A 101,038-nucleotide genomic window follows, 5' to 3' on the forward strand; every position below is an offset into this window, starting at 1 on the left:
GTCTTTTTCAAACGAGGATGGGAATATAAGCTGTTCGGCATCTTCCCGACGGACATCCATCTCTTCGGCGCGGCGGGGGACGCTAAAATCTTCCTGCTGGGCACCGACCGCTTCGGACGCGACATCTTTGGCCGCTCCTGCATGGCGGGCCGCATTTCGTTGACCATGGCGCTCTTCGGCACGCTCATCTCAGTGCTTGTCGGCGCCATCGTCGGCGTCTTTTCCGGCTACTATGGCGGCGCCATCGACAACTGGACGCAGCGCTTCGTCGAATTCGTCCAATCGTTCCCACAGCTTCCGCTCTGGATGGCGCTGGCGGCGGTGATTCCGATCACCTGGGATCAATTCGCCGTCTTTGTGACGATGTCGTTCATCTTCGCCCTCTTGAGCTGGACGCTGCTGGCGCGCGAGGTGCGCGGCAAGGTGTTGGCGCTGCGCGAGACCGACTTCGTGCTCGCCGCCAGAGAGATGGGCGCCTCCGACGCGCGCATCATGTTCCAGCACCTTCTGCCCAACACCTTCAGCCACATCATCGTGGTGTTGACGCTCACCATTCCGACCATCATCCTGGCCGAAAGCTTCCTCAGCTTCCTGGGCATCGGCATCCAGGAGCCGCTGATGAGCTGGGGCACGCTGATGCGCGATGCACAGACGATTCAGACGCTCGGGTTCAACCCCTGGATCGCCTCTTCCGTCCTGTTTATCGTAGCCGCCGTGTTGGGCTTCAACTTCCTGGGCGACGGTCTGCGCGACGCCGCAGACCCGTATGCGAATGATTGAAGAAAGCCTGTTTTTATGCAGAACGACACCATCCTGGAAGTCAACGACCTGAAGATGCATTTCCCCATCCGCGCCGGCTTTTTGCAGCGCGTGGTCGGCCACATCAAGGCGGTCGACGGCGTGAGCTTTGCCGTTCGGCGCAACGAGGTGTTGGGGTTGGTCGGCGAGAGCGGCTGCGGCAAAACGACGGTGGGCCGCGCCATCCTGCGCCTCTATGACCCGACCGCCGGCGACGTCTGGTACCGGACGGCGAGCGGGGAGCGCGTCAACGTTGCCAAGCTGAAAGCCAAGGAAATCAAGCCCTTGCGCCGCGAGATGCGCATGATCTTTCAGGACCCCTTCAGCTCACTCAATCCCCGACGCACGGTCAAAGAGCTGATCGGCGAGCCGCTGATTATCCACGGCGTCGCCAGGGGCAAGGCGCTGGAGGCGCGCGTCGCCGAGCTGATGACCGAGGTCGGCCTCGATCCGGCCTATATGGACCGTTACCCGCATGAATTCTCCGGCGGACAACGACAGCGCATCGGCATTGCGCGCACGTTGGCGCTCAGCCCGCGGTTGATCGTCGCAGATGAGCCGGTCTCGGCGCTCGACGTTTCGGTGCAGGCGCAGGTGCTGAATCTCTTGCAGAGCCTCAAGGAGGAGCTGGGGCTGACGCTGATTTTCATCGCCCACGACCTGTCGGTGGTCGAGCACATCTCCGACCGCATCGCCGTCATGTACGTCGGCAAGATCGTCGAGATGGCGCCGTCAGAGGAGCTGCTGCGCCGACCGTTGCACCCGTACACCGAGGCGCTGGTCTCGGCGGTGCCGCCGGCCGACCCAGACATCAAGACGCAGCGCATCATCCTGGAGGGGGACGTGCCCAGCCCGGCCAATCCGCCGTCGGGATGCGTCTTCCATCCTCGCTGCCGCTACGCCAACGACACGACCTGTCGCACCGTTGCGCCTGCGCTGGAGGAGGTGCAGCCGGGGCGCTTCGTCGCCTGCCACCTCGCCAGGGAATTGCAGCTTGCAGGCATCGGAGGGTGACCATGCACAAGCCCATGACCATGCACAGGCTCAATCGTCTTCTTGCTGCGCTGAGCTACCTGTTGATCCTGGTCGGCCCGCTCGCCATCGTTCTGCTGCGACGCCGGGATCGCTTCACGCTCTATCACGCCTGCCAGTCGCTGGCGTTGGTCGGCGGCGCCGTCGTCGTGCCGCTGCTCTGGCTGGTGTTCGGTTGGTTGACGGCCTTCGTTTCGGTGGAATATCCGCTTTTGTTTATCATTCCCATCGGGCTGGCGCTCTTTATGCCCGTCATTCGCCAGCAACAGCGCGCCATGCGTTATAAGGGGCAGGTCTCCTGGTTTTCGATGCTTTCGACGCTGGCGGTGGCGGCGGCGCTCATCTACGCCACCTATCGGCTCATCGAATGGCTGGCGCCGGTGCTCCTACCTCTAGGGGGCGCGCTGCTCTTCATGGCGAGCTTTTCCATCGTCATGGCGGCCGCCCTGGCGCTGGTCATCGCCTGGGTGGCGGGGATCGTCAATGCGCTGACCGGTCAGGTGCGTCCGGTTCCGGTCTACGGCGAGTGGGGGCAACGGCTTTTCCTGCGGCTGACATCCTGAAACGAGGAGACAACGGCGTCAAAAGAAAAAAGGCGACGTCGTTTTGGCGCGCCTGTCATAAGGGCGTGGATGCGCGTTTCGTGTTCCGTCGCGCGCTGCGCACCCTCTGAAAACACGGAACACGCAACACGCAATCGATAAATTGCCTGAACTTGAGGAGCAATGACTTTATGCCAACCATTACCTTCATCGGCGCGGGCAGCCTGGTCTTTACGCGCAATCTGTGCAGCGACATTCTGTTGACGCCGGCGCTCCAGGACAGCACGATCGTGCTGATGGACATCGACCCTACGCGGCTGGAGCAGGCGCGCACCATCGTGCAGGCGATGATCGATCGGCGCAAGCTCAAGGCGAGGGTCGTCGCCACCACCGACCGCCGCGCGGCCGTTACAGACGCCGACTACGTCGTCACCACCTTCCAGCAGGGAGGGCTGGAGGCCTACCGGCTTGACATCGAGATTCCGCAGAAATACGGCGTCGAGCAGTGCGTGGGCGACACGCTGGGGCCGGGCGGCGTCTTCCGCGCGCTGCGCACCATTCCGGTGCTGCTCGACCTGTGCGACGAGCTGGATGAGCTGGCGCCCGACGCCCTGTTGCTCAACTACGTTAACCCGATGGCCGCCAACTGCTGGGCCATCGCCGACGGGACGGGGCGTCCGCACGTAGGACTTTGTCACAGCGTGCAAGGCACAAGCGAGATGCTGGCGAGCTGGATCGGCGTGCCCTACGAAGAGGTGAACTTCGTCTGCGCGGGCATCAACCACCAGGCCTTTTTCCTGGAGTTCCGCCGCGGCAAGGAAGACCTCTACCCGTTGCTCTGGCAGGCCATCGAGCGACCGGAGATCATCGCCCAGGAGCCGGTGCGCACCGACCTCATGAAATACTTCGGCTACTTTGTCACCGAGTCGAGCGGCCACGCCAGTGAATACGTGCCTTATTTCCGCAAGACGGCGCGCATGGTGAACGAGGAGCTGGTTCCCCGTTTCACCGACCCGGTCAACCATTGGTTCGACTTTGGCCGCACGGGCGGCTATCTGCGCCATTGTCTGCATCGGCTGGAGCAGTTCCAGAGCGAGTACGAGGAGATCGTCTCCGGCGAGTTTCCAACGACGCGCAGCCACGAATACGGCTCCTACATCATCGAGGCCATCGAGACGAACAAACCGGTCGTCATTGCCGGCAACGTGCCGAACACCGGCCTGATCACCAACCTGCCCGAAGGCTGCTGCGTCGAGGTGCCCTGCCTGGTCAACGCCAGCGGCGTTCAACCCACGCACATCGGCGCGCTGCCGCCGCAGTTGGCTGCGCTCAATCGCACCAACATCAACGTGCAGAGCCTCATTGTTGAAGCTGCGCTCACCGGCGACGTCGACGCGGTTTATCACGCCGTGATGCTCGACCCGCTGACCGCCGCCGTCTGCACGTTGCCGCAGATTCACGCCATGGTGACGGAGATGCTGGAGGCGCAAGCGCAGTGGTTGCCGCAGTTTTGAAACATTGAATTCGTATTCTGAGAGCGGCTCGCAGCCGCACGTTCTCGGTGGGATCGGGCGGCCCCTCCCCCCTGGCCCCCTCTCCCAATGCTGGGAGAGGGGGAAGCGCAGCTGCGAAATGCGCCTACGAATTGCCAGAACCGTTCGTTAGAGCGCCCGGGAAGGCCTGGCCGAAACGCCAACGGCGCCCTGGGAATTCGACGCCTATGCACTGAAATTGATTACTTTGCAACCGACTCAAGATTGAGAAAGGACGCTGTTCTCATGCCTAAGATTACCTTTATCGGCGCCGGCAGCTTCGGGTTCACCCGCACGCTGGTGCGCGATCTGCTGACCTTCCCGCTGCTGGAAGCTTCGCATATCTGCCTAATGGACATCGACGCCCAACGGTTGGAGTGGTCGCAGCGGGCGGTGCAACGCATCATCGACGAAGGCAAGTATCCGGCCACCGTCAGCGCCACGCTCGACCGCGTCGAGGCGCTGCGCGGAGCCGACTACGTGATCGTGACCATCCTGGCCGGCTCCACGGAGGTCTGGCGCCATGACATCGAAATCCCCAAGCGTTACGGCGTGGATATGAACGTCGGCGACACGCGCGGGGTATCCGGCGTCTTCCGCGCCTTGCGCACCATCCCGGTGATGGTGGACATTGCGCGCGATATGGAGCGCTATTGCCCGCACGCGCTGATGCTCAACTACACCAACCCGATGGCGATGCTCTGCCGCGCCATCGACCGCACGACTGACGTCACCGTGACCGGGCTGTGCCACAGCGTGCAGGGCACTGCAGAGATGCTGGCGCGCTGGATCGGTGCGCCGATGGAGGAGATCACCTACACCTGCGCAGGCATCAACCACATGGCCTGGTATCTGGAGTACAAATGGAAGGGCGAGGACGCCTATCCGCTCATTCGCAAGGCGATCACGGAGCGACCGGAAGTCTACAACGAAGAACAGGTGCGCAACGAAATGTTCCTGGCGCTCGACTACTACGTCACCGAATCGAGCGGCCACAACTCCGAATACAACTGGTGGTTCCGCAAGCGTCCAGACCTTATCGAAAAGTACTGCACGCATGGCACCGGCTGGAATCCGGGCGAATACGCCTACATCCTGAAACATTACCAGGAGCGCGAGCACACCTGGCGCGACGAAATTCGCCAGTGGCTGGACAATCCGGCGCCGCTCGATCTGAAGCGCGGCCATGAATACGCGGCTTACATCATCAACGCCCTCGAAGGCGGCGAGCCGTTCCGCTTCAACGGCAACGTGCCCAACAAACGCCTGATCGACAACTTGCCGCAGGACGCCTGCGTCGAGGTGCCGGTGTGGGCCAGCCGCGAGGGCTTGGAGCCGGTCGCCGTTGGGCCGCTGCCGCCGCAATGCGCAATTCTGACCAACCTTAGCGCGCAGATCGAGGAGATGGCGGTCGAGGCTGCGCTCACCGGCAATCGACGGCTGGTCTATCAGGCGGTGGCGCACGATCCGCTTTCGGCGGCGGTGCTTTCGCTTGCGGAAATTCAGCAGATGGTGGATGATCTCTTTGCGGTGAACGAGCCCTATCTACCGCAGTTTGCAAAGAAGTAAAAAGTTTCACTGCAGAGGCGCAGCGTGCGTAGAGGCATGAAATTCTGCGCCTTTGCGATCCATTTCAACACATCGCAAGGATCGACCCATGACGCAACAGGCATCTCCTCAAGGGCTCACCTGGTTCCAGGATGCACGCTTCGGCATGTTCATTCACTGGGGCCTCTACAGCATCCTCGGCAAACACGAATGGGTGATGCACACCGACCGCATCCCCGTGCCGGAGTATGAAAAATTGATGGCGCAGTTCAATCCGACGAAGTTCGACGCCGACGCCTGGGTGCGCACCGCCGCCGACGTCGGGCAGAAGTACATCATCATCACCAGCCGCCACCACGACGGCTTCAGCATGTACGACACCGCGCTCAGCGACTACAAGGTGACGAACACGCCCTTCCGTCGCGACCCGATCGCCGAGCTAGCGGACGCCTGTGCGCGCCACGGCGTCAAACTTGGCTTCTACGTTTCGCTGCTGGACTGGCACCACCCCGCCTATCGCTTCCGCGCCGAAAGCGGGTTGGCATGGGAAGACTATCTGGCCTTTCTGCACGGCCAGGTGCGCGAGCTGTGCACGCAGTACGGCGAAATTGTGGCGATCTGGTTCGACGGCGATTGGCCGCGGCACCCCATCACCCCTGAAAACGAATATTTCTTGCCCGGCGGCTCCTTCGAGTACGAAAAGCTCTACGACATGATCCACGAGCTGCAGCCCGACGCCGTAATCGAGAACAACCGCCACGTCAAGCCGCTGCCCGGCGAAGACATCCAGGGCTTCGAGCAGGACCTGCCCGGCGAGAATACGACCGGCTTCAACGAGACCACCATCTATGGCCTGCCCATCCAGGTCTGCATGACCATCAACGACCACTGGGGCTGGAGCCGCAACGACCGCAACACCAAGTCCGCGCGGCGGCTGGTGCATGTGCTGGTCAAGTCGGCCAGCGTGGGCGGCAACCTGCTGCTCAACGTCGGCCCTACGCCGGAGGGAGAGATTCCGCCGCTGCATCAGGAACGGCTGCGCGAGGTGGGGCGCTGGCTGGAACGCAACGGCGAGAGCGTCTATCGCACGCGCGCCGGCGTCATCCCGCCGACGCGCGAGACGGTGAGCACCGTGCGCGACGGCCATCACTTCGTGCACGTGCTCGACTACGTGAGCGATTGCGTCATCCTCTCCGGCGTGCCTGCGCACGTGCAGAAGGCCAGGCACGTCGCCTCCGGCCAGGAGCTGGAGATGGAGCGCGAAGGAGCCAATTTCTTCGTCTCCGCAGCATCGGATCGCACCACCATCTACATCCCGCCCGAGCTGCGCGACCCCTATGACACGGTGATCGAGTTGATGTGAACAATCGATTCTGCGCAAAGATATAGAGGCGCGGAGGCGCAAAGAAGAGCGATCATCTTCCAGGGAGCTTTGAGCTTCCTGGAAGATTTATTTGCGGCGATCGCTTGGTTACAATCGCCTGCGCAATTATCAGAATCAACGCGTTCATGATAAATTGCAGCGAGGATTGGCGATCCATATCTTAATCTTACGACAGATTCTGAAGGGGAGCTCAACTTGACGCTCCAATCCTCGTCTCAACTGCTATGAGGAGACGGTGCAATGCAGGCGATTCCTTTCCCCGCGCCGATGAGTCTCGGCCAGCTTCTTGACCGAGCGTTTCGACTCTACCGGGCGCGCTTTGGAAAGCTGGCGCTGACGGCTGCGCTCTTCTTCGTGCCGCTGGCCGTCATCTCGGCGCTGTTGATGGGCGTGGTGGCCAACAGCTATTTCGGGCTGCTTTTGGGCGCCGTGGAGCAGCCGGCCGCGTTCGACGAGTGGACGGTCTTGCAAGCCAGCGGCGCCACGATTGCGCTCTCGCTGACGGTGAGCTTCTTCGGGCTGATCCTGGGCGCATTGGCCTTTCTCTCCTTGCTGGCGCAGGCGGACGCCAACGCCATGGGACGCGAGCTTTCCATCGGCGCCAGCGTGCGCGTCGGCATGAGCCGCTTCTGGCCGTTCGTCGGCATGTCGCTGTTGGTGGGGTTGATCGCCTCGGGCGTGCTCCTCGTCGTCTATCTGGTCTTTTTCATCCTCGCTTTCATTTTCGCAGGCGTGATCGTCGCGCTGGCGACGGTGGCCGACAGCAGCAGAGTGGCCGCAGTGGGCGCCACCGTTCTGCTCCTGGCGTTGGTCTTCGGCCTGATGTTTTTGCTGCTGCTTCCGTTTGCCTATCTGACCACGCGCTGGCTGGTTGCGCCGGTCGTCATCGTCACGGAGCGGCTCGGGCCGACCACTGCGTTGAGCCGAAGCTGGCGGTTGACGGAGGACAGCTTCTGGCGGCTCTTTGGCCTGTTGATTTTGCTGTTCATCCTCAACAGCGTCGTGTTGACTCTGCCGCTTACGCTGGTGCAATTCGCCGCTTTCGCCGCGATGACCCCGCAGATGTTCGGCCTGCTCAACGGCGCGCTGACCGGCCTCGGCTATCTGGTCAGCATCCTGTGGCACCCCTTCCTGGCTCTGACGCTGACGCTCGTCTACTACGACCTGCGCGTGCGCAAGGAAAACTTCGACCTTGAGCTGCGCATCCAGGCGTTGGAGGCCGCTGCACGTCCTCGCACCCTGCCTGCGCCATGAGCCGACGAATTGTTCGCGTGTTTTGGGTGACGCTGTTGCTGTTCGGCATGGCGGCGACGGCAGCGCAAGCGCAGGAGGAACTTCCACCGCCTGCATCACCGGCCGCCTATCGCCAGGCGCTGGAGGAAGCTTACGCGCTGCTGCAAAAAGAGCCGCCTGCTTTCGAGGAAGCGCAGCAGCGGCTGGCCGCCATCCCACGCGTCTCTTTGAAAAATGGCGAGATTTTGTCTGTCTCCTCTCCCCTGGATGGCGGAGAGACGCCGTTCGATGTGGAGGCCGCCCGACAGCGGCTGCGTCTCGTCATCGCCCAGCTCGACGCCGCCGGCGACGACCGCACTGCAGAGCGGCTGGCGACGTTGGAGCGCGTCTTCGCCGCGCCGGCGTTTCAACAGCGCCCCTCCTGGCTCGATCCACTGCGACGCTGGCTGGCCGAGCTGTTCGAGCGGCTCTTTGCCCGTGCACCGGTCGGCGCAGCACCAGGACCACTCGGTCAGAGTGCAGCGCAGGTTGCAGGGTGGATCGTCGTCGCTCTGGCCGGTGCTGTGCTGCTTTTTCTGCTAACGCGCTGGCTCCAAACGATGGTGCGCGCCTTTGTCGGAGACGTCGGCCGCGCGCGGCAGGAAACCGACCCCCTTCCCGCCACGCCTGCGGCGGCGCGGCAGGCGGCGGCGCGCTCCGCCGAGCAGGGCGCCTATCGCACAGCCGTGCGCTACCTCTATCTGGCCGCGCTGCTGACGCTCCAGGAGCGGCGTCTCATTCCTCGCGACCCCAGCCTCACCAACCGCGAGCTGCTGACGCGCGCGCCGGCTCACCACCCCATCCGCGCGCCGTTGGGCGAGGTCGTGGCGGTCTTCGACGAGGTCTGGTATGGCCTGCGCGAGCCGGATGTCGCCGCCTTTCAGCGCTATCAGCATGTCGTCCATGAATTAGAGACGCTGGCGCAAGCAGGCGACGTCCAGCAAAGGGAGGCGCCCCCATGAGCGAGCAGCTTCTCTCAATGCGTGGGCGTTTTTCTGCAATTTTGCAGCAGGGGCGGATATGGACGACGCCGCTGGCGATTGCAGCGCTCTTTGCGCTGATGATTCTGGTTGCGCTGGCGACGACGCCGCCTCCTGAACCGGTTCCCTATGACCTGGACGCCACCCATCCGGATGGTCTGCTGGCGTTGCGTCTGTGGCTGGAGGCGCTCGGCTACGATGTGCGGCGCAACGACGGACTGCGCTTCACCATTCCGGGCGAGGCGCAGCTCCTGTTTGTGTATCCAAACCGGCTCACCTATACGGCGGAGGAGGCCGAGCATCTGCGCCGTTGGGTGGAAGCAGGTGGGACGCTGGCCCTGATCGGCCCCGGCCCAGACGACCACGCCCTGGTCGAGGCGTTTGGCGTGGCGCTCAACCCGGAGCTGCGCTATGAACGTCGACTGGCCCAGCTTCTGCCTTTGCTGCCGGAAGGTCGCCCTGTGTATGAGCGCGACTGGTTTTCGCCGATCCAAACGCTCGACCTGAGCGAGGCGCCCCAGGCGACGCCGGTGTTGGCGCTGCTCGCCGCGTCAGAAGAAACTGCGTCGAGCAACGACTTGAAGGTGGTCGTCGCCGTACAGGCGCTGGGCGAGGGCGTGGTCTGGCATTTCGCGCCGGGCGTCGATTTCACCAACCGCAACCTGCGCGAGTTTGCACAGGGCGAGCTGGCGCCCGCCCTGCTGCGCACGACGCCGGAGGGCGGCGGCGTCGTCTTCGATAGCTATCATCTGTTCGGCTTCAGTCGCGTCGGCGAACGCATCGCGACGCTGCAGGATTGGCTCTACCGCACGCCCACCGGCTGGGCGACGCTTTTTGGGCTGGTGATCACCGGCGTTTTTTGGGCGCTGAGCGGGCGCCGGCTGGGTCCGCCGTTGGCGTCGGCGGAGGAAATGCGCAGGCGCGAGGCGGCTGAATACGTGCGGGCGATGGCGAACCTCTATCGCCGCGCCCAGCGCCGCGACGCCCTGGCGCAACACCACGCGCATCGGCTGAAGGTGGCTCTTGCGCGACGATTCGGCGTGCGCGCCGACCTGCCCGATGAGGAATTTCTGGAGGCGCTGGCGAGCGCGTCGCCGCCTTTGAGCGAGGCGCAGCGCGGCGACGTTTGCGAGATGCTGCGCAAGTTCTCAGGGCGTCTCAGCGAACGCGAGTTGGTCGAGCTGGCGGGCGACGTCGATGCCCTGTTAGAATCAATTTGATCATGTACGTCACGCATCACGCACTACGCAACACGCACTACGCAACCGCACTGCACACCACTCTTGAAACGACCGGAGCCTTTCATGACGAACCTGTTGGGTCTCTACGAACGTTTGCGTGCAGAAGCCGCCAAAGTCATCGTCGGGCAGGAAGATGTTTTCATGCAGGTGGTGATCGCCTTTCTCGCCGGCGGCCATGTGCTGTTGGAGGGCGCGCCTGGCGTGGCCAAGACGCTGATCGCCAAGACTCTGGCGCGCCTGATCGACGTCGGCTTCGCCCGCATCCAGTTCACCGCCGACCTGATGCCGAGCGACGTGGTGGGGACGCAGGTCTTCGACCTGGCGCGCGGCAAGTTCTATCTGCGCAAAGGGCCGGTCTTCACCAACATCCTCCTTGCCGATGAGATCAACCGTGCGCCGGCCAAGACGCAGTCTGCGCTGCTGGAGGCGATGGAAGAGCGCCAGGTGAGCATCGACGGCGAGCGTCATCCCCTCGACGACCCCTTCATGGTGCTCGCCACCCAGAACCCGGTCGAATACGAGGGCACCTATCCGTTGCCGGAGGCGCAGCTGGACCGTTTTCTCTTCAAGGTGGTGGTCGGCTATCCGGACGAAGCGCATGAACAGGAGATTTTGCGCAGATACCACGCGGGTTTTGATGCGCACCATCTCGAACGCAGCGGCGTGACGCCGGTGCTGACCCCCGCCGACCTGCCGGCGATTCGCAGCGCCATTCAGGCGGTCGCCGTCGAAGAGGGGATTTTCGCCTACATCACCCGCATCGCCAACGCCACGCGACGCAGCCCCGACCTGATTTTGGGCGGCAGCCCGCGCGCCGCCATCGCCACGCTGCTCACAGCCAAGACGCACGCAGCGCTGCACGGCCGCGACTACGTGACGCCGGACGACGTCAAGGCGGTGATTCTCCCTATCTACCGCCATCGCATCCTTCTGCGCCCGGAGGCGGAGATCGAAGGACTGGACGCCGACGCCGTGATGCGGCGCATCATCGGCGGCGCGCCCGCCCCCCGCTGAGGGAAATCATAAGACGAAGGTGACAAAGATTCGGCGAAACGATACAATGACGTAAATGCAAGGGGCTGTCAGTGTAGCATTTTTGTTTGAAAAGGAGCAGAGGTGTATCGATCATGCGATTGGCCAGCAGACTGAAGAATCTCGGCACAGAAACCGCCTTCGCCGTTTCTGAAGCGGCTGCGGCCTGGAAGGCGCAGGGGCATAAGGTCTATCCTTTTCATCTAGGCGACATCAACATCCCAACGCCGGCCAACATTGTAGCCGCGCAGAACAGGGCGATTGCAGAGGGCAAGACCGGCTACGCGCCGGCGGCCGGCATTCCTGCGCTGCGCCAGGCGCTGGCCGAGGTGGTGGGCGGCGAGCGCGGCCTTCGCTACGCGCCGGAGAACGTCGCCGTGCAGCCAGGTGGAAAACCGGTCGTCACGAAATTCATCCAGGCGGTGATGGAGCCGGGCGATGAAGTGCTCTATCCTAACCCGGGCTACCCGATCTACGAGTCTCAGATCGACTATTACGGCGGCGTCGGCCTGCCGTATCGATACGTCGAAACGCCCACCGGTTTTCAGATGGACCTGGACTATCTGGAGTCGTTGATCACGCCTCGCACGCGCATCCTGATCTACAACAACTGCCAAAACCCGTTGGGGACCGAGTCCTCGCCTGCGGAGATGGAGCGGGTGGCCGAGCTGGCCATCAAGCACGACCTCTGGGTGCTCTCTGACGAGGCGTACTTCGACGTGCGTTACTCCGGCCAAACAACCAGCATCGCCAGCCTGCCGGGGATGCAGGAGCGCACGGTGATTTTGTACACCTTCTCGAAAAAATACGCCATGACCGGCTGGCGATTGGGTGCAGCCATCGGCCCCAAAGAGGTGATTCAGGCGATCGTGCGGCTCAACACCAATGACGAATCTTGCACAGCCCATTTTGTGCAATGGGCGGGCGTCGAGGCGCTGTGCGGCGACCAGTCCGCCGCGCGCGCCAACGTCGAGATTCTGCGCGAGCGGCGCGATGTCACCGTGGATCTGCTCCGTCAGATCGAAGGCGTGACGGTGCACAAGCCGGAATCGACCTTCTATCTCTTTCCGAACGTCACAGGCGCCATGGAACGCCTCGGTTTCAAGAGCGTGAGCGAATTCGCCGACGCCGCTTTGAAAAACACGGGCGTTTCCTTCTGCACACGCCTGCACTTTGGCCGCCCGCTCCCCGGTGAGAAAGGTCACTACATCCGTTTCGCCTACTCCGGAATCGACGTATCTGACATTCGTGAAGGGTTGACCCGTTTACGCGATTGGATCAACAGCGCCAGCTAAAGGAGCCGTCCTATGAGCAAGCCGCGAGTGTTTGTGACGCGCATCATCCCCGAACGAGGGCTGCGCAAGGTGATGGAACAGACCGACGCCACCGTCTGGCAGGATGAACTGCCGCCCCCCCGCGAGGTGTTGCTGGAGTGGGCGCGACAGGCGGATGGACTTTTGACGTTGCTCACCGATCGCATCGACGCCGAGTTGTTGGATGCTGCGCCCAGGCTGAAGGTCGTGGCCAATTTCGCCGTCGGTTTCGACAATTTCGACGTGCCCGCCGCCACACAGCGCGGGGTCTTGATGACCAACACGCCGGGCGTGCTGACCGAAACCACCGCAGATTTCGCCTTTGCGCTGCTGATGGCCTGCGCTCGACGCATTGTTGAGGGCCGCGACTATGCAAAGAACGGTCACTGGCGCACCTGGGGGCCGATGTTGTTGCTGGGGCAGGACATCCACGGCGCAACGTTAGGCATCGCCGGCATCGGCCGCATCGGGCAGGCGGTGGCAAGGCGCGCACGCGGCTTCGGCATGCGCATCCTGTATCATGACGCCATGCGCAATGAAGCGGCTGAAAAAGAGCTGGGCGCCATCCCGGTCAGCAAGGAGGAGCTGCTCTCCCAGTCCGATTTCATCTCCCTGCACGTGCCGTTGACGCCGGAAACGCGCCACTACATCGACGCCGCCGCGCTGCGGTTGATGAAGCCGAACGCCGTGCTCGTCAACACGGCGCGCGGGCCGGTCGTCGATACGATGGCGCTCTATGAAGCGCTGAAGGCGAGGCAGATTTTCGCCGCCGGGCTCGACGTCACCGACCCGGAGCCTCTGCCCGCCGACCATCCGCTGTACACGCTCGACAACGCGCTGATCGCGCCGCACATCGCCAGCGCCAGCTTCGAGACGCGCAGCCGCATGGCTGAGATGGCCGCCGACAATTTGTTGGCCGGGTTGGAAGGCAGGCTCCCGCCCAACTGTCTGAATCCGGAGGCGCTCCAGCACCGCCGATGAGATGAGAGGCGCGTCATTCGGTTCGCCGCCAGGTGGATTGCATCGTGACCTGCTCTGGGTCGGTCAGGTCTAGGCTGCCCGTCCAGAGATACGTCTTCGGCCACTGCTTAAATACGGACGCCACCCAATAGAGAAAGCGCAACTCCCATTTGCTTTCGTTCGGGCGCCAGCCGCCGCCGGGCGTCAGCTGCACCTCGACGCTGCTCCCTGCGCGCTTGATCCGGTATTCGCCGGTCACGGTTCCCACCGACGGGTCCCCGCGCAGGGTGAAAGTTCCGCTCGTTTCTGCTCCGTCCGCCAAATTGAGTAGGTGCGGCAGGGGTGGGTTGAACGCAACTGCGATCTCTCGTTGCTTGAAGGTGCGGCGCATCTGGACGATCTCCGTCCGCCCCTGGTTGTCGACCAGGTCAAAGACCAGATCGCCCAGGCGAGCTTCCTGCTCGCCGGTGCGTTCCAGCGGCGCAAGCGGACCTTCGTAGGCTGGATTTAACGTGGCGATCAGGGGGTCGGGGCTGTAGCGGGTGAAGTGCATGCGCATGCCGTCTAGAGGGATGGGCAGGGCGTCCGGCCGGCGCACCTGACCATCCACCACAATCGAGAGGTTCGTGTCCCCCTGGCGCACGAAGTAGAAGTCGTGCAAGAAAACGAGCGGCAGCGCAGAAGGGGAGGCGGCGGCGCTGCCCATCGGAGCCAGCAGGCCAAAGGGCTTGCGCGGGCGTGCATTGCGCTCTTGGACGGTGACCTCGATGCGACGCCCCAGCAAGTCATCGAAGGCAAAGTAGGCGTCCACACCCGCAGCGTTGACCTCGAAATAAGCGTCGGTGAAGGGGCGCTCCACCATCTCCGCCAAGCCTTGACCGGCGATATCATAGGTGGCAGGGTCGAGGATCAGGCCGGGCTGATGGTACACATCGACGCGGCCATCCACGCGCCAGCCAATCACTAGCATGCCCCGACCGTGGACGGGGTCGTCGAAGACTTGCGGCTCGAAGCCCACATAGATTTCGTCCGGATCTTGCTCGAAGTTGATCAGCAACAGACGCTCCATGGGATCAATCTGCAACGAAAAGGGGGAATAAAGCCGGTCGCCCCCGTCGGCGGCGTAAATCTCCGATGGATTGGGACGAGCCGGAGCCTCGGTCTGCGTGCTCCGCGTATAAAAAAAGAATAGAGCGACGGCCACGAGACCAATGGCGGCGAGCGTCATGAAAGTTTTCAGGCCGAAGGATGGCAAAGCATTCTGATGTTTCATGAGGCCCATCTTAGCTCCAAACGGTGTTCGCCCAGGCATGGATTCGCTCCCAATCCCGATTGTCTTCCTCAACCGCCCCGACCATCTTCGCAATGAACCGGTCGAGGAACGAGAGGCGGCTGAAGTCCATCTTGCCCTCAAAATAGACCGTCTCGGCCTCGTTCAACAGCGGCAGCACGCTGTTCACGTAGGCGGCGCGTGCGGTTTGGCTGGCTTCGTCGTCGCCTGTGTTGAGCATGTGCACGGTGAAGAGCGCCACGGGCAGCGCACGGAGCGCAGCCTGGTTCGCCTGGACGAAGTTCACGGCCTCGGGCAGCCAGGCGCCCATGCGAACGGCGCTGCCCAGCACGACAGCGGCGCACCCGTCCAGGCTGGGCTTCTCCTTCACCGGCCGAACATCCACGGCGTAGCCGCGGGCGGTCAGCGTTTCTGCTATGGCCTGCGCAATTTCGGCGGTGGAGCCGGCGCGAGTGGCGTAGGCGACAAGAATACGTTTCTTCATCGACGTCTCTCCTTCCAGAACGATCTCAGGGTAGTCGAATGCCGGCGTGCGGGTGGCTGCGACGCCCAGGCCGACGCCGGCCAGCGCCACGCCTGCAGCCGTCACACCGGCGGCTTTGATGAAAGTGCGGCGGGTCAGGGCTTGAGATGACATCCTTGCTCCTTGCTGAAACATACACTGCATAGCCGACGAATTGTCAGCTTTCCAGAGACAAAACAACATAGCCCAGGCTGTGCAGATGGCGAACCAAACCGACGATCCCGGCCTGGTCCGTGTGGATGTTCGACAGCCGCGTGGCGTCGCCATCCCAGGTCATTTTGGTTGCCGCCGGGCAATAGGCTGCGACAAATTCCTCATCCACCTGGCCTCGAACGACGATGCTGTAGACTCTTCTGTCGCCGGCGCCGGTTTTTGCATTCATGGTCCTGCTCCTTTCCATTTCATCTTCAGTGTACGCCCGCCCAAATAAAAACGGACTACATGGCCATGTAGTCCGTCCGGTGAAAAAGATGGAGTTGCGTCGACTAAAGCAAACCCAGCTCCTGCGCCTGCCGTACAGCCTGGGTGCGGCGGTTCACCCCTAGCTTGCCGTAGATTTCCTTGACGTGAAAGCGCACCGTGTTGAGGCTGACGACCAACCGTTCCGCAATCTCGGCGTAGGTAAGACCCTCGGCCAGCAGCCGCAGCACCTCTGTCTCTCGCGCGCTTAACGGCTCAAACAGGGCATCGCCCCATTGCGCTTCTGTCCTTTCGGGAGCGAGCGAGGCCATCGCTTTTTCTTGTAAAGAAGGATGCCGGGCGGCGGGTATGACATGGGCCAGCCAGGAGGGAGGCCCCAGCTGTTGCAACAACGCGGCAAGGGTTGGGCCTTCATCCAGGAAAACGCGCACAAAGCCTTCCGGCTCGGCCAGCGCCAGCGCTCGTCGAAGGTGGGCTGCTGCACGGGATGGCGGATCCGCTTCGAGCTGCGCCGCCAGAAGAAGCGCCTGGATCAGCGCAGCCTGGCGGCCGCCCGCTTCGGCGGCGGCAATGATGCGTTGCGCCAGGTCGGCGGTCCGGGCATCGCCTCGCACCAGGAACAGCCGCAGCCAGGCCAGATGCAGCGCCTCGGTGTGATCGTTGACCGGAGCGTCAGGATCGAGGCCGCCGGCCCGCAAGCGCATTTCGGCTGTGGCTGCGTCTCCTTGCGCCAGCGCCAGGCCAACCTGACGAGCGATCAGTTCAGGTCGGACCCAACCCGGCGCCCCTTGCGCCAGCAATGCTGCAGCTTCGTCCAGACAACGGCTGGCCTCCTCCAGTGCTCCTGCGGCCTGAAAAAGACGCGCCAGCGCGCACAGGGTGTAGATCGTCGAGGCGTTGTGACCGGCCAGGGCGCTTAGCCGGACGCCCCGCTCCAGGTGGTCTTGCGCCGCCTGCAGGTCATTCCATTCGTAGTAGACCCGCCCTAATGCGCCGTGTAAAGCGCCGAGAATGGGCGGCGCCGTATGCGCTTCTGTGAGGCGTTGGATGGCTTCTGCAGCGACGCTGGCCGCCAGGCGCAGCCGCCCATACTGCGTCGCCATCAAGGCCAGGTGCGCAGTGGCGAGCGTCTCCGTCACGCGATCGCCTGCGTTCCGGCTGGCCTGAATCGCCCTCCGCAGCGCTGTTTCACTGCGCTCGAAGTTGGCAAGTTGCCGATACGCTCCCCCCAGCGCCAGGCTGGCCAGCCCGATGACGCGCAAATCTTTCGAGGGGACGATCTCCAACGCCTGGTGGGCGGCCTCAATCGCCTCCGCATGGCGTCCGCCAGCTTGAAGCCAGTTGGCTCGCAGCGCAAGCCACTCGGCCCGCCCGGCGACCTGTTCATCCGAGTCGCCGACGGTCAGGGACGCTTCCGCCTGCTCTAACAGCGGCTCCACCTGCTCCAACGCGCCGCGCAGCAGGCGCATCCAGCCGAAGTCCAAGGTGAGGCGCAGGCTTCGGCTGCGATGCTCTGGGGGCAGCGCATGCCACCACGCCTCCAGCTTGCGCGCGTAGCCCTGATTCAGCAGCGCCCAGGCGGAGCGCTCCAGCCATTCGACGACCCGGTGGTAATCGCCTGCGGCCAGGGCGTGATCGATGGCGGTGGCGGGCGAATTGTGCGCCGCATGCCACAGGCCGGCCCGGCGATGCAGCTCGGCCATCTGCTCTGGGCTGCGCCGACGCAGCTGGCTCTGCAACAGCCCGGCGAAGAGGCGATGATAGCGGTACCAGCGCGCCTCATCGTCTTCGGAGATGAGGAAGAGATTGGCGGTGAACAGTCGCTCCAACAGCGCTGCGCTGTTGCGGCGTCCGGTGACTGCGTCGCAGAGGTCGCCGGTGAGCCGATCCAGGATCGAGGTCTGCAACAGGAACTCCTGCACATCGCCCGGCTGGCGCGCCAGCACCTCTTCGGTCAGGTAGCTGAGAATAAAGCGATGCGAGCCGCTGAGGGTTTGGACGAACGTAGATGGGTCGGAGCGCCCCTGCAACGACAGACCTGCCAGGTGCAGGCCGGCGACCCAGCCTTCGGTGCGCTCGGCCAGGTGGGCCAGGTCGGGATCGGTTAAGCTCAGTCCCATGCCGTCGCGCAGGAGGGCGGCCGCCTCCGCCTGCGAGAAGCGCAGGTCGGCTGCCCGCACCTCGGTCAGTTGATTGCGGGCGCGCAGCCTGGCCAGGGGCAGGGCCGGGTCCTCACGCGTCACCAGCGCCAGGCGGAGGCCGGTGGGCTGATGCATCAGCAGGTTCTCTAGAAGAGCCAGGATGAAGGGATCCTGGATCACGTGGAAGTCGTCCAGGATGCAGAGGATCGGCCCTGCCTCGACTGCAGCCAGGTCATTGAGAAGCGCGGCGGCCAGCGCCGCCGGCGGCGGTGGCTGACCGGCGGCCAGCACAGGAGTCAATTCTGCGCCGAGGGAAGGCGCCGCCGTTTGCAGCGCCGCCACGAAGTATGTGCAAAAGCGCAATGGGTCGTCATCAGCCTCGTCCAGGGAGAGCCAGGCCACGGGATGGTTCACCTGCGCCGCCCACTGCACGGCCAGCGTGGTCTTGCCGTAGCCCGCCGGCGCCGCGATCAGCGTCAGCAGGCGTCCTGCCGCCAGCCCTTCGTTCAGCCTTGCGATCAATCCCGGGCGGGCCACAGCGCGCGCAGGAGCGATCGGGCGCCGCAGCCTGGCGACGACGAGGTGAGGTTGAGGCGGGGTGATCATGAGCGAAGTATACCTGGGCCGCCACCGCCGGAGCAAACCTGTGAGGGATCGGTCTTTGGGTCTTTATAGAAGTTCCGCAGTTGATTGAAGGTTTCCCGTAGAATACGACTTTCCGGGAAGCTGATGAAATTTAACAAACCATTGGGGCAACCTGCAGGCGCAGCTCATAGCTGCGCTTCCTCAAATTCTCCAAGACCTTGCGGTCTGCCGAGCACTGGGAAACGGAAAAACGGTTGGTTCCCGGCTTGGGCTTCAACTCTGCAGCAGTTGTGAAGATCGGCCAGCTATTCTCCAGGTGCTTGATGTAGTTCTTGACCGTGTTGACGCTGCCCAGCCAGAGCTGCTCCTTGAGCTTGTTGAAAGACACCAGCCCCGCCGGATTGCTCATCAGATAAAAGGCCAACTCCTTCAGCGGCCGTACGTCCTCGATGCGGTGGCGCGTGGCAATGTCGCGGTAGAGCACGTCGTCGTAGAGGGTGCGCGCCAGCGGCAACTCAGGGTGCTTGAACAGCTCGGGAACGCCGCCCAGGCGCATGTATTCGGCCAGGGCGCCCTGCAAGCGGCCGCTTCCACCGTCGTGAGCCGCGTCAGGTCGGGCAGTGCGTAGCCGCGAAAGCGCAGAAACTCGACGAAGGAGAAGGGGAACAGCTCCACCGGCGCGTAGCGGCCGCTCAGCCGCGAGCCCAGCTCGCGGCTGAGCAGTGAGGCGTTGGAGCCGGTGCGGGACGCCCAACGGTTTTCAGTCACGCTGCAATCATACACTCAAACGATTTCATTGCTAATGAAATCATGGCGGATACGCCTTCAGTCCGGCGCGGCAGCCTGATACGACTGGCGCAAGGCGCGTTCCGTTGTTAACTTGTCGTAGCCGCGTTTTCCCGGCCAGGTGTGCAGCACGTCCGACTCGACGTTGTGGTTGTCGGGCCGGTCGCTCCAGTTCCCCAGGTATATGGAGCCGAGTTGGTCGTACAGCAGGCGGATGACGCAATCCTGAACGAGGCGCTTGCGTTGACCGACGGTGGTCATACTGTCTCCTTCGCCGCAAGATTGTTCTGAAGTTCAGTCACAAACTCAGAAGCTCCCTTTTTAAATATCTGGCCGTTATTGTTCTGATACCATCCCGAATAGAGCAAGAACACCTTCTTTTTTGCGCGCGTGAGGCCCACATAGAATAATCGGCGCGCCTCTGCTTTCTCCTCACTGGAGTCGCTTCTCCAATTAGGTAGACGTCCCTGTTCCAGGCCCATCATGATCACGACTTCAAACTCGCGGCCCTTTGCCTGATGAAGAGTGATCAAATTCAGATGCTCCTCGCTTCCTCTCTGTCCGGCGAAGTCAGGCAGTGTGATACCGGACAGAGCGCCCTGGCTGTCACAAGCCTGTTGCAATTTACACAGCGCCTCGAAATCATCCTGATACTCACAGTTCTTAAAGAACACAAACTGCAGACACTCTTCATGAAGGCCAGAAATCCATTCCTGCAAGGATATCGGAGGCCGCTCATCGGTTTGTCTGTGTCGCCACAAGAAACTCACCAGCTTGCTGCGACTTTCTGTTGGAAGGCCTGGAGCATCGCCAGCAAACTCGCTCCAAATACGAAGTAAGTCTGATAAACGAGGATCTCCTCTTTTCCAACCCTCTACGCACCAAATGGCGCAGTCCTCCAACCAACGCGTGAGGCGTGTTTTGGGATAAGGCGCATTCCGATCAATGCGAATGAATTTGAGATGTGCGTTTTGGGCAGCCGTAGCAATAATGTCACCGTCGTTTTTGTCCACATACAAGACCGCTATATCACCGAGCTTGCAACCCGCTGCGGTCAGTTCTGTTATTATCTTCTCACAGATCAAACGAGCTTGCTCTGAAAGACCTTCGGGTATGCACCGGAAACAGATTTCTCCCTGGTGGGCACCGTCTTGCGGTCTGGTTATCCCAGACTGACCAATGACTTGCTGCGAAGCTTCAACAATGCGTGGGCCGGACCGATAATTGAGATGTAGTTCGAATTTTGCAACAGCGCTCCTCTGAGCCAGGTCCAACAGTAGATCGGGCCTGGCGCCGTTGAACCCGTAGATAGACTGATTGGGATCACCCACTGCCAACAGGCGTATGCCTGCTTTGAAGCACAAGATTTCGACCAAGCGGTGTAGCGGTAGACCCAAGTCCTGATACTCGTCAACCACCAGAACAGGATAGCGAGCCTTGAGCAGCTTTTGCGCCCACATGTTTTCCTGCACAATCTTCAATCCCAGCAGGGTCATGTCGTCAAAGTCAAGCAAGCCACTTTTACGTAACTCTTCCTCGTAAGCTTCGACCAGGTTGCCTAACCCATTCTGCTGCCACTCAGGAGATCCTCTGTCAAGGCATGTGCGACGGTGACGATCCATCTCAACGCTGGAAGAGCTGGATTGACACCTGCTCCGAGCTTGCTCGAAACAAGTTGACCGGTCCTGTTCGCTTGCAATTTTGAGAGGGTCTGGCAGTAGGAGCCCTGCCAGTCTCGCATATGGCTTAACGATATTAACAAGGCAGAAGCTGTGCACTGTCCCAACAAAAAGGCGCCGATCACGACGAATGCCGAGTTTGTCAAGGCGACGTTCGATCTCCCGGACGCACTCGTTACTAAAGGTGATACATGCAATGCCGCGCGGCGGGCGCACATCTTCCTGCAGCATCCGCGCCAGCTTGAGCGTCAGGGTTCGGGTCTTACCCGTGCCGGGCCCGGCAAGTACGACGCAATTCCCTGTAGCGTCGTAGACCTGCTTCTGTTCCAAGTTTAGTTTTTCTGCTTCTTCTGAGAGCAGAGACCTATTGGCACTTAGCTGCGACATATTCAATAGCTTCACGGATATACGATGGACAGTGAACGGCTTTCACTCTGCTTGCCAGCCGTTGGGCAAATCGTCCCTTTCCGATTTCTTCGATGTCTTTCAGAAAACGTTCTTGATCTAGAGCACAGGGATCCTGTCTCCAGGTTTGTACGCGTGCCTTGGCCTCACGGTTCTCAGTCAATTCCTCCAGTACCGAACAAACCAGCTCAGAGGCTATGTCGAACAGATCAATTTCGAGTGTATGCTGATTGACAAATATCCCGCATGCTTTACCCATAGTCTCCCAGCCGTTTTCCAAGCCATCGCTGGCTTGCTGACCTTCTAGGCTGATGTGTTTAAGCAATCTCATTACACGGGATTTGCCAAGCGGTTCGCCACCATCTGCTCTCGGATCTCTATCCGTAATAACAGCAAACGGTATGTCAAAGCCTTGCTTGCCAAGCAGCTTTACGTATGGTATGAAATTGGTGCCCGATACCGAGCATACAGTTATGCCATACTCATCCAGCGGATATCCATGCAGACTGGCAAACGCCGGCACCAAGTACTCCTCAGCGGTTCCCTCTACCAGAATGACGCCGCGAGCGAAGAGGAGCTCGCCGCGATTGACGTCCAGGTAGCGTTCGAGGTCTGCAACTTCGTTTGCATCAAGTTTTAGAGCGCCAGCAGACAATCCGACAGTATGAGTATACTCGACACCATCCTCGTCCTTTTGCTTCTCTGCTTTGAGCAACACGATGGACGACAAGGGCGCCACACTGAGGATATGAGGCGAGTGTGTGGTAAGTAGGAGGGTTTGGGGCCGCCGTTCACCGCGTTTGTTGTCCGCCAGATGGGCACGAGGACTGAGAAAGTCACGATAGACCAGTCGTTGAAGATGCGGATGGAGGTGGGCTTCAGGCTCCTCGATGGCCAGGAATGTGTGGCTCCTTTCGTTGATTGCGACGAGCTGGTTAATTTGGATGGACAAGAGCGTGATGTAGAGCAGATTAGCAGACCCCAGACTGGCATCTCCTACTGTCCTCTTACCGCCGTCAATCAATAGCCGAATAGACTGCAAAAGCTTTTCGGGATCCGTGGCGGAAAAGCCCAGAGCTGTTTGCAACGCCTGGCGCTCACCGACGAAATCTTTGATGGTCTTGTAAACCTCTTTTTCGAGCGCTCGGAGAGGTTTTTGTTGAGGGTCGTCTTTATGCGGTATATCTAGCACAGCCCCGGTGGCCTCACGAACTTTCTCCGACACGGTCGTAAGATGATGGCGGTCTATCGCCTCAGTCGCCCGGTTGAGCAGGGGACGTAACGGAGAGCGTGTCCAGGCTGCCAGATCGCCCTCCGCATCGCGCAAAGCAGGCATCAGATCTAGTGGAATGCGTCGTCGCAACTCGTAGCCTATTCGGTTTTCCTCGCGGTCGCCACCGAAGACAAGAAACTCATAGTCGACTTCTGACGAAGGATCGTATTCTGGATTATTCACCTTCGGTCGAAACAGATAGGTCAAACACGTGCCACCAGGGGCTCAACCTCTACGATATGCTCGGCCAATATGGCTAACAAATCTTCGTCATCCTCAAAGTCCGTCAGATCAACCGATACCCGAATGACAGTATCCTTGGTCAAGTGCCCTTTCAATCCATCCCAGAAGTCCGTCTTTCTTAACTGGCGGACGCTGTCAGGAAGGGAGGGATCGAGCACCAGACGCAATGCGTGCAGGAGGTTTGTCTTGCCGACCTTGTTCTCGCCAACAATGACAAGTTGTTCGCCTGTTTTCACATCGAGATGTTTGAAGTTTCGGAAGTTTTCGACGCATATCCGACAAATCCTCACGGGAAGCAACCTCCTTTTATGACAGCCGGACCCGCCCTGTCAACAACTCCTGCATTATCCCCTGTTTGATTGCTTGCACCTTGGCTCGCTGCCGCTCCCGCGTCACAATGGCCGCGTCTATATTCCGGCAGCACCCGGTGATGGCGCGCTGTTCTGGGAGGAGTGGGATAACAACCAGTAAACTGTTGAGGAGCTGTGTGTTGAGCAAAGGCATGGTCTGCCCAACCTACCACGCTTTGGACCCCCTCCTTGAATACTCATGTATGAAAGTAATAGCTGATAGACAAATCAAGTAAAATTTATACAACATAAAGAACTTACAATATAGGGGTATACCAAAAAACGCACTTTGTTCACACCAGAGCAGGTGAGTGAATTGCAGGTTGCCTATGATCAATGCAGGGAAGGCAACACCAAGATTCGTTTCCTGACTGTCCGCCTTTACGGCACAGGAAAGACGCCATCTGAAATTATGTCGAGCGTCGGTTGTAGTCGCAGCAGCCTGATGAACTGGAGTCGCAGTTACCAGCGATTTGGCATCGCCGGGCTGGTTGACAAACGGGCTGGCGGCAACTCGGCGAAACTACGTCCTGACCAAGTGGAGCATCTGGCGGCTCAACTCAAACGGTGCATGCCTGAACAACTGTTAGGAGACGAAGCCATATCTGCGCAGTTCTAGACCGTGAAAGACCTGGCTCGCTTGGTCGAACGAGATTATGCTGTCGTCTATGATAGTCCGACCTCCTACAGAACGCTCCGGAAACGGTGTGGCTTGAGCCGCCAGCGACCAGCCAAGCAGTGCAAGTCACGCAGCAAACTTAAGGTGCTGAGCTTTGAGGAAACGCTTGAAAAAACTGACGGACACGGCCCAAGAGGTGTCCAGATTGTGCGGCATCAACGCGGTCAGACGCTGATTGTCAAAGTCGACCCCAGCCGCAAGTCGGTTCACTTCTAGGGTGCGCTCAATCTTCGCAGCGGTCAAATGCCGCAAAGGCCGCCTCTATCGCCTGGGCGACCCGGCTGGCGGCCTCGGGGGAAACCTGACGGGTGCACAGCCACCCTTCCATGGCAAAGGTCTGCGGATGTGGGGGCGGCGCGCAACACCCTTCCCCATAGACCGGTTCGATGACAACCCCATAAGTCAGCGCATCCACAACGGCGGCGAGGTCGAGGCCCACTTCGCCGACGAGCCAACATGGGTGGGCAACCCCAACCCGATGCCTTTGGCTGCGCTGACAGCGATGTGCACGCCGGTGAAGCTGCCCGGGCTGGTCGTCACCGCCAACGCAGTGGGTCGGTCGGCTTTACGTCGACGCTCGCCATCAGATGGAGAAGCAGGTTGAGGCGAGCAAGTTTGCCCCCTTGCAAGTTCAATCGTTTCGTTGCGCCACCACAAACAGATTTAAATTCCCCTCCTTGCCGTCGGCCCGAAAGCGCTCTATGATATGCAGCCCACAGGCGGCCAGGAGTTCCTCGAGCTCTGTCAGGTCGAGGTGGTGGACGTAACGCACGGCGTGCACGCCCTGGTTCCAGGGCAGGAGCGCGTCGCCGGGTTCGACGTCCGCCTCGCTCAGCCCGACTTCGCTCCAGGGCAACGTGCGTTCAAGAAAGCGTGAGGCGCTGAGAAACTGCCAGGTCGAAAGCGTCAGCAGCCCTCGAGGCGCCAGCAGGCTCGCCATCTCCTGCACCAGCCGTTGGCGCAGGGCGCGGCCCGGAAAGTGATGCAACACCGCCAAAGAAACAACAGCGTCGTAGGGGGCCTCCGTCGCAGCCTTCACCCATTCGGGCTGGGCCAGATCGGCGGGTGCAAAGCGGCAGGAAAGCCCTTCCAACCTGCACGTTTGCTCCATCGCCAGCGCCAGCAGGCGTTGGTCGGCGTCGAGACCGGTGTATCGGCCCACGACGCCTGCCTCGGCCAGGGCGCGCGCAAAACGTCCGTTGCCGCAACCCACGTCGAGCACCCGCGCGGGCGACGGCAACCGCTCGCTCAGCAGGTGCGCCAGCCGACGCATGCCTTCCGGAATCCCCTGACGGGTGCGATCAAACTCCTCGGCGACGGTCGCATAAAACCGGCGGTTCAGCTCGAGCAGTTGCTGCTGGACTTCCGAACGCATGGCCAAAGAATTCAACGCAGAGCCGCAAAAAAGAACAAAAATGCGTGGCGTCGTCCAGGCATGATGGCTGCCTAGAAAGGCAGCCGCCACACAAAGTTCACAACGTTCGTGGGCGGGACGAAGAAAAGCCGATCGACGCCCATCGCCAGAAAGAGCAGGGCAAGATAGAGCAGGCTATATTTGTACAGACGCCACACTGCTGCGTTGGTCGGTTTGCGCCAGATGTCGACCGCCTGTCCCAGAAAAATTCCGTTGAGGATCAGCGCCAACACAAGGTAGACCGGCCCCAACAATTGCAGAAAGACCGGCAGCACGCTGATCAAAAAAAGCAGGATCGAATAGAGCAGGATTTGACGATGCGTCTCCCGTTCGCCGGCGATGACGGGCAGCATGGGGACTCCGGCCGCCCGATATTCCTTCTGTCGCATCAGCGCCAACGCCCAAAAGTGCGGCGGCGTCCAATAGAAGACGATCATCACCATCAACAGGGGAAGCAGCGAAATCTCATTGGCGACCGCCGCCCAGCCCACCAGCGGCGGCACTGCGCCCGCAAGGCCGCCGACCACGATGTTCTGCGTGCTCGAACGCTTCAACAAAAGCGTATACACAAAGACGTAAAAGAGCAATCCAAACAGTGCAATCAACGCAGAGAGGAGATTGACCTTCCACCAAAGCACCCAAAAGCTTAACGCGCCGAGCAAGACGCCAAAAATCAACACCTGCGCCGGCTTCATGCGCCCGCTGGGCAGCGGGCGACGTCGCGTGCGCACCATCACATGGTCGATGTCGCGGTCGACGAACTGATTGAGCGCATTGGCGCCCCCTGCTGCGAGAAATCCCCCCACCATCGTCCAGAGGATCAGCCAGCCGTCGGGCGCCGTTGGCCCGGCCAGAAACATCGGCACAAAGGTGGTGACCAGCAACAACAGAATAATGCGCGGCTTGGTCAGCATGATATAGTCGCCGATCGCCAATCGCACCAGCGCCTGCTCGCGCGTCAATTCGGGCTCGGATGGAGCGCTTTCTTTAACAGTTGTGCTCTTAATCATGCAGGCAAATTCACTTTGTATGATGATTTTTTGATGTTGGACGCATGCAAAACGGCGATGACTTCACTGTTCGCCGACCTCACGCAGCTTTTGACGGAGCTGCAGAGGCGGACGCCTCGACGACGCCGTCGTCTGCTTTCGTCACCTGTTCGGCGACGCGATGCTCATTGACGTCACGCGCGTGTGCGGAAAGCGGGAAGACGTCGGCCGAGCGCTCCCCCAGCCTTGCCTGGCGCTCCTTGAAGCGCACGAACATCACATAGCCGAAACCGGCGATGACGGCGAATGAAAACCATTGCACGGCGTAGCTCATGTGGGTGGTGGCGTCGAGCGCCATCGGCTCTTCGCGCACCGGCAGTCGGTCGATCGGGCGCGCAGGCTCGGGCAGTTGTTGAATCCACACCGGCTCCAGCGAATAGGGCATCTGCGCCTGAATGGCCGCAATGTCAATCCGATACCATTCTCGCTGAGCGCTGTCCGCTGCGACAGAGATTTGTCCGTTCGGCGCCGCCTGCGAGGGGCGGATCAGGCCGATCATCGGCGCGCCCGCCGGCTCCTCCAGTTCGGGCCAGAAGCGCGGATCGGCGCGGTCGGCGGGAACCCAGCCGCGCGCCACCAGCACGGCGCGGTTGCCGTCCATGACAAACGGGGTGACCAGCACGACGCCCGCCGCATCCCGGTAGACCTGGCCTCTCAATACGATTTGATGGTCATAGTCAAAATAGCCGTCGGCCGTAACGCGGCGATATTCCATTTCCTTCAGATCGGCGGGCAGCGGCTCCCGGCTCAAGTTGAACGGTTCCTGCGCCCAACGTTGCGCAAGCAGCGCATTGTAGGCTCGCTTCTGCTCATAGCGATCGAGCTGCCAGAAACCCAGCCGCACAAACAAAGCCATCACGGCGATTACGATGAGCGTGAAGACAATCCATTTCTTGCTGAAAAGCTTGAGAAGAACCATACCTTATCCCTTGATCGGCAACGAAGGCTGCGCTGTGCGGCGCGCAACCGCTTGCGTTGCACGTCGACGCGCAGCCTGCCACAAGCCAAATGCGATGACCACCGCCGCCAGTGTCGCTCCCGCCCACAGCAGCCACGGGGCGGAGGCAGCCGGCTCGACCGCCATAGTGAACGCAACGACGCCGACGCCCTCGGCCCCGCGCGCTTCCACCTCGATGCGCCACAAGCCGTCGCCTGGAAATTTGTGGTCGAGTTCGTAGAAGCCGGTCGCGACTGCGCTCACCGGCTGCGCCGGCAAAGTCAACGTCTGCTCTGGCTGCGTCTCCGAGGTCAGCCGGATCATCACCTGAGCGTCGGCGACCGGAAAGACCTGACCGGCGGCGTCCACTCGAGTGACGGCGACGGTGATGTGCGCAACTTCACCGGCGCGCCAGGGATCGGGCGTGGTCCACGCAAAAAGGCGGTAGGGGCCGGCGGGGGCGTCGACGACTTGCGGCGTCCCGCCGCCATGCGCAGCCGCCGGCGTCACGCTAACTGCGATCATCAACCAGACTGAGGCAAGCATGAGGACAATTCGATGCACCTGTCCCAGGCCACCATCCAGGCGCCTCATCCCGCCACCTCCACTTTCTCTATCCGGTGTTCGGAAAGAGGCTTTTGTGCACTCCCGGCCGCCTCGGTTTCTTTCTGTTTGCGCTTGCGCTCCTTCAACGACATCACGCCGAGCATGATGACGGCGACGTTGATCATCATTTCGCTGCTCCACACCCACATCACAGCGCCGCCGATCATCTGGTCCTGAAGCGCGGACATCCCATAAAGCCTTGGGACGGTGTTGTAGTGGGCGTAGATCACCTCAGGAGAATTGGCGATGGCGAAGCCGGCGATGGCGTTGGGCGGAACAAAGGCGAGCACGAAAAGAATCCGTCCCCAGTAAGGCATGCTCTTATGAAGCCGCGGCGCGCCGTTGACAACCGGCCACCAGAAGAGCATGGCGGTCAGGAAGAAGGTGAGATGCTCCAGGTTGTGCACCCAATCCACGCGCAGCGCCAGATCGTAAAGAAACGGATCGTGCCAGGCAAGGTACGTGAAGGTGAAGACAAGCCAGCAGATGCCCGGCGCGCTGATCGCCTTCAGCCCGGCGCGCAACCACGTGTCGCCTGCGATGCCGGCGGTCACAAAGCGGCGCACGGAAAGGGGCAGCCCCCAAAGGGCCACCGGATACGGGTTGCCCAGCCAGATCAACGGGGCAGAGACCATCACCAGAATCTTGTGCTGCACCATGTGCATGGTCAGCAGCTGCGTGCTCAGCCAGTCGATCGGCGACATCAGCGCCAGTGCGACTGAACCCAGTCCCAGGTAATACAGGACCAGCCGCCACTTGCTGGCGACCTTCTGCGTCTTGCTCTGGCGTCGCAGGCGCACCCATCCGAGCGCATAGAGCGAGCCGAAGAGCGCCAGCGGGATCAGCACCTCCCACCGCAGCTCCCAGGGCCCCAAAAGCGCTCTCACCAGTGGATGCATCATTCAACCTCGCAACAGACAGAAAATGCGCAATGTATGTTCAGGCCAACGCCCTTCATACATTGCGCATTATACACCTGTCTCTGTGCAAAAAACGTTATCAATGCGACAAATGCACTGCGTTGCCGATCAGGTAGAGCGCCGGGTAGAAGAAAATCCACACGACGTCGACGTAGTGCCAGTAGATGGCGCAAGACTCCACGCCCCAGTGTCGTTGCGGCGAGAAGTGTCCCTTGCGCGCCAGGTTCCAGACGATGAAGATGAAGACGATGCCCGAGACCACATGGAGGGCGTGCATGCCGGTCATGGCGAAGACTACGGCGCCGTATTTGTCGCCCCACGGAGTCAGGTGCCCCTGATAGATGGCCGGAATCAACCCCCACTCGAAGATCACGACGCCGCCCAGGAAGACCAGGCCGAAGAAGGCCGTGAGCAAGATGAAGATTGAGAAAAGTTGCCGATTGCCCTTCTCCATGGCGGTCTCCGCCAGACGCATAGAGACCGAACTCAACAACAGCACGGAAGTGACGATCAAGCCGATGGCCTGGTCAAGCTCTGGCCGGGTGTTGCCCCAGAGGTAGAAGCGGGTGGCCAACAGCCCGCCGAACAGAAACGCCTCTGAGATGAAGAAGAGCCAGAGCCCCAGGCGATTCCTGCGCAGCTGGACGGCGTAATCGTCGTGAGCCTCGTGATGGGCGGCGACAGCGTGGACGCCGGTCGTAATCGCAGCCATAGATCAATGCTCCTCTTCCGTCTTCCAGAGACGACTGACATGCATGAAGAAGTAGACGACCAGGATCGCCTTCAGCGCTGCAACCAGCAAGAGGAGCGCAGCGCCGACGTGCCAGAGCCCCATGTAGTATTCGATGACCGTCAGCACCGCCAGTATGATCCCGATCAGAACTACAAAGCCATACCCTTGTTTCGACATAGCGCTGTTTCCTTCTCAAATCGTCTTATACACAACGGTGAATCAGTCGTCCCCTGCGCCCGCCATCGCTACATAGGTGGAGCCGGCCAGACCGTAGTCGTATGGCTCGCCCACGACCGTGATCGGCCGCGCGTAGCTGTGCTCCGGAACCGGCGAAGGAATCTGCCATTCCGGCGAGCGCGAGCGCCACGGATTGTTGCCCGCCAATGCACCGACTTCGGCGCTGGTGAAGAGGTTGTAGATCATCAGCAAGATGGAGAAGGCGATGACAAAACCGGCGATCGTGATCAACATGTGCACCGGCTCCACGCCGAGCGCCGGATCGTAGTCGGCGATGCGACGGCGCATGCCCATCGTGCCGGCCGTCATCTGCGCCAGGCTCATCACCCAGAAGCCGGGCGTCATCAGCCAGAAGTGAATCTTGCCGAGCGTCTCGTTGTACATGCGCCCTGTGATCTTGGGATACCAGTAGTAGATGGCGGCGAAGAACGGGAAGACGAAGCCGCCGAAGATCGTGGCGTGGAAGTGGCCGACCACGAAATACGAGTCATGCAGGAAAAGGTCGGTCGCCGCCGTCGCCAGGATGGGGCCGCTCAGGCCGCCGATCAGGAAGACCGAAATGGCGCCGAGCGTGAAGAGCATCGGGGTCGGGAAGGTCAGGCGACCACCCCAGAGCGTGCCCAGCCAACTGAAGAACTTGACGCCGGTCGGCACGGCCACCAGCAGCGTCGAAATCATGAAGACCACGCGCAGGTATTCGCCGTAGCCGGAGGTGAACATATGGTGCCCCCAGACCAGGAAACCGACCAACGCAATCGCCAGGCTGGAGAGCGCAATCCAGCGGTAGCCAAAGAGCGGCTTGCGGGCGAAGACCGGCAACAGCTCGCTGATGATGCCCAGGCCGGGAAGCACGAAGACATACACCGCCGGATGCGAGTAGAACCAGAAAAGATGCTGGAAGAGCAGCGGCTGGCCGCCGATATTCTCGCCCAACGCATTGTAGAGCGGATTGAAGAACGGCATGCCCAGCGTGCGCTCGAAAGAGAGCATCAGGAAGGCCAAACCGATCAGCTGCGTGGCGGTGAGCTGAATGATGCTCGTCGCCAGGATGGCCCAGCAGAAGATCGGCATGCGGAAAAGCGTCATGCCCTTGGGGCGCATCGTCAGCATCGTGACGATCAGGTTCAACGAACCCAGGATCGATGATAGACCGATGCCGAAGATGGCCCAAAAGACCATTTGATAGCCGACCGGCCCGCGCAGGCTCAGCGGCGGGTAGGCCGTCCAGCCCGAGTCCCAGCCGAACAACATGCTGATCATCAGCGTGATGATGGCCGGCACGTTGATCCAGTAGGCGAAAGCGTTGAGGCGAGGGAACGCCATGTCCTCGGCGCCGATCATGAGCGGCACCAGATAGTTGGCCATGCCGCCGACGCCGAGCAAAATCGAAGCCAGCGCCACCCAGGCGTGCATGCTCAGAAACGTGTTATAGGTGCCCGGCTGCAGGAAGGAGATGCCGGAGTCGGCCAGCTCCGCCCGAAAGACCAGTGCAAAGCTGCCGCCGATGATCAACAGCAGGAAGCCGGTGACGCCGTATTGAATGCCGATCACCTTGTGGTTGTAATCGACGCTGAAATAGCGCGTCCAGGCCGGTTTGCCGACCGGCGGGCCGTGGTGAAAAGGTGTCTCAACGCCACGCGTCCATTTGAGCCAGTCGGTCATGGAGCCGACGGCCAACATGAACCCGATCGTGGCAAAAACGATGCCGCCGACCCATCCCGCTTCCTGATCCCAGGCCGACATGCCCAGCGCAAGTCGCGAGATCATCACGACGGCCATCCCGATCACAAGACCGACGAAGTAGCCAATGATGCCTCGAACCAATCCCAAAGAAGTGAGTTGCATAGGTTGATTCCCCCTGTCTGCGGATGTTCAACAAAAACTAGCGGCTGGCCGTCTGGATATTCTGTTCCACCAGCTTCTGATTCATCCAGGCGATATATTCATCTTCGGGCACGACGCGCACCTTCGCCACCATGCTCCAGTGCGAGAGGCCGCACAACTCGGCGCAGACGATCTGGAATTCACCGACTTTGGTTGGCGTGATGTGTATGCGCGTGGTCATGCCCGGGACCAGATCCTGCTTTGGACCCCACTCCACCACCCAGAAGGAGTGAATGACGTCGGTCGCCCGCAGCGAAATCAAGGCCGGCTTGTTGACCGGCAGCACCATCTCCTGACTGACGACGCCATTGGGATAGTTGAACGTCCAAGACCACTGAAAACCAACCGCTTCCACCTGCACCTCGTCGCCTCCTCGGGTGGCGTCGCGCAGGGTCTGAAAACCGATAAAGGAGAAAATCACGACGAGGATCAGAGGAATGACCGTCCATGCCACTTCCAGTGTTGTATTGCCTTCAAAGTGTTCGCCTTCAGAGTCGTCGCCTTTGCGCTTGCGGAAGACAATCAGCGCATACAACATAAAGACAACAACGAGTGCGAAGAGAAACGCAATCAACCAGACGTGCAACTGGAACAGCCATCGAATCGGCTCGGCCTGCACCGAATGCTGCGCCTTGACCGGCAGAATCGCCAGCAGGAAAAAGCCCAACGCAATCGTGGCGATCACCACTAATGCCCCAACAATCACAAAATGCTTACGGTCGGTGGAAGATTGCGGCAATTTCAGCATACGTTCCCTCTTGTAATCCTCAACGCGATTCGAGCGCTTCGCAGGCGTATCAACACACTCTGCAGATGCGCGCACAAGGTTTGCGTAAGGCAGTCCTATTATTCTGCCGGTCTCCTCAAATTGTCAAGTGATCAGGCTCCCGATCAACATCCACCAGAACAGGGCGAACGTCGCCAACAGAGGAAGGAGGGTCCAGAACAGCTCCCAACTACGTCGAATCTCAAATGCAGCCAGCGCTTGCATAACAGGCGCACGACTCGACGAGCGAAACCAGCGCATCGTCGTCCAGAACAGATTCAACTGGATGAGCAGGAACAGCGCCAGGGTGATGACCGCCAGCCACCACAAGACAGGTTGAAGCGCCGGCGTTGCAAACGCTATTTTGGGCAAGGACGCTGCCAACGCCGGCGCATAACTTGCCGCGAGCCATGCGATTGTGACCAACAGTAATGATAAGGTGACGACAAAGCTGATCAATTGACGCATGTTCGAGTCAGTCGAGCGATCAAACGCCCAAGATGTGCAATTAAAAAGCGTGTCGATTTTAACAAAGCTGAACAGACGTGTCAAAGCCACTCGCTCGCCGCCGACGGAATCGATGGAACGCATTTGCTCTATTTTTGACCTTGACGCCACGGACAATCAGCGTTAAAATGAGGCCGTAAATTAGATTGGTTCTAAATATAAATTCGACTGAATCTAAATTTAAAGCAGACAACGCCATGACGACAACGTCGGACTCTACGAAAAAAACAACGAGCGCTCCTGCGGAAAAATATCGCCGCTACCTGCAGATGCTGAAAAAGGCGGGACTGCGCCTCACGCCGCAACGCATGGCAATTTGCGCGTATTTGGCCCACACCGAGCGACACCCATCGGCTTACCAGGTGTATGAGGAATTAGCGGCGACCCACCCGGGCATCAGCCGCGCCACGGTCTACAACACGCTCAACACGCTGCGGGAGCTGGGGGCGATTGTGGAGTTGAGCTTCGGTTCAGACCACACGCACTACGAAACCAACACCCAGCCTCACGTCAACCTGATCTGTCTGCGTTGCCATAAGATCATCGACTATTATGGCGACCCCGGCGTGGATGCGTTGATGGAGCGGGTGCGCCAGGAGACCGGCTTTCAGAGCGTCGCCGTCAAGCTAGACCTGGTTGGCTTTTGCGCAGAATGTCGCCTGCAGCGTCTCGACGAGATTCGCGCCATGCTCAAAACTGCAGCGCAAGATAAATTCCCACAAACAAGGAACTCGAAAGAGGAAATTGTATGACTACTTCAACTGTCGAAACCTCGGCGTCCTATCCGGTCGCGGTCTCGAGCGCGAAGCCTGAATGGCGCACGTGGACTTTCTGGAAGGAAAACTATGAGTTCATCCTGGCGTTCATCACGTTAGTCGCACTGTTGACGGGCTGGCTGGGCGGAGAAGTGATCCACTGGCTGCCCGAATGGAGCATCGCCATTTTGGCGCTGATTGCGTTTGTCGCCGGCGGCTACTCCGGTTTTCTGGGCGTCTGGGAGCAGGCGCGACGGGGGAAATTCGATATCGACTTTTTGATGCTGGCCGCCGCGCTCGGCGCTGCCTTAATCGGCGAATGGACCGAGGGCGCGCTGTTGCTCTTTCTCTTCACGCTGAGCGGCGCGCTGGAGACCTACGCCATGGGGCGGACGCGCAAAGCCATCGAGGCGCTCGGAAAGCTGCGTCCAGAGACTGCGCTTGTGCGGCGCGGCGATGCGGAGTTCGTCGCGCCGGTCGAACAGCTGGAGATCGGGGATGTCGTCGTGGTCAAACCCGGCGAACGTCTGCCGATCGACGGCGTTGTCATCCGCGGTTCGAGCAGCGTCGATCAAAGCGCCATCACCGGCGAGAGCATTCCTGTGACCAAACGACCCGGCGATCAGGTCTTTGCAGGTTCGATCAACGGCGGCGGCGCCCTGGAAGTGGAAGTGACCAAACTGGCCGCCGAAAGCACGCTGAGCCGCATTATCAAACTCGTGCAGGAGGCGCGCGAGGACGCTACGCCGACCCAGAAGTTTATCGACCGTTTCAGCCAGCCCTACACCTACGCAGTCATCGGCGCTACGGCGCTGGCCATTGCACTCCCTGTCCTTTTTATCAACGAGCCGTTCGACGCGACGCTCTATCGCGCCATGACCCTGCTGGTTGTCGCCAGCCCCTGCGCGTTGATCATCAGCACGCCGGCCAGCGCACTGAGCGCCATCGCAGCCGCCGCGCGCAACGGCGTACTCTTCAAAGGCGGCGCCTATCTGGAGCTGCTCGCCAACACCGACGCCATGGCTTTTGACAAGACCGGAACCCTGACCACGGGGAAACCGGTCGTGACCAACGTTCATCCGCTCACCGGTCACACCGTCGAAAATCTGCTGCGCATGGCCGCCAGCGCCGAGACGTTGAGCGAGCATCACGTCGGCAAAGCCATCGTGGAAAAGGCGTTGTCGATGGGGCTTGAACTGGAGAAGCCGATCGACTTCAAGGCGATTCCCGGCGAAGGCGTCTGGGCGTGCTTCGCCCGCGCCGACCATGTAGAGACGATCTACATCGGCAACGATCGCCTGTTCATGAACCAGCATATGGATCTTTCGCCGGCGATTCGGATGATCGGCGCCGCCCTGCAACGACAAGGCAAGACGGTGATGCTGGTGGTGCGGCGCAGCACGGTCGCCGACACGTTAGGAAAGGACCGCGACTGGGAGGTGATGGGTTACATCGCCGTCGCCGACGAACTGCGACCGGAAGCGGCCGAGGCCATCCGCCAGTTGCGCCGCAGCGGCGTCAAGCGCATCGTCATGATGACCGGCGACAACCGCGCCGCCGCCCAATACATCGCCCAACAGGCGGGCATCGACGAGGTGCACGCAGAGTTGCTGCCGGAGCAAAAGCTCGAGCTTGTCAAACGGCTGCGCGAGGAAAACACCGTGGCGATGGTTGGCGACGGCGTAAACGATGCGCCGGCGCTGGCGACAGCCCACGTCGGCGTCGCCATGGGGGCGGGCGGCACCGACGTGGCGCTCGAAACTGCAGACGTGGTGTTGATGTCGAGCGATCTTTTGAAGTTGCCTTTCGCCTTGCAACTGAGCCGTCGCGCCGCTCGCATCATTCGGCAAAACGTCATCTTCTCAATCGGCGTGATCGTGATGCTGGTGACGGCGACCATTGTGCTGCCGATGTTTGTTGCAGACTTCGTGCTGCCGTTGCCGCTCGGCGTCGTAGGTCATGAAGGCAGCACGCTCATCGTGGTCGCCAACGGTCTGCGCCTGCTGCGCATGCGCGCTTCCTGATTTATCTGCCGGGAAGCTTTACGGAACTGGACAAATGATTCCGGCGCCTCGTGGACGCAGCCCCCGTAGCTGCGCCTGCTCGAATCCTCTGAAGTCCTGAGGGTTTGCCGCGTAGGTGCGGTTGAGAGCCGCACCTACGCCGATCGCCGAATGATTTTGTCGAAAACCATGAGGCTTCCTGGCCAGTGGATGCTCAGAAAGCCCCGTTTCTCAGAAACCCCAGCACTTCCTCATCGCCGGGTGTGAGGCTCACCGATTCGCCAGCCGATAGACGAAGACGCCATCCTCGGCGCTGTTCACCCAGAGCAACGAAGGGTTCGATTCGGTCAGCAGCAGCCCCGACAGATGCAATTCATCGAAGGAGGTTCCGGTCACTTTCTTCCACGCCGCGTCGGCGCCTGGCTTGGTGTACAGGCCGCGAAGCGTGGCGAGATAGAGCGCGCCGTCGTTGGAATAGGTGATGGCGTTCAGCGCCGGTGCGCGGAGGGCGGTGAACTCACGTAGGCCGCGGTTGTACAACGTCCAGTTGACGCCGTAGTCCGACGTCGTCCACACGCCCTGGGCGGTCACCACCCAGATTAGACCGGCCTGCATCTGATGGGCGACGATCGCGCGCGGCGCTTCGAGCGCCGTGGCGGGATCGACCAGGTTCACCCAGGTCTCTCCTTCATCGTCGGAGAAAGCGACGACGCCGTTGCCGCTTCTGTCCACGCCGATGGCGTACAGCTGGCGCCAGTGCGGGATCGATGCAGTCTCGTCATCTTCCTCGGTCAGCGCCGCAGCCGCCATCCCGATCACGCGATGCGTAAGCCATAGCTGCCCCGCCGCATTGTCCGGCTTTTCCTGCCAGCTTCGGCCGCCATCCATGCTCAGGTACAACATGTGGCAGTCCGCTGCAAAGAGACGCATCGGGTCTGTGGGGTCGATCAGCAACGGACGTAGATTGATGGCCATCGGCAGCTCGCGCCAGGTGACGCCGCCGTCGGTGGAGCGGAAGAAGGGCTGGTTCGCTGCACGAGGGTTGCGGCAGTCGACGCCTGCGCCGCTATACAACACGTCAGGATCGGCGCTGCTCATCAAAAAGTCCTCCACCGGCGCAGCGGTGGTCACCAGCGACCACAGGCGTCCGTCGTGATCGGAGCGGTAGAGGTAACCGTTCTCGGTGAAGGCGTAAATAGTCGGGCTGAGTCGATCGCCGATCACCTTTTTGATGATGTGGGGATAGATCGTGGCCTGATCCTTCAGGAACGTCAGCGCCGGTGGCGTGGGTCGAGGAGGACGCGGCACCGTTCCCGGCGGCGTCGGCACTGTTCCTGGCGGCGTTGGCACCGTTCCCGGCGGTGGACTGGTGAAAGCGAGGAATCCTGTAGCGTCACTCGACCCGTCGGCCAGCCATCCATCCAACGAGCCGGCGGATGCACCCAGGGCGACGGAAAAGGCCGCCGACGGAATCACCACCAGCGCCAACAGCAGCGCAGGCAGCAACACGAATGTTCGCAACAAAAAACGCATGGAAAACCTCCTATACAGTTCGAGAAATGCGCAGGCGCGTCCCTGCAGCGATCGATAGCGGATCCGGCGCCGTCATCCGCAGAATCGATGGGATGTTCGCTATAGATGACGCAAAATGCCGGGGAAAGTAACGCATGGCTTGGCGCGTCCGCATCGATGCGACAAATTGTTTGACAAACATCCTATAAGCCTCTACCATTTTCTTTGATCGATAAAAGCTGGACAGAAGGGGCGTATCAACGAAGGCCTGAAACCAATGGCGATTTTAGAAATTGTGACAGTGAACGATCCGGACCACGAGGTGCTGTTCAAAAATGCGCAGCGCGTGCGCGACTTTGGACCTCGTTTGCACAAACTGCTGGATGACATGATCGAGACCATGCGCGCTGCGCCCGGCGTCGGGCTGGCGGCGCCCCAGGTCGGCGTCAGTCTGCGCGTCGCCGTGATCGAGTATCCAGAAGATGAAGACGATCCTGAAAACACCAAGCGTCTTTACGAGATCGTCAATCCGGAGATTATCAAGAAGCGCGGCGCTGAAGTCGGCCAGGAAGGGTGCCTCAGCATTCCGGGGCTGGCCGCAGATGTGGAGCGGGCGACGCAGGTGGTCGTCCGGGCGCAGGATCGATTTGGGAAAGAGATTCGCATTAAAGCCTATGGCTGGCTGGCCCGCATTTTTCAACACGAGATCGATCATCTTGCCGGGACGCTCATGACCGATCGGGCGCTGCAAGTGTACAGGCTGGTGAAGAATGCAGACGGCGAGATCGACGCCGTTCCTCTGGAGCAGATTCCAGATTTTAAGTCTCTTCTCAATCCGGTTGGAAAGTAGGTGCGGACCCCAGCCGCACGTTCTCGATGGGATCGGGTAGGCCCTCACCCTCTGGCCCCCTCTCCCAATGCTGGGAGAGGGGGGAAGGAAGCCCCGTAGGTGCGGCTCGCAGCCGCACGTTCTTGATTGCCCACAAAACCTTGGGGAATGTGAGGAAGCGCAGCTACGAGCTGCGCCTACGCGAAGGCTCCGGTTTCATCGTAGGTGCGGACCCCAGCCGCACGTTCTCGATGGGATCGGGTAGGCCCCTCACCCCCTAGCCCCCTCTCCCAATGCTGGGAGAGGGGGAGAAGGAAGCCCCGTAGGTGCGGCTCGCAGCCGCACGTTCTTGATTGCCCACAAGGTCTTGGGGGATTGAAAGATGCGCAGCTACGAGCTGCGCCTACGGGGCGCCGGAATCATTTGTAAAATTCCGTTCATCTCGCCGGACGGCCGCATTCCACGAGCAAATTTTCATCTCACGGCGGAACTCCTAAGAGATTGAAAAGAGGCGGGAAATTTCCCCGCCTCTTTTCATGCCATGTTGAATTGTCCAAACGGCGCTTCCGACGCCGTCGTATGAGCCGCTGCTACGGGGCGGCGGGCGCCTCGACGACCGGCAGATCGGCTGGCGCGTTCTCCACCAGCTGGGCGAAAATCCAGGCGCCGTTGTCCAGTCGATACCACGAGCCGTCTGCATTGCGCCCCACCAGCAGAATCTCTTGTCCTTCGACGGCGCCCCCGACGATGGGGAACTCGGTGGAAGGCCCCTGTCGCAGATTGGCCGCCGTAATCACTCGCGCCGGGGCGGCTGTCGGCGCCGTTGGCGCAGGCGTCGGCGTCGGAAGGAGCGCCAGCAGATTCACCGCGCCGGACGCACTCTCGCTCGACGGCGCAGCAGGAGGCTGAGTTGCGTCCTGTTGCCCGGCTTGCGCTGCGGCGGCGGATGCGGCGTCCGCCCCTCCGACCGGCGCTGTAGAGGGGACGGAGGATTGCGGTTGTGCGTCCGGATTCGTCGCCCCGCTGCTCTCGGCGGGATTGTTTTCCACAACCGGCTGCGGCGCAATGAGGTTGGTGGGAAGCGCCGGCGGCGTCATTTGGGTGGCGGTGGGTGCAGGCTGTGCAATCCGCTCCTCTTGCCACGCTGCGATTTGTTGTTGGACCCCTGTGAAAGCGTCGACGATGGCGCCCCCGAACTGGGTGGCCGCCCACCATAGCGCAGCGACCAGGGCGACGACGGCAAGCACAGCCGCCACCGGCGCCAGGTTGATGCGCCGCGGAGGCTCCAGCTCATCTTCTTCATCGTGAAGGGCGACGTCCTTGGGGCGATAGTCCACCGGGCGTTCCGGCGGCAAGGTGGAGCCGGCGCTGGTGTCGGCCAACACCGCCGCCAACGATTCGTCTGCGATCGCGCGACGACGCTCGATCATTTCGTTCGGATCCAGGCCGAGATACGTCGAATAATTGCGCAGAAAGCCGCGACCGACCACCTCGCCCGGCAGCAAGTCCCATTCATCCGACTCGAGGGCGGCCAGATATTTCTGTCGGATACGCGTCGCCACCTCCACTTCGGCGAGCGTGACGCCCATCGCCTCGCGGCGCTCGCGCAAAATCGCTCCGATCGAGAGGGCGGCGGGTTGAACGCCGCTGCGAACACCCTTGCTGCGATCTGGCTTCATCGTTCCATCTACGGTTGCAGGTCTTCGTGCATTGTGCGTCAGCATATCCGCTGGATCATCGGCTGCGTACTCGATCGCATTCACATCCGTGCGCGTGGACATAAGCTTCCTTCCACTTGTGGCGGGTCAGGCGTCGTTGGGTTTGATGGCCCTGAAACGACCGACTCAGGGCAAGTCTAGCCTGCCGCCTATCCTTTGTCAATTCACCCGGTGCACAAGGTTGCACACAGGCGAGGATATAACGCCGGATGGGTTGCGATGGTTCCTCCCTTTCACGGATGAGACAGAAGATGATCGACGGCTTCCGTCAATTCTCCCAGCGTCGCCGCCATCAGGACATTGGTGCAGAAGGGCGCATACTGGAGCATGTCGCTGTCGCCTGTTCCCCACAGCATGGGCGGCTCCGGATTGATCCAGATCATGCGCCGCGCGCGCCGCGCCAGCATCTGGAAGATGTCCAGGGCAGGATCGTTGTAGTTGTTGCGGCCGTCGCCCACCATGATGAAGGTGGTGCGTTGATCGACCGTGTCCAGATAATGGCTGGCGAACTGTTTCAAGGCAAAGCCGAGATCGGTGCTGTAGTAGCCGGGCGGCATGCGTTGGAGCACGCCGGCGATCGCCTCGTTGGCCTCTTTGGCGGCGAAGTCGGGCGAGATGTACTCCAGATGGTCGATGAAGGCGAAGGCGTGCGTCTTGGTGATCAGGTCTTGAAGGGCATAGACCAGGCTCAGCATGAGCTCTGAGCAGTGGCGCATCGAGGTGCTGATGTCGCAGATCACGACCAGCTTGGGCTTGAGGCGATGATCGCGATGTTTGATTTCCATCGGCACGCCGGCGTTTTTCAAGTTGGCGCGCAGGGTGGCCTTGGCGTCGAGCTGGCCGGTTTTGGCGCGCTTCTGACGCAGGGCGATGCGGCTGCGCAGTCGATTGGCTAACCGACGCACTTCGCGACGCAGCAGATCCATCTCGCGGTCGGAGAGAGCGCGGAACGGACGGTCCATCAGCTCGTCGAGGTTCGCCTCGTCCGGCTCCGCCTCGCTCATGTTCTCGGCGATCTTCTGGCCCGCAAAGCGGCTGATCTGTTCTTCGAGCGCCTTCTGATTGGCCTGAATGAGCTGCCGCATCTGTTCGAGTCGCTGCTTGTTCATGCCCATCTTGGCGAGCAACTCCATAATCTCGCGCAGCGCCTCCTGCACTTCTTTGAAGCGCAGGGCGCGCATCATGCGCTGGGCATACCAGTCTCGGTAGCGCATGTCCTGGGCGCGGTTCAAGCCGGTGATCTGCGCCAGCTGGTCAAGCTCCTGCTGGCTGAGCTGCTCCCCGCGCAGCAGTTTTTCCAACATCTGGCGCAACTGCTCGCCGAACTGCCGCAGCAACTGCGCCAACATCTGCGCCTCTTCCGGCGTCATCTCCTGCGTCACGTCAAAGGTGGGGGTGTGGGGATCGGCGCTGTCGAAGAAGAGCGGGAAGAGTTCATCGAAGACCGGCAGGCAGCCGGCGTCTTTGACCAGCGTGGCGCGCAGGCTGAGACGAAATTGCTCGCGATCCTGGACGCCGATCTTATCCACAGCCTGGAACGCATCGGCGCTTTCCGCCAGGCTGATGCGCACTCCACTCGCCCGCAGCGCAGAGATGAAGCGAATTATTCTTTCGTCCATCGGCTCCTCCGTAGCTCCACTAGTTTCGCCAGCGCATAGGACGGTCGTCGTCCTCCAGGCTGGGGCCTTTCTCCGTCACCTCGAGGCGTCGTTTCACCTTCTGGAGATCGCTTTCATGTTTGAGCAGCACGCTGAGCGTGTTTTCGAGCACCTCGCGATCGAGCCGTTTGGCGTTGAGCGCCACCAACGACCGCGCCCAGTCGAGCGTCTCGGAGATGCTGGGCGACTTGCGCAGGTCGAGGTTGCGCAGCCGATGCACGAGCTCGACCGCCTGCTGCGCCAGCTTGGGCGCCAGCTCCGGCACCTTCAAGTTCACGACAGCCAGCTCCTGCTCCACCGACGGATAGCCGATGAAGAGGTAGAGGCAGCGGCGCTTGAGCGCCTCGCTCAGCTCGCGCGTGTTGTTGCTGGTGAGCAAGACGATCGGATGGTGCACGGCGGAAAGCGTGCCCAGCTCCGGCACCGTAACCTGAAAATCGCTGAGCACTTCCAGGAGAAACGCCTCGAATTCGGCGTCGGCGCGGTCGATCTCGTCGATCAGCAGCACCGTCGGCTTCTCGCTGAGAATGGCGCGCAGCAGTGGCCGCTGCAGCAGGAACCGCATCGAGAAGAAGACGTCCTCCTCCTCGGCTAGCCGGTCGGCGGCCTGCGCCAGCGTCGCAGCGCCGGCCAGCGTGTCTTGCAGCTTGTCGCGCAACAACTGTGTATAGAGGAGCTGCTTGGCGTACTCCCATTCATAGAGGGCTTTGGTCTCGTCCAACCCCTCATAGCATTGGAGACGAATCAACTCGCGGCCGGTGGCGCCGGCGATGCTCTTCGCCAGCTCCGTCTTGCCGACGCCCGCCGGCCCTTCGCAAAGCAGCGGCTTGCCGAGCTGGGTGGTCAAAAATACGGTGGTGGCGATCTCATCGCTGGCGATGTACTGCTGACGACCGAGCGCCTCTTTGACCTGGCTTGGGGATGAAAATATGTCGTTCACAGGAACTCCTCTGGGACGCAACCCAAATGTCCGCATGCGGACAGACCATAGCGATGCACTATTCAGTGTACATGAAACGGAGAATGCTGTAAATGAAGTTTCGTACAATTGGGGTGGGCCGCTCGGCGCATCCGTTCCGTTGGGGGCGCCAGCGTTCGCCGCGCCGATGCATACCCCGATTGCCTGAAGGGTGCAGAGCTGGGCGACAGGTTAGAGCGTGTTATGAATTTTGAGTCATAAAAGGAATAAAGCGTTGCGCCATCAAAATCGCAAAGGTCACGAAATGTAGTCCAGCCAGTGTTTTGTCCAGGCACTCGTCATCCTGCACCAGCCGCCGGCAGCGAGCCATCCAGGCGAAGTTGCGTTCGACGACCCAGCGCCGAGGCAGCAAGATAAAACCACGCTTGGCGGTGAGGAGTTTGACGACTTCAAGGCGCAACCCGTACCCCGCTGCCTGTTCCTCTGTATAGCCCGGGTCAACAAAGGTCACCTTGACGGCGTCTCCGGTGGCGGCCTGCACCTGTTTGGCCAGCGCCGCCACCTGCGCCCAATCCTGCTCGTTGGCAGGCGTGACGAGCCACCTAAAGTGCATAACGACTTCTAGACGTCAAGACGACGTAGAGTCGCCCCGCGACGCAGCGCATTTTTCACTCGGATGACCTCTGATCCTTCTCTACCCTTTCAAGGCGGCCGGCTCGCCCAGCAACTGACAAACGCGCTGCAGGAAGGCGGCGGCCGGCGCGCCGTCGATAATGCGGTGGTCGACGGTCAAACTTAGGTTCATCATCCATCGCCAGAGGAGGCCTTGCGCGCTGCGCGCCAACTGTTCATAGAGCCGGCCAACGCCCAGGATTGCGGACTCCGGCGGATTCAAGATCGGCGTGAAGATGTCGACGCCGTACATGCCCAGGTTGGTCACGGTGAAGACGCCGCCGCTCATTTCGGCTTCCGTCAGTTGACCGCGGCGCGCCCGCTCACTCAACTTCCGAATCTCGGCGCTCAACGCAGGAAGCGAAAGCGCATCGGCGTTGCGCACGACGGGAACGACCAGCCCATCCTCCAGCGCCACGGCCACGCCGATGTGAATCTCTGTCAGGCGCTCGACGGCGTCTTCCGCCCAACACACCGTCATGGAAGGATGTTGCCGCAGCGCCAGCGCCACAGCGCGCACGATCAGATCGGTGTAAGTGACGTCAAGAGCAGGTTTCCACGTTTCTCGCGCCTCCACCAAGGCAGTGACGTCCGCCTGCATGGTCATGGTGAGTTGGGCCGTGCTGTGAAGACTTTCCATCATGCGACGAGCGATGGCGCGGCGCATTGGGGTGAGCGGTTGGCGCACGACCTGCGGCGCAGCGGTTGGCGTCTGCACCGTGCGCGCTTCGATCGCCGCCTGCACATCTTGCTCCACAATGCGCCCTCCCGGCCCGCTGCCTCGCAAGGTCGAGAGATCGACGTCGTGTTCACGCGCCATGCGTTTCGCAATCGGCGTGGCCCGCACCTCTTGAGGTGGAGAGACGGTGAGCGGCTGTGCAGGGGGTGTTGCGTCGCTTCGCAACTGAGCAACGCGTCGGACATCCTCTTCGGTGATGCGCTCCCCGTTGGCAGGGATCACGTGCGCCAGCTCGACCCCTAACTCTCGAGCCAGCCGACGCGCCGCCGGCGATGCAGGGAATGTTGAGGCTGCAGGCGCCGCTGTCTGCGCTGCCTCTGTCGACGGGGCGGCGCTCGGCGCTTCCTCAATGCGTGCAGCCTCATCGGACAACAGCAGGATCGCCAGCCTCTGCCCCTGGCGTATCACCGCGTCGCGCGGGGCGAGAATTTGTAGAAGACTCCCGTCGACCGGCGACTCCACCTCGGTGCTCACCTTATCGAACTGCACTTCTAACAAAGGCTCGCCCTTGCGAACCGGCGCGCCTTCACGCTTGAACCAGGCGACCACGATGCCTTCCTCGGCCTTGCTCCCGATGGGAGGAAGCGTCAACTCGTAGGGCATCGGCTCACCCCATCATGCTGCGCACGGTCGCGGCAATTCGCTCGGCGCTCGGCAACACAAACTGTTCGAGCGGGCGACTGTACGGAATGGGCACGTCGGGCACCGCCAGGCGACGGATCGGTGCATCGAGATAGTCGAGCGCCTCCTCGGCGACGATCGCAGCGATCTCTCCTGTCATGCCGAAACTGTGATAATCCTCATCCACGACCAGCAAGCGATGGGTCTTCTTGACCGAATTCACCACCGCCTCCTTGTCGAGCGGCACCAGCGTGCGCAGGTCGATCACCTCCGCCTCGACACCCTCTTTCGCCAGCTCTTCAGCGGCGTCCAGAGCGCGATGCACCATCATCGCCAGGCTGACGATGGTCACATCTTTGCCCGTGCGTTTGACGTCGGCCTGGCCAAAAGGAATTGTATAGGGCGCTTCAGGCACCGGCGTCACCGAACGAGGGTGATATTTCATCCAGCCCAGGCCCATCAAACCTTTGTGGAAGAAATACATGACAGGGTTGTCGTCGCGGATCGCCGAGATCATCAGCCCTTTGGCGTCGTAGGCGGTGGAGGGCACGACGATTTTCAACCCAGGCACATGGGCGAACAGACCATACAGACACTGGGAGTGTTGCGCAGCGTCGTTGTACCCGCCGCCGATGGCGGTTGTGAGCACGACAGGGTAGCGCGCATGGCCGCCGGACATGTAGGTGTTCTTGGCCAGATGGTTGTAGATTTGATCCATGCAGACGCCGAAGAAATCCACGAACATCAGCTCGACGATCGGGCGCATTCCTTCAGCCGCGGCTCCGGTGGCGGCCCCGATGAACGCCGTCTCGGAAATCGGCGTGTCCATCACCCGCTCGGGGCCATATTTGTCGTACAACCCTTGCGTGGCGCCAAAGATGCCGCCATAGACGCCGACGTCCTCGCCCATCACAAAAACGCGTTCGTCGCGCTCCATCTCCTGATCGATCGCCTCGGCGATCGCCTTGGCCATCGTCAATTCTCGTTCGTTTGTCATCGTTGCATCTCCCTGTCGTTTCAAGATACAAACACATCTTCGAGCGCGCTTTCCGGCGCAGGATAGGGACTCTGACGCGCAAATGCGAAGGCGGCGTCGACGTCCGCCTTCGCGGCCTCACGCGCAGCATCCAGGTCGGACTGAGTCGCAAAGCCCTGTTCCAACAGTTGCTTTCCGAATCGCAGGATCGGATCGTTGGCGCGCAAGGTCGGCACCTCGTCCTTGGGACGATACAGCTCCGGATCGCCCTGAAAGTGGCCGTAGAGGCGGTCGGTCTTCACCTCGATCAGGCTGGGGCCTTCGCCCCGTCGGGCGCGCTGCACCGCCTCTCCGACGACCTCGTAGACGGCCAACACGTCGTTTTCGTCTACGCGCACACCGGGAATGCCGTAGCCCGCTGCGCGCTGGCTGTTGTCGGGAATGGCGGTGGACTGGCGTTTGGAGACCGAGATCGCCCACGAGTTGTCCTCGATGATGAAGATCACCGGCAGCTTCCAGAGCGCAGCCAGATTCAGCGCTTCATGGAACGATCCTTGATTCGCCGCGCCTTCGCCGGCGAAGGCGACCGCCACCCAGTCCTTGCCCATCTTTTTGGCGGCGAGCGCGGCGCCGCAGGCGGGTGGGAAGCTGGCGCCGACGATGCCGCTGCAGCTGAACTTGTGTTCGACGTCGAAGAGATGCATGTGGCCGCCCTTCCCCTTGCCGAGGCCGGTCGCTTTGCCAAAGATCTCGGCGGCCAGCTTGTTTAGCTCGATGCCTTTGGCAATGGCAAAGTGATGCGGCCGATGCGTGCCGACAACGGTGTCCTCCTTGCGCAAATGCATGCACGCGCCGACGGCGACCGGCTCCTGTCCGGCGGCGAGATGCATCTCGCCCGGCACAGGTCCAGAGCCAATGTCAAACGCAGGCGTCTTTCCTTCCATGTAGGCGGCTGCCATCTCATCTTCAAAATGACGGATGGTCCACATCTGCCGATACATGGTCAGCAGTTGCTCTTTGGTCAGGTTCATTTTCATCCTCCACTTCTGAACATAGGGCCCATTTCACGAAGATCGCGATGCCTTCCCGTCGGTGGGGAGGGATTCACGGATAAAGGCGCCCACAGCAGCCGCATAGCTCAACGTCCGTCGAATCTCGATGACGCGCGGCCCAGAGGCGGTCACGCACAGTTCGATCGGCTCACCCGCCTTCAGCGTGACCTTGCGTTCGCCGTCGAGTGCAATGAGGGCGGGAGCGCAGTCCACCACGACGATGCGCTCTCCCAGCCGCACGCGGCGGTGCGCCGCCACCTTCACCGCATGGATCACGCCGGGCGCAACCGGCGCCAAGACTTCGCAGCCGCCCTCGCCCATCTCAACGTACAGGCCTTCGTCCGCGGCGAGCGGCGTCGCCTCCAAATAGCCGCCGATAGCCGAGAGGCCGATGTTCCAGGGTTCGGCGCGGGTGAACAAAGCCATTTTCACCTCGTCGAGGCGCCACACTGCGCGCGAGGCAATGAACCGTTCTCGATAAACGACGGCGTCGACCAGAGCGATCTCTTCGAGCGTTCCTCCGCGCCACAGATCGATGCGCTTGGTGGAAGTCGTCGCTACTTCCAGAGGAACCACACCCATGGCCGTCAGCCCGGCGGCAAGGCCGGCAAGCGTGCCTTCGACCATGACCGGAAACGCGTTGTTGGTGCCGGTGGAGATCGGCATCAGGGGGATGGCGCCGCACGCCTTTGCGACGGCGCGGTTGGTGCCATCGCCGCCAAGCGTGATCAGCGTGCGCGCGCCGGCTTCGACCATGCGGGCGGCGGCCTCGACGGAGTCGCCTTCCTCAAAGCGAGGCGACATTTCGACAAATCGCACCTCCAGATTGAGGCGCAGGGCGTCGAGCGCCTTCCGACCGATGCCGTAGGCGTCCGGCATGATCCAGGCCTTCCTCACGCCCACCGCCTCCAGCCCCATGAGGACGCGGCGCACGATGTTGACCTTCTCGTTATTGTCGAAGACCGATGCGTGCGCCACCAGACGGCGAATGTCACGACCGGCCGCTGGATTGGCAATGATGCCAACGACCGTCATGTCTTTAAACTTTCTTTATCAGGCCCGGCGCCGGGCAGCATCGCTGCGCTCAACGATGACCGGGCGGTTCAATTGCGTAGTGCGGATGCGGGAATTTTTTCATTGTAATGATGGCAAAAGGGGATTGTCAAATCTGGAAAGAGATATAAAAACGGGATGGCGCCTGAATCTATTACTGCCGCCCACGAAGCAACCTTTGAAGCGCATCGACCTGATTAACCTTGACTACACCTAATAAGAGACCTAATAGGAGGGACCTAACATGAGGAATCTAACATAAGGGCAGTCACTGCGGCTTTTCGTATAAATGATGAAAGAATGCGACCAGAGTTTCTCCTGCTTGAATACAAACATCTTCTTTCAGTTGAATTTCTCCATTGGTCTGTATAAACGGAAATGTTCGATTTCCAATCTGTACGGAAGAGAGAATTTGTCCAGAAATGAACGGCACTCTCAACGTGCGCACAATCAGGTGGCCGTAGAGCAGACGAAGCGAAGCATGTTCCGGAGTCAATTCAAACTCACCCCAACCGCTGTCCAACGACCAAAAACAACGAAAACATCCGTCTTGTAAACGCACAGGCTGAAAACCTATGGAATGATGAACCATGTCAAACTGAAAGCCCGAAAAGGCGTTCAGCAAGGCGTAAGCCGCCATCGAGCGTGCATAGTTGCTGCCGCATTCAAATTCGTTCCAGGGGTTGCGGCGTTCGCCATCATATCGCTTACGAATCGCCTCTACGCAGACGATGCCTTCCTCGACCAGCCCATTCATGATCATGTGAGACGCTGCTGCATACTCAAACCCATTCATGGTTTCCTGGGAGTATGGAGCGGGGATGGTGGGTTTTGTCACGCCGGGCGGCCATGCGCAGATCACCAGGCCGCCTTCATCGTTCAGAGCGTAGATGCGGCAGGGGTTATAAACTTCTCCCATCACAGGGATGAAGTTGTATTTGTAAATTGCTGCATTTGCCTTGCGCACCTGTTCGGGATCGAACACTTCGCCCAAGCCATAGAGGCTGGCATGCCACTGCCCCAGAACCTGATCGATGCTTGAGCCTTCGCCAATCTGGTATTTGATTTCCTGATGTTCTTCATCCCAGTACGCTTCCAGCGTAGATCCGCCCATCAAAACACTGTCGTCCTTTGCAAACGCCTCTATGATGCGGCGATCATGTAAATCGATTCGTTGAATATAATATTCACCGTTGAACAGGTGAGTGTCCGCCCATTTCTTCCCCTTTGCAAAAATTTCTTTATATTCGGTTGCGGCTGCTTCATCGCCAAGATACTCAGCCATTTCGGCTCCGGCCTTCAACGCAGCCAGATACATGCCGGTCAGCCAGGAGTTGGGGCCGAACAACTCCATGTCAAGCGTATGATGCTGCCTCCCCCACAACACGCCGGTTTTCTCTGGGTCCCATCGATCGATGTTGTCGGGATGCCAGGCGAACTCAAGCGATTTTTTCACAGATGGCCACAGACGGCGCAGCCAGTCGCTGTCGCCGCAAATCTTCCAGTCGCGATAGACCTTCAACACGCCGCCAAATTGACCATCTGCACACGGCCTGAAATTCCAAAGGCCTGCGCCTAAAGGAAGCTGAATGCGGAAAGCCATTCCGCCGTCAGGCCGCAAGTTATACCGGTAATCCGCTTCGCGCATGGAGCGCTCTAACTTGGGAAAGAGGAAAGGCAACGTCTGTTGATAATTCCAAACATGGGTGCAGCTTCCTTCACAACACCCTGCGTCGGGATGACATCCTTCCCACCCATAAAAAGTGCCATCCTCCAGGCGGAGCACCGTTGGCGACTTCAAGATCGCCATGTTTGCTGAAACGGCGTCCAGCACTGCCGGCGGCAAAGAGGAGGAAAATAGCGCTTCTTTGAAACGATGGGTTTCGTCGAACAGCCGTTTCCACTCGGTCAATGCATACTGCGCGCTGGCCTGAGAATCCTCCCAAAGCGTCGCATAGTAATTTTTCCATGTAGGGGAGATTCCTTCTGGAAGCGCCTGCTCAGGCTTCCAGTAATTCTCACAGATAGGAAAGTTCCAGGTGATCACAAAACGCACTGTCTTGCTTTCACCAGGTTGCAAACTGAAGTGAACGGCTAATAGCCCTTCATTGTTTTCTCCTGCTCGTTCAGGAGGATAGATGCGGTTTTGGAAGCGTCCGCCTGCAGTCAAGTCTTTCCAATACACTTCCAAACTGTCAAACCACACACCGCGAAACCAGTACTGTTGCCAGCTGACAGTTGTGTCTGATGAAAGATGGGCGTCTGTAGCCAGCGTCAGATCGCCGTAGGAGGGGGCGCCGGGCTGAACCCCGTCTGAAGTCATATGCAGCGCACATCCCCAGGGGTGAAGACCAACTGTATTCAGATTATTGGCCGGTAAAGGATTGCGTAAAACACCAACCACTGTGTAGTCGAGCGGTTCATCGGTCGAATTTGTAATCGCATACTCAAAAAAAGCGGCGGGTAAACTTGAATCCCGATCGTTCAAGGGAATCAAAGGGCTAAAGGCGCGTAGCGACACTGCCCCCGGGAAGCTGTGATCGAGAAATGTTAATGTGGCGAACGGAAACTCACCTTTGAACTCAACCTCGTTGAAATGGGGGAGACCTGTCATATACTCTCGTCTTGGGCCCCATCCAAAACTTTGAAAACGAGGAGCGTGTAGCTCACCCTGATAAGGAGGCGCTAGATTGCCATGAAGGATACGTGCATCGAGCACTTTTCCGCGTGATTCGGCTCTGACGGCGAAGTGTGAAAAACCGTTCACACTCCCTTTGTTAGGTCGATTGAAAATTTCCCAGTCGATCAGGCGACCGTTGCCGGCCAGTCCGATGCAGCCGGCGCCAATGCCTCCTAGCGGAAAACTTATCTGGGTGGTTTTAGCGCCCTTATAGATGAAATTTTGCATGGAGAGCCTCGTCTGCTTGCTGGTATAAAAAGTTTTGTTTCACATTCGATGCGTCGGTTGAGGCGCCGACGGATGAAAACATTCGAAGCGAGTAAATTTGTATGCAAATTCTGGGAAGGGAGACAGTTCCGCAAAAACGTGGCGCACAACGTTTTCCAATAAAACAGGAGACGATTGTACGCGAGCGTTGAACACGAACGTCAACCGAGAGGCGTTTTGCCCCGTCGATTTCGAATCCCATCGAACCGGACCTCCAGATTCGGTGAGGCTCGCCTTGTAGCTTTCATTGTTTTCCGTGCGAAAATAGATTTTCAAATGGGCTATTGGCGCGTTATAGGCGCTCAGAGCGTTATCCATCATATGCAGGAAATGGGTGGCCCAGTTGCATGGAGAAAACTTCTGATTCGACGTAAGTTCGCCAACTGCATTCAGCCACCCCAGAGCGGCTTCCCCTGCTGCATATGTTGCATAGTCGACATCGAGTCTTTTGGCGGCGCCGGTGGTTGAAGTGAGCGCAAAATCCAGCCACGCGTCCACGCCTTCACCGGTTACGGCGGAAAGAGGAAAAATTTTATCGACGCCGTATCTTTCGGCCAGAACTTGGAATGATTCTCTTGTTTCTGCAGCCGCCGGAACGTCCTGTTTTGTCAAAACGAGCACTTCAGCTTCATGGAGCTGCTGACGAAACAGATAGTGAACTTCGCCGGAGAAACGTTCGATGTTGCGCAAAGGGTCATACGCTACCGTGAGGGGAGCGATGTGATAGGTCGAAGCGCGTTGCGCAAGCAATGGGCGAATTACGGTGGAGAGGATATCCGTACAACTTCCAACAGCCTCGGCAAATATAACGTCGGGGCTCACCTGACAGACCATCTCATCTAGCGCCTTCAGGAGGTCTGGGTATCGACAACAAAAACATCCTCCCCCCACTTCGGCGACGGCAAGCGGGGCTTGCCTGAGCAAAGCTGTGTCGACCAATTCACTCCCTTGATCGTTTGTGATGAGCCCAACACAGAACCCGCGCGATATCAATTTTTGAGCGGATGTCAACGCTAAGGTTGTCTTCCCAGCACCTAAAAATCCACCGAGTAAAATCAAATGAGGCGCCATGTTAAGATGAGCTTTTGATTTCAAAAAATGAGGAAGGGCATCCGCCTGTGTTCTCAGGAGACGTCAAGCCTTACTCTCGTGAGGACAATATCAGCCATCCTCTTTTACATTCACCCTTTTAGACCGGTGACCGCTATCCCTCGAATCACAAAGCGCTGAGCCATTAAGAAAAAGAGAAGCACAGGTAAAATCGAAATCATGACCGCTGCAAGCACATGAGCGCGGTTGCCCGTTCCCATGTAACCGCTCAACATCACAATTGCAATTGGAAAGGTGTAGTTGTCCCAACTTCGTAAGTAGAGGATTGGCCCTAAAAAGTTATTCCACGAACCCAGGAACGTAAAGATTGCCAGCGCCGACAAGGCTGGGCCTACAAGCGGCAAGGCAATCTGCCAGTACATTCTCCAATAGCCGGCTCCGTCAATTTTGGCGGCGTCGAACAATTCAGAGGGAATCCCCATAAATGCTTGCCGCAGCAGAAAAACGCCGAAAGCGCTTGTTGTGGCGGGCAAAATCAAAGCCCAGTGACTATCCAAGAGGCCGAGCATTCGGATTAGAATAAACGTGGGGATCATGATAACCGTCGCCGGAACCATGAGCGACGAGAGAAAAAGAAAGAAAATAAGATCGCGTCCCGGATAGCGAAGGCGTGCAAATGAGAAAGCCGCCATCGAGCAAGTGAGCAACTGCGCCAAAGTTGTAATCAGCGCAATTTTTAGGCTATTCCAGAAGAAAAGCAGAAAATTGATCTGCGGTGAATTGATCACAGCGAGATAATTCTGCCAATGGAAAGATGTAGGCCAGAAATCCGGCGGCAATTTGAAAGATTCCGAAGGATTGCGAAGCGATGTGGCGAGAATCCAGCTGATCGGTGCGAATTCAATAATCGCCATCACGATTAAAAAGGTCCATATGACGGTCTCCCCCAGAAAAACTCGGAACGTCTGAAAAAATCTCGAAATTCTGGAAAGATGGGGTGAAGCATCCTGGAGCATCGACATGGGAAACTCACTTTCCAGGCGTCAATCGTAATGCACCCAACGACGAGAGAGACGAAACTGAAGCAATGTTAAAACGACCAGTATCGCAAACAGCGTCAATGAAACTGCGGCGGCGTACCCCATCTCAAATCGTTTAAAGCCAATTTCATAGACATAAAGCACAATCAATCGGGTTGCATCTCCAGGGCCTCCGCCGGTTAGCACCCAAACGTTGTCGAAGACTTGGGCTGCTCCAATAATCGAGATAATGATTGCGAAGAAAGCCGTCGGAGAAATTAAGGGCAAAGTGATATAACGTACTCGTTGCAGTTGACTGGCCCCGTCGATTGCAGCGGCTTCGTATAAGACTTCCGGAATCGCCTGCAAGCCCGCCAAATAGATGACCATGAGAAAACCACACGCGCGCCACACATCGAACATGACAACCGAAACCATCGCCCACGAGGAACTGCTCAGCCAGGGCACCGGCGGCAATCCCACCTGTTGCAACAAATAGTTGACCACACCTCGATCCTGAGTCAGCAGAAAATTCCAGACCAAAGCCAGGGAAGCGGTCGTCGTAAGCACGGGGAAGAACAACGCTGTACGGAGTAGATATTTGATAATCGAAGGCATGGCGCGGTTGACGCCCATCGCCAGCAACAGTCCGAGTAGGTTGTTGAAAAATGTGGCGAACACTACGAACCGGAAAGTGTTCCAATACACCTGTTGCAGACGCCCATCCCTGGATAATTGACTTAGATTTTCAAAGCCGTTCCATGAAGGCGGAGAAAGCACGTCATATCGCATGAAAACAAGAACAAATGAGGCCAGAATGGGCACGACAAGAAAAATAAACAATGAGATGAACGCCGGAGCAATGAAAAGATAGCCGGCTACAATCTCTTGCACTCGATTCGTCGACCACCTGGAGATAGTATGGTTTTTCTTCGATACAGAAGCGTCGCACCGATGATCTGCTGTAGTCGCCAAGTTCCTTCCCCCTTTTGGAGAATTTGCATTCTCTCCAAATGCGAAGCAGCCCTATGCTCTGGCGCATGCATCGTTGCTACTCTTGCAGCAAAAAATTCGATGCAGTGCGCCAGAGCATCAAGACAAGTCGAGCCCTACTGGTTGCATCCGCACGCCATAGCAAGAGTGCCAAGACCTGCGCTGGCGAAGGAAGCTCTTCCTGCCTGCAATTTCTCCATCTCTGCTGTCACCTCTGCGTGCGCTGCGATGAGAGCCTCCTCCACGCTCTTTTCACCGTTCCAAATTGTCTGATAGTGACGATTCAGAATCGGGTCAATGATGTTGAAGTTCTTAGGGGAGGGCACCGTCTTGGCAAAATCTAGCGACTCATAGAAGATTGCGGTGTTCGGCGGTCCATATTCGGCGAAGATAGGCATTTCGGCCACCGATCGAAGGGCAGGGATATTGCCGCCAGCCTTCGTCATATCAATCGACGCATCCTTGTTGGATAGAAACTTCACGACGGTCCATGCCTCATCCGGGGTTTTCGTGGAGGTGGAGATTCCCCAACCATCGGTCCCCACCACAGTTTTGAACGGCCCAGAGCGATGGGGCTGATATTGCAGATCGTAGGTGGTGAAGCCTTCGTTGAGAGAGCCAGAGATGCACCATCGCCCACAGGTGCGCATCACAAGGTGGCCAGCGTGAAATTGCGCCCACTCCTCCCATCCCTGTGGATTGGGCGAAACTCTATATTTCAGGATCAGATCCGCCAAAAATTGCAGCGTTTCAGCCACCTTGGGATCCATCAGGTTCGATGCAGTCCATGAATCATTCAACGGAGACGTATCATTGTTGAAATACCAGGCCGCCATGCCGAACATGCCAGAGCCCCAGAAGGAGTAGGCATAACGATCATCCGCCCCTCCTGTGACCCTTGCAACCTTCAGGCAGACCTCCAGAAAATCTTCCCATGTCCAATCTTTAGACGGAGGATCAATGCCTTCCTCCTCAAAAATTTTCGTGTTGTAGTACAACACCATGTTGTTCCAGGAGAAAGGATACTCCATCTGCTTCCCATCCACCTGCAGCATCTCTCGCAGCACGGGGTGGATGTCGGTTTCCAAAATCTCTTTTTCGGCGGGATCCGCCAGGAAGTAATCATCGAGCGGCATCAAAATCTTTTTATCAGTTAGCAGCCCCAGTCCTTCAACCGCGATCATGATCACATCCAATTGCTCTCCACCGGCGATTTGAGTGACGATGCGATCCGAGTAGCCCGCCCAACCGCCTTCGCTGATATTGGTTTGGGTGATCATCAAATCGATGTCCGGCAACTGCTCAACTGCGCGCTTCATGGCCGGCTCCCATTGGCTGATCGGCATCTGAGTGGTGGCGATAATCCGCACTTTTGCCTTTGATGGAGCGGGCTCTTCAGCGGTGGGCAGTGCTCCTGGGGCGCACGCCGCAAGCAATGCCCCGGCTGAAGCCATAGCAGTCCAACGCAACAACTCCCGACGACTCATTGCAACTCCAAAAATTGACTCCCCGCGAGTAGACATGGTGGCGTCCTCCTTTGAAAAAGCTATTGAGAAGTGAAATACAAAACGCACCGAAAATCCGCCGACTATTTCTTGTTCCCCTGCGTGGAGGCCCGGACAACCAACTCACAGGGGATCAACGAGCGCACAGGGATTGCCGGCTCTCCTTCCATTTGCGCCATCAGCATTTCAAACGCAATGAGCCCCATTTCCTCGCGCGGGTAATGGACTGAGGTCAGGGGAGGCGTAGCAAACTCAGCGTTCGTTTGATCATCAAAGCCGATCAGCGCGATATCTTCAGGCACCCGCAGGCCGGCTTCTTTGATTGCTTCCAGGGCGCCTAGCGCAGCTCGATCGCTTACAGCAAACACCGCCGTAGGGGGTTCCGGCAGCTTCAACAATTCCTTCATCTCTCGATATCCCTTTTGAGGATAGCCGCTCGATATTGAAGGTTGCCGATACTCCGGAGGGATCGGGACGCCTAACTCCTCCGCCGCCCGCAACGCACCCCACCGACGATCCACCAGGGTTCTATATTTGTGCGGGCCTTCAATCAAGGCAATTCGCCGATGTCCTAGCTCAACGAGATGTTTGTATGCACAATATCCACCCCACTCGTTATCCGGAACAACAGAGTTTACAGGCAGACCCGGAATGTAAGTGTCAACCAGAACCAGGGGGATATTGCTTTCAACTAATTTCTCCGCGAGGGCGTCGTTCTCCGGACATCCCCCTAAAATAATCACGCCCTGGGGTTGTTGCTCTCGGACCGACTGGGGCAATTCACCCTTTTGCACGGTGGCGAGAAGCATCCCCAAACCATGTTGGCGCGCCTGCGCTTCAAGCGTGCGAATAATGGCGCCATATACGGTCTCAGGAAACGCCGACAACGACAGCTCTTCCATGATTAAGGCAAAAAGCTTTGAACGCGCGCCATTGCCGGCGCGCAAACGTGGAACATACCCCAACCTGGCGGCTGCTTCAGCGATTCGCTCTCGCGTAGCGGAAGCCACTCTCTCAGGGGATTGGAAAGCAAGGGAAACGGTGGATATCGAAACCCCTGCCTCCTCCGCCACATCGCGAATTGTGATTCGCGATGTCCGTTCGGATGCACTCATGGAATTGATTGCCTTGTTTTGCAGGAAAAATCGATGAAGGTTAATTCACGGTCATCACTATATCATTGATTTCTATCTTTGTCAATCGAATTTTCGATGATTTTTTGTTAAAATTTCGACAATTTCGTCGAATTTTTCGAGTACAATGCCAATTTGTCACCGATTCACTTCACGAGTTCTTTTTTGAACTCATCTTATTCCGTTTGCACTCTCAAACCACCCGCTGCGGTATAATTCACCGTATGAATCTCGATCACATTCGCAACTTTTCCATCATCGCCCACATCGACCACGGCAAGAGCACGCTGGCCGATCAGCTCATCCGCATGACCGACACGGTGACGGAGCGGGAGATGCGCGAGCAGCTCCTCGACTCCATGGAGCTGGAGCGCGAAAAAGGCGTCACCATCAAGGCCAGCGCCGTGCGCATGATCTACAAACATCGGGGCGAAGAGTACGAAATTAACCTGATCGACACGCCCGGCCACGTCGATTTCAGCTACGAGGTGCATCGCGCGCTGCAAGCCTGCGAAGGCGCCGTGCTCGTCGTCGACGCCTCGCAGGGCATTCAGGCGCAAACGATGGCGCATCTCTTCGCTGCGCTGGAGCAGAACCTCACGATCGTGCCCGTCATCAACAAGATTGACCTGCCGGCGGCCATGCCCGACGAGGTGGCGCAAGAGATCGAGGACCTGCTCGGCGTGCCCGCAGAGGACATCCCGCGCATCAGCGCCAAGGCGGGCGTCAACGTCGAAGAAGTGCTGGAGCGCGTGATTGCCGAAGTGCCGCCGCCGAAGGGCGACCTCGACGCGCCGGTGCGGGCGCTCGTCTTCGACTGCCACTACGACTCCTACAAGGGCGTGATCGCCTACGTGCGCATGGTGGACGGCGTGATCACGGGGCTGCCGAAGCTGCTGGCGATGAACACCGGCAAAACCATGGAGCCGCTGGAGATCGGCGTGCTCGTGCCGCAGATGCTGCCCGTAAACGAGCTGCACGCCGGTCAGGTGGGGTACATCGCCACCGGCCTGAAAAGCGTGCAGGACCTCGACGTCGGCGACACCATCACGTTGGCGGCGCGACCGGCGACGGAGAAACTGCCCGGCTATCGCCCGCTCAAGCCCATGGTCTTCGCCGGCCTCTATCCGACCAACCCGGACGACTACAACGAGCTGCGCGACGCGTTGGAAAAGCTTCAACTCAACGACGCCGCGCTGACCTATGAGCCGGAAACAAGTCAGGCGCTCGGCTTTGGCTTTCGACTGGGCTTTCTGGGCCTCTTTCACATGGAGATCGTGCAGGAGCGGCTCGAACGCGAGTATGACATGGACGTGATCTTCACCGCGCCATCGGTGGAGTATCGCGTGGTCAAAACGAACGGCGAGGTGATCGCTATCGACAGTCCGGCCGCGCTCCCCGATCCCACCGAGATCGAGCATATCGAGGAGCCGTGGTGCGAGCTGCGCATCTTCACTCCCGCCGAATACATCGGCCCGGTGCTGGACCTGGTGACGAAACGCCGCGGCGAGCTGAAAACGCAGAACTGGCTCGACAGCAAACGCGTCGAGATCGTCTGCCTGATTCCTCTATCGGAGATCATCGTCGATTTCTACAACGAGCTGAAAGCGCGCACCAAAGGCTACGCCAGCATGGATTACACGCTCGACCAGTATCGCCCGTCTGACATGGTCAAGCTCGACATTCTGGTCAACCACCAGCCCGTGGACGCGCTCAGCATCATCGTGCATCGCGATCAGGCCTATCACAAGGGCCAGCGGCTGGTCAGCAAGATGAAGGAGATCATCCCGCGGCAGATGTTCGAGGTGCCCATTCAGGCCGCCATCGGCAATAAAATTATCAGCCGCGCCAACGTCAAGGCGTTGCGCAAGGACGTGCTCGCCAAATGTTACGGCGGCGACGTCACGCGCAAGCGCAAGCTGTTGGAAAAGCAGAAGGCGGGCAAAAAACGCATGAAGATGGTCGGCTCGGTCGAGATTCCCCAGGAAGCCTTCATGTCGGTGCTCAGCCTTGAAGAGGAATAGCGAGGCCGACTGCGAGAGTGTCAGATTCTCCTCTTCTTTGGGCACTTTGCTTGCTCCTTGATCGACGTTCTGCAGGGAAAGACTGATGCATGAAGCGCCCGCCAGGAAGTCGTTGGGGCAGAACTTCCTGACCGACCGCCGCTATCTGGCGCCGATCCTGGAGGCGGCGGAGCTTACGCCAACGGACAACGTGCTGGAGATCGGCCCTGGCAGAGGCGTTTTGACGGAGGCGTTGGCCTCGCGCGTGGGGTGCCTCGTCGCCGTCGAGCTGGATGATCGCCTGATCGAACCGCTGCGTCAACGCTTCGCAGGACAACCTCATGTGCATATTGTGCACGGCGATATCTTGGAGCACGCGCCGGACCGACTTGTCGCCGCCGCGTGCCTGGTCAGGACGGAAGGTTCGGAATCCGACGCCGCTGAAGGCTTTCAACCGGAAGAAGCGCCTTCTCCATCCTATCCGCGCCCCATTCCATTCTCCTACAAGGTGGTGGCCAATCTGCCCTACTACATCACGAGCGCAGCGCTGCGCCATCTGCTCGAAGCGGAGCGGCCGCCTTCGCTTGCCGTGCTGATGGTGCAGTGGGAGGTCGCACAGCGCATCTGCGCCGGTCCAGGGGAGATGTCGCTGCTGGCGGTGAGTGTGCAATACTATGCAGAGCCGCGCATTGTGCAGCGCGTGCCGGCGAGAGCCTTTTCACCGAAGCCCAAGGTGGACAGCGCCGTTCTGCAGTTGCGCGTGCGCAGCCGGCCGGCGGTTGCCGTCGCGCCGGATCGCTTCTTTCGCGTGGTGCGCGCCGGCTTCAGTCAGAAACGCAAACAGCTGGTCAACACGCTGGCTGCAGGTCTGCGCCTCGACAAAAAGGAGGCGCAGACCTGGTTAGAGGAGGCGGGCGTCAATCCGACGCGCCGCGCAGAAACACTTTCTTTGAAGGAATGGGAGGCGTTGTGTCAACAGGCGCCGCTCTGATGAAATGAAAAATGAATCCGGCAATTTCGTAGGCGTTGCGTCTGCTCCCGTAAGTCATCGCCTCCGACGTGACGCACCGATCACGCACAGCCCCCGCTGTCGGAAGCCGAAGCTGTGCAGATGCCAGAGCATCTGGGTGAAGGTCACCCGAGCGCCAGGGCTTAGGTCGCGTCCTGACAACCGATGCGTTGGCTAAAGCTCGATGCGTTGGCTAAAGCTCGTCCGCAGCGGGCGAAGGCTGCGCTTTCCTTCCAATAACCCAAGAAACGAGGCGCTCCTTCAGCCATTCGCGAAGCGAAAACGCCGAACGAGGGGTTTCAGAGGACTCTTCGACGCATGCATAGAGGTTGCGATCGCACAAGTGGAGTCGCACCATCTCGGCCTCGAAGATGCGTTCTCCTTCATACGGCGACATCATAGAATCCCTCCCGAATCTCAAATCCCTCCTGGATTGTGTCAGTGTAGTCTCCCCAATACCCAATAGTAGACGTCTTCTCTTGACAGCGTCGGCAATGATGAAAATCCCGCCGGGCTCGCAAAGCGCTCTCCTGCTTTGCGCCCTTGCGCTGGATCTATTTTGAACCCAGGTTCATGTGGAATGTTTGCTGAAATCTTCCAGGAAGCTTTGGAGCTTCTAAGAAACCGCCCTAGAGGTCAGCGCTGAACGTCAGGCTTCGCCCTCGATAAAATTAAAGACGTCCTAGAAAGACGTTGGCGGGCGATTGATTTGATTCTGCGTCGAATTGGAGGTTATCCTACACAGGAATGAATCTCCTGTCAATCTCAAAAAATCATCCATTCTCTGGGAACGAGGTGTTCGATGCAGATACTTGTGCTTGGAAGCGGCCTGATGGGGCCGGCTGCAGCCTACAATGCCCTCGCCGATCCGCGCGTGACGCAGGTGACGCTGGCGGACAAAGACCCGGCGCAACTGGACGCGGCCCGCGCCAGGTTGACGTCGCTCCTGCTCAACCCCGCACAACTGGAGACCGTGGTCATCGATCTGGCCGACCTGCACGCCGCCGCCAACCTGATCGCCCGGCATGATGCAGTCGTGGCTGCCTTGCCAGGCGCAGTGATCCCGCTGGGCGTGCGCGCCGCAGTGGCCGCGCGCACGCCATGGGTGGACCTTTCCTGGCCGCCGCAAGAGGAGCTGCCGCGAGGTCGAAGCGTGGCATCAAGGCTTTATGCCGTGGCTGCTCGAGCTAGAGGTGTTCAAAAATATCAGGCTGGGCACACAGAAGACGATCCGCTGGCCTGGCTTCGCCGCCAAGGCGACGGTGTTGCGCGATCTCGGGCTGCTTAGCCAGCAGCCGATCGATGTGGACGGCGTGGAGGTGGCGCCCAAGGCCGTGGTCGACGCCGTGCTCTATCCCTACGTCAAGATGCGCGAACACGATCGCGACCTGACCATCTTTCGCGTTGAGGTGAGCGGCGTCAAAGATGGCTTCCCCCATCGACGGCGCATCGACATGGTGGATCGCTACGACGAAACGCTGGGCTTCACCTCGATGGCGCGCGTCACGGCGTTCACCGGCGCCATCGTCGCGCGCATGGCGGCCGGTGGAGATTTCGGCGCAGCCAAGGGATGGATCACGCCCGAAAAGTTGCTCACCGGCGAGCGATTCCATCGACTCGTCCAGGAACTTGCCGGCGCAGGCGTCGCGTTCACGGAGACTGTTGAGGAGACGATGCGGTTGGTCTGAAGCAGGAAAAGTCGGAGAGCGCGCCTAGGAGGTGGGTTGGGGCGCAGCGTCGGCAAGCACGGCGAGGAGCTGAGGGCCGTAGTTGGCCGCCTTCCAGGCGGTCAGCTCCGGAAGCGCCGCCAGTGCGTCCAGCGTGGCAGGGTTGTGCGTCGCAATGGCCAAAAGCGCACTGTTGGGAAGCACAACGTCGGCGTCGACGCCGCGCTGCTGGGCCAGTTCGGTGCGCCAGCGACGCAAGGCGTCATAGCGCGCCTGCACAGCCTTGTCAAGCATCGGTTCAGGCCGGTCTTCCTCGTCAGGGGGCGTCGGCGTCGGCTGTTGTTGACCGGCGCGGATGGCCTGGAGCATCTCCTCGCCAAAGCGCTTGACCTGCAAGGCCGAAAGCCTCGACGTTTCCGCCAGCGCATCGAGGGTGAGAGGCTGCAATTTGGCCAGTTCCACCAGCGCGGCGTCGTTGACGATCTTAAAAGGCGGACGATCGAGCGCGCGCGCCTTCTGCTCGCGCCAGCGCCACAGCGCTTCGAGCACGCCCAGATGCTCTGGAGGGACGTCGCGCACAGCGCGCATCTGCCAAAACGAGCGTTCATCGCGCATGCGCGCAGCCGGATCGCTGTCCGTCAGCGACGCAAAGGCGTCCAACGCCTCCTCCCACCGTCCTCTGCGTTGAAGCTCCTCCGCCAGCCGGTCGCGCAAGGGCAACAGATAGTGGGTGTCCATCTGGGCGTAGGCGATCTGTTCCGGCGTCAGCGGACGTTTCCCCCAGTCGGTGCGCTGCATGCGCTTATTGCTGACGATGCCGAAATGTTTTTCCAAGATTGCGGCCAGCCCGACCTGCTTCCACCCTAAAATGCGCGCCGCCAGCTGCGTGTCGAAGACGCGGCCGAACCTGAACCCATAGCTGCGATACAGCATCAAGATGTCGTTGTCGGCTGCATGCATCACGACTTCGATCGAAGGATCGGCGAACAGCTCGCCCAGCGGCGAAAGATCGCTTAACCGCAAGGGATCGACCAGAAAATCGAGGATTTCTTCATGGCTCGTTGCATACGTCGAAATCTGAATCAGGCAGACCTTGCCCTGATAGCTGTAGAGGCTGTTGCTTTCCGTATCGAGCGCAAAGCGCGGTTGGCTGCGCAGGTGCTCGACCAGGCGACGCAGCGAGTTTGCAGTATAGATGAGCGGTTGAATTGGCTTTGAATTATCTGACATTCGAGCGTAAAATCCTTCAAGACCCTGCGCTCTGCTGAGACAGAGCGCAAGTCATCTTACTGCGCGTCCTGAAGCCTGTCAAACAGAGGTTGTGATTCTGCTATCCATTCCGCAAGCAGCGCATTGACGCAAGGAGAGACCCTGTGCAACTTCATCCTTTTCATGAAGGTGGCCCGCCTGAAAGTGGCGCAACGACGCAGCGCGGCTTTCTCCGCTCCATCTCGTTTGAACTGCTGGGGCTGTTCCTCTTTGTGGCGATCTTTCATCTGTTCTCTGCAATCGGCCCTGCGCTGGATGAAACCGGCTTGCTGCTGCTGAGCCTGGTCATGGCCGTGGTCCCTGCTTTGCTGTGGCTGGCGGTCTTCTATCGGATCGACCGCGCAGAGCCGGAGCCGAAACGGCTGGTGCTGGGCGTCTATCTGATGGGACTGCTGCTGATGGCCGCCCTCTATCAGCCGCTTTTCGGCGTCGTTTTTGCAGTAGAAAGCTGGCTGCGCGCCTACGGGTGGTCGCATCTGGTGGGAGGCGTCCTGGTGACCGGCATGGCGAGCATGGCCATCGTCTACGCCGCCGTGCGCATCGTGGTCTTCGGCAATCCAGAATTTGATGAACGTCTTGACGGGATCATCTACGCTGTAGCAGCCGGGTTGGGCGTCGCAACGGTTCATAATTTTGTCTATGTCTTCCAGCATGGCGGGGTTGACTTGGACGTCGGCTCCATTCGCATCGTGGTCAACGCGTTGGGCTACGGCAGCATCGCCGGCGTGCTCGGTTACTTCATCGGCCAGGCGCGCTTTGAAAAGACGCCGCTCTTCTATCTGCCGGCGGGCGTCGTCCTCTCGGCTGCGTTGCTTGGCCTCTATTTTTTTCTGGTCGAACAGACGGGTTCGACCGGCCTGCGCGCCGAGTTCTGGCGACAGCTACTCTTGGGGCTTTTGCTTACGTTGTTGGTGATGGGCGCGGTGAGCTGGCTGGTGCGTCGCGCCGACGAGGAGACGGCGCGCGTGGCGCAACTTGCAGCCACCGGCGACCGCTGGGAGCCAAAACCTGTAGAAACAGCGTCGGACCGAGGAGAATAGTCGCATGCTCTGGATCGATCGCCTGATCAAACCCAGCCCCACCAACGCGCCCCCTTCGCCGGGGGAGTTCGTGCGCAACGACCTCGCCGTGGCGGCGACCGTGCTGTTTGCGTTCATCCTTGCGCTGGGGGTGCGCAATCAGGTTTACAACGCTGCGCAATACGCAACGCTCAACGACGGCAGGCTGCGCATCGCCTATCCCGAGCGCTGGGTGCTGCGCGAACAAAGCGAGGTTGGCTTCACCGCACTCCATCTCGCCAGCCCGAGCGCCTACGACACGCGCGTCGAGGTCAGCAGCCGCCCGCTGCGCGAGGGGGAGACGTTGGAACGGGCGCGCTTCGAGCGCAGCCTGCAGCTTGCCTCCGAGTTGACGGCTTACCGCGAGCTGGAATCCGTCGCCATGCAGGCGATCGACGGCGCGCCGGCCATCGTCACCACGTATGGATTCGTCGCCGACCCTATGCGCGAGCTCGGCGCAATCGACCTGCCGGTGGTGGTGGAGGCGCAGGACATTCAGTTCGTCCACGACGGATGGGTGTATGTGATCTCGTTGCGCGCTGACGCAGCGCACTGGGAATCCGCCGCCCGCTCCTTCGCAGTGGTGAGGAATAGCATCCGCCTGCGAACGCCAGACCGCACTGCGAGCGCGCCCGATGCAGCCGGAGGCTTTGAGGGCGCCGCCCGCCCCTGAGGAGGAGATGGATGATGCAGTCGCCTCACGTTCAATCGGCGCACAAGTTCCGGATCGATCCAACGTTGCGAAGCTTGCTGCTGTTGGCCGCAGCGTTGTGCCTGGCGGGCGCAGTTTTTTCAGCCGAGGCGGCGCTGGGCGTCGAGCGAGAAGCGTTGCGCCGCGCCCTGCGCGCCACCGTGCTCGTCCTGACGCCGAACGACGCCGGCGAGATCGATCGCACCGGCAGCGGCACAGTCCTCGACCCCGACAAGGGCTATATCCTGACCAACTTCCATGTGATGGCCGACCCGGAGACCGGCGCGTGGGTGAACCGCGAAGGAACCGCCGCCATCGGCGTCATTACTGAAGACATTCGCAGCGCGCCGGTCTTGCGCTACAAAGCGCGCATGGTGGACTATGACGTCAGATACGATTTGGCCCTCCTGCAAATCGTCGGCCACCTCGATGATGACAACGCAGGGTTGCCCGCCAACCTCGGATTGACGACCGTGCCGCGCGGGGACAGCGACGACCTGTTGCCCGGCGACCGTCTGGCCGTGATCGGATACCCAGGGCTGGGCGGCGTCACCGTCACTTACACCGAAGGCGTCGTCTCCGGCTTTTTAGACGAGGACAACGACGGCGAATTCGAGTGGATCAAGACCGACGCCGAAGTCAATCCGGGCAACTCCGGCGGTCTGGCCATCGACAGCGCGGGCAACTTCATCGGCGTGCCCACCTCCGGCTATTCGCGCGCCGACGTCGCCGGCAAGATCAGCCTGGTGCGCCCCGCCTCCATTGCGTTGCGTTTTTATGACAACGCCGTCCTGGGGCAGGGCGGTCGATCAGGCGCCAGATCGCCGGGCGCTGCGCTGTCCAGCAGCCGAGAAGCCACCATCGCCGCCGTCGAGTTCGGGGCCGCGGTCAACCGGCAGAGCAAGGTGACGCAGCCGCTCACGGTCTTTCCCAGCGGCTCCACCGACATTTATGTGAGCTTCGAGTTCAACGGCTTTCGCAACGGACAGCGCTTCTCCTATGTCTGGAAGCTGGACGGCGAAACCGTCTACTCCGACGCCTTCGCCTGGCAGGAAGGCGCCAGTGGAACAAGTTGGCTGCACCTGTACAGCACCGAGGGGCTGCCCGATGGCGTGTACACTGTGGAGATGCGGCTTGATGGCGTTTTGCTGCATGCAGCCTCGGTTACGGTCGGCGCGCGCTCGACCGGCGCAGCCGACGCCTCGTTTGGAGCCATCACCTTCGCCGCCGGCGTCACCGACGACCTGGAGCCGATCCAGCCCGGCGACTCTTTCGTTGACGTCAAGACCGTGTACGCCATCTTCTCGGTCGGAAACATGCGCAAAGGCGCGCTCTGGCGCACGCGCTGGCTCTACGAGGGAGACGAAGTATTGTCTGAAAAGGACGTCTGGAGCGCAAGCGACGTGCGCAAAACCTGGGTGAGCCTGACGCATCCGGATGGATTGCCTGTGGGTCGCTATTCGCTGGAGCTTTACATCGGCGAGCGGCTGGCGCAGCACGGGGACTTCACGATCGCCGCTCGCACTCCGGAGCGCAGCGGTCGGACCGTCAGCGTTGTCGGCGTCGTGCGCGACATCAACAACAGCCGACTGCCGGTGGTCGGCGCGCTGGTCGTGTTGCTCAAGCCTGGCGTCCGCGCACAGGAGTGGATCGACAGCGATTTCGACGCCGGGTTGATCCACGCCACCGGAACCAGCGGGCGCAGAGGCGCCTATCAACTGAACGCCCGAGTGACGCCGGGTGCGAGCCATGCGCTGGTCGTGGTGCATGAGGACTATCAGCCGCTGATCGTCGACGGCTATACTTTCCCGGAGGACGCAAGCGACCCTTATCAACTGGACGTCGCATTGCGGCGTTAGCCGCCTCTTTGCTCGATCTGCTCTGTCTGGCGCCACGTTCGACTGCGCAACCCCCTTCTATCGGGTGCAAATGGCGCTTCGCACCCTTGCCGCGCAAACAACTCGACAAACGACCGATCTCGCCGACGCCGTCCTCGGCGTATGCTGTCTTTGCAACAGTTTCAACCTCTCCGATCGATTCCAGGATGCGCATAATGCCTACACTTGTTCATCTCTTGAGACGCCTGCGCCTGCTCAGCCTGCTGGTGGTGGGCCTCAGCGCTTCCGTTGCGCTGGCGCAGACCGCTCCGCCGCCGGACGGCGCCACCCTTTACCTGCCGGCGGTGATGGGTCCGCCGCCTGCCAAAGTGCTGATCGCAGCCGCTTACATTGACAGCGCCGTCAGCTACGAGCCGGATGAGGCGATCTTGCTGTGGAACGTCGGCGGAAGCGCACAGCCGTTGGCGGGATGGTCGCTGCGTGCAGGAGGTCGGGAAGCTTCGTTTGCCTCGACGAGCGCGCTGCTGCTCCGGGCGGGCGAACGCCTCTGGTGCACGGCCAATACGAACAGCTTTCGTCTCTCTTTCGGCGAGGAAGCAAGATGCGCCTGGAGCTCCGCAGACAACGAGGCGGAGCTGTTGAGCGCAGGGCTGACGCTCAACAACAACGGCGGCGTGCTTGCACTCCTCGATGAGCGGCGACGCGTGGTTGACGCCATGCTGTATGGAGCCTCCACGCAGGCAGCGGACGGATGGCTCGGCCCGCCAGTGCAGCTTTACACGCGTGGGCTTGCCACCGCCGGCGGGCAGGTGTGGCGTCGCAAGGCGGACCCGCTGAGCGGACTGCCGATCGACAACGACGTTGCCTCGGATTGGGCGAGCGATCTGGCGGATCTGGCCTGGGGAAGACGCGTGCATCAGCCGGGTTGGGGCGGCTGGAGCCGCGAGGACGGACTGTGGCCGTGGCGCGGCGCAGAAAACGCCTCCTGGGAAGTCGCCGTCGGGCCGGAGGGGCTGTATGCGCCCATGTTGCGCTTTCTGGAGTCGGCCACCCGTTCGCTCGACCTCAGCCTCTATACGCTGGAGCATCCCTCGCTTGCCGTCGCCTTGGCGGCGGCCGCACAGCGCGGCGTGCGTGTGCGCATCATGCTCGACGGCGCGCCGCCGGGGGGCGTCACCAACCTGCAAAAATGGTGCGTCCGCCAGATCGCCGAGGCCGGCGGCGAGGTCTACTACATGGCGGTCGCCGACGATGCGCCGAGAGGCTACAAGCGTCGTTATCGCTATCTGCACGCCAAATATGGGATCGCCGATGAGCGCAGAGCGTTCGTCGGCACCGAAAATTTGACGCTGAACGCCATGCCGGAGCCGACGGAAGCGCCGGTCGGCGGTCGTCGCGGCTTCTATCTCTTCACCGATGCAACCGGCGTCGTCGCAGCGCTGCGCACGCTCTTTGACCTGGACTGGCGACCGACGACTTTCGCCGATCTACGCCCCTATGAAGCCTCGCACCCGAAATACGGCGCGCCGCCGTCGGATTTTGCGCCTCCTCCAGCTCCGCTCTTTCCCGTCTCAGAGGCGCCCTTTGGCGATCCGCTCCAGGTGTCCGGTCTCATGCCTTTTCTCGTCGTCAGCGCGCCGGAAAACGCCCTGCGCCCCGACGCCGGCGTCCAGGCGTTGCTTCACCGCGCCGGCGTCGGCGATGAAATCGTCTTTGTCCAGATGTATGAACACAAATTCTTCGGCGAATCCTCCAGCAACCCGATCGCCGATCCCAACCCTCGCCTTGAAGCGGCGATCGGCGCCGCGCGTCGCGGCGCACGCGTGCGACTGCTCCTTGACAGTTTTTTCGATGATCCGGATGGGCTGCGCAACAACCGGGCGACCGTCGCCTACGTGCGCGCCATTGCAGAGGCCGAAGGCCTCGATCTCGATGCACGGGTCGGCAACCCGACCGCTGGCGGCATTCACGCCAAGCTCGTTCTCGTGCGCACAGGCGGAGAGTGGTGGTCGGCGGTCGGCAGCTTGAACGGCGGAGAGACGAGCCACAAACTGAACCGCGAGGTTGTCTTGATGGTCGAACACCCTGAAATTTACGCTCGACTGTACAGCGTCTTTGAACGGGACTGGGGACGCAGCGATGCAGAGGAATAGAGATTGCGCGTCGCTCTTTCGACCTTCAGAGGAGGCTGCTCTCTTTCAGGAAGCTCCTGATTTTTACCAAAATCATCTGGCAATGGGGGCTGTGGCTCGGAGCTGCGGCGTCTCGGCAAATCACAGGGTTTTGGGTGAAGCGGGGGGCGCGGCGACGAGCAGCGCCTGGCATCGGAACGGGGAGGAGGCCCTCACCCCCTGGCCCCTCTCCCAATGCTGGGAGAGGGGGAGGAGGGCGCATCGTAGGGGCGGCTCGCAGCCGCCCACCCTCGGCAATCACAAGGTTGGGGGGAGACCGGCAAAACGCAATGCAAACGGCGCCTCCGGATTGCCGGAATCATTTGCTAAACTCCATCGAGCCTCCTGGAAGGCGGCGGCGAACGCCCCAACGGACCTGGAAAAAAAGTCAGTCCAGATAGTCGTAGGCGATCAAGGTTAAAAACTCGATAAACTCTTCACTTAGACAGAGCGTATCCAGAATCTCAACGGCGTCCTTGTAACGGCCTGCAGCGATTCCCCCCAGCTTCGCCAGCTCTTCATCGCGCATTTGGGCGTACAATTCCCGCGTCACCGGTCGCCCGTCCGCCAGCGTTGCGCCGTGATGAATCCACTGCCAGATCTGCGAGCGGGAGATCTCGGCGGTGGCGGCGTCCTCCATCAGGTTGTTGATCGCCGCCGCGCCGTTGCCTTGCAGCCAGGCGTTCAGATATTGCAAGGCGACGCTGACGTTGAGGCGCAGCCCTTCCTCCGTAATTGAACCGCCCGGCACCGCAATGTTGGTGAGCTCCTGGTCTGTGACGTGCACATCCTCGCGCAGGCGGTCTTTCTGGTGCGGCTTGTCTCCCAAATAGCTGTTGGCTACTTCCATCACAGTCGGCACCAGGTCGGGATGCGCCACCCAGGTGCCGTCGCAGCCGTCGCCGAACTCGCGCAGCTTGTCCTCGCGCACCTTCTTGAGTGCATTTTCGGTCACCACCGGATCGCGGCGGTTGGGGATGAAGGCCGCCATGCCGCCGATGGCGTGGGCGTCATGCTTGTGGCAGGTGCGAATCAGCAGCTCGGTGTAGGCGCGCATGAAGGGAACGGTCATCGTCACCTGCGCGCGGTCGGGCAGGATCAGGCGCTCGTTTTTGGCGAACTTCTTGATCACGCTGAAGATATAGTCCCACCGGCCGGCGTTGAGGCCGGCGCCGTGTTCGCGGATTTCATAGAGAATCTCCTCCATCTCCAGCGCGGCCAGGATGGTTTCGATCAGCACGGTGGCGCGGATCGAGCCGCGCGGAATTCCAAGCGCATCCTGCGCCGCATTGAAGACGTCGTTCCATAGCCGCGCCTCGAGATGGCTCTCCAGCTTGGGCAAATAGAAATAGGGGCCGCTGCCCCGGTTCAACAGCTCTTTGGCGTTGCGGAACATATAGAGGCCGAAATCGAAGAGGCTGGCCGAGATCGGCTCGCCGTCGACGTGGACATGCTTTTCCACCAGATGCCAGCCGCGCGGGCGCACGACCAGCGTCGCCATTTCAGCGTTCAGCGCGTACCGTTTGCCGTCCGGGCTCTCGAACGAGATGGTGCGGCGAATGGCGTCGCTGCAGTTGATCTGGCCGTGGATCACATTGCTCCACGTCGGCGAGAGCGCGTCCTCGAAGTCGGCCATGAAAACTTTGGCGCCGGAATTGAGGGCGTTGATCATCATCTTGCGTTCGCTGGGGCCGGTGATTTCAACGCGGCGGTCGTTGAGGTCCTCTGGGGCCGGGGCCACCCGCCACGCAGCGGTGCGGATCGGCGCAGTCTCCGGCAGAAACCCGGGCATCTCCCCTGCGTCGAAGCGTTTCTGGCGCTCCTTGCGCGCCGCAAGCAGCTCGAGGCGCCGGGGGTTGAACCGGCGATGCAGCGCAGCGACAAATTCGAGCGCCTCCGGAGTCAGCACCTCGGTGACTGCTGGAAACATTGCGCCGACGATGTGCACGCCGGCTGGCGTCGTCTGGGTCATGGCTCACTCCTGTCTGTTATGCAACGGGTCATCGTCTCTGGGCGAACTTACGATATGGCGCATGTAGTTTATTCGTCCGATGTTTTGTCTCAATTCAGAGCGTGTGTAATTGAGCATGGGTCACAGAGAGCGGCTACGAAGCGCAGAAGCTTTGCTCTGTTCTAGCTGTTTGACCAATTCAGTGACGTGTTCTGAGTAAACATGTTTGCTCTGAGACAGCGTCAGCGGAACGCCGAACTGCACTGCGACGCTCATGGCGTCGGCGGCGGAGGGAAGCACATCGAGGAGGACGACGCCCAACCGGTTTTCGATCTCGCGCAGCGAGAGCAACATGACGCCCTGTCGATTGACGGCGATGACGCGCGTGGTCAACGTGTTGCTCAGGGCGGCGAGCTGTTCGAGGCGATGCGCGGCGGCGACGACGCTCGTCAGCTCCGGCTCAATCACAAGAAACACCTGTTCGCTGCTTTTGAGAACCAGCTCCGCAGCCTCGTCGAGCAGTGGCGGCAAATCGACGATCACATAATCGCACATCGTCACCAACCGTCCCAGCAGCGCGCCGCCGAGGCCAGGCGCAAAGGGGCCAAATTCGCCCGCCGACTGCGGCCCGCACAACACGCGCACGCCTGTCTCCGTCTTCACCAGCAGCCGATTCACCATTTGCTCTGTAATCGCCGTCGGCTCCAGCGTGCGCAGTGCAGCCAGCGACGCAGTCGGTTTCAGATTGAAATGCACGGCGACCGTGCCAAAATCCGGACGGAATTCCAGCAGAATGACGTTTTTCTTTTCTTGCGCAAGGCGAGCGGCAAGGTTGACCGCCAGCGTGGTGACGCCGACGCCGCCCTTGGCGCCCAGCACGCTGAGCACGCGCCCGGTTTTGCCGACCGCGCTTTGGCGCAGGATGCGATGGCGCTCCAGCAACATTTCGACGCGCGTCAACAGCTCGCGCGGGTCGATCGGCTTGGTGAGATACTCATCGGCGCCGGCGCGCAGCCCTATGATCTTTTCCTGCACCTGTCCGAGGCCGCTGAGCATGATGACCGGCAGCGTTTCCGTTTCGGGATGCCTGCGCAATTCCGTGCACACATCAAAGCCGTTGATCACCGGCATCATGATGTCCAGGATCACCAGGTCAGGCTTCTCTGAACGGATCAGATCGAGCGCCTCCTGACCGTTGACGGCGACAATGACTTCATGATGCTCCAGCTTGAGGGTGTTGGCGATCAGCTTCTGCAACATCGGATCGTCATCTGCGAGAAGAATCTTTGCCGGCATGCTTCCCATTCTCCGCTCTAATGGTGTGCGCGCTGTCGAATTGCGCCCCAGGACGATGTTTTTGGTTCAATACTCCAGGCGCGCAAAGTACGTCTGTTCGGCCGCCGTCCTTGCCTGTTGAAGCGTGTAAATTCCCCGCTCCTCCAACAACGGGATCATGCGCAGGAAAATTTCTCCGGCCAGAATGGCGTCGCCAAGCGCCGTATGTCGGCCCAGCACCTGCACTCCCAGCCGTCTGGCGATGTCTTCCAGGCCATGACGCTCCTCTTCGGGATGGATGACAGCGGATAACAACAGTGTATCCAGAACCGGGTTGACAAAGCAAACTCCGCTTTCGGCTTCTTTTTCTTTGAACATGCGCAGGTCGAAGGCCAGGTTATGCCCCACCAGCACGGTGTCTTCGACAAATTTGTGCAAGCGGGGCAATACGACCTCGATGGTGGGCTGGCCTTTGACCATCGCATCCGTGATGCCATGGATGGCCGTAGCGGTGGCCGGAATCGGCCGTCGGGGATCGACAAGTTGCTCGAAGACTTCCTGGCGCAGAAGGCGTCCGTTGACGATGCGCAGCGCGCCGATCGAGACAATTTCGTCCAGGCCCGGCGTCAGGCCGGTGGTTTCGGCGTCGAGCACGGTGTAGGTGAGCGAGCGCAATGGCCGCCGATCGAGCTCAGGATGCTGGCCTGGTTGATGGAAGAGGTCGAAATCGTAGTACTCCGGTCGGCTTTCGACGGCTGGAGCCATGAAGGGCTTTGCAGGGGCCGATGCAGCAGGCCCTGCGTCGGCGGCGCGCGGCAAGAGCAGGCGAAAGTAGGCGCTTTCACCCGAGGGGCGCACCTGAAACCAAACTTCGCCGCCATGACGTTCGGCGACCTCGCGCAGCGTAACGACGCCGTCCCGGTCGTCGGCGACGAACGCTCCCTCCTTCCAGCGCTGCCATCGCTCCATGGCGACGCCGCGGCACGGCCATTCGATGTCGATGGCGGCGAAACTTTCCACGCCCTGCAAAGAAAGCGTCAAAGAGCGCACGCCAAAATCTTGCGAAAGCGTATGCGCCAGATGGGAGAGCCCCTGCATCAGCGTGTAGTTGTCGGTTTTGAGGCGCAGGGCGTCATCCACTGCGCCGGGGAGGACCTCGACGCCCAGGCGCTCCGCAAGGCGACGCTGCACGGCCCACAGCAGATCTGGGGCGGCGATCTCTTCGAGCATCCACTGCGCGCGCAGGTCGCTGGCATGGCCGCGCAGAACCTCGTCGATCTGCTCGCTCAATTGCTGGGCCTCGTCCAGGATCACCTGTTGGAAACGCTGACGTTGCGCAGGCGTCATGTCGGGATAGCTCTCCATCGCCTCGATTGCGGCGCGGATGGCGCCGAGCGAGGCGCGCTGCCGCTCGGTCAGCGTCTGCAGAAGCGCGTCGCGACGCAGGCTGCGCTCGATCCCCTCGCCGACGTCCTGCAAGGTCAAAATGTAGCCGCGCAGGCTCCCATCGGCCTCCAAGAGGGGCGCCAGCCGGGTGCGCAACAGACGACCGTTGGCTGCGGCTGTGACAAAGCTGGTCATCACGGTCTGTTCATCCGGGTTGCGACGCTGGAGCAGGGAGTGCACCTGTTCCAGCGCGTGGACGATGGCGTTGCGGTCGATGACGCCGAAGACCGAACGTCCTAACCCCACGAAAGGCTGCGCAGCGTCGCCTGGGCTTCCATCCAGCAAGCGCCGCGCGCTGCGATTATACAATAGGATTTGTCCATCCAGGTTGCAAACCAGCACGCCTTCCGTCAGCTCGGCCAGCAGCGTCGCCAGCATGGCCCGCTCCTGTTCGACGTCGGCGCGCGCCTGTCGGGCAGCTTCGACGCGTTCTTTCTGCAGCTGATCGAGGCGCTCCGCAAATTGATTGAGCAACGCCGCCATCTCTTGGATATCGGGGGGGCCGCCGGGCTGCACCCGATGTTCCGGGTGCACGGTGAGCATCAGACGTCCGGCGTCGATCAGCCGACGCACGTCCCATACGAAGGCGCGCACGAAGCGCTGCACTGTCGCTGCGGCGATGATCAGCGCCGCCAGGACGACGGCGACGCCAAGCCACCAAAGTGCGCCGTTCTGTTGCGCCGCCTGCGCCAGCAGCCAGCCTGCTCCCAGCCCTGTTGCCAGCGCAGTCAGGGCGACGACGCCGACCAGCTTGCTAATCTGTGAACGTTTCATGTTTTTTGTCGATTTCCGTCTGACGAGAGGCCTCTAGCTGTCGGCGCACTTCGTCGAGCAGGTTGCGCGTGGAAAACGGCTTGGTGATGTAAGCGTTGGCGCCGAGCGCCATCCCCTTGGTCACTTCCACCTCACGCCCCTTCGCAGTCAACATGATGACAGGCAATTCATGCGCGCCGGCGTGCTGCCGAACGCGCTGAAGAACGTCAAAACCGTTGAGACCGGGCAACATGACATCCAGCAGAATGAGGTCGGGGCGGAAATCGGCGATCTGTTCGAGCGCCTCCTCGCCGTTGCGCGCCACGGCGACCTCGTAGCCGGCCTGTTGCATGAGAAACTCTAGCGAAATCACGATATTGGCTTCATCGTCTACAATCAACACTTTTGCGGACATGCTTTTCCTCTCCACGCTATCGATGATCGGAAGGGGACAACGGCAATGTAAACGAAAACGTCGCTCCCTTTCCGGGTTCGCTCTCGACCCAGAGCTTGCCGCCAAAATGGGCGATGATCTGCGCGCTGATGGGAAGGCCCAACCCCGTGCCTTGGGGCTTGCCCATCCGGCGGTCGCCGCCTTGACGGAATTTATCGAAAATCACCTTCTGGTCTTCTGGGCGGATGCCGACGCCGTTGTCGGCGACGTGAACGATCAGCCAGTCGTCCCTGCGCTCCGTCGAGATGCAGACTTCTCCTCTGCCTTCGGGCGAAAATTTGATGGCATTGGAGAGCAGGTTGAGCATCACCTGCATCAGCCGATCCTGATCCACCCAAACGAAGAGTGGTGGGCCTGCGTCGATGCGGGTGAGGATGCGCACGCCTTTTTCCTCGGCCATGCCGCTCGACGCCCGCACCGCCTCGGTGATGAGGGCGTGGAGATCGACCTCCGTGGTGTTCCATTCCGCTGCGCCCGCCTCCAGTTTGGCCAGGTCAAGCACCTGATTGATCAGGCGAGAGAGGCGCTCGCTCTCCTTGAGAATGATGCCGACGAACTGGGTGCGGCGCTCCTCGTCGAGCGTCGGGTTGTCATAGAGAATCTCCGAAAAGGCGCGAATCGAAGTCAGCGGCGTGCGCAGCTCGTGGGTGACGGTGGAAATGAAGTCATCCTTGAGCCGGTCCAACTCCTGCAGGCGTTCGTTGGCGGCGCGCAGCTCGGCGGTGGCGGCCTCCAGCTCGCGGCTCTTCTCCTCCAGCTGACGCGTGCGATTTTCCAGTTGTCGGCTGTAGGCGCGCACCTGCGACGTCTCGTCCAACAGTTTGAGCACCTCGTCCATCGACAGCCGCTCCTCCTGCACAACCGAGGCGATGGCGACGCGCGCCGACGCTGCGCCCATCACCCCGGCGAGCAGGCGTTCGGCGAATTGCACCAGCTCGGCGTCCGCCTGGTGCATCTGCGTCCAATCCAGGCTGTGACGACGGGCGTAATCGTTCAGCTCTCGCTCCGTGCGCGCTTGCCCTAGAAAGCGCTCCAACAGCGAACGCAGCGCCTGCACGGTCGCCGTGCCGCGCCACAAAAAGATAGCTTCGCTCTCGGCGGAGTAATCGAAGACGTTGACGAAGCGAGAGGCCTGCCCTTGCTCGATCACGCTGGGACGGGTGAGCAATGAGACGATCACGTAGGCGCCGATGTTGGCGAGCAGGCTCCAAAAGAGCGAATGCGAAACAGGGTCCAGCCCCGTCAGATTGAAGAGATTGTGCGGTCGCAGCCAGGAGATTCCCCACGGCCCATAGAGCAGAAAATCGTCGGGCGCGCCGCCGAAGCTGTGCGTGGCGGCCAGCGGCAACGTGTATCCCCACACCAGGAAACCTGCGACCAGGCCGCTGAGCGCGCCGAGCCGCGTGCCGCCCTTCCAGTAAATTCCGCCTAGAAACGCCGGCGCAAACTGCGCTACAGCGGCGAAAGAGATCAACCCGATCGAAACGAGCGAGGCGGCGGTGTCGGTCACGCGGAAATAGACGTAGCCGAGCACCATGATCACGACGATGGCGATGCGACGGATCGACAGCAACGTCCCGCCGTAGTCCCCGCGCTCCGAGGGGCGCACGATGCGCAATTTCAGCAGCAGCGGCATCATCAGATCGTTGGAGACCATCGTGCTCAACGCCACCGTGTCCACAATCACCATGCTGGTCGCCGCCGAGAGGCCGCCGATGAAGACAAAGAGCGCCAGCAGCTCATTGCCGGCGGCCATCGGGAGGCCGAGCACGAAGAGATCGGCGTCCATGGGCTGATGGCGGAAGACGATCAGGCCGGCCAGCGCAATCGGGAAGACGAAGAGGTTGATGACAAGCAGATAAAGAGGAAAGAGCCAGCTCGCCTTGCGGATGTGATTTTCATCCATGTTCTCAAGCACCGCCATTTGGAACTGGCGGGGCAAGAAAAGAATGGCCAGCATTGAAAGAAAGGTCAACCACGCCCACTGATTGTAATCGATCGTCTCTGCGCCGAACGTCGCCAGCCTCGCCGCGTCGGGATCGGCCATAGCTTGCGTGAACAGATCGACGGGGCCGTTGAAGAGCGCAAAGGTGACAAAAAAGCCGACCGCCAGAAAGGCAAGCAGCTTGACGATCGACTCGAAGGCGATGGCCGCCACCAATCCTTCGTGGTGCTCCGTCACGTCGAGATGGCGGGTGCCGAAGAGAATGGCGAAGGCTGCCATGCCGAACGTCACCCATAGGGCGGTGTCGAGCCCGCTGATGGTGAAACGGTCGGAGGGATCGAAGCGAAGCTCCGGATAGCCCCACAGCAACGTGAAGCTGGCGGAGACGGCGTTCAGTTGCAACGAAATGTACGGGATGACGCCGACGACGGCGATCACCGTCACCAGGCCGCCCAGCGTGCTGCTCTTGCCGTAGCGCGAGGCGATGAAGTCGGCGATGGTGGTGATGCGGTTCATGCGGCTGATGCGCACCATTTTGCGCAACACAAACCACCACAGCACCGCGATCAGGGTGGGGCCGATGTAAATGGGCAGGAAACCCAGGCCGCTGCTGGAGGCGCGCCCGACGCTGCCGTAATAGGTCCACGCCGTGCAATAGACGCCCATTGAGAGCGCGTACACATAAGGATTGTTGATGATGCTGCGGCCGCGATCCGCCCGCCGGTCGCCGTAATAAGCGATGGCGAACAAAAGCCCCAGATAGAGCAAAGAGACAAGGAGAATCAGGCCGCCAAACATCGTCGCCTATCTGCGTCGCTCGTGAATCAACCAGACGGCGCCGATCACGCCCAGCCATGCGCTGAACAGATAGAGCACGCTGACCGGCGCGCCAAACAGCAGCGCGGCGTCATTGAACAACTCCATCAGCGGATAGCTAAACAGCAGGCAGCCGACCACAAATAAGACAACCAACCAGGATTCACGCGCACCGCTGCGCATTTCGCCCCTCCCAGGAAACCGTTTCCTCTGTCCATCCTCTTCCAGAAAGTTTGCCGGGAATTCACAATCCTTCTGACGCCCCGTAAGCGCCGCTCATCGCTGCGCCTCCTCGATTCATGCAAATCACCCTTCGGCGGCGGGGCCGAAGCCGGCGCCGACCAGCAGCCCGGCTCCCCAGCCGTAGAGCCAACCCGCCGCCGCCGAGGCCAGCAATACGCTCCATGACTGCGCGCCCCACGCCATCATCCCGCCCAAAAGGACGCCGGCCAGCAGCCCCCCTGCTCCAAAGATCAGGCTTCCCCGTCGGGCGCCTCCCCACCAAGCCGCCAGCGCGCCTGCGACCGTCCACACGCCGACCACCCAAAGGATGGCCGGCCTCATGGCCGTGTAAAGCGCGTCGAGCATTGCGGGCAAAAAATGCTCCGCCACAAAGGGGAGCACGGCCATGTGAAAACTGAAACCGGCCAGCAGCCCAATCACGCCGCCAAAAAAGATTCGATGGATCCGATTCAAGTTCATGGAAGTTCTCTGACGCCGCCTCAAGATCGAATTCTACCGTAGACCGCCTCCACGCAATTGATCGGCGACGGCCTCCTGCATCTCGCGCACCATGACGAAGGCGTCCTTCAACAGCCGCTGTTCGCGCGAGGTCAGGTCCTTGAGCCGGATGCGATTGTCCGGCTTCTGGCCGGCGCGGATGGCGTCGAGCTGGGCGCGCAGGCGAATATGTAAAAAGAACTGAAATGCGCCGCTCAGATTGTCGGCGCCCTCGCCGCTGAGCGTCCCACCTTGCACGGCTGCGGTCAGCCGCTCCATCGTCGAGCGTTCGCGCGAGCCGGCGGCCAGCGCCAGCGCGCGCGCCATGCCCACCACCGGCGCCACGCCGCCTTTCTTCAGGTCGATGTAGCCGCCTTCGCTGCGCAGGCGGTTGAGAAAGCCAAGCGGCGGGGCAAAGGCGTTGGCCGCCTGCGCCAGATAGGCTAGAAAGATGCCGTTGCGCTGCGCCGACATCATGCGCTGCTCCAGCGGCTCGAGCGAAAGCTCGCCATAAACCGGCCGAAAGTCGAAGAAGATGCCCGCCTCCACCAACGCTTGCGGCTCCGGACGGTCGATCCAGTCGGAGAAGAGCGCCAGCCATTCGTCCAGCGGCTTGCACCAGTTCGTCGCCATGTAGCCGCCGGGGCAGGGCGGAAAGCCCGCCTGAATCAGCCGCTGCACGACGAACTCCGCCAGCGCATGAAAATAGGCGTCGGCGGCCTCCGAAGGTTCGGCGTAGACCAGGGCGTTGTCCTGGTCGGTCAGCACCATCTGCTCGCACCGCCCTTCGGAGCCGAAGACGATCCAGGCGTAGGGCGTCGGCGCCGCGCCGAGTGCAGCCTCGCCCTGCTGCAGCAGGCGGGCGATCAGCGTGTCGTTGAGCGTCGAGACGATCCGCCCGATCTGGGGAGCAGCCAACCCGCCGCGATAGAGCGTCTCCACGACGCTGTTGACCTCGCTGCTGTAACGCGCCAGCTCCTTTGGGTCGTGCAGCGCGTTCAACTGGCGCTGCAGAAAAATCGGATTTTGCGATTGAAAGCGCAGCAAGTCGGTCGAGGAGATCAACCCGACGATTTTCCCCTCCTCCACCAACGCCAGATGGTGAATGCGCTCCTCCAACATGCGCATCATGGCGCCGTGCACGGGCGTGTCGGGGTCGATTGCAATCAATGGCCGACTCATCACCTCGCGCACCGGCGTCTCCGGGCCGCGCCCCGCCGCCAGCACGCGATTGCGCAGGTCGCGGTCGGTGAGGATGCCGGGCGGCTCGTCGGCGACCAGCACCGAGCCGACGTTGGCTTTCGCCATCACCCTCGCCGCTTCCTGCACGGTGGCGTCCGGCGCTACAAAGATCGGCTCATGCACGACGAGATATTTTGAAGGCATGCCTAACCCCTGCGCGTTCAACGACTGCTCGGCTGCGGCGGCGCTGCGCAGCCGCTCGCTCAACCCGCGCAGAAAATATTGCGCAAAGGGAGGACGCTCCAGCAAGATTCGGAACAGCGACTCCGGGATGCGGTAGATGACGCACGGCTCTGCGGCGACGGCGTCGGTCAAGGGCGGCTCCTGGCTGAGCATCGAAGGGAAGCCAAACATCTCGCCCGCTTCCAAGACATGGCGGACGCGGCCGTTGGCGCGCAGCTCGACCGAGCCGCTGCGCACGATGTTCAGATAAGCGCTCGGCGCGCCGCCCTGCTTCAGAATGAGAGCGCCCGCCTCATATTCGACGCGTTGCATCGCCTGCCGAACCATCTCCAGGTCTTCAGGCGGCAACTGGTCAAAAGGGGGAATCTGTTCGATGAAGGCCAGAGCTTCCATCTATCCAGTCCTGTACATGCAGCGCGAGGGGGCGGATCAGACCCCCTCGTGCTAAAGTTTTCACCCTCGTTCGCCACCCTCATTCGCCAACAGCTTGCTCGCGTTCAAGGGTACACGAAAATCGAGCTTCTGGACAACTCTGCTTTGAGCGCCCTCAATGTGCGCCTTCGACGACCTGTGCGCCGCGCGGGATGCGCACCGATTCGACCAACTCCTGAATCTCCTGCGGCGGCGGCGCCGTCATGCGCGAGACGACAAACGCCACGACGAAGTTCAGAATCATCCCGATCGTGCCGATCCCTTCGGCGCTGATGCCCATGAAGTCATTGAGGAGCGGCGCCGGCGTGCCGAAGATGACATTGGACTTCATCATCAAAATCATGGCCAACGTGAAGACAAGGCCGACGCTCATGCCCCAGATGGCGCCCGCCGTGTTGGCGCGCTTGTCAAAAATGCCCAACAGGATCGCCGGGAAATTGCTCGCCGCCGCCAGGCCGAAGGCCATCGCCACCACCTGGCTGACGAAGCCGGGCGGGTTGATGCCGAAGTAACCGGCGAACAGGATGGCGATCAGGATCATAGTGCGGCCGGCGATCATGCGCTGTCGCTCGGTCGCCGTCGGGCGCAGGATGCGATAGTAGATGTCGTGCGAGACTGCGCTCGACATCGCCAGCAGGAGGCCGGAAGCCGTCGAGAGCGCCGCCGCCAGGCCACCCGCCGCCACCAGCGCAATCACGATCGGCGCCAGCTGTGCAATTTCGGGATTCGCCAACACGATGATGTCGTTGTCAAAAAAGACTTCGTTGGGGCCATCGGTGGGCGCTTTGAAGTTGCGCCCTTGGAAGGCGGCGCCGGGGCGAAGCTCGATCTTGCCGTCGCCGTTCTTATCGTAGAAGGCGAGCAGACCCGTGCGCTGCCAGCTCGTCGCCCACGTCACCGGCGTGCCGTCCGGGTAGACCAACTCGTAGATGTTCTGTTTTTCGCCTTCGATCACGTTGGCGACCGTGGCGTTTTGCAGCGTGTCGATCAGGTTGTAGCGGGCGAAGGCGGCGATGGCGGGCGCAGTCGTGTAGAGCAGCGCAATGAAAAGCAGCGCCCATCCCGCCGAATAGCGCGCGGCGCGCACCGTCGGCGTGGTGTAGAAGCGGGTGATCACGTGCGGCAGGCCGGCGGTGCCGACCATCAGCGCGATCGTGATGGCGAGCACATCGAGCTGCGTTTTGCTTTGGAAGGGCTGCGTGTATTCCTTGAAGCCCAGGTCAATCTGCACTGCGTTGAGCCGCGGCACGATGTCGCTGAAGGTGAATGAAAGCTGCGGGATCGGGTTGCCGGTGAGCACGACGCCGATCGCCACTGCAGGGATCAGATACGCCACGATCAACACGGCGTATTGCGCCACCTGCGTCCACGTGATGCCTTTCATGCCGCCCAACATGGCGAAGAAAGCCACGATCGCCATGCCGACGACGACGCCCCACTCGATGGGCAGGCCCACGAAGCGGCTGAAGACGATGCCCACCCCGCGCATCTGACCGGCCACATAGGTCAGCGAGACGACGATGGTGGCGATGGCGGCGATCAGACGCGCAGTCTGCGAATAGTAGCGATCGCCGACGAAATCGGGCACGGTGTATTTGCCGAACTTGCGCAGATAGGGCGCCAGCAGCAGCGCCAGCAACACGTAGCCGCCCGTCCAGCCGAGCAGATAGATGGCGCCGTCGAAGCCCATCGTCGAGATCAGACCGGCCATCGAGATGAAGGAGGCTGCGGACATCCAGTCGGCGGCGGTGGCGGCGCCGTTGGCGACGGCCGGCACTCCCTGACCGGCGACGTAAAAGCCCTTGGTGTCGCGCACGCGGTTGGTGTAACCGATCCAGATGTAAAACGCAAAGGTGATGGCGACGACGATATATGTCCAGAGTTGCACATCGCTCATGGTTGGATTCTCCTGTAAGCTCGTAGACGTCTAAGGCTATTCATGCACGTCGAATTCTTTGTCGATGCGATCCATGAGCCAACAGTAGACGAAAATCAGGATCACAAAGACAAAGATGGCTCCCTGCTGGGCGAACCAGAAGCTCATCGGCAACTGACCGATGCGCACACCGTAGAGCATATTGGCCAGAATCAGGCCAAGCAGGTACGAGACGACGAACCAGATCGCCAGCAGAACGCCGATCAGGCGCAGATTGCGCTTCCAATAGGCGCTTGCTTTTTCCGGCGACCATTCCTGTCTGCCTCCTCCTCTCCGGCCACCGCCCTGGGCGCCCTTGCCGCTCGACTTTTTGGGGGGCGTCGCCACTTTGGTCATAATGCTTCCTCCTTGATGAATTCAATGAACTAATGAGAGAACACAATAACGAGAGAACACAATGAAGAGATGAAAGACAACTACGCCCGATCGTTCCCCTCCGGCTCTCCAGTTTCTCCGGCTCAATCCTCCAACGTGCTGAGATCGCCGGGGTCCTGCCCCAGTTCTTGCGCCTTGAGCAGCCGACGCACGATCTTGCCGCTGCGCGTTTTGGGCAGCTTTTCGGTGAACGCCACCTGGCCAGGCGCTGCGATCGGCCCCAGCTCGCGGCGCACGTGCTCGATGATGCTCTGGCGCACTTCCTCGCTCGGCTCCACGCCGAGGCGCAGCACCACGAACGCCTTGATCGCCTCGCCCTTGATCGGATCGGGCACGCCGATCACTGCCGACTCCGCCACCGCCGGATGCGTGATCAGCGCCGACTCCACGTCCGCAGTGCCGATGCGGTGACCGGCCACATTGAGCACATCGTCGCTGCGCCCCAACACCGAGATATAGCCGTCCTCGTCCCAGCTCGCCACGTCGCCCGCCGCATAGCAGTTGGGGATTTCATTCCAATACTGCTCGTAGCGGGCGTGATTCCCCCATACGGTGCGCATCATGTTCGGGAAGGGGCGTCGGAGCGCCAGCAGCCCGCCCTTGCCTTTGGGCACAGGGTTGCCTTCGATGTCCACGACGGCGGCGTCCACCCCGGGCAACGGCAGACCGGCGGCGCCCGGCTTCGCCGCCTTGACGATCGGCGTGGCGATGGCCGGCGCGCCCAGTTCCGTCTGCCACCAGTTGTCGGCGACAAAGCCGCGTCCACCCTCATCGAGCAGGTGCTTGTGCGCCCAGCGCATCGCCTCCGGGTTGAGCGGCTCGCCGGCGACAGCGATCAGGCGCAGCGTGGAGAGGTCGTATTTCTCGACATGCTCCGGGCCGAACTTCATGAACATGCGCACCGCCGTCGGCGCCGTGAACATCACGTTGACGCCGTACTTCTCCACGCACTCCCAGAAGACGCCCGGATGCGGCCAGTCCGGCGCGCCTTCGCGAAAGACCGAGGTGACGCCCTCCAGCAGCGGCGCATAGACGATGTAGGAGTGCCCCACCACCCAGCCGATGTCTGAGGTCGCCCAGAAGATGTCGTTGTCCTTGACGTCGTAGAAGTTGCGCAGATGATAGGTCGTCCCCACCATGTAGCCGCCGTGCACGTGGACGACGCCCTTCGGTTTGCCGGTTGAACCGGAGGTGTAGAGGATGTAGAGAGGATGTTCGGCGTCGACGGGGACCGGCTCCACGTCGGCTTTGCTTTGCGCAAGCAACTCGTCGAAGTCGACTTCATGCGGCCGCAGCTCCGCTTTGATCCCGCGCTGAAACCAGATGACATGGCGCAGCGGCAGGTCTTCGGTGGCCTGTTCGACGATGCTGCGCAGATCGACGCCTTTGCCGCGGCGCATGCCGAGGTCGCCCGCGATCACCACTTTGGCGCCGGCGTCGAGGATGCGGTCGCGCAGCGCCCCCACGCCCATGCCTGCGTAGACGACGGAATGGATGGCTCCCAGCCGCGCACAGGCGAGCATCGAAATCACGCCCTCGATGGTCAAGGGCATGTAGATGATGACGCGATCGCCCTTTTCGACGCCGAGGCTGCGCAGGCCGCTCGCCAGTTTGGAGACCATGCGCCGCAACTCGTAGTAGGTGAGCTTGCGTTCGTCGCCGCCTTCGCCGATCCACAGCAGCGCCACCTTGTTGCGATTCGCACCGTCGGCGTGACGGTCGAGCGCATTGAGCGTGATGTTGGTCTCCCCATCGACGAACCAACGATGATTCGGATACTGCCACTCCATCACTTTGCTCCAGGGGCGAAGCCATATGAAGCGAGAGGCCCATTCTGCCCAGAAGCCCTCCGGATCGTTCAGGCTGCGCGCATGCTCCGCCTCCAGATCCTTGAGGTTGGCCTGCGCTTTGAGCCATGCCGGCGCTTCAAAGCGTTCATCTCGAGTCAAAATTTGTTCGAGCACGAAAGCACCTCCGAAAAATGGGTAAAAGAAACCTGCGCCGCGCCGAAAGCGCAGCCAACGCCGTCGATTGGATTGTGTTTGGGAAGAAATAATGTTTTAGCTACGAACTATGCAAATAAACCCGTTATCGCCGGACGCCTTCCAGGAAGCCTGGAGCTTCCTGGAAGGTTGTTGAGCGTCATCCTTCTAGCGTGCTCGTGTCGCCCAGCGGTTGACCGGTCACCTGGGCTTTGAGCAGACGGCGCATGATCTTGCCGCTGCGCGTCTTGGGGAGGCTAGAGACGAACTCGATCTTGGCCGGCACGGCGATCGGGCCGACTTCGTGGCGCACGTGCTCTTTCAACTCCCGCTCCAGGGCCTCGCCGCCGTCGACGCCTGCGTTGAGGATGCAGAAGGCGTAGATGGCGTTGCCCTTGAGCTCGTCCGGCACGCCGATCACGGCCGCTTCCGCCACAGCCGGATGCGCCACCAGCGCGCTCTCGATCTCGGCCGTGCCCAGGCGATACCCGGAAACTTTGATCACATCGTCCATGCGGCCGATGATCCAGAAATAGCCGTCCTCATCGCGACGCGCGCTGTCGCCCGTGAAGTACCAGCCCTGCTCGGCGAATTCAGACCAGTAGGTCATGCGGTAGCGGTCGGGGTCGCCCCAGACCGTGCGCGCCATGCCCGGCCAGGGGTGCTTGATCACCAGGTAGCCGTCTTCGTTGGGCGCGGCCGACGTGCCGTCGGCGCGCACGACGTCCGCCTGAATACCGGCGAAGGGCAGCGTGCCCGAACCGGGCTTGAGCGGCACGACCGGCGTCGGCGTAATCATAAAGCCGCCTGTCTCCGTCTGCCACCAGGTGTCCATGATCGGGCAGCGCTCCCGGCCGATGTGTTTGTAATACCAGCGCCATGCCTCTGGGTTGATCGGCTCGCCGACCGAACCGAGCAGGCGCAAGCTGCTCATGTCGTGGCGCTGCGTCCATTCGGGACCAAAGCGCATAAAGCTGCGGATCGCCGTCGGCGCCGTGTATAGGATCGTGATGTTGTACTTTTCGATCAGCTCCCACCAGCGATCGGGCAGAGGGTAGGCGGGCGCGCCCTCGTACATGAAGCTGGTGGCCCCCAGGATCAGCGGCGCATAGACAATGTAGCTGTGACCGGTGATCCAGCCCGGATCCGCGGCGCACCAATAGCGGTCTTCTTCTTTGATATCGAAGACATATTTGAGCGTCGTGGCGATGTGCACCTGATAGCCGCCGCAGGTGTGCATCAGCCCCTTGGGCTTGCCGGTCGTGCCGGAGGTGTACAGGATGAAGAGCGGGTCTTCGGCGTCCATCACCTCGGTTTCGCAATAGGGGCTGGCGATCGGCAGCGACATCAGCTCGTGCCACCAGAAATCGCGGCCGGGCGTCATTTTTACATCCTGACCGGTGCGCTTGTAAACGATGACCTTCTGCACAACCGGGCTGCGGTTGACCGCTTCGTCGGTGATGTCCTTCAAGTTGACGGTCTTGCCGCGCAGCCAGGCGCCGTCGCAGGTGATGACCAGCTTGCTGCGCGCGTCGGAGATGCGGTCGGCCAGCGCCTGCTCGGAGAAGCCGCCGTAGACCACGCTGTGAATGGCGCCGATCTTGGCCGTCGCCAGCATGGCGATGGGCAGCTCCGGCACGCGGCCCATGTAGATGGTCACCGTGTCGCCGCGCTTGACGCCCATCGCCTTGAGCACATTGGCGAAGCGGTTGACTTCTTTCCACAGCTTGAAATAGCTATAGGTGCGCTGCTCGCCGTTCTCGCCTTCCCAGATCAGCGCCAGTTTGTTCTTGCGCCAGCTCTTGACGTGGCGATCGAGCGCGTTGTGGACGATGTTCGTCTTGCCGCCGACGAACCATTTGAAAAAGGGCGGGTTGCTGGCGTCGAGCACTTGGGTGTACGGCTCATACCAGTCGATCATCTCTTTGGCGCGTGCATCCCAGAAGGGAATGGGGTCCTCGCACGCCTTCTGACGGATTTCCAGATAATTCGGCACATTGGCGTTGGCGATCACCTCTTCTGATGGATAGTAGATCTCTTTGCTGGTAGAGATCGCTTCCACAGCTTCAACCATGGGACGGTTTCCTCCTTTGCAATACCGATGTGGCGTTTCAATCGTGAGATCTGCAAACGATGGCGTTGCGCTGTAGTGCTGACAAGAAAATTGTCAGGGCTGCAGCGAATCTATTTAAACCGGAAATCGTCTGGAAAGCAAACGGGAAGCCGTTGACCGTCGGACGCCCCCGGGAAGCGAACCCAATCGACCGATCCGTCCCTCGCAGGGAGAGCGCCTCAGTTGACATGATTACACCAACTTCATAGAATAGAATACAAATTCGCTCTAAATCTTCAACGCCCATCGCGATAGTTTTTCTTGGATAGAACGATAGGTGCGCCTACCCGTTTGTGTAGGGAGTGCGCCGTTATTTCAACGCCGCCCGATCTCGTGGTTGATAACAATCCGTCCGGCGTAATTGCGAAAACCTCTGCGCTTCCCTCCCATCGCATCCTTTCGGTGGCGGAGGAGGAGCTGGCGCGCATCGTGCTCGACATTCACGACGGGCCGGTGCAATATCTTTTCTCGGCGCTTTCGCTGTTAACCGGCGTTCAAAATGACCTGGCGGAGCGAGGCGCGCCGCCGGACATCACCGCGCGTCTGGCGCAGGTGGGAATGTTGCTGGAGTCTTCGCTCTACGAAATCAAATATTTTCTTGGCACCTTCCGGCCCCCTGAATTTCGTCAGCGTTCGCTCTCGTCGATCGTGGAGGGTCTGGTCATCCAGCATGAAGAATGGACGGGCGCCACCGTGCATCTGGAAATGGACGCCGCGCCGGAGGACGCGCCGCTGGCCGTCAAAATCGCTCTCTATCGAGTGTTGCAGGAGGCGCTTTCCAACGCCAATCGTCATGCGGGCGTCGCCGAGCACTATGTGCGTCTGTGGGGAGAGCCGGGAAAGGTCTGTCTGGAGGTGGCGGACAACGGGCGCGGTTTCGAGCCTCCTGACCTGGAAAACCCGATCGAAAGCAGCCACGCCGACCACATCGGCCTGTTGGGAATGCGCGACCGCGTTGCGCTGCTCAACGGCGTCTTTCGCATCGAGAGCAGCCCAGGCCAAGGCGCAAAAATCCTTGTCACGATTCCGCTGGATCCCCCCGAGAAGTCGTTCTCCGTCGCGGACGAGCCATGAACCGTTCATCCTGTGATCGTCGCATTCGCGTTGTGTTGGCGGACGACCACGCGCTTGTCACCGAGGGGTTGCGCTCGTTGATCGATCGCCAACCGGATATGGAAGTCGTCCAGATCGTGCAAAACGGTCGGGAGCTGCTGGACTTTCTGGAGCGCGCCGCTTCGGCGGTCGACGTCGCCGTCGTCGATGCACAGATGCCCTCCAACGGGTTGGACGCGCTGGCGGAAATTCGGCGACGGGAGCTGCCCGTGCGCGTGCTCATCCTGACGGCCTTCGGCGATGGCGAAAGCATGCAAAAGGCGTTGCATTATGGCGCCGAAGGATTTGCGCTGAAGACCGAGTCTCCCACGCAGACGATTGAAGCGATCCGACAGGTGGCGCAAGGACGGCTGGTCTTTCCTCGCGCGGCGCAGCGCTGGATGATGAGCGGTGGCAGGCGTCCTGGCGAGGCCTCTGCGCTGTCTCAGCGCGAGCTGGAAGTGCTGGAGAAGCTGGCCCAAGGCTCCACCAATGCCGAGATCGCCGCCGCCCTTTCCGTCAGCGAAAACACGGTGCGCTTTCACCTGAAAAACATCTATGAGAAACTTGGCGTCGCCAACCGCACGGAGGCGGTGGCCTGGTTTCTCAGAAGGGGAGCTGCTCGCTAGAGAACGGAGTTCTGTCCGCTGGCCGGTTGTTTCTGGCCCAGGAAACTCCAGCAATCCGGATTGGGTAATTCATTCTCGATTCTGTTCAGTCCGTCTTCGCTGCTTTGCTCGGGTCATCGTCTGGATGAATTCCACGCGCTGAGAGCGCAATAGACGCGGCAAGACTTGCCTGACCATTTCATCCCCGCTTCGAGACCGGCGCCCAAGGACTCTCTTTTCCCATCCATCTACATCATGGTTCCATCCAGAGGCGGGCAATCTCCGCAGCCAGGTCTCTGGATTTTGGCCTGCCGTCGTCCCAATCGCCCTTCTCAGGCTTTCAAACGTTGAATTCTCGGTGAGAGATGCATCATAATGCCGCAATAAGCGGGTCAGCCTTTTAAGCGAAATGGAATCCGCCAAAGCGGGATGCAAGAAGATGGCCGGATTGACTCCAATAATCGAAGAGTAATACTGCTTCACGCACGACGACAAGGCGGCTTCACCTTCTTGGAAGTGACGCCACGCAGTTTCAGTCTCGCCCAACTCAAGGTAACACCGGGCCGTACTGACGTTGGTCTTCAGACACAGTTCTCAACCAGGCAATAACTTCTTTATTGTCCACCCTGCGGATTACCCCGCCAATGCGCTTGTATTCTTCTGTGTTCAGCCTTGCATTGCCATTCTCGGAGAACCGAAGCATCCGAGGCATCCAAGAGTGAGTAGGCTATATCGTACAGTCCTACTTCCCAAGACTTCAATCTTGACCTAATCCTGCATCGCTTGAGAGCTTTCTGCTCAAGTTGGCGCGCACGCTCACGACTGATTCCAAACTTCTCGCCTAGACTTTGCAATGTCTGTGGCTGTTCACCATCTAAGCCAAAGCGATGTTTGATGATTTCGTACAGTCGTTCGCCATCCGAGTCCGCGACTATGCGCTCTTTGAGAAGGGCAATGTACGATTCTACGATTTGTTGAGCGTGCTGTCGGCGAAGAATCTCAATTTGCTGAGGACTGAAGCCCAGGTCTTGCAGAAGGGTACTTAGGCGTGTATCCCTGCCGTATACAGCTGTCAATAGCTTGTTGAGACCTTCGACTTGTGTCCTCAGACTCATTGTTCTGACTATATTTTTTTCTACTCGAAACAGCGGAATATCTACCGCCCAACCATCGATTAAACGGATTCCGGATTTAGCTCCTTTAGACGGATTCCGTAAATGTTTATATTCCACATTGCCTTTGCGGAATTTTTCCGTATAATACACAGGCTCAAAGCTGCACTGTAAGAATCTCTTCACACTATAAGGCAGAGCTGGGGCTCGGTCAATACAGAATTTTTCGGAGCCTTCTCTGAAAGGATTTCGTCCATGTCGTCTGGGAAACTGCTAGACCGCGTGCGCGAGGTCGTCCGCCGGAAGCACTATTCCCTCCGGACCGAAGAGGCCTATGTGCACTGGGTCCAACGCTTTATCCTCTATCACCATAAGCGCCATCCCGGCGAAATGGGCGCCGCAGAGGTGGAGGCCTTCCTGACGCATCTGGCAGTGGACGAGAGCGTTTCCGCCTCCACGCAGAATCAGGCTTTCAGCGCCATCCTTTTTCTGTATCGGGATGTGTTGAATCAACCGCTCGGACCGATTCAGGCGGCCCGCGGCCGCCGCGATAAACGCATTCCTTCTGTCCTCACCCGCGAGGAGGTGAGGCAAGTGTTAATCCACATGACCGGCGTTCATCAGTTGATCGCCAAGCTCCTTTACGGCAGCGGGCTGCGTCTCCTAGAGGCGCTGCGCCTGCGCGTGAAGGACATCGACTTCGAGCGCCGCGCCATCGTTGTGCGCGACGCCAAAGGCAACGAAGATCGCGTCACAATGCTGCCCGAGTCTCTGAGCGAGCCTTTGCGGGCCCATCTGCAGTGGGTGAAATGTCTGCATGAGCAGGACCTGGCGCGCGGCCACGGAGCCGTCTATTTGCCCGATGCACTGGATCGCAAGTATCCTAACGCCGCCCGCGAGTGGATCTGGCAATACGTCTTCCCCTCCGACCGTCTTTCGGTGGACCCAAGAACAGGCGTCGTGCGCCGTCACCACATCGACGAAAGCGGCGTGCAAAAGGCGGTTCGCCAGGCGGCGCGGGCCGCCGGCCTCCCCAAACGCGTCAGCCCGCACACTTTCCGTCATTCCTTCGCCACCCATCTGCTCGAAAATGGCTACGACATTCGCATCGTTCAGGAGCTGCTGGGTCACAAAAACGTCAAGACCACGATGATCTATACGCATGTTCTTCAACGCAACGGGCTGGCGGTGCGAAGTCCGCTGGATTGAAGGCCTTGGCTCCGCAGACCGTTTGCGCAAAATTCGAGGATCCTCAAAGTGAGCCACGGGAGTTGACCGCATGACGAGCACCTCAACCCTCCTCTCCGACTACACGCCCACCGACCGCCTCGACGAGGCGTGGACGCTGCCGGCGCGCTGGTACACCGATCCTGCGTTGCTGGCGCTGGAAAAGGAGCGCATCTTTTACCGCACCTGGCAGTGGGTCGGCTCCACTGCGTTGGTGCAGCGACCGGGGGATTTTTTCACCTACGACCTCTACGGCGAGCCGCTCGTGATCACGCGCGGCCAGGATGGCGCCCTGCGCGGCTTTCACAACGTCTGTTTGCATCGCGCCGGGCCGGTGGCGGTGGGCAAGGGCAACCGCAAGTCGCTGCAATGCCGCTATCACGGCTGGACATATGCGCTCGATGGACGACTGCTCAATGCGCCGGAGTTCGAGGGCGTGCGCAACTGGTCGCCTGAGGACTATTGCTTGAAGGCGGTGCGCGTGACCGAGTGGGGGCCGTTCGTCTTCGTCAACCTCGACGACGAAGCGCCTTCCCTCCTGGAGTTTTTGGGCGACATTCCGACGGAAGTGGCGCGCGCCGGCTTCGACATCGCCTCGATGCAGCCGGTCGAGCGCCGCGACTACTACGTCGACTGCAACTGGAAGGTGTACGTCGACAACTACCTGGAAGGCTACCACATCCCGATTGCGCATCCAGGCCTCTATCGTGAAATCGACTACGAGCAATACCGCGTCGAAACCTTCCGCTACTATTCATCGCAACATGCGCCGATCCGTCCGGTGCCGCCTTCTGGACAGATCCCCGGCCGCGACCGCCGCTATCTGCGCAGCGACGGCGAGCAACAGGCGCTTTACTACTGGGTCTTCCCCAACCTGATGCTCAACTTCTATCCGGACAACATGCAGATCAACATCATCGTTCCGCTGGACGTGGAGCGCACCCTCACCATCTTCGAGTGGTGGTTCAAGCACCCCGGCAGCGGCGAAGGCTGGGAATCGATGCAGCAGTCGATCGCCTTCAGCGATGAAATTCAGCGCGAGGACATGGAGATCTGCAACGCGGTGCAACGCAACCTGCACTCGCGCGCCTACAACCAGGGGCGCTTCTCGGTGAAACGGGAGAATGGCGTCCATCATTTTCAGCGGCTGGTGGCGGAGTATCTGCTTCAAGCAGGATAAAAAGCATCGCCGCTCCTCGTGTGCGTCCGGTCGAAGGCCGAACCTGCGTCAAGCAGCGCCTCCGGCGGGGCGCAGCGGCTCACGCAGGTCACGCCTCCGGCGTGACAGCGACTCCAACTCTATTGCAGTTCTGTTTAGAAAGGATTAAAGAGAAAGTATGCCATTTTCAGGATTCAGCACAGGGCTGGGTGGGTTGTCCCGGCTGTCGGATGCGGTCACCCGTTCGATCAGCGCCGAAAACCCGGACGGGCGCAAGGGCGGCGGCGGTCGCGCCATGGAGGGAACCGGCGCCGTCGCCGCGCGGGAGCTGGGACAGGGCTGGAAGATTTCCCCCTGCATCAACATCTCCGGCAACGCCACGGTGACGCTCGCCGCCATCGACGGACCAGGCGTGATTCAGCACATCTGGCTGACGGTGCATCCTTCGGCCTGGCGACGCCTGCTCTTCCGCTTCTACTGGGACGACGAACCGACGCCCTCGGTGGAGACGCCTCTGGGCGACTTTTTCGCCAACGGCTGGTGCGAACGCTGCAACATCACCTCGCTGGCGGTGGCGGTCAACCCGGCCGGCGGCTTCAACAGCTACTGGGAAATGCCCTTTCGCAAGCGGGCGCGCATCACGGTCGAAAACCTCTCTCCCGACCCGGTCAACGGCTTCTATTACCAGATCACCTACGCCCTGACCGAAGTGCCGGAGGAGTGCGCCTACTTTCACGCTCAGTGGCGGCGCAGCAACCCGCTGCCCTACGCCACCGTGCACACCCTGCTCGACGGCGTGCAGGGACGCGGCCACTACGTCGGCACCTACATCGCCTGGGGCGTCCACAACAACGGCTGGTGGGGCGAAGGGGAGATCAAGTTCTATCTGGACGGCGATGAGGAGTGGCCGACCATCTGCGGCACAGGCACCGAGGATTACTTCGGCGGCGCCTGGAACTTTGAGTTCCCGCCCGGGCAGTACGGCGTCTTCAGCGGGCCATACAGCGGCCTGCCCCAGGTGATCAAGCCCGACGGCCTCTACCGCAGCCAGCAGCGCTTCGGCATGTATCGCTGGCACATCCTGGACCCCATTCGCTTTCAGCAGGACCTGCGCGTGACGATCCAGGCCTTGGGCTGGCGCTCTCCGCTCGAGGGCAAGCCGCGCTATCTGCCCCTGCAGGATGACATCGCCTCGACCGCCTTCTGGTACCAGACGGAGCCGCACGCTTCCTTCCCGCCGGCGCCGACGTTGAATGAATGTGAAGTGATTTAGGGACAATTTTCGGAAAGGAAGCCAATCATGACGTCGACTCCTTCACAACCCTCTGCGCGCAGCGCGCTGGGCCGCGTCGGTCTGCCCGCGCCGGTGCGCGAGCTGGCCCAACAGCGCTGGGACGCCATCGTAGTAGGAGGTGGTCACAACGGCCTCGCCTGCGCCGCCTATCTGGCGCGCGCCGGCAAGCGCGTGCTTGTGTTGGAGGCGCGCGACCGGCTCGGCGGCGCGTGCACGCTCGAAGAGACCTGGCCGGGGTACCGCGTCTCGCCGTGCGCCTATTTGTGCGGCCTGCTGCATCCGATCGTCATCGACGAGCTGCGCATGGTCGATTACGGCTTTCACTGGACGCCGGCCACCGCCGGCATGTTCGTTCCTTTCGACGACGGCGAAAGCATCCAGCTTTGGGATGACGACGAGCGCTGCGAGGAGGAAATTCGCCGCCTCTCCCCGCGCGATGTGGCGGGCTGGCGCGCCATGACCGACGTCATGCGCCGCGCGCGCAACGCCCTGCGCCCGCCCACGGAAGACGACATCTGGCTCTGCCGACGTCCGTCCCGAGAGATGATCGAGGACCGTCTGAAGAACGACCCGGAGGCGCGCAACCTGGTGCTGCACTGGTCGATGGTGGAGTACGTCGAGGAGTATCTTCACGATGAACGGCTGCAAACCGCCTATCTCGGCCAAGGGGTGATCGGCACCAACGCCAGCCCGCACGATCCCGGCACCGCCTCCATCAACTTCCATCACTCGTCGGGGCGGCTGTTCGGCACGGTGGGCACGTGGGGCTACGTGCGCGGAGGTATGGGCATGGTCTCGTTCATCCTGGCCGACATCGCGCGCGACCTCGGCGCCACGATTGCAGCGGGAACGCCGGTGGCGCGCATCTTGCCCGGCGAGGGTGTGGAGCTTGTCGGCGGCGAACGCATCCACGCGCCGGTGGTCATCTCCAACGCCGACCCGCGCACCACCCTGCGCCTGCTGGGCGACGCTGCGGACAGCCGCTGGCGGGCGCAGGTCGAGGCGATCCCGCAGGAAGGCTGCACGGTGAAGGTGACGTTGGCGCTGCGCGAGCTGCCCATCTTCACGGCGCGGCCGGACTCGCAGGAGCTGCATCGAGGGCAAATTAACACGCCCTTGACAAAACAAGAGTGGAAAGAGTATCATCCCCTCGCCAAGGCTGGTCACTTGCCGCCGCGTTTGTGGACCGAACTCTACATCCAGACAACGTACGATCCCAGCATTGCACCCGCAGGCCGCCATCTGATGAGCGTTTTTGCGCAATATGTGCCGCACACCTTTGCAGACGGGGACTGGGAAAGTCGTCGGGAGGAGGTCGGCAAGCTGGCCGTCGCTTCGATCGCGCGCTATGTCAGCAATTTTCCCGACGCCATCGAACACATGGAGGTGCTGGGCCCGCCGCACATCGAAGAAAAAGTGGGGCTGGTCGGCGGCCACATCTTCCAGGGCGAAATTCTGCCAGACTACATGTGGGACAAACGGCTGGCCTATCGCACGCCGATGGACGGCCTCTTCCTCTGCGGCGTGGCGACGCATCCCGGCGGCAGCGTGATCGGCATCAACGGCCGCAACGCGGCGCTGGAAGTGTTGGAGTCCGGATTGATTTAAGAACAAGCAAGGAGGAACCTGATGAAGTCACGCACGATGCACCTTTCCCTGTGGATGCTCATCCTGCTGGCGCTAAGCGCGTGCCAGATGCCGGTCGCTGCACCGACGGCGGCGACGCCTGTCAGCGAAGAAGCGCCCGCCGCCGATTTGCTCTCCATTGTGCAACAGCGCGGCAAGCTGATCGTCTCCACCGACCCTGCCTATCCGCCGCAGTCGGAGCTGGTTGCAGGCGTTGCACCGCCGGCCGACACCAAATGCACCGGCGACGAGCGGCCCGCCAATCAGTTCAGCGGCTTCGACATCGACGTGGCGGTCGCCATCGCCGAGAAGCTGGGCGTGGAAGCCTGCTTCGTTACGCCGGACTGGACCTTGATCACCGCCGGCGGTTGGGCCGGTCGCTGGGACTTGAGCATTGGCTCCATGACGATCACACCGGAGCGTATGCGCAACCTGTACTTCACGCAGCCCTATTACACGACGCCGGCGGCCTTTTTCGTGCATCAGGACAACACGACCTTCACGCAGCCCTCCGACCTCTCCGGCAAGCGCATCGGCGTCTGCACGGGCTGCACCTACGAGTCCTATCTGGACGGCACGCTGAGCATCCCCGGCGAGACCATTGAATTTGTAGTGAGCGACGCCCAGATCGTCGGCTATGACACCGACGTGCCTGCGCTGGAAGACCTGGCGCTGGGCGACGGCGTGCGCCTCGACGCCGTGTTGACCGCGCAGCCGACCGGTTTAACCTACATCGAAAACGGCGGCCCGCTCAAGCAGCTTGGCGATCCCGTCTATTTTGAGTACCTAGCAGGCGCCATCGACAAATCCGCTCCTCACGACACGACCGCCTTCCGCGAGGCTGTCACCAAAGCCATCCAGGAACTGCATGCCGAAGGCGTGCTGCTGGCGCTGTCGGAGCAGTACTACGGGGTGGACTTGACCACGGCGGCGGCGGAGTTTGACCTGGACCGCCTGGAGCAGTAGCAGGAACGGTGCGGGGGAGGAGACTGGCCGGCGGCGTTGCGCAGCACTGAGCTGACCGTCAGTCTCCTCTTCTGCTGGAAGAAAGGAAGACGTCATGACAGCACGGGCGGGCGAAGAACCTGCTTCCCGTAGACACTATGATCTGACGCGCAAGCAGGATCAGGAGGCCTTCGCCGCACATCTTCTGGCGCAGGAGCGACGCCGACGCAGGCTGCAACGCATCCGCGTCTTTGCGGTGTGGATCGCGCTCTTCGCCATCCTTTGGTTTGTCTTTTCCTTCCTCAACATCGACTTTGGCTATACGGTCAACAACGCCGAATTTGTCCTGTTGGGCATCGGCGTCACCCTTGGCGTGTCACTGGTTTCCATAACCATTGCGTCGATCATCGCCCTCTTCGGCGCACTGGGGCGCCTTTCCACCAATTCGTTTTTTCACGGCCTCTCCACCTTTTACGTCTCCATCTTTCGCGGCACGCCTCTGCTGGTGCAGATCTTCATCATCTACCTGGGCCTGCCGCAGATCGGACAGCAGATCGCCGCGCGTGGGTATCCCTGGTTGGGTGCGCTCTTCATCTTGACTGCGATTCAGTCCGGCGTGCTGGCGCTCAGCCTCAACTACGGCGCCTACATGACCGAAATCTTCCGCGCCGGCATCCAGTCGGTCAGCCAGGGACAGTGGCAGGCTGCCGCAGCGCTAGGGATGAGCCGCTGGCAGACGCTGCGCTTGATCGTCCTGCCGCAGGCGATCAAGATCATCATTCCGGCGGTCGGCAACCAGTTCATCGCTATGCAAAAGGACTCGTCGCTGGTGTCGGTGATGGGCGTGTGGGAGATCACCTACCGCGCCAACCGCTTTGCGCGGCGAGACAGCAAGTACATGGAGATGTTTTTGCTGGCGGCCGCCATCTATTGGGTGCTCACGATCGTCTCGGAGTGGCTCCTGGCGCGGCTGGAAGGGCGCATGGCGCGGTCTGATCGGAGATAATGGCATTCGCGCCTGGAAAAATAGGAAGGCCGGTGCCGAAGAGCGCCTTTCCCGTGGACAGCCGATGCAAAAGATTACACGGAAAACTCTGGAAAGAGCGCAGATAAGGCTGTATAGCTGATTACCGTCAAGCAGCCTTATGTGCAGAAGCCACCACTTCGGTCGTTAATCTCGTCGCAATTATCGTCGGACGCCGCGATCGTACACGGTGAAGCTAATCGTCCAACATCTCGCTGCAGCCGACTGCTTTCTTGGCGGCTTCGCCGCCTCGGTCACAGCAGCCGAGCTTGGTGTTGTTAGAGTGTCACAATGGAAATAGCTAACCTCCTGCTATCTGTTGTTGCAGTTGTAATTGCCGCTCTCTCTTTGTGGCACAGCTGGTCGCTTCAGAAAAAGCAGAACGAACTGGCTGCGAAACAACTCGAATTGGCTAATGCGCAATTGTCCAGTCAGACGAAAGCGGATATCATCTGTCAACTGCAGAAAGTTGGAAACACGAAGCGCGTAGTGGTTACAAATGCAGGTCAGGCAGTTGCTAAAGATATAACGCTAGAGATCGAAATTCCTGAGGGGAGATCAAGCCCGCTTTGTGATAATTTCGACAAGGTCTTTCCTGTCAAGAGCCTGCCACCAGGACACAGTGTATCCATACCTGCTGCATGAACCCTTGATACGGGAACGTCATTTAATTGCAAATGCAGCTGGAAAAACGAAGATGAAACAATTGGTGAGAAGTTTGTGCCGCTTACCCTCTAACTACCGATGAGTTGCGTCTGTCAAATCCCGGCGCCTTAAGAATCGTTGTGTGGCTCGTTCTTTCTTCCGACCAGCCAGGCTAACATGCGGATGAAGCTGCCCCCTGCTGCGCTTGGGCTGGCGCGACTCTCGCCGGAGTGGGCCACTAAAATGAGAATAGGCAAGAAGCTTTCTCGCTCAGGATCGAGGAGAGTCGATGAATGCCAGAAGTCAAAGTCATCTTTGACAACGAGAGTCAGTACAAACGCATTGCAGCTTACATCCTCCCTGGCGAAACGCTATATGCAGTCTATGACTGCAAAGGTGGAGGCACGGGATTTGTAGGGATCACAGACCGACGCATTATCTTCTATGACCAAGGTATACTTTTCAAGAAGAAGGCGATGGTTTCCATTCCGTACAACCAAGTCATTGGCGTTGCAGCGGCTGACGAGGGAATCATCTTTCAGAGCAGCCAGATCACTCTTATTACGGGGGCAGGTAGTTTTTCCTTCGAGTTCCGGGGAGTAGACAAAGCGCAGTGGGCCTATCGTTTCATCCTGAATCAGATGCTCAACCAGAGCAGGTCTTAAGCGCGGGGGCAGCGCCTTGCTCACAAGTGCTGGCCTGCCTAAACCAGCGCATGAACCGATACGCTCCTCTCGTCCGCATGCAGCTGATGTTCAATATTCTCGCTATTGGGCGTTGTCTATCCCCCCATTTTCGTCGGCCAAGCCCCAACGATTGAAACCATTTCAGTATCCTCGCTGTTGGATCGTTGCCTAGACCGTCCTGCCGCCGGTTCCGGCGCTCTGCGTCGAGGGTTTCAGTATCCTCGCTGTTGGATCGTTGCCTAGACCCGCTGCGCTGCACAAGCAGCGTATCGCGCAGCGCTTGTTTCAGTATCCTCGCTGTTGGATCGTTGCCTAGACCGCAAAAAGTGCAAGACGGCTACGAAATCGTGACCGTTTCAGTATCCTCGCTGTTGGATCGTTGCCTAGACCGTGCTGTCGTTGGAGTTGTGCAAAGCGTGCTGAATGTTTCAGTATCCTCGCTGTTGGATCGTTGCCTAGACCAAGAGGAGTGTCTGTAAAAAATATGTAAAGCACCGCAGTTTCAGTATCCTCGCTGTTGGATCGTTGCCTAGACCGGGAAGAGACGACGGACCTACCATCAACACGTGGCCGTTTCAGTATCCTCGCTGTTGGATCGTTGCCTAGACCGATGTCGGAATAGATCTGACGTACAACTGGACCACCGTTTCAGTATCCTCGCTGTTGGATCGTTGCCTAGACCTGGATCTAGCCGAACCCGTGCCATGTCACAGTCTACGTTTCAGTATCCTCGCTGTTGGATCGTTGCCTAGACCTTGGTGAGCGGGTTGGTCTCCGGTTGATTCCCGCCGTTTCAGTATCCTCGCTGTTGGATCGTTGCCTAGACCTCCGACCGGCCGGCATCAGAACACGATGGAAATTCGTTTCAGTATCCTCGCTGTTGGATCGTTGCCTAGACCAAGCCCGGCCTGGCTTCGCTACGCTCCGCTCGGCCGTTTCAGTATCCTCGCTGTTGGATCGTTGCCTAGACCTACTTCTCGACTTCGGCTGGGATGACGTCGTGCGGTTTCAGTATCCTCGCTGTTGGATCGTTGCCTAGACCGGCCAGGGCAGCGGCACGCAAACGCTCAGCCAGAACGTTTCAGTATCCTCGCTGTTGGATCGTTGCCTAGACCTCTTGCTCGACTTCGGGTGGGACGACGTTGCTCGAGTTTCAGTATCCTCGCTGTTGGATCGTTGCCTAGACCGAGTCGACCACGTCCGCTCCGCTCCGGGTTTTTTTGTTTCAGTATCCTCGCTGTTGGATCGTTGCCTAGACCGGCTTGGCCACGCCACAACACCATTGCGCCTGATGCGGTTTCAGTATCCTCGCTGTTGGATCGTTGCCTAGACCCTGTGTCGTAGGCCGAACGTTTGTTCGATGGCGTGTTTCAGTATCCTCGCTGTTGGATCGTTGCCTAGACCATATGGCGCCGCATCGTCGCTGCCGGCGACCACGAGTTTCAGTATCCTCGCTGTTGGATCGTTGCCTAGACCTGGGACGATGTCGCCAGGGGTTTTTTCCGACCGTCGTTTCAGTATCCTCGCTGTTGGATCGTTGCCTAGACCCCGTACGAAATTCAACTCAACGTCGGTACCACGTCGTTTCAGTATCCTCGCTGTTGGATCGTTGCCTAGACCTTATTCGTATCTACGACAAAGCAAAAGAGGAGAAAAGTTTCAGTATCCTCGCTGTTGGATCGTTGCCTAGACCGGGGTGGCTGGTTGGTCGTTTTGTAGTGTCCCCGCTGTTTCAGTATCCTCGCTGTTGGATCGTTGCCTAGACCCAGCAGCTCTTCGTGGTCGTCTGTGGCTGTTCGAAGTTTCAGTATCCTCGCTGTTGGATCGTTGCCTAGACCTAGGCAAGCGTTTGCCCGGCGCACAATTTTTTAAGTTTCAGTATCCTCGCTGTTGGATCGTTGCCTAGACCCACCCGAAGGATACAGAAATCGCAATCCATATCAAGTTTCAGTATCCTCGCTGTTGGATCGTTGCCTAGACCTGGTACAGTGCGGGAGCGCCAACGCCGCACCGTTCGTTTCAGTATCCTCGCTGTTGGATCGTTGCCTAGACCCGTATGCCGGCGGCCGTGCAGGAGGCATACAATGCGTTTCAGTATCCTCGCTGTTGGATCGTTGCCTAGACCGGAACGATACATGCATTCGTTCTCGGTCGCAACACGGTTTCAGTATCCTCGCTGTTGGATCGTTGCCTAGACCGCTTGTGCCGCAGTGTGAACGTTTGTTCTGCGGCGTGGTTTCAGTATCCTCGCTGTTGGATCGTTGCCTAGACCCGCTACAAACACAACGTCCACTGCCGATATCGCATAACGTTTCAGTATCCTCGCTGTTGGATCGTTGCCTAGACCGAACGTTGTTGGCGTGTCAGCGACGGCTGGTTTCAGTTTCAGTATCCTCGCTGTTGGATCGTTGCCTAGACCCATAGGCAAACGCCTCCCCGGCGCACAGCTTTTTAAGTTTCAGTATCCTCGCTGTTGGATCGTTGCCTAGACCATATTTCGCCACGAGAGGTGTTGGCGGACCAGCGAGTTTCAGTATCCTCGCTGTTGGATCGTTGCCTAGACCTGGGACGATGTCGCTCGTGGTTTTTTTCGACCGTCGTTTCAGTATCCTCGCTGTTGGATCGTTGCCTAGACCTCGACTTCGCCGTGCGCACGTCCAAGTGTATCTCGTTTCAGTATCCTCGCTGTTGGATCGTTGCCTAGACCAGTCGATACGGCCCTCCTGGCCGCCGCCGAGGCCGGTTTCAGTATCCTCGCTGTTGGATCGTTGCCTAGACCCCACTGCTGGACAGCCTTCCACAGCCCTGGCCCGTAGTTTCAGTATCCTCGCTGTTGGATCGTTGCCTAGACCCTGTGGTTGTTCGAGCGGCCAGACGGCGTCTGCGTCGTTTCAGTATCCTCGCTGTTGGATCGTTGCCTAGACCAGGCAGGTTGGTTGTACGTTCGATATCGTTGTTGAGTTTCAGTATCCTCGCTGTTGGATCGTTGCCTAGACCCGAACGTTGTTGGCGTGTCAATGACGGTTGGTTCCAGTTTCAGTATCCTCGCTGTTGGATCGTTGCCTAGACCACAAAACTCGCCGGCATGCCTTCGGGCGCTTCACGGTTTCAGTATCCTCGCTGTTGGATCGTTGCCTAGACCGCCAACTTGCATTTGTGTCCCCGTGTTACCTTCCGTTTCAGTATCCTCGCTGTTGGATCGTTGCCTAGACCCCGTACGCAATTCAACTCAACGTTGGTACTGGTTCGTTTCAGTATCCTCGCTGTTGGATCGTTGCCTAGACCCAATCAACATGACCGGAGTGGCAACGTCCAGTCTGGTTTCAGTATCCTCGCTGTTGGATCGTTGCCTAGACCCTATATCAGTTACCGTACGGACCGTCGCTCTGGCGTTTCAGTATCCTCGCTGTTGGATCGTTGCCTAGACCCGACGCTGGCATGCGCTGCCAGAGGCCGACCACATGTTTCAGTATCCTCGCTGTTGGATCGTTGCCTAGACCAGAGTTTACGACAAAGCCAAGGAGCAACAACAGGAGTTTCAGTATCCTCGCTGTTGGATCGTTGCCTAGACCCTTTTTGGAGACAGCGCACGGCGTAAGGCTGTCAAGGTTTCAGTATCCTCGCTGTTGGATCGTTGCCTAGACCCACGCATCCGGTGCGATGGTGCTGTGGCGTGGTCAGTTTCAGTATCCTCGCTGTTGGATCGTTGCCTAGACCCAGCCGTCGAAGATGTACCGCCGAGTACCCATAGGTTTCAGTATCCTCGCTGTTGGATCGTTGCCTAGACCGCATACAATGCCGGCGCTCGAGGCACGTCGATGTCGTTTCAGTATCCTCGCTGTTGGATCGTTGCCTAGACCCTCAGGCGGTCGTAAACTTGTCAGGATTTACGACAGTTTCAGTATCCTCGCTGTTGGATCGTTGCCTAGACCCAGTGCGGATTCACGATAGTGAATCCGCACTGCATGTTTCAGTATCCTCGCTGTTGGATCGTTGCCTAGACCGCAGTTCAACCGCCAGGCGACGTCCCGGCCGACAGTTTCAGTATCCTCGCTGTTGGATCGTTGCCTAGACC

Annotated in this window: 83 protein-coding genes, 2 pseudogenes and 1 CRISPR repeat array (1 of these 86 cut by a window edge); of the genes and pseudogenes, 36 read left to right on the forward strand and 49 right to left on the reverse strand. The window is 60.2% G+C overall.

Annotated elements, in window-relative coordinates:
- The 12 genes from Q0367_RS00495 to Q0367_RS00550 form a co-directional block, all read left to right on the forward strand.
- Positions 1 to 780: the 3' portion of an ABC transporter permease gene (locus tag Q0367_RS00495; protein WP_297639438.1), read on the forward strand. The gene continues 423 nt to the left of window position 1, outside the view; 780 of the gene's 1,203 nt are visible here — the last part of the coding sequence; the start codon falls outside the window, past its left edge; the stop codon is at positions 778 to 780.
- Between the two features lie 15 nt (positions 781 to 795).
- Positions 796 to 1,812 carry an ABC transporter ATP-binding protein gene (locus tag Q0367_RS00500; RefSeq protein WP_297639441.1) on the forward strand — a complete coding sequence of 339 codons (1,017 nt, stop codon included), beginning with the start codon at positions 796 to 798 and terminating at the stop codon, positions 1,810 to 1,812.
- A gap of 2 nt (positions 1,813 to 1,814) precedes the next feature.
- Positions 1,815 to 2,393, forward strand: coding sequence for a hypothetical protein (locus Q0367_RS00505; RefSeq protein ID WP_298980583.1), 579 nt, complete (start codon positions 1,815 to 1,817; stop codon positions 2,391 to 2,393).
- Between the two features lie 170 nt (positions 2,394 to 2,563).
- On the forward strand, positions 2,564 to 3,886 hold the full coding sequence (locus Q0367_RS00510; RefSeq protein ID WP_297639447.1) for an alpha-glucosidase/alpha-galactosidase: 1,323 nt from the start codon (positions 2,564 to 2,566) through the stop codon (positions 3,884 to 3,886).
- Positions 3,887 to 4,150: 264 nt separating this feature from the next.
- Entirely contained in the window at positions 4,151 to 5,473 is a 1,323-nt protein-coding gene (gene melA, locus Q0367_RS00515) for an alpha-galactosidase (RefSeq protein WP_298980584.1), read from the forward strand.
- Positions 5,474 to 5,561: 88 nt separating this feature from the next.
- The gene (locus tag Q0367_RS00520; protein ID WP_298980586.1) at positions 5,562 to 6,815 is read left to right on the forward strand and encodes an alpha-L-fucosidase; all 1,254 of its coding nucleotides are present in this window, start codon (positions 5,562 to 5,564) and stop codon (positions 6,813 to 6,815) included.
- A gap of 261 nt (positions 6,816 to 7,076) precedes the next feature.
- The gene (locus Q0367_RS00525) at positions 7,077 to 8,090 is read left to right on the forward strand and encodes a glycerophosphoryl diester phosphodiesterase membrane domain-containing protein (protein ID WP_298980590.1); all 1,014 of its coding nucleotides are present in this window, start codon (positions 7,077 to 7,079) and stop codon (positions 8,088 to 8,090) included.
- Complete coding sequence (locus tag Q0367_RS00530) at positions 8,087 to 9,070, forward strand: DUF4129 domain-containing protein (protein ID WP_298980593.1); 984 nt, start codon at positions 8,087 to 8,089, stop codon at positions 9,068 to 9,070. Before Q0367_RS00525 ends, Q0367_RS00530 begins: the two co-directional genes overlap by 4 nt.
- Positions 9,067 to 10,308, forward strand: coding sequence for a DUF4350 domain-containing protein (locus tag Q0367_RS00535; protein ID WP_298980595.1), 1,242 nt, complete (start codon positions 9,067 to 9,069; stop codon positions 10,306 to 10,308). Before Q0367_RS00530 ends, Q0367_RS00535 begins: the two co-directional genes overlap by 4 nt.
- An 84-nt stretch (positions 10,309 to 10,392) precedes the next feature.
- Positions 10,393 to 11,343 carry a MoxR family ATPase gene (locus Q0367_RS00540; RefSeq protein WP_298980597.1) on the forward strand — a complete coding sequence of 317 codons (951 nt, stop codon included), beginning with the start codon at positions 10,393 to 10,395 and terminating at the stop codon, positions 11,341 to 11,343.
- Positions 11,344 to 11,456: 113 nt separating this feature from the next.
- Positions 11,457 to 12,656 carry a pyridoxal phosphate-dependent aminotransferase gene (locus Q0367_RS00545; RefSeq protein ID WP_297639468.1) on the forward strand — a complete coding sequence of 400 codons (1,200 nt, stop codon included), beginning with the start codon at positions 11,457 to 11,459 and terminating at the stop codon, positions 12,654 to 12,656.
- A gap of 12 nt (positions 12,657 to 12,668) precedes the next feature.
- Positions 12,669 to 13,655, forward strand: a complete 987-nt coding sequence (locus Q0367_RS00550) for a D-glycerate dehydrogenase (RefSeq protein WP_297639471.1) — start codon at positions 12,669 to 12,671, stop codon at positions 13,653 to 13,655.
- Between the two features lie 13 nt (positions 13,656 to 13,668).
- Here Q0367_RS00550 and Q0367_RS00555 read toward each other — a convergent pair whose 3' ends face one another.
- From Q0367_RS00555 to Q0367_RS00595, 10 genes and pseudogenes are all read right to left on the reverse strand, one after another.
- Positions 13,669 to 14,907, reverse strand: coding sequence for a hypothetical protein (locus Q0367_RS00555; protein WP_298980598.1), 1,239 nt, complete (start codon positions 14,905 to 14,907; stop codon positions 13,669 to 13,671).
- A gap of 10 nt (positions 14,908 to 14,917) precedes the next feature.
- Complete coding sequence (locus Q0367_RS00560; protein ID WP_297639480.1) at positions 14,918 to 15,562, reverse strand: flavodoxin domain-containing protein; 645 nt, start codon at positions 15,560 to 15,562, stop codon at positions 14,918 to 14,920.
- Positions 15,563 to 15,605: 43 nt separating this feature from the next.
- Positions 15,606 to 15,830, reverse strand: a complete 225-nt coding sequence (locus Q0367_RS00565) for a hypothetical protein (protein ID WP_297639482.1) — start codon at positions 15,828 to 15,830, stop codon at positions 15,606 to 15,608.
- Between the two features lie 103 nt (positions 15,831 to 15,933).
- A complete protein-coding gene (locus Q0367_RS00570; RefSeq protein WP_298980599.1) occupies positions 15,934 to 18,615 on the reverse strand; it encodes a LuxR C-terminal-related transcriptional regulator in 2,682 nt (893 codons plus the stop codon).
- Positions 18,616 to 18,745: 130 nt separating this feature from the next.
- Positions 18,746 to 19,174: a hypothetical protein gene (locus Q0367_RS00575; protein ID WP_298980601.1), complete on the reverse strand. Its 429-nt coding sequence runs from the start codon at positions 19,172 to 19,174 to the stop codon at positions 18,746 to 18,748.
- 71 nt (positions 19,175 to 19,245) lie between these two features.
- Positions 19,246 to 19,377 (reverse strand): annotated as a pseudogene (locus Q0367_RS21000) (AAA family ATPase); the annotation flags it as partial.
- 42 nt (positions 19,378 to 19,419) lie between these two features.
- Entirely contained in the window at positions 19,420 to 19,641 is a 222-nt protein-coding gene (locus tag Q0367_RS00580; protein WP_298980603.1) for a hypothetical protein, read from the reverse strand.
- Entirely contained in the window at positions 19,638 to 21,446 is a 1,809-nt protein-coding gene (locus tag Q0367_RS00585) for an ATP-dependent helicase (protein WP_298980604.1), read from the reverse strand. Before Q0367_RS00585 ends, Q0367_RS00580 begins: the two co-directional genes overlap by 4 nt.
- A complete protein-coding gene (locus tag Q0367_RS00590; RefSeq protein ID WP_298980605.1) occupies positions 21,424 to 22,944 on the reverse strand; it encodes an ATP-dependent endonuclease in 1,521 nt (506 codons plus the stop codon). Before Q0367_RS00590 ends, Q0367_RS00585 begins: the two co-directional genes overlap by 23 nt.
- Positions 22,941 to 23,216, reverse strand: coding sequence for a DUF2813 domain-containing protein (locus Q0367_RS00595; RefSeq protein ID WP_363325815.1), 276 nt, complete (start codon positions 23,214 to 23,216; stop codon positions 22,941 to 22,943). Before Q0367_RS00595 ends, Q0367_RS00590 begins: the two co-directional genes overlap by 4 nt.
- Before the next feature lie 403 nt (positions 23,217 to 23,619).
- Here Q0367_RS00595 and Q0367_RS00600 point away from each other — a divergent pair, with 403 nt between their 5' ends.
- Genes Q0367_RS00600 through Q0367_RS00605 form a run of 3 tightly spaced genes read left to right on the forward strand, consistent with a single transcriptional unit; the run spans position 23,620 to position 24,613 of the window.
- Positions 23,620 to 23,949: a helix-turn-helix domain-containing protein gene (locus tag Q0367_RS00600; RefSeq protein WP_298980607.1), complete on the forward strand. Its 330-nt coding sequence runs from the start codon at positions 23,620 to 23,622 to the stop codon at positions 23,947 to 23,949.
- Positions 23,950 to 23,952: 3 nt separating this feature from the next.
- Positions 23,953 to 24,225 carry a winged helix-turn-helix domain-containing protein gene (locus Q0367_RS21005; RefSeq protein ID WP_363325816.1) on the forward strand — a complete coding sequence of 91 codons (273 nt, stop codon included), beginning with the start codon at positions 23,953 to 23,955 and terminating at the stop codon, positions 24,223 to 24,225.
- A gap of 1 nt (position 24,226) precedes the next feature.
- Positions 24,227 to 24,613 carry a hypothetical protein gene (locus tag Q0367_RS00605; RefSeq protein ID WP_298980608.1) on the forward strand — a complete coding sequence of 129 codons (387 nt, stop codon included), beginning with the start codon at positions 24,227 to 24,229 and terminating at the stop codon, positions 24,611 to 24,613.
- Between the two features lie 27 nt (positions 24,614 to 24,640).
- Here the strand turns inward: Q0367_RS00605 and Q0367_RS00610 are convergent, their stop codons facing one another.
- The 10 genes from Q0367_RS00610 to Q0367_RS00655 form a co-directional block, all read right to left on the reverse strand.
- Entirely contained in the window at positions 24,641 to 25,384 is a 744-nt protein-coding gene (locus Q0367_RS00610) for a bifunctional 2-polyprenyl-6-hydroxyphenol methylase/3-demethylubiquinol 3-O-methyltransferase UbiG (protein WP_298980609.1), read from the reverse strand.
- A gap of 71 nt (positions 25,385 to 25,455) precedes the next feature.
- Complete coding sequence (locus Q0367_RS00615) at positions 25,456 to 26,433, reverse strand: heme o synthase (protein ID WP_298980611.1); 978 nt, start codon at positions 26,431 to 26,433, stop codon at positions 25,456 to 25,458.
- Between the two features lie 79 nt (positions 26,434 to 26,512).
- Positions 26,513 to 27,391, reverse strand: coding sequence for an SURF1 family protein (locus Q0367_RS00620; protein ID WP_298980612.1), 879 nt, complete (start codon positions 27,389 to 27,391; stop codon positions 26,513 to 26,515).
- 3 nt (positions 27,392 to 27,394) lie between these two features.
- Positions 27,395 to 28,003 (reverse strand): FixH family protein, encoded by a 609-nt coding sequence (locus Q0367_RS00625; protein WP_298980613.1) that lies wholly within the window; start codon positions 28,001 to 28,003, stop codon positions 27,395 to 27,397.
- On the reverse strand, positions 28,000 to 28,917 hold the full coding sequence (locus Q0367_RS00630; RefSeq protein ID WP_298980614.1) for a cytochrome c oxidase assembly protein: 918 nt from the start codon (positions 28,915 to 28,917) through the stop codon (positions 28,000 to 28,002). The genes Q0367_RS00625 and Q0367_RS00630 overlap by 4 nt, the downstream gene beginning before the upstream one ends.
- Positions 28,918 to 29,014: 97 nt before the next feature.
- The gene (locus tag Q0367_RS00635; protein WP_297639504.1) at positions 29,015 to 29,647 is read right to left on the reverse strand and encodes a heme-copper oxidase subunit III; all 633 of its coding nucleotides are present in this window, start codon (positions 29,645 to 29,647) and stop codon (positions 29,015 to 29,017) included.
- A gap of 3 nt (positions 29,648 to 29,650) precedes the next feature.
- Positions 29,651 to 29,845 (reverse strand): cytochrome C oxidase subunit IV family protein, encoded by a 195-nt coding sequence (locus Q0367_RS00640; RefSeq protein ID WP_297639507.1) that lies wholly within the window; start codon positions 29,843 to 29,845, stop codon positions 29,651 to 29,653.
- Between the two features lie 42 nt (positions 29,846 to 29,887).
- Positions 29,888 to 31,750 carry a cbb3-type cytochrome c oxidase subunit I gene (locus Q0367_RS00645; RefSeq protein ID WP_298980615.1) on the reverse strand — a complete coding sequence of 621 codons (1,863 nt, stop codon included), beginning with the start codon at positions 31,748 to 31,750 and terminating at the stop codon, positions 29,888 to 29,890.
- 37 nt (positions 31,751 to 31,787) lie between these two features.
- The gene (gene coxB, locus Q0367_RS00650; RefSeq protein ID WP_297639513.1) at positions 31,788 to 32,537 is read right to left on the reverse strand and encodes a cytochrome c oxidase subunit II; all 750 of its coding nucleotides are present in this window, start codon (positions 32,535 to 32,537) and stop codon (positions 31,788 to 31,790) included.
- Positions 32,538 to 32,660: 123 nt separating this feature from the next.
- Entirely contained in the window at positions 32,661 to 33,146 is a 486-nt protein-coding gene (locus Q0367_RS00655; protein WP_298980616.1) for a hypothetical protein, read from the reverse strand.
- A 113-nt stretch (positions 33,147 to 33,259) separates the two neighbouring features.
- Here Q0367_RS00655 and Q0367_RS00660 point away from each other — a divergent pair, with 113 nt between their 5' ends.
- Complete coding sequence (locus Q0367_RS00660; RefSeq protein ID WP_297639520.1) at positions 33,260 to 33,814, forward strand: Fur family transcriptional regulator; 555 nt, start codon at positions 33,260 to 33,262, stop codon at positions 33,812 to 33,814.
- Positions 33,811 to 35,841 carry a heavy metal translocating P-type ATPase gene (locus Q0367_RS00665; RefSeq protein WP_298980617.1) on the forward strand — a complete coding sequence of 677 codons (2,031 nt, stop codon included), beginning with the start codon at positions 33,811 to 33,813 and terminating at the stop codon, positions 35,839 to 35,841. The genes Q0367_RS00660 and Q0367_RS00665 overlap by 4 nt, the downstream gene beginning before the upstream one ends.
- Positions 35,842 to 36,090: 249 nt before the next feature.
- On the opposite strand, the gene Q0367_RS00670 is transcribed toward Q0367_RS00665, so the two are convergent.
- Positions 36,091 to 37,353, reverse strand: a complete 1,263-nt coding sequence (locus Q0367_RS00670) for a hypothetical protein (RefSeq protein WP_298980618.1) — start codon at positions 37,351 to 37,353, stop codon at positions 36,091 to 36,093.
- Between the two features lie 256 nt (positions 37,354 to 37,609).
- Here Q0367_RS00670 and def point away from each other — a divergent pair, with 256 nt between their 5' ends.
- Complete coding sequence (gene def / locus Q0367_RS00675; protein WP_297639530.1) at positions 37,610 to 38,182, forward strand: peptide deformylase; 573 nt, start codon at positions 37,610 to 37,612, stop codon at positions 38,180 to 38,182.
- 569 nt (positions 38,183 to 38,751) lie between these two features.
- Here def and Q0367_RS00680 read toward each other — a convergent pair.
- From Q0367_RS00680 to Q0367_RS00745, 14 genes and pseudogenes are all read right to left on the reverse strand, one after another.
- Positions 38,752 to 39,942, reverse strand: coding sequence for a helix-turn-helix domain-containing protein (locus tag Q0367_RS00680; protein WP_298980619.1), 1,191 nt, complete (start codon positions 39,940 to 39,942; stop codon positions 38,752 to 38,754).
- Between the two features lie 170 nt (positions 39,943 to 40,112).
- Positions 40,113 to 41,498: a VWA domain-containing protein gene (locus Q0367_RS00685; protein WP_298980620.1), complete on the reverse strand. Its 1,386-nt coding sequence runs from the start codon at positions 41,496 to 41,498 to the stop codon at positions 40,113 to 40,115.
- A gap of 19 nt (positions 41,499 to 41,517) precedes the next feature.
- Positions 41,518 to 42,468: a MoxR family ATPase gene (locus Q0367_RS00690; protein ID WP_363325818.1), complete on the reverse strand. Its 951-nt coding sequence runs from the start codon at positions 42,466 to 42,468 to the stop codon at positions 41,518 to 41,520.
- Between the two features lie 229 nt (positions 42,469 to 42,697).
- Positions 42,698 to 43,051: pseudogene (locus Q0367_RS21010) on the reverse strand (transposase); the annotation flags it as partial.
- Positions 43,052 to 43,150: 99 nt separating this feature from the next.
- Positions 43,151 to 44,470 (reverse strand): 2-oxo acid dehydrogenase subunit E2, encoded by a 1,320-nt coding sequence (locus Q0367_RS00700; RefSeq protein WP_298980622.1) that lies wholly within the window; start codon positions 44,468 to 44,470, stop codon positions 43,151 to 43,153.
- Positions 44,471 to 44,474: 4 nt separating this feature from the next.
- Complete coding sequence (locus tag Q0367_RS00705) at positions 44,475 to 45,485, reverse strand: alpha-ketoacid dehydrogenase subunit beta (RefSeq protein WP_298980623.1); 1,011 nt, start codon at positions 45,483 to 45,485, stop codon at positions 44,475 to 44,477.
- Between the two features lie 20 nt (positions 45,486 to 45,505).
- Positions 45,506 to 46,495 (reverse strand): thiamine pyrophosphate-dependent dehydrogenase E1 component subunit alpha, encoded by a 990-nt coding sequence (locus Q0367_RS00710; RefSeq protein ID WP_297639550.1) that lies wholly within the window; start codon positions 46,493 to 46,495, stop codon positions 45,506 to 45,508.
- Positions 46,496 to 46,528: 33 nt separating this feature from the next.
- Positions 46,529 to 47,551 (reverse strand): ATP-NAD kinase family protein, encoded by a 1,023-nt coding sequence (locus Q0367_RS00715; RefSeq protein WP_297639553.1) that lies wholly within the window; start codon positions 47,549 to 47,551, stop codon positions 46,529 to 46,531.
- Positions 47,552 to 47,837: 286 nt separating this feature from the next.
- Positions 47,838 to 50,477, reverse strand: a complete 2,640-nt coding sequence (locus Q0367_RS00720; RefSeq protein ID WP_298980625.1) for a GH116 family glycosyl-hydrolase — start codon at positions 50,475 to 50,477, stop codon at positions 47,838 to 47,840.
- 39 nt (positions 50,478 to 50,516) lie between these two features.
- Positions 50,517 to 51,587, reverse strand: a complete 1,071-nt coding sequence (locus Q0367_RS00725; protein ID WP_298980626.1) for a GTP-binding protein — start codon at positions 51,585 to 51,587, stop codon at positions 50,517 to 50,519.
- Positions 51,588 to 51,697: 110 nt separating this feature from the next.
- Positions 51,698 to 52,588, reverse strand: a complete 891-nt coding sequence (locus Q0367_RS00730; RefSeq protein ID WP_298980627.1) for a carbohydrate ABC transporter permease — start codon at positions 52,586 to 52,588, stop codon at positions 51,698 to 51,700.
- A gap of 21 nt (positions 52,589 to 52,609) precedes the next feature.
- Positions 52,610 to 53,479 carry a carbohydrate ABC transporter permease gene (locus tag Q0367_RS00735; protein WP_298980628.1) on the reverse strand — a complete coding sequence of 290 codons (870 nt, stop codon included), beginning with the start codon at positions 53,477 to 53,479 and terminating at the stop codon, positions 52,610 to 52,612.
- Positions 53,480 to 53,694: 215 nt separating this feature from the next.
- On the reverse strand, positions 53,695 to 55,101 hold the full coding sequence (locus Q0367_RS00740) for a sugar ABC transporter substrate-binding protein (RefSeq protein ID WP_298980629.1): 1,407 nt from the start codon (positions 55,099 to 55,101) through the stop codon (positions 53,695 to 53,697).
- Between the two features lie 65 nt (positions 55,102 to 55,166).
- Positions 55,167 to 56,198: a LacI family DNA-binding transcriptional regulator gene (locus tag Q0367_RS00745; protein ID WP_298980630.1), complete on the reverse strand. Its 1,032-nt coding sequence runs from the start codon at positions 56,196 to 56,198 to the stop codon at positions 55,167 to 55,169.
- 242 nt (positions 56,199 to 56,440) lie between these two features.
- On the opposite strand from Q0367_RS00745, the gene lepA reads away from it, so the two are divergent.
- The 4 genes from lepA to Q0367_RS00765 all read left to right on the forward strand — a co-directional run bounded on the left by lepA (position 56,441) and on the right by Q0367_RS00765 (position 60,916).
- On the forward strand, positions 56,441 to 58,240 hold the full coding sequence (lepA, locus tag Q0367_RS00750) for a translation elongation factor 4 (RefSeq protein ID WP_298980631.1): 1,800 nt from the start codon (positions 56,441 to 56,443) through the stop codon (positions 58,238 to 58,240).
- Between the two features lie 85 nt (positions 58,241 to 58,325).
- Positions 58,326 to 59,210, forward strand: coding sequence for an rRNA adenine dimethyltransferase family protein (locus Q0367_RS00755; RefSeq protein WP_298980632.1), 885 nt, complete (start codon positions 58,326 to 58,328; stop codon positions 59,208 to 59,210).
- An 820-nt stretch (positions 59,211 to 60,030) separates the two neighbouring features.
- Positions 60,031 to 60,516 (forward strand): saccharopine dehydrogenase NADP-binding domain-containing protein, encoded by a 486-nt coding sequence (locus Q0367_RS00760; protein ID WP_298980633.1) that lies wholly within the window; start codon positions 60,031 to 60,033, stop codon positions 60,514 to 60,516.
- Positions 60,422 to 60,916: a saccharopine dehydrogenase family protein gene (locus Q0367_RS00765; RefSeq protein ID WP_298980634.1), complete on the forward strand. Its 495-nt coding sequence runs from the start codon at positions 60,422 to 60,424 to the stop codon at positions 60,914 to 60,916. The genes Q0367_RS00760 and Q0367_RS00765 overlap by 95 nt, the downstream gene beginning before the upstream one ends.
- 24 nt (positions 60,917 to 60,940) lie before the next feature.
- Here Q0367_RS00765 and Q0367_RS00770 read toward each other — a convergent pair whose 3' ends face one another.
- The gene (locus Q0367_RS00770; protein ID WP_298980635.1) at positions 60,941 to 62,125 is read right to left on the reverse strand and encodes a ribonuclease D; all 1,185 of its coding nucleotides are present in this window, start codon (positions 62,123 to 62,125) and stop codon (positions 60,941 to 60,943) included.
- A gap of 143 nt (positions 62,126 to 62,268) precedes the next feature.
- Here Q0367_RS00770 and Q0367_RS00775 point away from each other — a divergent pair, with 143 nt between their 5' ends.
- The 4 genes from Q0367_RS00775 to Q0367_RS00790 all read left to right on the forward strand — a co-directional run bounded on the left by Q0367_RS00775 (position 62,269) and on the right by Q0367_RS00790 (position 67,904).
- A complete protein-coding gene (locus tag Q0367_RS00775) occupies positions 62,269 to 63,204 on the forward strand; it encodes a PrsW family intramembrane metalloprotease (protein WP_297639597.1) in 936 nt (311 codons plus the stop codon).
- 4 nt (positions 63,205 to 63,208) lie between these two features.
- Complete coding sequence (locus tag Q0367_RS00780) at positions 63,209 to 63,895, forward strand: hypothetical protein (RefSeq protein WP_298980636.1); 687 nt, start codon at positions 63,209 to 63,211, stop codon at positions 63,893 to 63,895.
- Positions 63,896 to 63,906: 11 nt separating this feature from the next.
- Positions 63,907 to 65,772 (forward strand): S1C family serine protease, encoded by a 1,866-nt coding sequence (locus tag Q0367_RS00785; RefSeq protein WP_298980637.1) that lies wholly within the window; start codon positions 63,907 to 63,909, stop codon positions 65,770 to 65,772.
- 194 nt (positions 65,773 to 65,966) lie between these two features.
- Entirely contained in the window at positions 65,967 to 67,904 is a 1,938-nt protein-coding gene (locus Q0367_RS00790) for a phospholipase D-like domain-containing protein (RefSeq protein ID WP_298980639.1), read from the forward strand.
- A gap of 406 nt (positions 67,905 to 68,310) precedes the next feature.
- Here the strand turns inward: Q0367_RS00790 and aceB are convergent, their stop codons facing one another.
- The 12 genes from aceB to acs (Q0367_RS00850) form a co-directional block, all read right to left on the reverse strand.
- Positions 68,311 to 69,894: a malate synthase A gene (aceB, locus tag Q0367_RS00795; protein ID WP_297639608.1), complete on the reverse strand. Its 1,584-nt coding sequence runs from the start codon at positions 69,892 to 69,894 to the stop codon at positions 68,311 to 68,313.
- 120 nt (positions 69,895 to 70,014) lie between these two features.
- Positions 70,015 to 71,169, reverse strand: coding sequence for a response regulator (locus tag Q0367_RS00800; RefSeq protein WP_297639611.1), 1,155 nt, complete (start codon positions 71,167 to 71,169; stop codon positions 70,015 to 70,017).
- 66 nt (positions 71,170 to 71,235) lie between these two features.
- The gene (locus Q0367_RS00805) at positions 71,236 to 73,368 is read right to left on the reverse strand and encodes an exonuclease domain-containing protein (protein WP_298980641.1); all 2,133 of its coding nucleotides are present in this window, start codon (positions 73,366 to 73,368) and stop codon (positions 71,236 to 71,238) included.
- Positions 73,349 to 73,762 (reverse strand): response regulator transcription factor, encoded by a 414-nt coding sequence (locus Q0367_RS00810; protein ID WP_298980643.1) that lies wholly within the window; start codon positions 73,760 to 73,762, stop codon positions 73,349 to 73,351. The genes Q0367_RS00805 and Q0367_RS00810 overlap by 20 nt, the downstream gene beginning before the upstream one ends.
- A 16-nt stretch (positions 73,763 to 73,778) precedes the next feature.
- Complete coding sequence (locus tag Q0367_RS00815) at positions 73,779 to 76,544, reverse strand: sodium:solute symporter family transporter (RefSeq protein ID WP_298980644.1); 2,766 nt, start codon at positions 76,542 to 76,544, stop codon at positions 73,779 to 73,781.
- Positions 76,545 to 76,550: 6 nt separating this feature from the next.
- Positions 76,551 to 76,745 (reverse strand): hypothetical protein, encoded by a 195-nt coding sequence (locus Q0367_RS00820; protein WP_297639622.1) that lies wholly within the window; start codon positions 76,743 to 76,745, stop codon positions 76,551 to 76,553.
- Positions 76,746 to 76,868: 123 nt separating this feature from the next.
- Entirely contained in the window at positions 76,869 to 77,264 is a 396-nt protein-coding gene (locus tag Q0367_RS00825) for a hypothetical protein (protein WP_297639625.1), read from the reverse strand.
- 33 nt (positions 77,265 to 77,297) lie between these two features.
- Positions 77,298 to 79,100: a DUF294 nucleotidyltransferase-like domain-containing protein gene (locus tag Q0367_RS00830; RefSeq protein WP_297639627.1), complete on the reverse strand. Its 1,803-nt coding sequence runs from the start codon at positions 79,098 to 79,100 to the stop codon at positions 77,298 to 77,300.
- A gap of 154 nt (positions 79,101 to 79,254) precedes the next feature.
- Positions 79,255 to 81,036, reverse strand: a complete 1,782-nt coding sequence (locus Q0367_RS00835; protein ID WP_298980645.1) for a sodium:solute symporter family protein — start codon at positions 81,034 to 81,036, stop codon at positions 79,255 to 79,257.
- Positions 81,037 to 81,072: 36 nt separating this feature from the next.
- Entirely contained in the window at positions 81,073 to 81,411 is a 339-nt protein-coding gene (locus Q0367_RS00840) for a DUF4212 domain-containing protein (RefSeq protein ID WP_297639642.1), read from the reverse strand.
- A 122-nt stretch (positions 81,412 to 81,533) separates the two neighbouring features.
- Positions 81,534 to 83,414, reverse strand: coding sequence for an acetate--CoA ligase (gene acs / locus Q0367_RS00845; RefSeq protein WP_298980646.1), 1,881 nt, complete (start codon positions 83,412 to 83,414; stop codon positions 81,534 to 81,536).
- Between the two features lie 178 nt (positions 83,415 to 83,592).
- Complete coding sequence (gene acs, locus Q0367_RS00850) at positions 83,593 to 85,506, reverse strand: acetate--CoA ligase (RefSeq protein ID WP_297639648.1); 1,914 nt, start codon at positions 85,504 to 85,506, stop codon at positions 83,593 to 83,595.
- 372 nt (positions 85,507 to 85,878) lie between these two features.
- Here acs (Q0367_RS00850) and Q0367_RS00855 point away from each other — a divergent pair, with 372 nt between their 5' ends.
- Positions 85,879 to 86,619 (forward strand): sensor histidine kinase, encoded by a 741-nt coding sequence (locus Q0367_RS00855; RefSeq protein WP_297639651.1) that lies wholly within the window; start codon positions 85,879 to 85,881, stop codon positions 86,617 to 86,619.
- Positions 86,616 to 87,266, forward strand: a complete 651-nt coding sequence (locus tag Q0367_RS00860; RefSeq protein WP_297639655.1) for a response regulator transcription factor — start codon at positions 86,616 to 86,618, stop codon at positions 87,264 to 87,266. The genes Q0367_RS00855 and Q0367_RS00860 overlap by 4 nt, the downstream gene beginning before the upstream one ends.
- Positions 87,267 to 87,859: 593 nt before the next feature.
- Here the strand turns inward: Q0367_RS00860 and Q0367_RS21015 are convergent.
- Positions 87,860 to 88,360, reverse strand: coding sequence for a sigma factor-like helix-turn-helix DNA-binding protein (locus tag Q0367_RS21015; protein WP_363325819.1), 501 nt, complete (start codon positions 88,358 to 88,360; stop codon positions 87,860 to 87,862).
- Between the two features lie 252 nt (positions 88,361 to 88,612).
- Between Q0367_RS21015 and Q0367_RS00865 the strand changes: the two genes are divergently transcribed.
- The 8 genes from Q0367_RS00865 (at position 88,613) to Q0367_RS00900 (ending at position 96,942) form a co-directional block, all read left to right on the forward strand.
- Entirely contained in the window at positions 88,613 to 89,566 is a 954-nt protein-coding gene (locus Q0367_RS00865; RefSeq protein WP_298980648.1) for an integron integrase, read from the forward strand.
- A 70-nt stretch (positions 89,567 to 89,636) separates the two neighbouring features.
- A complete protein-coding gene (locus Q0367_RS00870; RefSeq protein ID WP_298980649.1) occupies positions 89,637 to 90,764 on the forward strand; it encodes an aromatic ring-hydroxylating dioxygenase subunit alpha in 1,128 nt (375 codons plus the stop codon).
- Between the two features lie 157 nt (positions 90,765 to 90,921).
- Positions 90,922 to 92,016, forward strand: coding sequence for a glycoside hydrolase family 172 protein (locus Q0367_RS00875; protein ID WP_298980650.1), 1,095 nt, complete (start codon positions 90,922 to 90,924; stop codon positions 92,014 to 92,016).
- 27 nt (positions 92,017 to 92,043) lie between these two features.
- A complete protein-coding gene (locus Q0367_RS00880; RefSeq protein ID WP_298980651.1) occupies positions 92,044 to 93,645 on the forward strand; it encodes an NAD(P)/FAD-dependent oxidoreductase in 1,602 nt (533 codons plus the stop codon).
- A 21-nt stretch (positions 93,646 to 93,666) separates the two neighbouring features.
- On the forward strand, positions 93,667 to 94,629 hold the full coding sequence (locus tag Q0367_RS00885; protein WP_298980652.1) for a transporter substrate-binding domain-containing protein: 963 nt from the start codon (positions 93,667 to 93,669) through the stop codon (positions 94,627 to 94,629).
- Between the two features lie 94 nt (positions 94,630 to 94,723).
- Positions 94,724 to 95,614, forward strand: coding sequence for an amino acid ABC transporter permease (locus Q0367_RS00890; protein WP_298980653.1), 891 nt, complete (start codon positions 94,724 to 94,726; stop codon positions 95,612 to 95,614).
- A 309-nt stretch (positions 95,615 to 95,923) separates the two neighbouring features.
- Positions 95,924 to 96,277 carry a hypothetical protein gene (locus Q0367_RS00895; protein ID WP_298980655.1) on the forward strand — a complete coding sequence of 118 codons (354 nt, stop codon included), beginning with the start codon at positions 95,924 to 95,926 and terminating at the stop codon, positions 96,275 to 96,277.
- Between the two features lie 293 nt (positions 96,278 to 96,570).
- A complete protein-coding gene (locus Q0367_RS00900) occupies positions 96,571 to 96,942 on the forward strand; it encodes a PH domain-containing protein (protein WP_298980656.1) in 372 nt (123 codons plus the stop codon).
- Positions 96,943 to 97,101: 159 nt separating this feature from the next.
- Positions 97,102 to 101,037: a CRISPR direct-repeat array (repeat unit 36 nt; unit sequence GTTTCAGTATCCTCGCTGTTGGATCGTTGCCTAGAC).
- Position 101,038 lies beyond the last annotated feature (1 nt).

It is taken from the genome of uncultured Caldilinea sp. (assembly GCF_937128415.1).
In the GTDB taxonomy this organism is placed as follows: Bacteria; Chloroflexota; Anaerolineae; order Caldilineales; family Caldilineaceae; genus Caldilinea.

Coding starts and splice junctions, on each gene's coding strand:
- Q0367_RS00500 (WP_297639441.1), top strand. CDS start 796: ATGCAGAACGACACCATCCTGGAAGTCAACGACCTGAAGATGCATTTC.
- Q0367_RS00505 (WP_298980583.1), top strand. CDS start 1,815: ATGCACAAGCCCATGACCATGCACAGGCTCAATCGTCTTCTTGCTGCG.
- Q0367_RS00510 (WP_297639447.1), top strand. CDS start 2,564: ATGCCAACCATTACCTTCATCGGCGCGGGCAGCCTGGTCTTTACGCGC.
- melA (WP_298980584.1), top strand. CDS start 4,151: ATGCCTAAGATTACCTTTATCGGCGCCGGCAGCTTCGGGTTCACCCGC.
- Q0367_RS00520 (WP_298980586.1), top strand. CDS start 5,562: ATGACGCAACAGGCATCTCCTCAAGGGCTCACCTGGTTCCAGGATGCA.
- Q0367_RS00525 (WP_298980590.1), top strand. CDS start 7,077: ATGCAGGCGATTCCTTTCCCCGCGCCGATGAGTCTCGGCCAGCTTCTT.
- Q0367_RS00530 (WP_298980593.1), top strand. CDS start 8,087: ATGAGCCGACGAATTGTTCGCGTGTTTTGGGTGACGCTGTTGCTGTTC.
- Q0367_RS00535 (WP_298980595.1), top strand. CDS start 9,067: ATGAGCGAGCAGCTTCTCTCAATGCGTGGGCGTTTTTCTGCAATTTTG.
- Q0367_RS00540 (WP_298980597.1), top strand. CDS start 10,393: ATGACGAACCTGTTGGGTCTCTACGAACGTTTGCGTGCAGAAGCCGCC.
- Q0367_RS00545 (WP_297639468.1), top strand. CDS start 11,457: ATGCGATTGGCCAGCAGACTGAAGAATCTCGGCACAGAAACCGCCTTC.
- Q0367_RS00550 (WP_297639471.1), top strand. CDS start 12,669: ATGAGCAAGCCGCGAGTGTTTGTGACGCGCATCATCCCCGAACGAGGG.
- Q0367_RS00555 (WP_298980598.1), bottom strand. CDS start 14,907: ATGAAACATCAGAATGCTTTGCCATCCTTCGGCCTGAAAACTTTCATG.
- Q0367_RS00560 (WP_297639480.1), bottom strand. CDS start 15,562: ATGTCATCTCAAGCCCTGACCCGCCGCACTTTCATCAAAGCCGCCGGT.
- Q0367_RS00565 (WP_297639482.1), bottom strand. CDS start 15,830: ATGAATGCAAAAACCGGCGCCGGCGACAGAAGAGTCTACAGCATCGTC.
- Q0367_RS00570 (WP_298980599.1), bottom strand. CDS start 18,615: ATGATCACCCCGCCTCAACCTCACCTCGTCGTCGCCAGGCTGCGGCGC.
- Q0367_RS00580 (WP_298980603.1), bottom strand. CDS start 19,641: ATGACCACCGTCGGTCAACGCAAGCGCCTCGTTCAGGATTGCGTCATC.
- Q0367_RS00585 (WP_298980604.1), bottom strand. CDS start 21,446: ATGTCGCAGCTAAGTGCCAATAGGTCTCTGCTCTCAGAAGAAGCAGAA.
- Q0367_RS00610 (WP_298980609.1), bottom strand. CDS start 25,384: ATGCGTTCGGAAGTCCAGCAGCAACTGCTCGAGCTGAACCGCCGGTTT.
- Q0367_RS00615 (WP_298980611.1), bottom strand. CDS start 26,433: ATGATTAAGAGCACAACTGTTAAAGAAAGCGCTCCATCCGAGCCCGAA.
- Q0367_RS00620 (WP_298980612.1), bottom strand. CDS start 27,391: ATGGTTCTTCTCAAGCTTTTCAGCAAGAAATGGATTGTCTTCACGCTC.
- Q0367_RS00625 (WP_298980613.1), bottom strand. CDS start 28,003: ATGAGGCGCCTGGATGGTGGCCTGGGACAGGTGCATCGAATTGTCCTC.
- Q0367_RS00630 (WP_298980614.1), bottom strand. CDS start 28,917: ATGATGCATCCACTGGTGAGAGCGCTTTTGGGGCCCTGGGAGCTGCGG.
- Q0367_RS00635 (WP_297639504.1), bottom strand. CDS start 29,647: ATGGCTGCGATTACGACCGGCGTCCACGCTGTCGCCGCCCATCACGAG.
- Q0367_RS00640 (WP_297639507.1), bottom strand. CDS start 29,845: ATGTCGAAACAAGGGTATGGCTTTGTAGTTCTGATCGGGATCATACTG.
- Q0367_RS00645 (WP_298980615.1), bottom strand. CDS start 31,750: ATGCAACTCACTTCTTTGGGATTGGTTCGAGGCATCATTGGCTACTTC.
- coxB (WP_297639513.1), bottom strand. CDS start 32,537: ATGCTGAAATTGCCGCAATCTTCCACCGACCGTAAGCATTTTGTGATT.
- Q0367_RS00655 (WP_298980616.1), bottom strand. CDS start 33,146: ATGCGTTCCATCGATTCCGTCGGCGGCGAGCGAGTGGCTTTGACACGT.
- Q0367_RS00660 (WP_297639520.1), top strand. CDS start 33,260: ATGACGACAACGTCGGACTCTACGAAAAAAACAACGAGCGCTCCTGCG.
- Q0367_RS00665 (WP_298980617.1), top strand. CDS start 33,811: ATGACTACTTCAACTGTCGAAACCTCGGCGTCCTATCCGGTCGCGGTC.
- Q0367_RS00670 (WP_298980618.1), bottom strand. CDS start 37,353: ATGCGTTTTTTGTTGCGAACATTCGTGTTGCTGCCTGCGCTGCTGTTG.
- def (WP_297639530.1), top strand. CDS start 37,610: ATGGCGATTTTAGAAATTGTGACAGTGAACGATCCGGACCACGAGGTG.
- Q0367_RS00680 (WP_298980619.1), bottom strand. CDS start 39,942: ATGTCCACGCGCACGGATGTGAATGCGATCGAGTACGCAGCCGATGAT.
- Q0367_RS00685 (WP_298980620.1), bottom strand. CDS start 41,498: ATGGACGAAAGAATAATTCGCTTCATCTCTGCGCTGCGGGCGAGTGGA.
- Q0367_RS00700 (WP_298980622.1), bottom strand. CDS start 44,470: ATGCCCTACGAGTTGACGCTTCCTCCCATCGGGAGCAAGGCCGAGGAA.
- Q0367_RS00705 (WP_298980623.1), bottom strand. CDS start 45,485: ATGACAAACGAACGAGAATTGACGATGGCCAAGGCGATCGCCGAGGCG.
- Q0367_RS00710 (WP_297639550.1), bottom strand. CDS start 46,495: ATGAACCTGACCAAAGAGCAACTGCTGACCATGTATCGGCAGATGTGG.
- Q0367_RS00715 (WP_297639553.1), bottom strand. CDS start 47,551: ATGACGGTCGTTGGCATCATTGCCAATCCAGCGGCCGGTCGTGACATT.
- Q0367_RS00720 (WP_298980625.1), bottom strand. CDS start 50,477: ATGCAAAATTTCATCTATAAGGGCGCTAAAACCACCCAGATAAGTTTT.
- Q0367_RS00725 (WP_298980626.1), bottom strand. CDS start 51,587: ATGGCGCCTCATTTGATTTTACTCGGTGGATTTTTAGGTGCTGGGAAG.
- Q0367_RS00730 (WP_298980627.1), bottom strand. CDS start 52,588: ATGTCGATGCTCCAGGATGCTTCACCCCATCTTTCCAGAATTTCGAGA.
- Q0367_RS00740 (WP_298980629.1), bottom strand. CDS start 55,101: ATGTCTACTCGCGGGGAGTCAATTTTTGGAGTTGCAATGAGTCGTCGG.
- Q0367_RS00745 (WP_298980630.1), bottom strand. CDS start 56,198: ATGAGTGCATCCGAACGGACATCGCGAATCACAATTCGCGATGTGGCG.
- lepA (WP_298980631.1), top strand. CDS start 56,441: ATGAATCTCGATCACATTCGCAACTTTTCCATCATCGCCCACATCGAC.
- Q0367_RS00755 (WP_298980632.1), top strand. CDS start 58,326: ATGCATGAAGCGCCCGCCAGGAAGTCGTTGGGGCAGAACTTCCTGACC.
- Q0367_RS00760 (WP_298980633.1), top strand. CDS start 60,031: ATGCAGATACTTGTGCTTGGAAGCGGCCTGATGGGGCCGGCTGCAGCC.
- Q0367_RS00770 (WP_298980635.1), bottom strand. CDS start 62,125: ATGTCAGATAATTCAAAGCCAATTCAACCGCTCATCTATACTGCAAAC.
- Q0367_RS00780 (WP_298980636.1), top strand. CDS start 63,209: ATGCTCTGGATCGATCGCCTGATCAAACCCAGCCCCACCAACGCGCCC.
- Q0367_RS00785 (WP_298980637.1), top strand. CDS start 63,907: ATGATGCAGTCGCCTCACGTTCAATCGGCGCACAAGTTCCGGATCGAT.
- Q0367_RS00790 (WP_298980639.1), top strand. CDS start 65,967: ATGCCTACACTTGTTCATCTCTTGAGACGCCTGCGCCTGCTCAGCCTG.
- aceB (WP_297639608.1), bottom strand. CDS start 69,894: ATGACCCAGACGACGCCAGCCGGCGTGCACATCGTCGGCGCAATGTTT.
- Q0367_RS00800 (WP_297639611.1), bottom strand. CDS start 71,169: ATGCCGGCAAAGATTCTTCTCGCAGATGACGATCCGATGTTGCAGAAG.
- Q0367_RS00805 (WP_298980641.1), bottom strand. CDS start 73,368: ATGAAACGTTCACAGATTAGCAAGCTGGTCGGCGTCGTCGCCCTGACT.
- Q0367_RS00810 (WP_298980643.1), bottom strand. CDS start 73,762: ATGTCCGCAAAAGTGTTGATTGTAGACGATGAAGCCAATATCGTGATT.
- Q0367_RS00815 (WP_298980644.1), bottom strand. CDS start 76,544: ATGTTTGGCGGCCTGATTCTCCTTGTCTCTTTGCTCTATCTGGGGCTT.
- Q0367_RS00820 (WP_297639622.1), bottom strand. CDS start 76,745: ATGCGCAGCGGTGCGCGTGAATCCTGGTTGGTTGTCTTATTTGTGGTC.
- Q0367_RS00825 (WP_297639625.1), bottom strand. CDS start 77,264: ATGAACTTGAATCGGATCCATCGAATCTTTTTTGGCGGCGTGATTGGG.
- Q0367_RS00830 (WP_297639627.1), bottom strand. CDS start 79,100: ATGGAAGCTCTGGCCTTCATCGAACAGATTCCCCCTTTTGACCAGTTG.
- Q0367_RS00835 (WP_298980645.1), bottom strand. CDS start 81,036: ATGAGCGATGTGCAACTCTGGACATATATCGTCGTCGCCATCACCTTT.
- Q0367_RS00840 (WP_297639642.1), bottom strand. CDS start 81,411: ATGACCAAAGTGGCGACGCCCCCCAAAAAGTCGAGCGGCAAGGGCGCC.
- acs (WP_297639648.1), bottom strand. CDS start 85,506: ATGGTTGAAGCTGTGGAAGCGATCTCTACCAGCAAAGAGATCTACTAT.
- Q0367_RS00860 (WP_297639655.1), top strand. CDS start 86,616: ATGAACCGTTCATCCTGTGATCGTCGCATTCGCGTTGTGTTGGCGGAC.
- Q0367_RS21015 (WP_363325819.1), bottom strand. CDS start 88,360: ATGAGTCTGAGGACACAAGTCGAAGGTCTCAACAAGCTATTGACAGCT.
- Q0367_RS00865 (WP_298980648.1), top strand. CDS start 88,613: ATGTCGTCTGGGAAACTGCTAGACCGCGTGCGCGAGGTCGTCCGCCGG.
- Q0367_RS00870 (WP_298980649.1), top strand. CDS start 89,637: ATGACGAGCACCTCAACCCTCCTCTCCGACTACACGCCCACCGACCGC.
- Q0367_RS00875 (WP_298980650.1), top strand. CDS start 90,922: ATGCCATTTTCAGGATTCAGCACAGGGCTGGGTGGGTTGTCCCGGCTG.
- Q0367_RS00880 (WP_298980651.1), top strand. CDS start 92,044: ATGACGTCGACTCCTTCACAACCCTCTGCGCGCAGCGCGCTGGGCCGC.
- Q0367_RS00885 (WP_298980652.1), top strand. CDS start 93,667: ATGAAGTCACGCACGATGCACCTTTCCCTGTGGATGCTCATCCTGCTG.
- Q0367_RS00890 (WP_298980653.1), top strand. CDS start 94,724: ATGACAGCACGGGCGGGCGAAGAACCTGCTTCCCGTAGACACTATGAT.
- Q0367_RS00895 (WP_298980655.1), top strand. CDS start 95,924: ATGGAAATAGCTAACCTCCTGCTATCTGTTGTTGCAGTTGTAATTGCC.
- Q0367_RS00900 (WP_298980656.1), top strand. CDS start 96,571: ATGCCAGAAGTCAAAGTCATCTTTGACAACGAGAGTCAGTACAAACGC.